Genomic DNA, 109,900 nt, shown 5'->3' on the forward strand with positions numbered 1-109,900 from the left:
GAGACAGCGATGCGCACTCGAATTGTTCCGGTGTTTGCGGCCGCGTTGGTATTGGCCGGGTGTAGCGGCTCTCCCACGGAGGAGGCCGAATCTCCCGAGTCGTCGGCGGCCGCGCAGTCGGCGGGGGAGAACGTCGACTCGAAGAACGGCCCGGCCCCCGAGGCCCCCGCGGACGGCGGGACCGGCGGGACGATGATCGTCATGTACGAGGACGCCGACACCCCGGAAGCGCTGAACGGGAAGAAGATTCAGCAGGACAATCAAATGCTCGAAGAGCTCGCCGCCGATGTGAACGAGTCGCTCAACCTGCCCCACGACGTCACTCTGCGCGGAGCGCAATGCGGTACTCCGAACGCCTATTGGAGTGAGGCCGACAACGCGATCACCATGTGCTACGAGGACACCGACTGGTCCCTTGCGGCGTTCACAAAGGCGGGTGACGCCGATCCCCTGGAGGCAGCGCTGGGTTCCGAGTACACGACCTTCTATCACGAGCTCGCTCATATGGCGGTCAGCGTTTACGACCTTCCAATCACCGGACGCGAGGAGGACGCCGCCGATCAGGCCGCCGCCTACCTACTTCTGACGCCAGGCGAGGACGGCCAGGACCCGCAGTCGGTTGACGCAGTGAAAGACTTTGCGCGCGCTTTCGCCGTACTCGCAGAAGTCCAGACTGAGTTCACCGCGGAAGACATGGCCGACGAACACTCATTGAACCTCCAGCGGGTCTACAACTTGGAATGCTGGATCTACGGATCCAATCCCGAAGCCAATGGTGACCTGGTCGCGAACGGTCAACTGCCCCAGGACCGTGCGGAGCGCTGCCCCGAGGAGTGGGAACAGCTCGAACAAGCGTGGTCGACACTGCTCGAACCCCACTGGAAGTAGCGGCGACACCATGGAGGCTGTGATCTTGATAACTGGCGGCCGTCGCGTGCAGGACATTATTGACACTGGCGTCGGCGGCGATTTCCAAAGACCCGCGTAATCGCCGATCAGCCGATACATTCCGTCCGTGGAACCCCAGAACCCGCAGGCGCCAGAGCGCCAAGGAACTACGCGCCACGGCGCCAAGCCACGCTCCGGCGGGCGGCGCATCGCAACGATTCTCATCGTCGTTGTGCTCTTCGTGTTGGCCTACGTTGTCACGCTGTTCGCGTATTGGGAGCTGTCCGGTTCTGCCACGGAGTTGGGCCCGGCCGACGAGGGCGACGGATCCGAGACAGTCGTCCTCGTGACGGTGAAGGCATTGCGCACTGTCGACTACCAGGCCGACGTCAAGGTGCTCGTCGTCCCACAGGATGACCTCGTCGACGAACGCCTCGAGGTCCTCAACACCGACATCTCGGTGCGGCTGTACCCGTGGAATACCCTGGGCGACTTGAACTTTCCCGCCGGTGAGTCCCCCGCCGAAAAGACCACCACCCTCGACCTCGATGGTGACGTGAACAATTGGCCGTTCGACCGGTACACAACCGCGCCGATCAGTGCGACGTTGCTCGTCGGATCTGGCGAGGACCGGCAGTACATGCCCGCCCGCGTCGAACTCGAAGGGGCGCTGCAGGGCTGGGACCTCTACGCCGACGAGGTAGCCCCGGGACCAAACGACTCCGGCAGCGAAACCGCAACCAAGCTGACACTGAAACGGTCCCTTGGCCCACTCGCATTCGATCTCGGCATCTGCCTCGTGTTGATCACCCTGCCGACGCTGGCGATCATCACAGCGGTGCAAGTGATCACGAGACGTAAGGCATTCCAGATGCCGTTCCTAACGTGGTACGCCGCAATGCTGTTCGCGGTCGTCCCGCTGCGGAACATCCTCCCGGGAGCGCCGCCGCCGGGGGCCTGGATCGACGTCGCCCTCGTGTTGTGGGTCCTCGTCGCGTTGGTCACCGCGATGGTGATGGCGGTCGTCTCCTGGCAAAGGCAGGTCGACTAGTTCTGGAGTCGGCTACAGCCAGAGGTTTCCGAGTTCCTCCGCAATGGCCTCCGGATCCTGATTCCCGGTGTTGCAACTGACGGCGATGGCCGTACGTCGGTCCGGGCTGACGTGGAACGCGGTGACCGAACCGGACCACTCACCATCGTGGTAGAGCTCCCCGTTGGGTAGGACGAATAGACCCGCGCCGTAGCGCTCGTCGCCGTCGGGATCGGTCTCCACCGCTCCCGCGGTTTGCGCCTCGAGCAGCTTCGGGCCGCCCACTTTGCCGGTGCGGTAGTTGTCCGCCCAACGGACCAGTTGGGACGGCGTGGTCTGGACCGCGCCGTCGCCAACCTGCTCCCAGGCGGTGACCGCCAGGGTGTATTCGCCGGTGCTGTCGTCATATTCGTAGGGCTGCGCACTGTCTGGCAGGACGCGGGGATCCATTGTCATCGCCAGGTCGAGTGGTTTGAAGACCCGCGCGTTCAAGAATGCCGGCAACGGTTGGCCGGAGACCTGCTGCACGATGTCGGCGAGCAGCAGGTAGTTGGAGTTCGAATAGTCGAACTGGGAGCCGGGTTCGAACTGCAGCTCAGGCACTTTCGCCAATACCTGCACCGCCTGCTCCTGCGTGGTGCGGTCGGTGTAGTCGTATCCGGCATCCTCGAGCAGCCCGATGTAGTCAGGGATGCCGCTCGTCTGGTGCATCAGCTGTTCGACGGTCACGGTTTCGGCCCATTCGGGTAATCCGGGTAAGTGACTCGCCAGCGAGTCATCGAGCGACAGTTTGCCGTCGTTCGCCAGTAGGAGGATTGCGGTTGCGGTGAATTGCTTTGACACCGAGGCGATGTCGAAGACACTGTGAGTGGTGAGTTGCGCGCCCGTTTCCAGGTCGGCGAGACCCCGGGCTCCTGACCAGACCACGTCGCCTTCGATCCCAACCGCCGCGGAGCATCCTGGCTCATCGGCCTTGACGGCGCCGTCCAACACGCTCTGACTGCTGGCCGCCAAGTCGGGATCAGCCGCACCCGTCACCGAAACGGTGGACGTCGTAGGCGCGCCTGCTTGCGTTGTCGGAGAGGGTTCTTCGGCGGCGTCGCTCTGGTCACCGCAGGCGGCGAGTAGTAGCACGACTGCAACGAGTCGAAGTGCCATTCCACGTTTGACGTCCATCATGGCTACCTCCTGGCGCCGAGGATATAGCGCTGACCCGTGAATCGACTGTCGTCTGAGCAGAAGCTGAGATTGCGCTGATTCAGCGGCAGCAGTTCGGATCGAGCACCGTGCAGAGTGCGGTCAAGGACTCACGCCGGGGCCAGTGGTACACGTTCATGCCGCGCCGCTCCGATTCGACCATGCCCGCACGACGTAATTGCGAAAGGTGATGGCTGACAGTGGATTCGCCCAGTCCCACCGCGGCAGCCAGATCCTTGCTGCACTCCTCACCCGCATCGCTGCTGAACAACAGCGACATCAGTTGCACCCGCACCGGGTCAGCCAGGGCCTTGAGACGAAGCGCGATCTCCAGTGCCTCGTCATCGCCGAGCGGCCCGGCCGCGACTGGTGAGCAACAGACGGGTGAGGACACGTCGACCATGGGCAGGGCCTTGGGCATGGCTGCATTCTGCCACAGGATATTGACATAAGTCGAAAAGGTGGCATCATCGGTGCCATCAAAAGTTCGACATAAGTCACATAGGTAGACGGAGGTCACCATGTCCCGTGTTCAACTCGCCCTCAACGTCGACGACCTCGGCGAGGCCGTGCAGTTCTACTCGAAGCTGTTCAACACCCAGCCAGCGAAACTCAAGGAGGGATACGCCAACTTCGTCGTCGCCGAGCCCGCCCTCAAGCTCGTGTTACTCGAGAACCCAGGAAAAGGCGGCACCCTCAACCACCTTGGGGTCGAGGTTGACTCCAGCGACACCGTCCATGAAGAGATCGGTCGCCTGGCCGCGCAGGGGATGTTCACCGAAGAAGAGATGGGCACGACGTGCTGCTTCGCCACCCAAGACAAGGCGTGGGTGACTGGGCCCGGCGGCGAGAGGTGGGAGATCTACACGGTCCTCGCCGACTCCGAGCATTTCGGCACCAGTCCCGCACTGCTGGGCGCCGACCCGTCGGGCGGATGCTCATGCGGTGCCTGCAACGACGGCGATGTGACGGACGGGCACCGCGCCGAAACGCCGACGGCCTGCTGCTGAGGTCGCGCCGTCGGCGGTGAGCGATGTTCGCCTCCGGCGTCCACAAAGCATCCACTCACCGTCAACACCGCCCGGATACGTTCTGTTTTCTGATTCAAATTTCGCGATTTTGGATACATCTTGATCAAAGAGTGATGTGATGGGGATCACTGCGAAGATGAATTCATTCGCCAGGCGATCCGCGGGAGGGGGGGAACGGTGGACCCGAAATTCAGCCCGGTGTTCATCGCGGTGTTGTTCGTGGCAGTCGCAGCAATGATGGCGGTCGCGATATTCGTGGAGCAGATGCGACGCCGCCGAGATCGGGTGGACGGTGTGTTGATGAGCTGGGACGATCTGCGCCTGACCGCCAGCCACCTCATCGTCGGGTCCGGCAGTGATGCCCTGCGGTTGCCGCTCGACGGACTCAAGGCCGAGGTCGTCGTCAGCACTCCCCCGCGCCAAGCCGAAAGCGATGGCGAAGTTCGGATGACCATCCACAACGCCGGCCACGAGATCCGCCGCCTGCAGCCCTACTCATACGGCTCCAGCGGAAGCGCGCAGGCGTTCGCCATCAAGTTCAACTCGCTCAGTGCTCAGCTGCGCGAGGCTTCGGAAGCCACGTCCGACGCCGCTCCTCGCCGCGCAGACCGTCACGCGGCCTGACCGCGGTTCTGGCTAAAGCTTCTTGAGCTCAGCCACCAGCGTGGCCAACTGCCCAATATTGGCGGTCACTTCGTCGACACCACCGACAGTCCCGGTCACATTCCCGAGGATGGCGTGCTCGAGTCCGTTGTCGGCGTAGCCGCTGATTCGCTCGGTGATTTCGGTGGCGTTGCCGATGAAGAAGAACTCCTCGACAAGCTCGAACGGGATCATGGGCGCAAGTGCCCGAAGTTGTTCCGGATCGAGTTCGTGTTGAATCACGTCGACCAGACCGCGGCAGTCATCGCCGGCCGGATGCTTCAGCCCATGTTTCGCCCAGATCTCTGCCGACACCATCAGCGCCACAAGTTTTCCTAGTGGGTCGCGCTCCATCAGATCTGCTGCATGCGAACGTGATTCGGCCAATAGTGTCGAGATATGCATCGCGCATTCAGGTGTCGGCCTGCCTGCCCTTTCCGCATGCCCGGCGAGGATACGGCGTTTCTCCCCGTAATCCGACGAGCTCATCGGCCAGGCCGGCACCCAGCCGTCACCGTAAGTGCCCGCCAGGCGCAGCATGCGCGGTTCTTGACCGCCCACCCACACTTCTGGGGGACCGACATCGTCGCGCTGCAACGGAAGTCCCATCCGGCCGGAGAGCCCCTCGGGCATGGTGCCGTGATCGAGGAGTGATCGCAGCGCGACCAGGAACTGTTCGAAACGTGTTACGGGGGTGGAAAAGTCGTAGCCGAACGGTACCAAGTTCTCCGCCTCCCCCGCCCCGACGCCGAGAACGAAGCCCCCACGGCACACTTGATGCAGTGTCAGCGCGGATCGCGCGACATCCGGCGCACGCCGGCGGATTCCATCGGTGACACAGATCCCGATGGGGAGGGTGGACTCACGCCCGATCAGCCCGACGCAAACAAACGGGTCGTACCACGCGTCGGCATCCGGCGACAGCGTTGACAACGCCATGTCAGGCCAGAGCGCCGGATGCGCGCAGCCCAAAATGTGGTCGGGAACCCACAGCGAGTCGACGTTGGATTCCTCTGCGGCGGCGACCATCATGCGGTACGACTCGAACGGGTGCATCGGTGACACGAGCATCCCGACCTTCACGATTCGCCCTTTCGCTGGCGCCATTCGGTGTCCTCTCACGAGGATTATTGCGGCTCACATCATTTGTCGTCGTCGGTGGGCCTTCAAAGACCTGGAACGTGCAGTAACCTCGGCGCCTGATGACCGGGAAGTTGATCGTCCTCAACGGCGGCTCCAGCGCGGGGAAAAGCTCAGTAGCCCTGGAGTTTCAGGAGCTGGCCTCCGAATGCTGGCTGCACCTTGGTATCGACGCGTTCTGGGGCGCGCTGCCACACAGCCAGCTCGACCTACAGCAGGTGCGTCCCGAGTACTACACGTGGGATCTCACCGTCGACGCCGACGGCCTCGAATGGTTGAGCGTCACTCCCGGGCCCCTTCTCGAAAAGGCGATGCACGCCCGCTATCTCGCCATCCGAGCCTTCCTCGACGAAGGGATCAACGTCATCTCCGATGACCTGATCTGGACTCGAGACTGGCTTATTGACTTGCTCTCAACCTTCGACGGTTACGACGTGTGGTTGGTGGGTCTGCACGTGTCCGATGAGGAAGGCGCCCGGCGGGAACGTGAGCGCGGCGGTCGCATCGCCGGCTCGAATCGCGGAAGTGCCGTCCTCGCCCACGCCGACATGGAGTACGACTTCGAGCTGGACACCACCGGCGTCGCTCCTCAGGTACTGGCGCAGGACATCTGCGAGAAGTACCAGGCCCTTCCACGCCCCACGGCATTCGATCGGCTGCGGCGACGCTTCATCTCTTGACTTCTCGGGCTTGGTCAAACATGACCGACCAGGCGATCCGCAGCGTAGATTCCTTTGGCTATGACGCTGAGACGAGTACTTTCGCGCGCCGCGATTGCCGGCATCCTGGTTGTGTTTACCCCCTTGATCGGGGCAGGGTCCGCCCATGCCAACGACCACATGATCACACTGACCTTTATCCGGAGCGCGGAGTCGCTGAGTAATGCGGCCAACCTCGTCGACACCTCCGTGCCGGGGCCCGCCCTCAGCCCTCTCGGCTTCGGGCATGCGGTAGCAGCCGCGAACGAGTTGCGCGCCAACGGGTATGACGGCGTTTACGCCTCCACAGCGCTGCGCGCGCAGCAGTCCGCAGAACCACTGGCGCAGGCGCTGGGCCTTCCGGTGACTGTGCTGCCCGGTCTTCGACAGATTGAGGCGGGCAAGTACGAAGGCCTACCGGTACCCGAGACACATGTGACCGAGACTGCCGCGTGGCTCGATGGCGATCTCAGCACCGGTATCCCGGGTTCCATCACGGGCGACGAATTCCTCGCGCGCTTCAACGAAGCGGTCCAAACCATCTACGACAGCGGCCAAAACAATCCCATCGCGTTCGGGCACTCGACCTCGACCATGCTCTGGGTCCTGATGAACGTCAGCAATCCGGACGACTCCCTACTGACGACACATCCGCTGCCGAACCTGGGGCGCATCGTCGTCACTGGGAGCCCCCAAGATGGCTGGCGGCTCACGTACTGGGACGGCGCGCCGATACCGGAGTAGTCAATCAAGGCTCAAGGGCGATTTCCCCTCCAACACCCTTGACCCGGCCGGCAACTAAGTGCGACACTCATGTCGCATTTAGTTGCCTCAACCCGGCGAGGAGTCCGAGTGTCAGCGCTACTGTCAGACACCAGTTCACGCACGGGGGCTCGTCGCGGCCTGACGTATTTCTGGCCCGTGCTCGGCGCGGCTTCGCTGCTTCTCGCGTGCTACTCGTTGGGGCGGTGGCTGGCCGGCGGGGTGTCGTCGGTGCCACCCGGCGACGACCCGATGCCCACTGCGCAGTTGGTGCTCATGCATGCGCTCGAGTGGATTCAATTCGCCGCCTTTCTGGCGATCGTCGGATGGGTTGTGGTCAGACCGCTGATCCAGCGACGCCCGCTCGGGTTCGACGGGCTGTTCGTGATCGCCGCGTTTCTGCTCAACTTCTGGGATGTGATGGACAACTACTGGTCCTTCTCATTTCAGTACAACGCGCATCACCTGAACGTCGGCTCATGGGGCGGGTACATCCCCGGATGGCAGAGCCCACAGCCTGAATTATGGTCTGTACCAATCGGCTTCGTATTTGGCGCGTACACGTGGGCGTTCTTCCTGGCTGTGCGCTCCGGATGCGCATTGTTGACCTACCTGCAGAACCGATATCCCACGTGGGGGCCGCTGCGCGCGTTCGGCGTGGTGTTCGTTTCGAACATGTTCATCGAGGCGATCTCGGAAAATGTCTACCTCCGTATTGGCGCCATCGCGAACATCAGACCTTATGAGGCACTGACACTTTGGGATGGCACCCAACACGCCTGGCCCGTCTACAACCCGATTCTGTTCTCTCTCGTGTGGACCGCGCTGACCGCATTCCGTTGGTACCGGGATAAGGACGGGCTGACGTTCGTGGAGAGAGGCCTGCCCGCGACGCGCGGCGGACAGCAACCATCAACGATCCTTCGATTCTTCGCGATATTCGCGTTCCTCGAAGTCACGTACCTCCTCCTCTATTTCCTCCCGTGGAATCTATTCGCCGCCATGCGCACAGCCCCACCGAACGTTTTTCCGTCGTACTTCCCGGTGCCGTAACCGGACGGCGATTGCGCTAGGTCGTCGGTGCTTCTGCCGCCTGCGGCAGTCGGTCGACTCGCACCGGTACCGAGTTCATTGCCGCGTTACCAGACAGAATGTCGTGTAGCTCTGGATCATTGATGTCGTTCGCGCTGGCACCGGCCTTCGATGCGGCAAGTCGCCATCCGACTCCAGGCCGGTCGTGGCCGAATCCGTGCGGAATGGAGACCACTCCGCGCCGGATCGCATCGGTGACCTGCAGAGGAACTTCTATTGACCCGATCACGGAGCTGACGCGTACCACTTCACCGTCGTTGAGCCCGCGCTGTGCTGCGTCGTCGGGGTGCAGCATCGCGGTACAGCGATCGCCGCCCTTCATCAGCCGCGGCGAATTGTGCATCCAGGAGTTGTTGCTCCGAAGTTGACGCCGACCGATCAACGTGAGGTCGTAGCCACCTTGACGGCTCGCGGCGTCCTCCTCGGCTCGCCTGGCCAGCTTGGCCGCCTCTTCGACGAGCCGCGGGGCGGCCAACTTGATGCGACGGTCCGGGGTGCCCAGATCATCTGGGAGGCAGGACTCCAGCGCGCCGAGGTCGATGCCGTGCGGCGCTTCTTTGATGCGGCGAAACGTCAACCCGCGTCGGGGCCCCGCACGCAAAACACCGCGAGGACTGGTGAGAATGGCCAAGTCGACCAGCCGCTTCGGCGACATGCGCCCCACCGTGTTGGCGATCAGCCGCCCGCGCAGCCCATGACTCACGCGCTGCGTCAGAGCGTTGAGTATTTCCCAGTCTTCAAGTCCATCTGGGTCTTTCGGAACTGCAGCCGGGCTGTAACGGACATGATTGCGTACCGACATCGCCGCAAAAACCAGGTCCAGGTCATCGCGCTGCAGCGCCGACACCGGCGGCAAGATCACATTCGCATGGCGCGATGTCTCATTGACGTACATGTCTACGGCAACAAAGAAGTCGAGCCGCTCCAACGCGGCATCGAGCCGCCGCCCGCCGGGCGCCGACAGCACGGGGTTACCCGCGTGGACAATCAGGGCCCGCACTCGTCCGGCGTTGATCTGATCGGGAAGCGTCGCAACCGGGAATTCACCGTTCACGACCGGCCGGCCCGTAACGCGGTCGCGCAGCATCGGATTGATGCCGATGACACCCTTACGCGTACCGAGACGTCCTGCCGCTACAAGATCTACGGGTGGTTTGGCGAACATCGACCCACCAGGAGAATCGAGTCGACCGGTGATGACGTTCAGCGCCAGGATGAGCCAGTGTGTGACACTGCCGGTGCGCGTCTGACACACCCCGACGCGGCCGTAGGCGACGGGCGCAGTGGCGGCGGCGAATTCGCGAGCGATCCGTTGAATGGTCGCAGCATCGACGCCGGCGTACTCACCGGCGCGTGCGGGCGGCCACTCGTCGGCAATTCGGCGTACCTCATCGCTGCCATCAGTGAAAGCCGCGAGGCGTCCAGGAGACGTCAGGCCTTCTTTGAACAACACATGGATGATCCCGAGCAGGAGGAACGGGTCTCCGCCCGGTCGCACAGCGATGTGCTCCGTTGCCAAATCGGCAGTTTCGGTTCGACGCGGGTCCACCACTACCACGCGCCCGCCCCGGTTCATCACGTCGCGCAGACGCCTGCGCACCCCGGGCGCGGTCATCGCTGAACCGTTGGACGCCGCCGGATTCGCGCCGAGCATCAGCATGTAGTCGATCCGATCGATATCGGGCACGGCGAAAACTGCGGCGTTGCCTAACACTTCGCCGTTGACAACCTGCTGCGGACTTTGGTCCAGCGATGAGGCAGAACAGTTGCTGCTGGTGCGCAGGGCCGTGCGCATCGCGAAGAACGCGTAGAAACCCCAATTGTGTGCGCCGGGATTGCCGAGATATGTTCCGACGGCGTCAGGTCCGTAGCGTCGCTGCACCGTGCGAATGCCAGACTCTACGAGCGCGAAGGCATCGCCCCAACTGATGCGTTCCCAACGGTCACCGACCCGGCGGACCGGGTGGCGCAGCCGGTCAGGATCTTCATAGAGATCGGCCAGCGCCGGCGCTTTCGGACACACATAGCCGCGAGAGAACTCGTCCTCCTTGTCACCGGCGATACGCAACACCGCGTCGCCCTCGACTTCAACCGTGATTCCGCAGTGCGCCTCGCACAGATTGCACGTGCGCAGGATCGTCAGCGACATAGCGATCACAATAGCAATTTGCTACGCAATTGAGTGGCAAAACTACAAACCCTTCGTAGTATGCGTACCGTATTTGCGCCGCGATGATGCGAAGTCGCGGTTCACGAGAATGTGAACTGTCCCGCTCATGAGGACGACGGTCATCTCTCGCGCCACTCTTCTGCCCTAATCTCGAAGGGTGCAAAGGGAAAAGGCCGAAGTTGCGCGTCGCGCAGACCACCGAGCGACACGAGCGCGCGTCGTCACGGCTGCCGCCCGCACCTTCAACCGTGACCGTGACGCTCCCATGGACCGCGTCGCCGAGGTCGCCGGAGTCCACCGCGCGACCTTGTACCGACACTTCCCGACACGACGCGAACTGCTCGAGGCAGTGCTCGACGACGCCCTGATCGAAGGGCGCCGGATCGTCGAGATGGCTGCCGCGCTAGCCCCGAACGAGGCTTCAGTTCATGAATTCGCCTCGCACGCAATAAAATTTGGGGACAAGTACGCGTTTCTGATCGACACCCCTACGCTGTCGGCAGCTGGGCCCGACCCGATCGGACTGTCGCGATTGATGGAGAGCTGGCAGCAGGCGGGATTGCTTCGTGACGATGTGAACCCAGTATGGCTGGCCCGCAATTTCATCGTGCTCACTCAAACGACGATCGCCGTTCGCGAAGTCACCGCCGGTGAACAGCGTGAGAGCCTGCTCACACGGTTCTTTCTTCATGGGGCGGCCCGCTGACGACCAGGGTGCGCTTCATAGGCGCACTGCCCCGGTTCAGCACCGCATCAGAGCGTCATCCGCGCGTCGCCGGGTACATGCCTCGAACATCACGCGGTCATCCATAACGCAGTCAGGCCCGCTGAAAGGCGGGCTTGACTGCGAACATGCTGGTGGCAGGTGCAGGATTCGAACCTGCGTAGGCGTTAGCCGACGGATTTACAGTCCGCTCCCATTGGCCGCTCGGGCAACCTGCCTGGGTGCTGCACCGGCCGGGTGGCCCGGTTTGGTGCGACTAGCAGGGTACAACGAGGATGGTGCTAAGACGAAAACGCACCTGACATATCGAGGAGGACAGAGTCCAATGGCGGATTCATCGTTCGACATCGTCAGCAAGGTCGACCGCCAGGAGGTCGACAACGCGCTGAACCAGGCGGCCAAGGAGCTGTCCACCCGCTACGACTTCCGCGGGACCGACACCTCAATCGCCTGGCAGGGCGAGGAGACCGTCGTCATCACGTCCTCGACCGAGGAGCGCGTCAAGGCCGCGATCGACGTCTTCAAGGAGAAGCTCGTCCGCCGGGACATCTCCATGAAGGCATTCGACGTCGGCGAGCCGCAGGCCTCGGGCAAGACCTACAAGGTCAGCGGCCAGATCAAGCAGGGCATCAGCACCGAGCACGCCAAGAAGATCACCAAGATCATCCGCGACGAGGGCCCCAAGGGCGTCAAGACCCAGATCCAGGGCGACGAGATCCGGGTCTCCTCGAAGAAACGTGACGATCTGCAGGCCGTCATCGCCCTGCTGAAGGGTTCCGACCTCGAGGTGGCTCTGCAGTTCGTCAACTACCGCTGACCGGGCGTAGTAAGCGGCGGCGTTCCCGAATCGGCCCTCGTTTCCAGCCTCCGGTCATACCCTGATCGGCATGGCACCTTCGCAACGCGAACCCAAAGTCGTCGTCCTCGGTGGAGGCTCCTGGGGCACCACCGTGGCGTCCATCTGCGCCCGGCGCGGCCCGACGCTGCAATGGGTGCGCTCCGAGGAGACCGCCAACGACATCAACGAGCGCCATCGCAACAGCAAGTACCTCGGCAACGACGTCGAGCTGGCACTGACGCTGCAGGCCACCACCGACTTCTCCGAGGCCGCCGAGTGCGCCGACGTCATCGTGATGGGTGTGCCGTCGCACGGCTTCCGGGCGGTGCTCACCGAGCTGGCCAAGGAACTACGGCCGTGGGTGCCGGTCGTCTCGCTGGTGAAGGGCCTCGAGCAGGGCACCAACTACCGGATGAGCCAAATCGTCAACGAGGTGCTGCCCGGCCACCCGGCGGGCATCCTGGCCGGACCGAACATCGCGCGCGAGGTGGCCGAGGGATACGCCGCCGCGGCGGTGCTCGCGATGCCCGACCAGAGTCTGGCGTCGAACCTCGGAAACCTGTTCCGCACCAGACGGTTTAGGACCTACACCACCGACGACGTGGTCGGGGTGGAGATGGCCGGCGCGCTCAAGAACGTGTACGCGATCGCGGTCGGCATGGGGTATTCCCTTGGCATCGGCGAGAACACGCGCGCTATGGTGATCGCCCGCGCCCTGCGGGAGATGTCGAAGCTCGGCGAGGCGATGGGTGGCCACCGCGATACATTCGCCGGTCTCGCCGGCATGGGCGACCTCATCGTCACGTGCACCAGCCAGCGCAGCCGCAACCGCCACGTCGGCGAACAGCTCGGCTCCGGTAAGACGATCGAGGAAATCATCTCGTCGATGAATCAGGTCGCCGAGGGCGTCAAGGCCGCGAGCGTCATCATGGAATTCGCTGACAAGTACGGCATCTCGATGCCGATCGCCAGAGAGGTCGATGGCGTCGTCAACCACGGTTCCACCGTCGAGCAGGCCTACCGCGGCCTCATGCGCGAGGAACCCGGGCACGAGGTGCACGGGGCAGGGTTCTGACCTCGAGGGGCTGGGCACCTACTTTTTGAGTGCTATGTCCGAGATTGAACACAGGGCTGTGCGAGGCCAACGACCGTCGGTTCAATCTCGGTCATAGGGCCGCCGACAACCATGACGCTCAGTTGAAGTACGGGTTGGTGCCCTCGGGTCGATCCAGGAGCGGGTTAACGCCGCCATTGATGATGTAGCTGCCCGCGGGGCTGAGGACGAACCCAGACTGGTTGCGGCTGTCCGCACACGTCGTCACCGATCCGTCGCTGCCGCAGCTCACCGTCTGAAAGCTGAGCCTTGAACCGGCTGGCAGCGGCGTGGCGTCGACCCCGGCGAACACATCTCCGGCCGAATTCGCGAACGATGGGACTCCGGGGCCGCCGCTGACGAGGTTGGCCCCCTGTGGCGCCGCGGGAATCGCCCCGCTGCAGCCGTAGCCGCCGTTGCGCTGCAGCACGCAGGTCAGCCCGTCGGGCGTCCTGAAGGCGTACCACTGGCCGTCCACCACCTGGTAATCCGACAGCTTCGCCGGAGCGTACGCATTCACGTTCGGAGGTGGCGGCGGGGGTGGCGGCGACGGCTGGGCCATCGCGATGCCCGGCAGGCCGATCAGGGCCGCGCCCGCGGCCCCCACGACGCCGATCAACCTTCTGTTCAGCACGGTCCACACCCTAAAGGGTGCAGTTGTGACTCGCAGCATGGCCTTTTCATCGGCCGCCGGCCTGCAGGCGTTACTCAGTAATAGCGGTCCGGGCCGCGGCCGGCCATCGCCTCCAGCCGTGCGATGCGCTCTTCCATCGGCGGATGCGTCGAGAAGAGCTTGCCGATCCGCTCCCCCGCCCGGAACGGGTTGGCGATCATCAGGTGCGCCTGGTCGGCCAGCTGCGGCTCTGGCGGCAGCGGTGCCTGCTGCACGCCCGCGCTGATCTTGCGCAGCGCGCTCGCCAACGCCAGTGGATCGCCCGTCAACTCCGCGCCCGACTGGTCGGCCTGGTACTCACGCGACCGGGAGACCGCCAGCTTGATCACCGTCGCGGCGATCGGCCCGAGAAGCGCAACCAGAAGCATCGCAAAGGGATTGGAGCCACCCTCGCGGCTGCCGCCGAACATCCCCGCGAACTGCGCGACCATCGCGAGCGCGGTCACGACCGACGCCATCGCCCCGGCCACACACGAGATGAGGATGTCGCGGTTGTACACGTGGCTCAGCTCGTGGCCGAGGACCGCCCGCAGCTCCCGTTCGTTGAGGATGCCCAGGATGCCCGTCGTACAGCACACCGCCGCGTTGCGCGGATTACGCCCCGTCGCGAATGCGTTGGGGGCCGCGGTGTCGCTGATGTAGAGCCGCGGCATCGGCTGGCGCGCGGTGGTCGCCAGCTCACGGACGATCTTGTACATCACCGGCGCCTGCATCTCGTTCACCGGCTGCGCGTGCATCGCCCGAAGCGCCAGCTTGTCGCTGTTGAAGTACACGTAGACGTTCATGCCGACGGCGAACAGCACGGCCAGATACATGATGTTCCGGCCGAACAGCGCCCCGATGAAGACGATCAGCGCCGAAAAGCCCGCAAGCAGCAAGAACGTCTTGGCGGTGTTGGCGTGCGGATGCCAGGTCATCGCGGCTGTCTCCTTCCGGGCCGAATACTCACACCGAGACGTATCACAGCAGAATTAACGCATAGACAGGCTCGACAAGTTCCGCAGCCTGTCAGCCGTGGCGGTTGGCGGTGTAGTCCGCCAGCGTCGCCAGCGCCTGCCGGCCGGGGCCCTCGGGCAGATTCGCCAGTTCCTCGCGCGCCCGCGCGGCGTACTCGGCGACCGTCTCCTTGGCCCGGACCATGCCCTGCGAGGCGCGCAGCAGCGCGAGAGCCTCCGCCAGGTCGTCGTCGTTCTCGATCGGGCCGGTGAGCAGCTCGCGAAGCCGGTCGGCGTCCGGGCCGGTATCCCGCAGCGCGTAGAGCACCGGCAGCGTGTGCACACCCTCGCGCAGATCGGTGCCGGGCAGCTTGCCGGATTCGTCTGGGTCGCTGTCGATGTCGATGATGTCGTCGGAGATCTGGAACGCCGTGCCGACGATGCCGCCGAGGCGGCTCAGCCGTTCGATCTGCTCTTCGTCGGCACCCGAGAACGTCGCCCCGAACCGGCCCGATGCCGCGATCAGGCAGGCGGTCTTCTCGTACACCACCTTGAGGTAGTGCTCGACGGAGTCGACGTGGTCGGCCGCCCCGCGGGTTTCGCGCATCTGGCCCGTGACCAGCTGGGCGAAGGTGTCGGCGATGACGCGCACTGCCTCCGGCCCCAGCCGCGAGACCAGCCGCGACGCCGTCGCGAAGAGGTAGTCACCGGCCAGGATCGCGATGTTGTTGCTCCAGCGCGCGTTCGCACTGGGCGCACCGCGACGCATCTGCGCCTCATCCATCACGTCGTCGTGGTACAGCGTCGCCAGGTGAACCAGCTCGATGACGGCGCCTGCCACGTCGACCTGCCACGCATCGGGTTCGGGGCCCAACCGGGCCGCCAACACCGTGAACAAGGGACGGAACCGCTTCCCGCCGGCCTGGAACAGGTGCTGGACCGCCTCGGACATCAGTTCGTCGGCTTTGCCCAGCTCAGTGGCCATGAGATCTTCGATGCGGGCGACGGCCTCGCGAACGTCCTGCGCAAACACGGGGTCCCCGAAGTCGACCCCTGCCACCACACTCGCGGGCGTTCTCACCCTGCCAACATACTGGGAACCATGGACTTACCGGCGGGCAGGAGCGGAGCGACCGGGGGATCGATGAAGGCCGACGTGGTCGTGGTGGGGGCTGGACCCGCCGGTTCGGCCGCCGCGGCGTGGGCCTGCCGCGCCGGGCGCGACGTGCTCGTGATCGACTCCGCGCAATTCCCCCGCGACAAGGCGTGCGGTGACGGGCTGACCCCGCGGGCGGTCCAGGAGATGGAGCGCCTCGGGCTCGGGGAGTGGCTGGACGGCCGCGTGCGGCACCGCGGGCTGCGGATGTCGGGGTTCGGCTCCGACGTGGAAATCGAGTGGCCGGGACCGTCGTTTCCGTCGACCTCCAGCGCGGTGCCACGCACCGAACTCGACGACCGCATCCGCATGGTCGCCGTCGACGAAGGCGCCAAGATGCTGCTCGGCGCCAAAGCCGTTGATGTACACCATGATTCGTCTGGACGCGTGTCGTCGGTGATCCTTGACTCGGGTGCGGAGATCGGATGCGGTGAGCTCATCGTCGCCGACGGCGCACGCTCGACGCTCGGCCGGGTGCTGGGCCGCGAGTGGCACAAGCAGACGGTGTACGGGGTGGCGATCCGCGGGTACATCGCCACGCCTCGGGCGAGCGAGCCGTGGATCACGTCGCACCTGGAGCTGCGCTCGCCGCAACGTGAGGTGCTGCCGGGCTACGGCTGGATCTTCCCGTTGGGCAACGGCGAGGTGAACATAGGCGTCGGGGCGCTGGCGACCTCGAAGCGTCCCGCTGACGCCGCGTTACGGCCGCTGATGTCGTATTACACCGACCTGCGCCGCGAGGAATGGGGCTTCGACGGTCAGCCACGCGCGGGTCTGTCGGCGCTGCTGCCGATGGGCGGCGCGGTTTCCGGGGTCTCCGGGCCGAACTGGATGCTGATCGGCGACGCCGCGGCCTGCGTCAACCCGCTGAACGGCGAGGGCATCGACTACGGGCTGGAGACCGGCAGGCTGGCGGCCGAGCTGCTGGGCACCGGCGATCTGACGGCGGCGTGGCCTGCGGTCCTGTCCGAGCATTACGCGCAGGGCTTCTCCGTGGCCCGCCGGCTGGGTCTGCTGCTGACGATTCCGCGGTTCCTGCCCGCGACGGGGCCGCTGGCGATGCGGTCGACCTTCTTGATGACGATCGCGGTCCGTGTGATGGGCAACTTCGTCACCGACGAGGACGCGGATTGGGTTGCGCGGGTGTGGCGCCGAGCGGGCGTGCTGTCGCGAAGGATCGACGAACGACCGCCGTTCCGCTAGTCGTCATCGCCGCGGAGCATCCGCTTCTGCAACGCCATCGCGATGCTCACGTCCGCGGGTGTCTTGTTTTCCGCGCTTGAAGCGGTGAGCCCCAACGCAATCAAGATGTCTGCCGCGGTGATGAACAGACCCCACCAGTACGCCCAGCGGATCGTGGGATCAGGTTGCGTCGCGAAGTAGATGATGAGGAAAAGCGGGCCGACGATGCCGAAGACGAACGTCATCGCCTGAAACATCAGATACCGCTTGAACGTAGCCATCTCGCGTGCAGAATAGCGCGGGTGGCCCAGCGGATGGTCGATGTGTACCGCGCTCCGATGCGGTCCCGCAGCGACGACTTCGACTTGCAACCGACCATCGATCGCGCGCTGGCGATGGGCCTCGTCGGCTTCGGCGACGCGGGGGCCGACGAACGGCTGGACCGTCGAGTCACCCGGTTCGGCGCCGTCGCCGACGGTTCGTTCGTATGGACGCGCGACGCCGATGGGCTGTACTGGCTCGGGCGCATCGAGGGTCCGCTTTTTCATGACGATGACGGCGCCGCGGTCGACCTCGTCCACGTTCGACCCTGTCGGTGGGTCACCGATCCGGTGCTCGAGCCTGACGTACCCGCCTCGGTGCTGGCGACCTTCGCGCGAGGCGGACGCAATTTCCAACAGACCCACGATCCGAATGTCGGCGAGCAAACAGAAGCGATTTGGCGTAAGCGTCACGGGATTTGAGCGCGAAACCGTCGTAAAACGCCGGCGAATTTGACAGCCAGACTAAATATAAGCCCTGCTAGAGGACCTATTGTCGACGGCTCAGCTGGATTATTCTTGAACACACGAGCGTTCCACTAGGCATCGGCGGAAGGAATGCACGATGCAAAGGCTGATAGTTCGATCGGCGTTCGCAGCAATAGCTATTGCTGCCGCTGCGTTGGGCTCCGTCACGGTTGCGAGCGCCGCCCCCAGTGGACCGTGTGAAGAAGTCACGTACGTCGGTGTGTGCGGGCCCGTCCGCGAGCAGCAGCAGAACCGCACCCCGTCGCAGCAGGGCATGGACGACGTGATTCTCCCCGGACTCGGGAGCGACCCGATCGCGTTCGGCTAACCGAACTGCGATAGCGCGCTTAGCGGGTTGATCACCTGCACCAGATGCGTGCGATCAACCCCTTAGTGCGCCCGCCGGCTAGCCGAGCGACTTCGCGAACCCGCTGACGTCGCGAATGCTGGCGTCGAAGACATCTGGCATCGCGTGCACCATGATGAGGTCGCCGCCGTGGCAGGTGCCGGGAATCAGGCGCCCCACCGTGGGTACGCCCGCCTGCACGAGGCGTCGGTAGTACTCCAGTCCTTCGTCGCGCAGCGGATCCAGTTCGTTGACCGAAATGACGTGCGGCGGCATGCCCGCGAGGTCTTCATCCGTGGCGAGCCCGGCCCAGCAGGTGACGTCGTCGGAGTGGCTGTTGGTCGGGTCGTAGAGCGAGCCGAGCAGCGCCAGTTGCTGGCATGAGATGAAGTAGTCGTCGTTCTCGGTGAGCGAGGGCAGATCCTCACACTCCTCGAGCCAGCGGTTCGAGATGTACGGGCACTGCGCGTAGAACCCGGCGATCTCGTGCAGCCACCCTTCCCGTTTCGCCTTGTGCGACACGGTGAGTGTGAGGTTCCCGCCGCCGGATTCGCCGTTCACGATCAGGTGCGTGATGCCGAGTTCGGCGCGATTGGCGGCGGTCCATCGGACACCGGCTGCGCAGTCGTTCAGACCTGCGGGGAACGGGTGCGGGCCGAGCTTGCCCGCCGAATTGCGGAACTCCACGCCGACGACGACAACTCCTGTCGCGGCGAGGGATTCGCGCAGTCTGATGTAGGCAGTGTCGGCGGCACTGCTGATCGCCATGCCGCCGCCGTGCAGATGCACCACCGCCGGCAGCGGTCCGGCCGCGGCGTCGGGCCGGCTGATGTACAGCGTGATCTCGTTGCCATCCACGCCGGTGATCGTGGTGGTCGTCGTGGTGACACCGGCGACCTCGGCAGCACGCGAGGCGAACAGGTCGAAGATCGCGCCCATGCCTTCCTCGCTCATTGCGGCGAAGGCCAGCCGCTCCTCGAGCGGCGCGTCGACTGAGAGCGGTATCGGCGGCTGTCTGCCGTCGAGCCCGAACTCGGCGAACGCCTTGACCATTCGCGGATCCGAGCGCGGGTCGGTGCCGAGTGTCATGTCCGGGTCGGCGTGACGTCCGTATGCCATGGCGCGACCGTACAACGGAGCCACGCCGCCCGACCCGGTTTCGGGTCTCCTCTAATCGATTGCCTCGAACGGCTCCCCGTCCAGTGCGACGGACGCCCTGCCGTCCGGTCCGACCGGCACGTCGCCGACAAGAGTCACCCGGTACAGCCGCCGATCGTGGTCAAGGGTCAGGTCCGACGGCGCGAGGTGCACGGTGGAGCGGTTGTCCCAGAACGCGACGCTGCCCGGCTCCCACTTGAAGCGCACCGTGTATTCGGTCCGGGCCAGCTCGTCGTAGAACAGGCCGAGCAGGCGGCGGCTCTCGTGCGGCGACACGTCGACGAGGTGGCTGGTGAATCCGGGGTTGACGTACAGCGCCTTCTCGCCGGTTTCCGGATGCACACGCACGACCGGATGTTCGGCGAGCAGTGGCCGATTCGTCACGCGGCGCTCGTAGTCGTCGGTGGCCGTGGCGCCGTCAGGCGGTGAGAAACGGTGCACCGCACGCAGCCCGTCGGCGAGCCGACGCAGCGGCTCCGAGAGTCCCTCGTAGGCGGCTACGGTGTTAGACCACTGCGTATCGCCACCGTAGGGCGGGATGACCTCGGCACGCAGAATCGAGGCGGCAGGCGGATTCACCGCCGCGGTCACGTCGGCATGCCAGTTCGGCTTGTCGAATCCCGAACCCTTGAAACGCGCCTTGAACCGGTCGCGGAAGATCGGGTAGATGGTCGGATAGTCCGGGTCCGGGATGGCGTCGAACAACGGGTGCGCCGGCGTCGGCGCGCCGAATGCCCGCGCGAATCGCAGGTGGTCGTCGTGCGAGATGAACTGGTCGCGGAAGAACACCACCTTCCACGTCAGCAGAGCCTGGCGGATCGCGGCGACCTGCTCGTCGTGTAGCGGCGCGGTGAGGTCGACGCCGTGGATCTCGGCTCCCGTCCAGCCCGATTGCGGGCGGATGTCCAGTGTCGGTGTTGCCAGTGTCATCGTCTTTTCCCTTTCTGGTGCAGCGGATTACGAGTTGATCGGTTTGGGTTGCACGTCGTCGAGTTCGTTCTGCGCCGTCACGATCGAGTTGTAGCGGCCGTCGACGTAGGGCTTGAGGTCCACGTGCGTCTTGGTGACGCCCGTTTCGAACAGGCCGTCGGCGACGTCCTGGAACAGCGCGGTGGACTCGGCGTCGATCGGGTAGTAGGAGGCGAGACCATCCTCCTCGTAGAGTTTCTTGCCCTGATCGAAGGTGATGCCCTGCTGATCGACGTAGTAGGCGTTGATCCATTCGTCGGGGTGGGTGTCCTTCCAGTTGTTGGCCGCGACGGCGCGGCCGACGTAATCGCCGATCGCCGCGGCCTTGACCGGGTCGTCGAGTATGTCGCGACGCACGATCAGCGTCTGGATGCCGGTGTTGATACCGGTGCCGTCGCCGAGGATCGGGGGTTCGCCCAGTTGGTAGTACTGGTTTCCGAGCACGATCGCCGCATCGACGGCGCCGGACGCGAACGTCGGAACCACCTCTGCCCCAGCGAGTTCCACCGGCTGCACGTCGGTGTGCAGGTCCAACCCGTGCTTCTTGAGCAACGCGGCCGTGATCATGTGCCGACCAGACCCCGGCGGGTACGCGACCTTCTTGCCGCGCAGCTGCTCGATGCTGGTGATCCCGCTGTTGGGCCGGCCGACGAGGTAGTAGCCGCCGCTGGAGCCCGGGTTGGCCTGCAAACCGATCGTGACCAGATCGGTGACACCGCTGTCGACGGCGATCGGCACCGGTGCCTCACCGATGGAGCCGACGTCGGCGGCGCCCGAACGCAGCGCTTCGATCACCGCGGCCCCGCCGCTGAAGTCGGCGAATTCCACGCCATACGGCGCATCCTTGCCGGCATTCGCGAGGTTCCACGGTAGCGATTGGGTGGAATTCTGCTCGGCGACCACGAGTTTGGTGCCCGGCGGTACCTCCACGGTGTTCGCGATGCGTACGGTGTCGATGGCGGCGTTCCCGCCATCGCCGTCAGAGAGACCGCATGCGGCCGCCAACAACGAAACCGCAAGCGCCATTGATAGTTTCCAGCGTGAAGGGAACACGTGTCGTCCTTTACTGTTTTGGCTTCAGATCTGTGGGCCGTCGGTGACGCCGAGTTCGGTAAGCAACCTGCGTCTCAGCGCGGCGAACTCCGCGGACTCCGCCCTTCGCGGCGCGGGCACCGTCACCTCGGCGTCGAGCGAGATGGCGCCGTCGGTCAGCACCACCACCCGGTCGGCGAGCAGGATGGCCTCGTCGACATCGTGCGTGACGAGCAGCACCGCGGGCGTGTGGCGGCGACACAGCGCCTGCAAGAGCCCGTGCATCTTGTTGCGGGTGAGCGCGTCAAGCGCACCGAAAGGCTCGTCCAGGAGCAGCAATTCGGGCTCACGGACCAGCGCGCGAGCCAGCGCCACCCGCTGGGCTTCGCCGCCGGACAACGTGCGGGGCCACGCCCTGGCCTTCGCCGCCAGGTTCACCTCCCCCAGCGCATCGATGGCCTGTCTGCGCACCGCGGCGGTGGCGGGCAACCCGACTGTGACGTTCGTGAGGACGCGCTGCCACGGCAGCAGCCGCGGATCCTGGAAGACGATGGCTCGGCGTTCGGGTACCCGGAGGTGGCCGTCGACGTCGCTGTCCAGTGCGCCGAGTGCGCGTAGAAAGGTGCTCTTGCCCGAGCCGCTTCGTCCCAGCAGCGCAACGAACTCGCCGCCGCGGATCTCCAGATCGAGCCCGTCAAGAATGACGTTGTCGCCGAACACCTTCCGCAGGTTGCGAACCAGGACGACGGTGTCTGTCGACGTGTCAGTCGCCGTCATAGGCTCGCCTCCACGTCAGCAGTCGGGCCTCGAGGAAGCGGACGATGAGGATCGACAGCAGACCCAGTGCGGCGTACACGGCGATCAGCACGAAGACCACGTCGACCTGGAAGACTCGCGCGCGTCGGTCATCATGCGCCCGAGGCCCTTCTTCGCGTTGATGGTTTCGGCGAAGATCAGCGCCAGCCAGGATGCGGTGAGCCCCAACCGCAACCCCACCAGAAACCCGGGTAGCGACCCGGCAGGATCACGCGGTAGATCATCTCGGCCCGCCCCGCGCCGAAGGATCGCGCGGCCTCCACAAGACCGGAGTCGACGCTGCGGATCGCGCTGAAGGTGTTGATGTAGATCGACACCGCGACCGCGATGGTGATCAGCAGGATCTTCGGTACCTCGCTGATGCCGAACCACACGATCAGAAGCGGCACCAGGGCGAAGTTCGGGATCGCGTTGAGCACTTCCATGTTCGCGTCCACAAAGTTCTCGCCCACCCGCGACAGGCCGGCGATCAAGGCCAGCCCCAGCCCCAGCGCGATGCCGAACGCCAACCCGTAACCGACCCGCAGCAGGCTGGTGGAGATGTGCTCCTGTAGCGATCCGTCGGCGATCAGCTGGTAGGCCGCACGCACGACGCGGCTCGGCGGCGGGACGGTGCGCTCGTTGAACGCACCGGTCATCGACAGGAGCTGCCACAGACCGATGAGCAGGATCGGTCCCAACATGCGCTGTGCCTGACGCGGAATACGTTGTCCGCGCTGGCTTCTCTTGACTACCGCTCTCGGGTCGACGAGGCCGGCAGCGGCCTCGGTAGGCGGACGCGAGATGACGGTGGCCATGTCACGCTGCCCCGAAGAACTCGCCTGAGAGGGATTCGGAAGCGACACCGTCGACGCCCACCGGTACGTCACCCACCAGCGTGATCCGATGCAGCACCCGATCGCCCGGTACGTGCTCGAAGTCGCGGGGCGCGAGATGCAGTGCGGCGCGGTTGTCCCAGAACGCGACGCTGCCCGGCTCCCATTTGAACCGAACGGCGTACTCGGGACGTGCGATCTCCTCGAACAGCAGGTCGAGCACATGCCTGCTCTCCCGCGGCGAGAGGTTGACGATCTCCCGCGTGAAGGACGGGTTGACGTAGACGACGCGCTCGTTGGTCTCGGGGTGCACCCGAACGACGGGATGAATGGACGCAAGCGGATTGGTGCGCACAAGGTCGCCGATCTTCTCGCTGCTGCGTTCGGCGTTTTCCGTCGACCCGAAGCGGTGCTCGGCCCGCAACCCCTCGATGAAGGCGCGCACCGCCGGCGCCAGGCCCTGGTAGACCGCCGCGACGTTGACGAACTGCGTGTCTCCGCCATATGGCGGAACCTGCTCGGCGCGCAGGATCGAGTGCGACGGCGGATTGATCAGTGGCGTGACGTCGGCGTGCCAGCCCGGGCCGTTCGGGCTTTGCCTCTTTCGGTATCGGGTGCCGTACCGGTGGTCATAGGCCGCCGGCGACACGGTGTGAATTTGCGGAAAACCCGCTGGCGCCGAATCACCTTCGTACGGATGGCCCGGCGTCACCTCACCGAACTGCGCGCCGAACGCGATCTGCGCCGCGTGGTCGAGTGTCTGGTCGCGGAAAAAGACGACCTTCCATTTCCACAGCGCACCACGGATTGCCGCGACCTCATCGGCGGACAACGGTGACGACAGATCGACTCCAGTGATCAGCGCTCCGGTCCAACCGGACAGCGGCGTCACCTCGAGACGCGTATCCGTTGCAGCAGTCATCACAAGCCCCCTCGAAAGCGATTGCAAATATCGACTTCTCGAACGTAACGAGATCGAGTGGCCTAGTAATCAGTTGAAATCGACGTGAAGGTATTCCACTTTCACCGCGGCCAGCGCGTGTCGAGGATGTCGAGAATGTGTGGCAGACGTGAGCGGTACCGCGCCTTGTCGAGCTGTTTGAACGGGATCCACCACGGCGCCTGGAACAACTCGACGATCTTGACCATGTCGCCGTTGTAGCCCGACGCCTGCAGCACACCGTTGGCGGCGTAGCGGCCACCTTCGTTGGCGCCCTCCATCGTCGTGACGTTCTGGTCTGTCTTGATCCATTCGCCCGCGAGAAACAGGTTGTCGATCCCGGTGACCGCCGACGGGCGACGATTCCACGACCCGGGATCCTGGATGAACAACGGCTCGTCGTTCCTCACATCGGGCGTGCCCGAGTCGATGATCGCCGGGTCGAGAAACCACGAGTGCAGCATGCTGTCGGTGACGACGGTGTCGGTGTCGTTGAGGTGGGCCTTGATCTGCCTCCACGCCTCGGCCGCGATCTCGTCGGGGGTGCAGTCCCTGGCGCTCTTGCGGTTGAAGTTCCCAGGAGTGGTCCAGTCGGAGATGATCGCCGACATGCAGTCCCTCACGGCGCCGTCGCCGAAGTTGGTCAAACTCTTCTTCCAGAACTGCTCTTCGCTGATCGACGTGATCGCCCACCCCGAGTCGACGTAGTTGACGTGACCCTTCGTCACGTCGACCCGCTTCTTGAGGTAGAACATCAGGCCGTTCATCCATTCGGTGCGCAGCAGGGCGATGTTCGCCAATTGCGGATCCGCCGCGATCAGATCGGGCGTCAGCACCGCTGCCATCTTCTCGCACGGAATCGCCGACACATACCAGTCGGCGGTGACCTGCTGCGGCACGCCACCGGGGCCGACGACGGTCGCGGACTTGATGTGCTTACCGTCCGGGTTGAGACGGGCCAACGCCTGGCCGACGTGGAATGTCACGCCCTGGTCGCGCAGGTGTTCCACCCACGGGTCGAGCCACTGCGAGCTCGTGGGCCCGTTCAGCACCCGGTCGAAACCCTTGAAGTCGATGTCGTTGCCGAACAGCAGGATCGACCAGACCGATGCCTCACCCACCAGTCCGATCGAATGTGCGCTGGCATCACGGGATTTCGATGCGGCGAGGTTGCGAATGATGCCGTCGGCCAGATAGCGGTTGTACTCGGGAGACAGCCGGTTCGCACCGATGTAGTCCTCCCACGTCATGTTCTCCCACTGGCCCAGCTTGCGTTCGTCGCAGCTGGTGACGTACACCGCGAGCTTCTGCGCCGCATAGGCGGCCTCCCACAGCGGCAACCGGAACAGAGTCCGAACACCGTCGTCACGGATTCAATGAATGCCTTCGGCGTGATCGGATTGGGGATCGTCGGCAGCGGAAACGGCAGTGGCACAGTGAGGTCCGAGCGTCCAAGTCCGGAATGCAGATACGACGTCGCCCGTGTCAGGTTCTCCCATGCACCGTTTCGGTTGCCGGGGAACGGAACTCGTCGCATCGTGTCGGTGACGTTGCGGTAGAAACCAGGGAAGAAGCGGAATCCGTGTTCGGCGGGCAGCGGTGTCGCACCGGAGTTCGGCACCGGGATCGAGCGGGCCTTGCCGCCGAGCGCTTTCCGTTCGTACACGGTGACGCTGTAGCCGCGGTCGACCAGTTCGTGGGCCGCCGTCAGCCCCGCGATGCCTGCGCCGAACACCGCCACCGACTTGCCGGGCGCCGCCCGAGCGGCCGGCGGCAAAGCCGTCAACGCCGCCGCGGTCGCCGTCCCCACCAAGAACGACCGCCGAGTCACCCGCGGCCGCGAGCCCCCACCCCGCATGGCCATAAGTTAATAGTGATTCTCATCACTACGGGTGCGACACGCCGTCGTGGCCTGCTGCAGAGTTTGCTCAGTGTGACGGCTTGATCGCGGCGTGCAGCGCCACGATCCCGCCCGTGAGGTTGCGCCAGCGGACCGCCGACCAGCCCGCGTCGGCGATGTCGCGCGCCAGGTCCGGCTGGTCGGGCCAGGCGCGGATGGACTCGGCGAGATAGACGTAGGCATCGGGGTTCGACGACACCGCGCGCGCCATCCGCGGCAGCGCCTGCATCAGGTACTCCTTGTAGAGCGTCGCGAACGCACGGTTCGTCGGCGTCGAGAACTCGCACACCACCAGCCGCCCGCCGGGCTTGGTCACGCGGGCCATCTCCCGCAGCGCCGCGGAGTGGTCGACGATGTTGCGCAACCCGAAACTAATGGTCACGCCGTCGAATACCCCGTCTGCGAACGGCAGTTTCGTGCCGTCCGCGGCGACCTTCGGCACGGTGCGCGAATGACCGGCGGCGAGCATGCCGACCGAGAAGTCCGCGGCCACACACCAGGCACCCGACGTCTGCAGCTCGACCGTCGACACCGCGGTACCCGCCGCGAGGTCGAGCACCGTGTCGCCGGGCCCGATGCGCAGCGCCGAACGCGTCGCCCGTCGCCAGAACCGGTCCTGACCGAGGGACAACACGGTGTTGGTGAGGTCGTAGCGGCGTGCCACCGCGTCGAACATCGACGCGACCTCGTGGGGGTCCTTGTCCAGCGTCGCTCGGCTCACAGCGCCGACGCTACCTGCCGACTTAGTGACAACGGGAATGCCCAGCGCCATTCCGGGCATTCTGTGCAATGTGACGGAAAAAGTTTGGTTCATCACCGGGACATCAAGGGGCTTCGGGCGCGAGTGGGCGATCGCTGCCCTGGAGCGCGGCGACAAGGTGGCGGGCACCGCCCGCAACACGTCGACCATGGACGATCTCGTCGAGAAGTACGGCGACGCGTTATTACCCCTTCAGCTGGACGTGACCGACCGCGAGGCGGACTTCGCCGCGGTGAAGCAGGCGCACGACCACTTCGGGCGGCTCGACATCGTCGTGAACAATGCCGGCTACGGCCACTTCGGCTTCATCGAGGAGGTGACCGAGCAGGAGGCGCGCGACCAGATCGAGACGAACGTCTTCGGCGCGCTGTGGGTCACCCAGGCGGCGCTGCCGTATCTGCGGGCGCAGCGCAGCGGGCACATCATCCAGGTGTCGTCGATTGGCGGGATCGTCGCGTTCCAGAACGTCGGCATCTATCACGCGTCGAAGTGGGCCTTGGAAGGGTTCTCGCAGGCGCTGGCGCAGGAGGTCGCGCCATTCGGGGTGCATGTCACGTTGATCGAGCCGGGCGGCTTCTCGACCGACTGGGCGGGCTCGTCGTCGCGCCGCTCGAAGCCGCTGCCCGACTACAAAGAGGTGCACGAGGAAGCCGACCGGATCCGCAGCCGGCGGGTGGCCGATCCGGGTGATCCGCAGGCGTCGGCGCGGGCGCTGCTCAAGGTCGTCGACGCCGAAAACCCGCCGCTGCGGGTCTTTTTCGGTGAGCTGCCGTTGCAGTTGGTCAAGGCCGACTACGAGAGCCGGTTGGCGACGTGGGAGGAATGGCAGCCGGTCGCCGTCCTGGCACAGGGGTAGCGCTCCGTTCGCGAGCAGACGCAAAAGTCCCCGACACGCCGGGGTTTTGGTGCTATTTGTGTCTGCTCGCCGAGAAGGGGTTAGGCGGCTTTGCGACGGCGCAGACCGATGACGTCGTCGTAGTGACCGAGTAACTCGTCGCAGATCGCAGGCCACGTTCGACTGAGCACGCTGCGACGGGCCGCGACCGAATAACGCTGCCGTTCGCCGATCAGGTGGTCGACGGCGTCGGGCAGCCTGGCTTCGAATTCGTCGACGGGCAGCAGCAGCCCGGTGCGGTACGGCGCGACGAGGTCACGCGGGCCACCGGCATCCGGGGCGATCACCGGCAGGCCCGACGCCATCGCTTCCTGGACCGCCTGGCAGAAGGTCTCGTGCTCGCCGGGGTGGACGAAGACGTCCATGCTGGCATAGGCGGCGGCCAGCTCTCGCCCATAGAGCGCTCCGGTGAAAACTGCTGAGGGTAGGCGACTTCCGAGCTTCCGGCGGTCCACACCGTCACCGACTACGACCACTTGCAGGCGCTCCGACAGCACCGCCAGCCGCTCGACGTGCTTCTCAGGGGCGAGGCGGCCGACAAAGCCGACAATCGGCTTGCCCTCCGGCGACCACATGCGGCGCAGCCCGTCGTCGCGCGCCGACGGCGCGAAACCGGTGATGTCGACGCCGCGTGCCCACTTGTAAACCCGCGGGATACGGTGGGTCATCAGGTTTTCCATCGCCGCGGTGGACGGGGCCAGCGTGCGGTCGGCCCGACTGTGTAGGTGCCTTGTCCACGCCCACGCGGCTCTGGCGGCGAAGCCCACACCGTAGCTTTCGGCGAAACCGGCGACGTCGGTTTGGAATACCGCGACCGTCGGCACGCCGAGGTAACGCGCGGCGTGCAACCCGCCGTACCCGAGCAGCGCCGGGGAGGCCAGATGCACGACGTCGGGCTCGAAGCCACGCAGCACGCCCACCATTCGCGGGCGAGGCACGCCGAGGGGCAGCGAGTTGATCTTCGGGAACATCCGCGACGGCACCCGATGGACGCGGACGCCGTCGTGGATCCGCTCCGCGGGCGGTGCGCCTCGCGGCGTGTCCGGCGCGATGACGAGGGCCTCGTGGCCGGTGCGGCGCAGATGCTCGATCACCCGGAGCACCGAGTTGGTGACGCCGTTGACATTCGGGAGGAACGACTCTGCGACGATGGCAACCCGCACGCCCCGAGAGTCGCATCGGCGCCTGTCGCCGAGGTTGCCTCCAGGGATATGTCGCGCGAACAGCTGGTGCCGGTGAACGTCCGCCTCTGCGATCCGATTTTCAAGTATCGTGCGCACAGAGAAAGGCGGTTGACATGCGGAGATCCCGGGCGGCATTGCTACTGGCCATCACCCTGGTGCTGGCCGTTGCGGGCTGCACCACGAAGGTGGCGGGCACGGCGACACGGGATCCCGCGCAGCCTCCGCTCAAAGTGAGCGAGGACGGCTACGGAATCGAGGCGGGCTTCGACGACGCGCCCACCCGCATCGAGATCTTCACCGAGCCGCAGTGTGGCCATTGCGCGGATCTGCAGACCGATTTCGGCGATCAGTTCGCCTACTACATCGGCGTCGGCGCCCTGAAGATCACCTACCGCCCGTTGACATTCCTCGACGACGCCCCGGGCGGGTATTCGGCGCATGTGAGTAACGCGCTGTTCCTCACCGCCGAGGGCGACGCGAACGGGGCCCAGTTCCAGCGGTTCGTCAAAGAGTTGTATGCCCACCAGCAACGGACCAAGGGCGGGTCGGGGCCCAGTGACGACGAGATGGCGGAGATGGCACAGACCGCGGGCATGCCGGGCACGGTTGTCGACCGGATCGCCGACGGCGGGTCCGCGGTCGATGTGGCGGATATGGACACGATGAACTTCGAGTATCTCTATACGATCGACAACCTAAGCACCGGTACGCCAACGGTTTACGACCCGGAGAACGACGAGAAGCTCGACATCTACGACAACGACTGGCTGACCAAGCTGATGCAGACCTGACGGTCTAGGTTCGGCCGCGTCGGCGTTCAATGAACGCGAGGCCTCCGAGCGCCGCCCCGGCGATCAGCCAACCGACGACGGCGATCGAGCCGGCCGGGATGATCGCCAGCGACGCGTTGCGGTCGCGAACCCGCACGAGATCCGGGTTGTTCGTGTCGTATTCGACGTAGATCCGCATGCCCGTCTCGAGTTCGGACGGGTAGAGCACACCGAGTTCGGGACGATAGGTCACGCGGTCCGGTGTGACGAACTCGATCGTCGAGCGGCGCGGTCCAGCGCTGAGTACCTCGGCAGCAGCGACGCCCATATGCCGCTCGATCTGCCGGTCGTTGCGCCACGCCCCCACCACCATCAGCACCGACTGCAGCGTCACCAGACACGCCGCGAGCACGATCCCGATGCGGATCCGCCGGAAGATGCGCTGCGACCGTGTCTCGCCCCTGCGCGGCGTCAACCGCGGAATCAGCTTGCGCCTGAGCGCGATAACGCTCACAGTGTGATCTCGTTCGCTCGGCTCACAGGGCAGCCTTGATCGACGCATGCAACGCCCGCAGCGACGATCGATCGGCCTTCACCTCCAGCACCCGCATCCCCTCGAACGGCTCGTTCAGCGCATCCACCAGAGCGTCTACCTCGATCTGCCGACTCTCGATGTGGTACGCGCGGCACAGCGCGCCGACATCCACGTCATGCGGTGTGCCGAAAATACGCGACGACACATCGGAGAACCGCGGATCGCCCTGCTCGAGCAGCTCGAAGATGCCGCCGCCGTTGTCGTTGGACACCACGATGGTGAGGTTGCGCGGTGTCGGCTCCGTCGGGCCGATCAACAACCCGGAACTGTCGTGGACGAACGTCAGGTCACCGATCAGCGCGATGGTGCGACGGGGGTCGCTCCCATCGCCGGTCCGATCGTGGGCCAGCGCCGCGCCGATCGCCGTCGACACCGTCCCGTCGATACCGGCGACGCCGCGGTTCGATCGCACCTTCACACCGTGCGTGTCCAGGCCGACGAGCGCGGCGTCCCGCACCGGGTTGGACGCGCCGAGCACCAGCTGATCGCCGGGTCGGACCGCATCGGCGACCGCGGCCGCGACGTGCAGCCCGGTCTTGAGCGGATGCGCCTCGAGCTGGGCCCGCACCGCCTCGACGGCATGCTTGTTGACCTCGGCGCAGCGCTTCAACCAGGCCGGATCGGGCTCGCCGGTGGTCACCGCGCGGGTGCCGGTGGCCGCCGAGTTCCCCGACACGTCGGGCCAGCGCGGCCCCGTGGTCAGCGCGTAGACCGGGACCGCCGGATCGGCCAGCAGCGCGGACACCGGGCGGTGCAGCGTCGGGCGGCCGAGCATGATCACCTGCTTCGGGTGGACCAGCCGCAGCGCGAACGGATGCAGCGGGTTCTCGGCGGGCGGGGCGGTCGGCTCGGCGACCGTCGGGAGCGCGGCCAGATTGGGGTGCACACCGGCACCGTGCCCGGCGATGACGACGGTGTCGGGCGTCAGATCGATGTCGAGGGGTTGATCGAAGGTGACCGGTGGGGTGTAGGTCCACGGCTTGCCGCCGGGACGCCCCTCCGGCGCGTAGACCGTTGCGGGTTCTTCGACACTAGGAACGAGCGGTTCGCGCAGCGGAATGTCGAACTGCACCGGACCCGCATTCGCCGACCGAGATCCCGTGGCGGCCACCAACACTCGGCATGTCGCCGAACGCCACTGCGCGTTCAACGCGTCGATCCGATCGGGGGCATCCTCGGCGAGTCCGAGGCTGATGTTGGCGCGCACCTGCGTGCCGAAGTAGCCCAGTTGCTCGAAGGTCTGATTGGCGCCGGTGCCGAGCAATTCGTAGGGCCGGTTGGCGCTCAGCACGATCAGCGGCACCCGCGCGTAGTTGGCCTCCACTACCGCGGGGCCGAGGTTGGCCACCGCGGTGCCCGACGTCATCGCCACACACACCGGCGCGCGTTCGGCGACCGCGAGGCCGATCGCCAGGAAGCCGGCGGTGCGCTCGTCGATGCGGACGTGCAGCCGCAGCCGGCCCGCGCGGTCGGCGTCCTGCAGCGCGAAAGCCAGCGGAGCATTGCGCGAACCCGGGCACAGCACGACGTCCCGCACACCGCCGCGGATCAGTTCGTCGACAACCACGCGGGCCTGCGCAGTCGAGGGGTTCACCACTACAGACTATCGGCGAAGAATTTCAGCACCTCGGAGTTGACCTCCTGGGGCTTCTCGATTAACCCGAGATGGCCGGTGTCGGCAATCTCCAGGTAGCGGCCGTTCGGCAGTGCATCGGCGACCTCACGGCCGAGGTGCGGCGGCAGGGCGACGTCGTCGCTGAACCCGATGACGAGCACCGGCGTCGTAATACTTCGGTAAGCGGGCAACCGGTTCGTGGTCGGCGCGACATCGAGCTGGGCCCGCATGCCGGGAGTCGACTTGTTGGGCCACATGGTGAACATGTCGATCCAGTCGCGCACGGCGTTGTCGTCGTTGAGGGTTTTCGGCGAGAAGCTCTCCAAGAGGCGGGTTTTCGCGTCGTAGGTGGCCGGCAGCTCGATGCCGGCGTCGGCGAGCTCGCGTTCGGCCGAACGGAAGAACTGGCGCGTGCGGTCCTCGCGGCCCCTAGTGGCCATCAACGCCGCCGATCGGACGAGTTCCGGGTGGGCCAGCATCAGCTCCTGCGCGATGAACGAGCCCAGCGACACCGACACGATGCGCACCGGCGCGGCGTCGAGCTTCTCGATCAGCGCCGCGGTGTCGGCCACCATCTGCTCGATGCCGAAGTCGCTCGCATTCTCGGTGGCTCCGACTCCGCGATTGTCGAAGGTGATGCAGCGGTAGCCGGCGCGCTGGAACTCGGGTACCTGATGCAGGTGCCAGGTGCGGCCCGCGCCGCCCCGACCTGCGATGAACAGCACCGGATCGCCTTTTCCACGGTCGTCGAACGCCAAATTCACGCCGACGACGCTACTGGAAGCGATTTGTGTGCGTTCAGGAGCGCTGGCCGCTCTCGAACGCACACAAGTCGCTAGGAAACTTCGGTGAAGGCCACCACCGGGATCTGACGGCCTTGCGTCGTCTTCTGGTATCCGGCGTAGTTGGGCATGTATTGGGTGGCCAGCGCGAACAACCGGTCACGTTCTTCGCCGACCATCTCCTCGGCGATGTAGGTGCCGCTGTGGCCGCGCGACGAGAGCGTGACGCGGGGATTGGCCTTGACGTTGTGATACCAGGCGGGATGACGAACGTCGCCGTAGTTCGACGCGATGACGATGACGCGGCCGCCGTCGGTGAAGTACGTCAGCGGCGTGCTGCGCTGCTTCCCCGACTTCGCGCCGGTGTGGGTCAGCAGAACCTCCGGCAGGACCATCGACAGCGACACGTGGCCGTTGGACAGCTTGATCATCGCGCGGTCCAGACGCCAGCCGACTCGGCGTAGAAATGTCTTGGCGGGACCGGTCGCCATGAAGCGTGCACCCGCCTGGACGAATCGTGACGGCGGATTGGGCGGATTCTCGGGGATTCCCACGGTTACGACGGTACTGGAGCGGGTTTTCGGCGGTTTCGGCGTGTTCAGTCTCGCTGAGCGATACCCAGCACGCCCAAATCGCAAGTTTCCAATCTGCATATTGTGCGGTTCGCACGAACTGCGTAGCGTGGAAACCAAGGCACAACCACGTCACGAATGACAAGTGGAGGGAGCCTCATGTGAAAGTCGCAATCAGCGGCGCCGGCGTTGCCGGGCCTGCCTTCGCCCATTGGATGTTGCGCGGCGGACACGACGTGACGTTGATCGAGACGGCGCCGCGTTTTCGCACCGGCGGTTACGTCATCGATTTCTGGGGACTCGGTTATCGCATCGCCCAGAAAATGGGCATCGAGAAGGAGGTTCGCGAAGCGGGCTACCAGGTGCAGAAACTCCGCTCGGTGGATGGGAAGGGCCGCGCCGCAGCGAGCCTCACTGTCGAGCCCATTCGAGAGGTGACAGGCGGTCTCTACACCAGCGTCGCCCGCGGCGATCTGGCGGCGGCCATCTATCGGACCGTCGAGAACGACATTGAAACGATCTACTCGGACAGCATCACCGCGATAGAAGACAAAACCGACTGCCTGGCAGTGACATTCGAGAATTCCGCACCGCGCGAGTTCGATATGGTGGTCGGCGCGGACGGCCTGCATTCCAACGTCAGAAACCTTGTCTTCGGGCCAGAGTCGAGTTTCGAACACTATCTCGGCTGCCAGGTCGCCGCGTGCGTTCTCGACGGCTATCGACCGCGTGACGAGCTCACCTATGTGACCCACAACCTGCCGGGCCGGCAGATCGGCAGGTTCGCCCTCGACGGCGACCGGACGCTGGTGCTGTTCATCTTCCGCTCCCCGACGCCCGAGATTCCCGACACCCCGGAGTTGTATAAGAAGCTGCTGCGGGACCAATTCGGCAACGGCGACTGGGAGTGCGCGCAGATCCTCGATGCGCTCGACGACGTCGACGATTTGTACTTCGACGTCGTCAGCCAGATTCGACTCGAACGGTGGACGTCTGGACGCGTCGCACTCATCGGCGACGCCGCCGCGTGCGTGTCCCTGTTGGCCGGCGAGGGCACTGGCCTGGCGATGGTCGAGGCGTATGTGCTCGCAGGTGAGCTCGCACGCGCGAACGGAAATATCAGCGAAGCGTGCGTGGCTTACGACAGCCTGCTCCATGAGTTTCTCGAGGAGAAGCAGAGGGGCGCAACGCGATTCATTTCGTTCTTCGCCGCCAGGACCAACCTGGGCATCTGGCTACGCAACCAAGCGATGCGTGCATTCAATATCGGGCCGGTCGGACGTTGGGTGCTCACACGAACACTGCGCGACGACATCGAGCTGCCCGAGTACGACCTGTGAGCGGCAAGGAGCCTGGATGACATCGACAAGTCCGAGTGCTTCCAAAGAGCTGCCCTCCGACCTCCTGCTTCAGCTCGAGCAGGCGACCCGAGGACTGCTCGCGCTCAACGTGTCAGTTCTGGAGCAGATGGAGAAGCAGATCGGCCTCGCACCGCTGCGCGCACTGCAGGCGCTTGACCGACTCGGACCGAGTCTGGTCACTGAGCTGGGGGCCGATCTGGATCTGCTGCCGTCCACCGCCAGCAGACTCAGCGACCGGTTGGCCGACGCCGGCTACATCACCCGCCGCGTCTCGCCGAGCAACCGTCGCGCAACTCTGCTCGAGCTGACCTATGCTGGGCGGGCGATCCTCGACGAGTTGATTGCGCTGCGCGTCAACGCTTTCGGCGAAGTCGTCCGTCACATGAGCGAAGCGGACCGCACCGCGCTCATAAGAGGTACGCGCGCCTTCACCGAGGCATACCGCAACCACGTCTCCGAGTGATTTCGGCGTGCTCAGTCTCGCTGAGCGTGACCAATCACGCCGAAATCGCCTCCCGATCGCGCTTCCTGCGATCCTTGCGCCCGCTGCGCACCCGCCGGATGGCGGCGTCCCACATCAGCTGCACCGTCGGCACCAACTGCCCCTCCTTGATGGTGTCGAGGGTGAGCAGCGCCGAGGCGCTCGCCTTGGTGGCGGCCGACGCCTTCGACATGTGGCCGGAGTCGTACGGCGGCTGCGGGTCGTATTCGATCACCAGCTGCACAGCCTTGGCCTTCGCGTCGCCACAGATCTGACCCATCAGCCAAATCCCGAGGTCGATGCCCGCGGACACTCCCGCCGCGGTAACGATCTTGCCTTCGTGCACGATCCGCTCGTCGCCGACGGCCTCCACACCGAACGGCTTCAGCATCGGCAGGCACATCCAGTGCGACGTGGCTCGGCGCCCCTCCAGCACGCCGGCGGCGGCGAGGATCATCGAGCCCGAGCACACCGACGTCGTCCACGCCGACGTCTCATGCGCCCTACGCACCCAGTCGAGCACCTTCTCGTCGCGCGCATGCTCGAACGTCCCCGCGCCGCCAGGCACCAGAATGATGTCGGGCGACGGCGTTTCGTCAAAGGAGTGCGTCGCGCCGATCAACAGCACACCCGAGTCGGCGGTGATCGGGCCCGGCTCGTGCCAGACGAACCGCACCTCGGCATCGGGCAGATTCCGCAGCACCTCATACGGGCCGATGAAGTCCAGGGCGGTGAACCCGGGATACACCATGATCGCGATCTGCATTACCATCTCCTTTGGTTAGGCGAACGTCTTACGGTATTGATCGGGCGAGATGCCCAGTCTCCGAACGAAATTGCGGCGCAACGTCTCGGCGCTCCCGAAGCCGCACCGCGCCGCGATCACCGTCACGGTGTCGTCGGTCTCCTCGAGCTGACGACGGGCGGCCTCGGTGCGGATCCGCTCGACGTAGGCTCCCGGCGCCTCGCCCACCTCCTCGGTGAACACCCGCGTGAAGTGCCGCGGACTCATCGAGGCGCGGCGGGCGAGTTCGGGAATGCTGTGCGCGCCACCGGGTTCGGACTCGATGGCGTCCTGCACCTCACGTATCGGCGCCCGCTTGGCACGCGGCATCCACACCGGAGCGGCGAACTGCGTCTGGCCGCCCGGCCGCCGTAGATACATCACCATCCAGCGGGCCACCGTCTGCGCGACTTCGGTGCCGTAGTCGTCCTCGACGAGCGACAGCGCCAGGTCGATGCCTGCGGTGACGCCCGCCGCCGTCCAGACCTGCGCGGAACTGCGGACGAAAATGGGCTCGGGGTCGACGGTGACCGACGGGAATTCGCAAGCCATCCGGTCCGCGAAGGCCCAGTGGGTGGTCGCGACGCAGCCGTCGATCAGCCCCGTCTGTGCGACGAGGAAGGCACCGGTGCACACGCTGACGACGCGACGTGTCTGCTCGGCGACGATCTTCACCCAGCCGAGCGTGTCCGGATCCCGCCGCGCATCGTCGACACCGGCGCCGCCGGGCAGCACCAGGGTGTCGATGGGCTCCCGCGGGTCGGGCAGCGGGTCGGCGACCAAAGCGAGGCCCGTCAGCGTCGTCGCCGGTTCGCCGCCACGGGAAACCACGCGAACGGAGTAGCCCTCATCGGAGCGACCCTGACCGGCGAGGCAGAGGGTGGCGCCGGTGAACACCTCGAACGGACCGACCAGGTCGAGAGCCTGGACACCCGGAAATCCGAGGATGAGCACCGATCGCACGTATTCAGTGTTGGGGACCGCTGTCGTGGCGTCTAGGCCATGGTCCCCACAAATTAGGACATCAGCGGGTGGCAGGCCCTTATCCGGTCGATCCACCACCGGCGACGCTCCGGCGAGGCAGCCAGCGCGGCCAGCCGCGCCCGGTCCGGCGTCACCGTCGTGACGGGCAGATTGCCGTCGACGGGCACCGCCAGTTCGGCGACGTCGTCGACGAAGAGTCCGCCCGTGCCCAGGCCGCAGGCATACGGCAGGTGGGGCAACGCGGCGGCGGCGAGCAGTCCGCGGCCGATGCCCACCGCCGAGTCGAGCGCGCTGGACACCACGATCGGGATGTCGATCTGGTCGGCGATCTCCAGCATCCGGGTAACGCCACCCAAAGGTGCAACCTTGAGGACGGCGACGTCGGCAGCGCCCTCACGCACGACGCGCAGCGGGTCGTCGGCCTTGCGGATGCTCTCGTCGGCGGCGATCAGCACGTCGACGCGGCGCCGCACCGCAGCCAGCTCGGGCACCGTCGCGCACGGCTGCTCGACGTACTCGAGCGCGCCGTCGGCGGTCAATGCGGCGACGGCCGCGACCGCATCGTCGACCGTCCACCCGCCGTTGGCGTCGACCCGCACAGAAGGCACAAACGCGCGAACGGCGTTGACGCGGGCCACGTCGTCGGCCAGGGTCTGCCCAGGCTCGGCCACCTTGACCTTGGCGGTGCGTGCACCGGGAAATCGGTTGAGCACCTCGGGCACCTGGTCGGCGGCGACGGCGGGCACGGTCGCGTTGATGGGGATGCGGTCACGGTGGACGACCGGCGCGGGCTGGTAGGCCGCCTCGACGGCCGATGCCAGCCAGAAAGCGGCCTCGGGCGGCTCGTATTCGACGAATGCGCCGAACTCCCCCCAGCCCACCGGCCCCTCGACGAGTGCAACCTCGCGAACGGTGATGCCGCGGAACCGAACTCGCATCGGCAGCGCGACGACGTGCAGCCGATCCAGCAGGTCGTCGAGCGGCGGCGTCACGGTGCTCATAGTGCCAGGTTTGACCCCTCGTCGAGCTGGGTAATGGTTCAGTTACTTAACTATCGCAGGAGGACCCCATGCAATTGCGCACGCTCGCCCCGACCGCCCTCGCCGTGGCAACCACGGGATTTCTCGGTGGGCTGGCGAGCCGGCCGGCGCAGTCGGCGTGGTTCGCGAAGCTGAAGAAGCCGCCCTATCAACCGCCGCGACTGGCCTTTCCGATCGTATGGAACGTGCTGTATGCGAACATCGCCGCCACCTCGGCCGCCACACTGGATCAGCTCGAAGAGCGTGGCCAGGATCGCGAGCGACGCGCCTACATCGCCGCACTGGCGTCGAACCTGGTCCTCAACGGCAGCTGGTCGTGGCTGTTCTTCACACAGCGGCGGCTGGGCACCGCGGCGATCGCGGCCGGAGTGCTGGCAGTCAGCAGTGCAGACCTGACCAGGCGCTCGGTCGCCGTCCAAGGCGCCAAGGCCGCCCCGTTGGCCGCCTATCCCGCGTGGTGCGCGTTCGCCACCGTCCTGTCCACCCACATCTGGGCCCTGAACCGTCGCTGAGGAACCATGCAAATCATCAAGATCCCCGGTCAGATCGTCGAAGGGATGCTGTCCATCGTCGGCATCCGGATCGGCACCGAAGAACCGCACCACCTGCGTGAACCGCTGACCGGCAACATCGAAATCCGACGGTACGGCCCGCGCATCGCCGCCGAGACCACCGTCGACGGCGACGAGGACCGCGCCCGCAACATCGGCTTCCGCCGGCTGGCGAACTACATCTTCGGGGGCAACCATCACGACGAGACGATCTCGATGACGGCGCCCGTCGGCCAGCAGTCCGCCTCCGATGAGATCGCGATGACCGCACCCGTCGCGCAATCGCGGACCGACAACGACCAGTGGGTGATCCGGTTCTTCATGCCGTCGAAGTGGACGATGGACACTCTCCCCGATCCCGACGACGACAAGGTCCGACTCGTCTCGGTGCCCGGCGAGACCTTCGCGGTGCTACGCTTCAGCGGCGACCGCAGCCCCAAAGCCGTCGCCGACCGCACGGACGAGCTACGAAAGACCCTGCACGACAAAGGCATCGAACCAGTCGGCGATGCGGTCGCGTGGTTCTACGATCCGCCGTGGACGTTGCCGTTCCTGCGGCGCAACGAGGTTGCGATCCCGGTGTCCCGTTAGACCGTCGCGCGGTCGCGTCCCTCCCAGTACTGCTTGCGCAGATCCTTCTTGAGGATCTTTCCGGTCGGGTTGCGCGGCAACTCGTCGCGAACGTCGACCGACTTCGGGCACTTGTAGGCGGCCAACCGTTCCCGGGCGAACGCGATGAGCTCCTCCTCGGTGGCCTCACCCTCAAGCTGCACAACGGCTTTGACGACCTCGCCCCACTTCTCGTCGGGTATACCGATGATCGCGACGTCGACGACCGCCGGATGCTCGGCCAGCACTCGCTCCACTTCGATCGAGTAGATGTTCTCGCCGCCGGAGATGATCATGTCCTTGAGCCGGTCCTCGACGAAGATGAAGCCCTCCTCGTCGATACGGCCGATGTCGCCGGTGCGGAACCAGCCGTCCTCGGTGATCGCCTCCGCCGTCGCCTCCGGCTTGTTGTGGTAGCCCGTCATCAACTGCGGTGTGCGGAACCACAATTCGCCCTGCTCGCCCTGTGGTACATCCTCCAGCGTGTCGGGATCGACCGCCCGTACCTCGGCATTGGGAACCAGCGTGCCCGCACTGGTGAGCCGCTCCTCCTTGCCGGGATCGCGGTGCACCTCGGGAAGCAGATGACTGATGACGCCGCACACTTCGGTCAATCCGTACACCTGCATGAATTCCGTGTCCGGCCATGCCTCCAGCGCCCGGCGCAGCAACGGAAGCGGCATCGGCGACGCGCCGTACGCGAACGTCTTCAGCGCGCCGAACAGCTTGACGGCGTCCTCGCCGGAGTCGAGCACCTTGGCCAGCACCGCGGGAACCAGGAAGGTCCTGTTGGCGCCCTTGAGGATTGCGCCGGCCAGCGACATCCCGTCGACCTCGCGCGTCATGACGCTGGGGACTCCGTCGTGAATTCCGAACTGCACGTAGGACGACCCGCCGACATGGAACAGTGGCATCGCCACCATGCTCTTGTCGCCGGGGTCGAAGTTGAAGCCCTCGTGCGCGTTGATCGTGTGGGCGACGATGTTGGCCTGCGTCAGCTCCACACCCTTGGGACGGCCGGTGGTGCCCGACGAGTACATGATGATCGCGACGTCGCCAGGGTCAACGTCGTCGCCGCGATTCACAGGTGTGGCGGCGGCCAACAGGGCCTCGTACTCATCGCCGTCCTCGCCCTCCGGCGTGACCTCGATGACGTGCTCGATGTTCGTCAGCTTGTCGCGGATCCTGTCGACGTTGCCCCGCAGTTCCTTGCCGACGATCAGCAGCTTGGCGTCGGAGTCGTTGAGCACGTAGTCGAGTTCGTCGGCGGCCAGCCGGAAGTTGATGATCGCATTGGCCGCGCCCAGCGATGCAGCGGCGAGGGTGAGCTCCACACAGGCGGGGTGGTTCTTGTCGAGGAACGCCACCACGTCGCCGCGCTTGATACCGCGGTCCTTCAGGGCTCCTGCGAGTCGGCGGACACGGTCGTTCCACTCCGTCCATGTCCAGGTTCGTTCGAGGTATGTCAACGCCTCGCCGTCGGGCGTGGTCTGGGCCCAGTGGGCGATTCGTTCGTCGAGAAAGCGGGGATCAGCCAGGTCAGACATGCCAGAAGCGTGCCACGTCCGCCTGTGCGTCAGTTGAGTTTCGGATAAACCTGCCGACCGGCCAGGTACGTGGCGCGGACCTCCAGGTCGGCGATCGTCTCGGTCGGCACCGAGCGGGGGTCGGCGGACAACACCACCATGTCGGCGTACTTGCCCACCTCGAGCGAACCGATCACATCGTCGGAGTGCAGCTGCCAGGCCGCATCGATGGTCTGGGCGCGAATGGCCTGGTCCACCGTGATCCGCTGCTCCGGCCCGATCACCCGGCCGCTCGGCGCGGTGCGGGTGGCGGCGACGCTGATGTTGCGCAGCGGCTCCTCGGGCGTGACCGGAGGGTCGTTGTGCAGCGAGATCCGCATCCCGGTAGCCACCGCCGAACCGCATGGCATCCAGCGGTTTCCGCGTTCGGGCCCGAACAGGTCGTCGACGACGACGTCGCCCCAGTAGTGGATCTGATCGACGAAGATGCTGCAGGTGACGCCTAGATCGTGGGCCCGTTGCAGCTGGTCGTCGCGGATGGCGCCGACGTGTTCGAGCCGCAGCCGGTGGTCGTCGCGGGGCCAGCGCCGCAGGGCGTCCTCGTAGACATCGAGGATCGTGTCGGCGCCCGCGTCGCCCTGGACGTGGCACGCCATCTGCCACCCATTCGGGAAGTAGGCGCCGACGATCTCGGTCAGCTGTTCGCGGGTGTAGTTCGCGCAGCCGCACGAGCCTTTCGGAATGCCGACGGAGCGGGTCGCCTCGGTATCCAGATACGGGAACGACAGGTCGATGTTGCCGATCCACGGCGAGCCGTCGACCCAGATCTTGATGCCGGCCTGGCGGACCATGTCGTCGCCGTTGTCGGGCACCGCCTCGGTGGTCATCGCGGCGGTGGACATCTCGTAGACGCGTAGCCGCACCGTGAGGTCGTTGCGCATCTGGTCGATGACCGGGCGGAACACCGGGTCGAAAGCCATCTCCGAGCACGTCGTCAACCCGGCGCGGTTCAGCCGGCCGAGTTCGGCGTGCAGCATCGCGGGATAGTCGCTGGGCTGGATCGCGCCTTGCAGCAACGGGAACACCGCCTGGATCTCCTGGGCGATGCCGTCGAGGTCGCCGTTCGCATCGCGTCCGTAGCTGGCGCCCTTCGGGTCCGGGGTGTCGCGCGTGAGCCCGACGCGGGCCGCCGCCGCTGTGTTGAAGTAGGCCTTGTGCCCGGAGTTGTGCACGATCACCAGCGGATGGTCCGGTGCGATGCCGTCGAGCCACGCGAGCGTCGGGTTGGGTAACCCGTTCTGCAACAACGCGTCCCACCCGTTGAGGTAGGCGCCGTCGGCCCCGCGCTTGGCGACCTCCGCCTCGACTGCGGCGACGACGTCGGCAGCGTTCGGCAGCGTGACCGGACGGATGTCGACCATCCGGTCCGACAGCACGATCGCCTCCATCAGCGGATGGCCGTGCGCCTCGACCATGCCGGGCATGACACATCCGTCGCCGAGGTCCACTGTCTCCGTCTCGGGCCCGATCCAGGTCTGGATGTCCGACCGGTCGCCGACCGCGACGATGCGGCCATCGGCCACGGCGATCGCTTCCGCGGTGGGTTGGTGTTCGTTGACGGTGAGGACGGTTCCCTGAATGACCAGGTCAGCGACGGGCATGCGGACAATAGTCTCAGTCGTGGGCGAGATGCTCGAGAAGATGCGATGAAAAACCTTCGGCGGACGTGTCGATTTCTGTGGGTTGCCATTCGACGTAGAGACGAGGGGCACCTAGAACAGAATGAGCGAGCCCTTCCCGACTAGAAGGAGACACCAATGTCGCGCTACATGATGATCATGCGAGTGACCCCCGAGGGGGAGGCGGCCTTCGCCGAGGCCGATATCGACTTCAACGAGGTCATCGAGTCGATGGGCCGCTACAACGAGGAGCTCATCAAGGCCGGCGTTTTGCTCGACGGCGAGGGCCTCACCGGTCCCGAGGAGGGCTTCGTCGTCGACTTCGACAACGACCCGCCGGTGGTCACCGACGGGCCGTACACCGAGGCCAAGGAGCTGTTCAACGGCTTCTGGATCATCGACGTGTCGTCGAAGGAAGAGGCCAAGCAGTGGGCGCAGAAGTGCCCGCTGGGGCCGGGCGTCCGGCTCGAGGTGCGCCGGGTGTCGGATACCGACGAGTTCCCCGCCGACAATCCGTGGGTCCAGAAGGAGATCCAGTGGAAGGCCGAGCTGGCGGAGAAGATCGCGGCCCAGGCCCGGGCGGACGTCGACAAGTTCGCCCGCCGCTAGTCACCGCTACTTGGCGCGGATCCGTACGGGTCCGCGCCAAGTGGCGTCCGGGTCGAGAATCTCGCCCTTCTGAGTGATCTCGACTTCGCCTTCGCGGGCCAGGTCGCGCGCCGTCTCGCGGGCGTCGTCCATCAGGTCACGCCAGTCGTCACCGCCGACCGCACGGGCGGCGTCGGACGGACAGATCGTCTTGTCCGGGCCGCGTTCGCGCGCCAGCACGAGGATCGTCTGGCGCAGGCGCCGCTCGACGTCCTTCACCCCACCGAGTGAAGCCGAATCCGACGACCCGTGCCACCAAATTTGGAACACGTTCTAGTCTGGTCGTCATGACGGACGACCTGTTGCGCCATCCCCTGCATTCCGGCCACCTCACGGTGGGCGCGCTGAAGCGGAACAAGGACAAGCCGGTCCTGTTCCTCGGCGACACCACCCTGACCGGCGGCCAGCTCGCCGAGCGCATCAGCCAGTACATTCAGGCCTTCGAGGCGCTGGGCGCCGGGTCGGGTGTCGCGACCGGTCTGCTGTCGCTCAACCGTCCCGAGGTGCTGATGATCCTCGGCGCGGGCCAGACGCAGGGCTACCGCCGCACGGCACTACACCCTCTCGGTTCGTTGGACGACCACGCCTACGTCCTCAACGACGCGGGTGTCACGTCGCTGATCATCGACCCGAACCCGATGTTCGTGGAGCGGGCGAAGGGTCTGTTGGAGAAGGTGCCCGGGCTCAAGCAGGTGCTGACAATCGGACCGGTGCCCGAGGAGCTCGCGGACGTCGCCGTCGACCTCACCGCCGAGGCCGCGAAGTACACGCCCAAGCCTCTGGTGGCCGCTGATCTGCCGCCCGACCACATCGGCGGCATGGCCTACACCGGCGGGACGACCGGCAAGCCCAAGGGCGTGATCGGCACCGTGCAGTCGATCACCTCGATGACGACGATTCAGCTCGCAGAGTGGGAATGGCCGGAGAACCCCAAGTTCCTGATGTGTACCCCGCTGTCGCATGCGGGGGCGGCGTTCTTCGTGCCGACGATCATCAAGGGCGGGCAGCTGTTCGTGCTGACGAAGTTCGATCCGGCCGAGGTGCTGAAAACCATTGAGGAGCAGAAGATCACGGCAACCATGCTGGTGCCGTCGATGATCTATGCACTGATGGACCATCCGGACTCGCACACGCGCGACCTGTCGTCGCTCGAGACGGTGTACTACGGCGCCTCGGCGATGAACCCGGTGCGGTTGCGCGAGGCGATCGATCGGTTCGGCCCGATCTTCGCCCAGTACTACGGCCAGTCCGAGGCGCCGATGGTGATCACCTACCTGGCCAAGAACGACCACGACGAGAAGAGGCTGACGTCGTGCGGGCGCCCGACCGTGTTCGCCCGGGTGGCGTTGCTCGACGCCGACGGAAACCAGGTGCCGCAGGGCGAGGTCGGCGAGATCTGCGTGTCCGGCCCGCTGGTGTCCGGCGGCTACTGGAACAAGCCGGAGGCGACGGCGGAGACGTTCCGCGACGGCTGGATGCACACCGGCGACCTGGCCCGCGAGGACGAGGACGGCTTCTACTACATCGTCGACCGCACCAAGGACATGATCGTCACCGGCGGGTTCAATGTGTTCCCGCGTGAGGTGGAAGACGTTGTCGCAGAGCATCCTTCGGTCGCCCAGGTGTGCGTGATCGGCACGCCCGACGAGAAGTGGGGCGAGGCGGTGACGGCGGTGGTCGTGCTGCGGCCCGACGCCGACAGCTCCGAGGAGGCCGTCGCCCGCATGACCGCCGAGATCCAGGCCGCGGTCAAGGAGCGCAAGGGATCGGTGCAGTCGCCGAAGCAGGTGATCGTCGTCGACTCGGTGCCCGTGACCGCGCTGGGTAAGCCCGACAAGAAGGCGGTGCGTGCGCAGTTCTGGGAGGGCGCGGACCGCGCCATCGGCTGATTTCCCTGCGCGAGCAGACACATAGTGTCCACACGGGTCGGCGTGTCGGGTGCATTTGCGTCTGCTCGCGATAGAAAGTCTCGATGAACAGCTGGGTGCGGGGTGACTATTTCGGCCTCGACATGCCCGCCCATGCCGACGCGCTGCGCAGCGGCGGCCCGCGCTTTCTCACCGAGGCGTTCCGCGCCAGCGGCGCGTTGGGGCCCGACGACAGCGTCACCGCTATCACCGAGCTGACGGAGTTCCGCGGCGGCAGCACCGGCCGCAAGGCGCTGCTGTCGGTCGCCTACGACCGCGTCGACCAACCGACCGAGCTCTTCGCGAAGTTCTCCCGCGATTTCGACGACCCCGCCCGCGACAACGGGCGTACCCAGATGGAATTCGAAGTCCGGTTCGCGTTGCTGTCCCGCACGCCGGAATTTCCGATCGCCGTCCCGACGTGTCTGTTCGCCGACTACCACGCGTCGTCGGGCACCGGACTGCTGATCACCGAGCGTATTCCCTATGGAGACAACGGTATCGAGCCGCAGTATCACAAGTGCATGGACTATGCGATGCCCGATCCCGTCGGTCACTACGACGCCCTGCTCGGAGCGCTCGGCCGTCTCGCGGGCACGCACAAATCGGGTCGGCTGCCCACCGAACTGGTCGAGCACTTCCCCGTCGACATGAAGCAGCTGTCGGTCGGTGAACGCGTCCCCTACACGGCGGAACAACTCCAGCGGCGGGTAGACCGCCTCGCCGAGTTCGCATCCGCCCAGCCCGGACTGCTGCCCGCGAGCCTCCGCTCCCCCGCGTTCCTGTCCCGGCTGCGGGACGAGGTGGTGCGGTTCCCCGCGAAGGAAGACGCGATCTGGGACCGGCTTGCAGCAGACGCCGACTACGTGGCGCTGTGTCACTGGAATGCCAACGTGGACAACGCATGGTTCTGGCGTCGCGACGGGAACCTCGAATGCGGCCTGATGGACTGGGGCTGCGCCGGACAGATGAACGTGGCCATGGCGATCTGGGGTGCGATGTGCAGCGCGGAGACCGAGCTGTGGGACAGGCACCTCGACGACCTGCTCGACGTGTTCCGCAAGGAGTTCAGCGCCGCGGGTGGGCCCGCACTCGCGTCGGACGTGATGAAGCAGCACCTGATGCTGTACGTCGCGATCATGGGGCTGGCCTGGCTGCTCGACGTACCGTCCTACCTTTTGCGGCTACTGCCGGAGCGGGTCAACGATCGCTTCGACCCGCGGATCGCTGACAACGAGCAGGCCCGCAGCCGGCTGCTGATGATGACGAACTTTCTGAACCTCTGGGAGACAAACGATTTCGTCGGTGCGCTAGACGACTAGGTCGGCCTTGTGCCGGACGCGCTCGATCCGCTCGGCGTTCGGCTCGTCGACGTCGCGCACCCAGGCCTCCGCCTGCTCGGGTGACTTGCCGAACTCGACATGGCGAGCGACGAGCCGGCGCCGACGTTCGTCCGAAGCACAGTCGATGAACCACACTTCGTCCAGCGCACTCCGCACCTGCGGCCACGGTTCGTCGTCGTCGAGCAGATAGTTGCCTTCGGTGACGACCAACCGCGCGTCGGGCCCGATCGGGATGCTGCCCGCGACGGGCTGTTCGATATCGCGGTCGAACGCCGGTGCGTAGACGACCTCGGTGTGCCGACTCCTAACCCGTTGCAGCAGCGCGAGATACCCGTAACCGTCGAACGTGTCGATGGCCCCCTTGCGGCCGAGCCGCCCCAGCCGTCGCAGTTCCACGTCGGCGAGGTGAAAGCCGTCCATGGGAACGTGAACTGCACCGTCGACCGTCGACGCGATCTGCGCAGCCATGGCCGTCTTCCCTGCACCGGGCGGCCCGGTGACGCCGAGGATGACGCGGGGCTGCCGGGTGAGCAGAGCCTCCAGTCGGCTAGTCCAGGAGTTCATCGATCTCGGCGGCGAGCCGAGCGATGCGCTCTTCTTCGCTGGGGATCACGTGGCTGTTGTCGGCGGCGCGCTGCCATCCGAGCCGCCACATCCGCGCCACGGTGCGATCGCCGATGCCTGCGTACGGGTTCGCGATCGTCTTGGGGTAGGCCTTGTGGCCTTCCCAGTACGCCGTCACGAACCGGTGCGTCATCACCCTCAACTCTCTGCGCGAACAGTCGCAAAGTGCGCCATTTCCGCGGCGTGTCGGGGACTTTTGCGTCTGCTCGGCAGAATGGAGGCGTGCCGGGCAGCGAGATCCAGCAGACCGTCGATGCGGTGTGGCGGATGGAGGCTGCGAAGATCGTCGCGACGTTGACGCGGGCGGTCGGCGATGTCGGTTTCGCCGAGGATCTGGCACAGGAAGCGCTCGTCGACGCGCTCACCCAGTGGCCCAAAAGCGGGGTGCCGCGAAACGCCGGCGCGTGGTTGACCACCGTCGCCAAGCGCAAGGCGATCGACCAGTGGCGCCGCCAGGAAAACCTCGACAGCAAGTACGCCGTGCTGGCCCACGAACTCGAGACGCAGGTCGACGCACCATGGGACCCCGACCGCATCGACGACGACGTGCTGCGGCTGATCTTCATCTCCGCGCATCCGGTGTTGTCACGGGAGGGGCAGATCGCGCTGACGCTGCGCGTGGTCGGCGGCCTCACGACCGAGGAGATCGCGCGCGCCTTCCTGACGTCCAAGGCGACGATCGCCGCACGCATCACCCGCGCGAAGAAGACGCTGTCCGACGCCGACGTGCCGTTCGAGGTACCGGACCGCTCCGAGTACCCGCAGCGGTTGTCGGCCGTCCTCTCCGTGATCTACCTCGTCTACAACGAGGGATACTCGGCGTCGTTCGGCCAGCGCTGGATCCGTGACGAACTCTGCAGCGAGGCACTGCGATTGGGCCGAATACTCGCGGCGCTCGTGCCCGACGAACCGGAAGTGCACGGCCTCGTCTCGCTGATGGAGTTCCAGTCGTCGCGTTTCGCCGCCCGCACCGACAGCGAGGGCAACCCGATCCTGCTGGAGGACCAGAACCGCGCCAAGTGGGACCGGGCGCAGATTCAGCGTGGGGTGGCCGCGCTGGAGCGGTCCGCGGAAGCATTGCAGCGCAAGGGTGTTGGCTGGGGGCCGTACGCGCTGCAGGCGGCGATCGCCGAATGTCACGCCACAGCACCAACCGCCGCCGACACCGACTGGAAGCGCATCGTGATGCTGTACGACGGGCTGACACAGATCACGCCGTCGCCTGTCGTGCAGCTCAACCGCGCGGTGGCGGTCGCGATGGCCGACGGGCCGGCGGCCGCCCTGGACATCGTCGACGGCCTGACGGGTCTCGACGACTCCTACCTGCTCCCGAGCGTGCGCGGCGAGCTGCTGGCCCGGCCGGGCCGTCAGGCCGAGGCCGCCGACGAGTTCGACCGCGCCGCGGCACTGACCGATAACGAGCGCGAGCGGGACGTGTTGGCGGGCAAGGCGGCCCGGTCGCGGAGCTGAGGCACCGTTTCCGCCGGGTGAGCGTCCTGGCAGCATGGGGTGGATGAGCGTCGAAGCCGTCCTGTTCGACTTCTCCGGCACACTGTTCCGCCTGGAGGAGGACGACAGTTGGTTCGACGGCATCGAGGTCGACGAACAGCAGATCGACGGCCACGTGCAGGCCGAGCTGATGCGCAGGATGACGGCGCCGACCGGTCGGCACGTCGAGATGACCGACCAGGCACTGCACGCCTGGGAGAACCGTGACCTCGAACCACACCTGCACCGCGAGGCCTACCTGCACGTCCTTCGCGAATCCGGGGTGGCCGATCACCATGCCGAGTCGCTGTACCGCCTGCTGACGGACCCCTTGAACTGGACGCCGTACCCCGACACCGCCGACGTCTTGGCGGGCCTGCACCGGAAGGGCATCAAGACTGCGGTGGTCTCGAACATCGCGTTCGACGTGCGGCCGGCGTTCGAATCGCTCGGAGCGGCCGAGTTCGTCGACGAGTTCGTGCTATCGTTCGAGGTCGGCGCCATCAAGCCCGACCCGGCGATCTTCCAGACCGCGCTGAGTCGGCTCGGGGTGGAGCCCGCTCACGCGGTGATGGTCGGCGACAGCGACGAGGCCGACGGCGGCGCGCGCGCCATCGGCTGCGGTTTCGTGCTGGTGGATCCGCTACCGACGGCCCAGCGTCGCGACGGGCTGCGCAGCGGGCTGACCGAGTTTGGTCTGGCGCTGTGAGCGGGCTCGAGCCGATCCGTCCGCCGCGGTGGCTCAAGTACGCGAACAAGGTTTTCGCGGTGTTGCTGCGACTCGGGGTGCCGGTCTCGCGGCACGAGAAGCCCGTCGTGCTGACGGCTCCGGGCCGCAAGACGGGCAAGCCGCGCTCGACGCCCGTCACTCCGATGCACCTGGACGGCAAACGCTATGTGGTCAACGGATTTCCCGGCGCGGAGTGGGTCCGCAACGTACGCGCCGCCGACCAGGTGACGATCACCGAGGGCAAGCGCAGCGAGACGGTACGGATGGTCGAACTGAGCGCCGAGGACGCCCGCCCCGTCCTGCGTCAGTTCCCGGTGCTGGTGTAGGCGGGTGTCGACATCATGAAACGCGCAGGCGTCCTGACGACGGGCACGCCCGAGGAGTTGGAGGGGTTGGCCGGACGACTGCCCGTGTTTCGGATCGACCCCGTCGCGTAGCGTTTCAGGCATGTCCGACAGCGCGCGCATTCGGCCGCCCTGGTGGCTGAAATACGTCAATAAAGTCATGATCGGGATGCAGAAACTCGGCGTTCGCATGGGCGACAACGGGCCGGTGGTGCTCACGGTCGTCGGCCGCAAGACGGGCAAACCGCGCTCGACACCCGTCACGCCGATGACCGTCGACGGCAAGCGCTACATCGTGGCCGGCCTTCCGGGCGCCGACTGGTCCGCGAACGCCCGCGCCGCCGGTGAGGCGACGCTGCATCAAGGCCGCCGCGCGCAGAAAGTCCGCATGGTGGAGATGTCAGTCGAAGAGGCGCGGCCGTTGCTGAGAGCGTTCCCCATCGAGGTGCCGACCGGCGTCGGCTTCATGAAAAGCGCCGGACTGGTCACCGGACCCAACCCCGACGAGTTCGAGACCCTCGCCGGCCGCTGTCCCGTTTTCCGATTGGATCCCGTAAGCGCATGAGCGACAACCCTTTTGACCCGTCACTGTGGCAACCGGTCGACGGTTTCGACCTGACCGACATCACCTACCACCGGCACGTCGTCGACGGGAAACCGCAACCCACGGTGCGGGTGGCGTTCGACCGCCCCGACGTACGCAACGCGTTCCGCCCGCACACCGTCGACGAGCTCTACCGGGTGCTCGACCACGCCCGCATGTGGCCCGAGGTCGGCGTCATTCTGCTCACCGGCAACGGGCCCAGCCCGAAGGACGGCGGCTGGGCGTTCTGCTCGGGCGGCGACCAGCGCATCCGTGGCCGCAGCGGTTACCAGTACGCGGCGGGTGAGACGGCCGAGACGGTAGACCCCGCGCGTGCCGGCCGGTTGCACATCCTCGAGGTGCAGCGGCTGATCCGCTTCATGCCGAAGGTCGTCATCTGTCTGGTCAACGGCTGGGCTGCGGGCGGCGGGCACAGCCTGCACGTCACCTGCGACCTGACGCTGGCCAGCCGCGAGCACGCCCGCTTCAAGCAGACCGACGCCGACGTGGGCAGCTTCGACGGTGGCTACGGCAGCGCCTACCTGGCCAAGCAGGTCGGCCAGAAGTTCGCCCGGGAGATCTTCTTCCTCGGCAGGCCGTACACCGCGGAGCAGATGCACGCGATGGGTGCGGTCAACGAAGTGGTGGACCACGCGTCGCTGGAGACCGTCGGGCTGGAATGGGCGGCGGCCATCAACGGCAAGTCGCCGCAGGCTATCCGGATGCTCAAGTACGCCTTCAACCTGACCGACGACGGGCTTGTCGGACAGCAGCTGTTCGCAGGTGAGGCGACGCGGTTGGCGTACATGACCGACGAGGCCGTCGAGGGCCGTGACGCGTTCCTGGAGAAGCGCGACCCCGACTGGAGCCAGTTCCCGCGCTACTTCTAGCGGTTTCGGCGTGGCTGGTCACGCTGAGCGTGACTCAGCACGCCGAAATCGCCCGAATAGACTCGCCGACTGTGAGTAAGAACCCGCTGCGCTGGCTCTCCGACCAGGTGATGCTGGCAGGCATGCGACCGCCGCTGGCCCCGCAACTACTGCCGCGCCCCGACCGCGACCTCGTCGACCTCAGGGGCAAGCGGATCCTGCTGACCGGAGCGTCCTCGGGCATCGGCGAGGCGGCCGCGGCGAAGTTCGCCCGCCGAGGCGCGGTCGTGGCGGTCGCCGCCCGCCGCCAGGAACTCCTCGATGAGTTGGTCGACCGGATCAGCGCCGACGGCGGGATCGCGCAGGCCCACGCCTGCGACCTGTCCGATCTGGATGCCGTCGACGAGCTGGTCGCCACGCTCGAGCGAGACCTCGGGGGCATCGACATCCTGATCAACAACGCCGGCCGCTCGATCCGCAGGCCGCTGGCCGAGTCGCTCGACCGCTGGCACGATGTCGAGCGGACGATGGCGCTGAACTACTACTCGCCGCTGCGGCTCATCCGCGGGTTGGCGCCGGGAATGCGGAAGCGCGGTGACGGCCACATCATCAACGTGTCGACGTGGGGTGTGCTCAACGAGTCGTCGCCGCTGTTCTCGGTGTACAACGCGTCGAAAGCCGCGCTCACGTCGGTCAGCCGGATCATCGAGACCGAATGGGGCGAGGAGGGGGTGCACTCGACGACGCTCTTCTATCCGCTCGTGCTCACGCCGATGATCGCACCGACCCGCGCGTACGACGGCCTGCCGGGGCTGAGCGCCGACGAGGCAGCCGACTGGATGATCACCGCCGCGCGTGAGCGCCCCGTGCGCATCGCCCCGCGGATGGCCGTCACCGCCCAGGCGATCAACACCCTCGCGCCGAGTGCGGTCAACGCCGTGATGAAACGTCAACGCATACAACCCAGCAGCTGATCCATGGCCGACATCACGACGATTGCCGACATCGTCCGCGTCCACGCGCGGAATCGGCCTGACGCCACGGCGCTGATCGTCGGCGACAGGACCATCAGCTTCGCCGAGCTCGACGCGCGGTCCAGCCAAGCCGCCCAGGCGTTCCGCGCGGCGGGCATCGGTTTCGGCGATCGTGTCGCCTTCATCGAGAAGAACGGCGCGGAGTTCTTCGAAGTCGCCTTCGGCCTGTTCAAGCTGGGCGCCGTTGGCATGCCGGTGAATTGGCGCCTCGCTCCCCCGGAGATGCTGCACATCCTCGAGGATTCGGGCGCGACGGTCGTCGTCGTCGGATCCGAGTTCTTCGACCATCTCGAGGCGGTCGAAGGTCAGCTGACGACGGTACGCACCATCGTCGCCGTCGGAGCGCACGGCCGCTGGCCCGATTTCGACGACTGGATCGCCGAATATCCCTACGAAGATCCCGGTGTCACAACGGAATCCGACGATATCGCCTTCCTGATGTACACGTCGGGCACGACCGGACTGCCCAAGGGCGTCATGCTCTCCAGCGGCAACTATCTCTGCAAGGCCACCGGGATCGCCAAGGAGTGGCGGTTCAGCGCCGACAGCGTCAGCCTGGCAGTGATGCCGATGTTCCACATGGCAGGCTCGGGATGGGTGCTGGTCGGGCTCTACGAGGGCGCGACGACCGTGGTGCTGCGCGATGTCGATCCGGTCGCGATTCTGGATTCCATTGTCCGGCACCGGATCACGAATCTGCTGCTGGTGCCCGCGGTGATCCAGATGATGCTGGCCGCGCCGGGTGTCGAGGATGCCGATTTCTCCAGTGTCCGAGCGATCGTCTACGGCGCCTCGCCGATCACCGACGACGTGCTCGTCAGAGGTCTCGAACGCTTCAAGTGCGAGCTCCTCCAGGTATACGGCATGACCGAAACCACCGGCTCCGTAACGCAACTCGACGAGCACGACCCGATAGGACGGCCGCACCTGCTGCGCTCGTGCGGTAAGCCTTTCCCGTGGGTCGAGGTGCGCATCGTCGACGACCAAGGCCGCGACGTACCCGTCGGCACCATCGGCGAGGTGTGGACACGCTCGGCGCAGAACATGCTCGGCTACTGGAACAACCCGGCGGCCACGGCTGCGACGATCACCGACGACGGCTGGCTCAAGACCGGCGACGCCGGCTACGTCGACCGCGACGGCTTCATCTATCTGCACGACCGGAAGAAAGACATGATCGTCTCCGGCGGCGAGAACGTGTACCCCATCGAGGTCGAGAACGCCCTGATGACGCACCCCGGCGTCGATGACGTCGCCGTCGTCGGCGTGCCCGACGACAAGTGGGGTGAGGCGGTGAAGGCCATCGTCGTAGCTGCCGCCGGCAATGCACCCACGGAAGCGGAACTCATCGCCTACGCACGCGAGCGCCTGGCGGGGTTCAAGCTGCCCAAGTCGGTCGATTTCGTCGAGGTGTTGCCCCGCAACCCCAGCGGCAAGCTGCTGAAACGAGAGCTGCGCGAGCCGTACTGGGCGGGCGTCGATCGGCGTATCGGCTGAGCAGCCGTGATAGACACGTTCGTATGGAGATCCTGGCCAGCCGCATGCTCATCCGGCCGGCGGACTATCAACGCTCGCTGACGTTCTACCGCGACGAGATCGGGTTGGCGATCGCCCGTGACTACGGTGCGGGGACGGTGTTCTACGCCGGTCAGTCGCTGATCGAACTCGCCGGCCATGGCACGCCGAGCGCGGGCGGCACGATGTGGCTACAGGTCCGCGATGTGTACGCCACCGAGGAGGAACTGAAAAGCCGCGGCGTGCCGATCACCCGTGAGGCCCGTCAGGAGCCGTGGGGGCTGCACGAGCTGCACGTCACCGATCCCGACGGCGTACTGCTGATCTTCGTGCAGGTCCCCGAGAACCATCCGCTGCGGCGCGACAACCGCCAGTAGCTCAGCGGGCAATGGCCAGCGGCCAGCCGACGGAGGCCAGCCGCGCGGCCACCTGGTGGATTTCCTCGGGATTCGGTTCCTGGTCGGTGACCGTATGGATCGCGGCCCGGATCTCCTGCTCGCTGACCGTGTCCGACGAGGCGCCCTTGAGCACGGCCTGCGCGGCCTTGACGACCTCTTCCTCGGTGAGCGATCGCTTCAGCAGCGCGAGCAGCGCGAAGTAGTCCTTCGGCGGCACACCCTCCGGATAGCCCCGGTGCAGCCACCCGAGCACGGTGTCCAGAACGCCCTGATTCGCAGTCATGTTGTGCCAGCTCACTTCTTGGGCAGGAAGGGGAACAGGTCGATACCGGTGTGATGGATGATCGTCGCCCGCGTGATCCAGAGGACCGCGGTGAGAATCACCCAGCCGACGAACACGAACAGCGCGATCCCCGCGAACCTCTTCACCGGATTGGGTGCGACCGTCGTGCCGTCGGCGTCGTGGCCGCCGGCGCCGCTGGAGAACGCCACCAGTCCAGCGGCGAACACCGCGGGCAGCCCTGCGCCGAGGAGCAGTCCCACCGCGAGCACCTTGAGGATGCTCTCGAAATGCGTCATCGATGTTCCTTAGACCGTGACCGGTGCCTTGAGTTGCTTGGCCTCACGGACTTCCGCAGGCACCACGGAGTTCGTGGCGCTGTCCCATTCCGCGTTGACGTTGGTGCTGTCGACCTTCTGCTGCTGGGCGCGCCACCACATGTAGAAGGACAAGCCGACCAGGACACCGAAGATCAGGCCGTCGCCGGCCAACGCCGAGCCGGTCAGTGTCTTGACGGCGTCGGACAGCCAGTACGACAGCGCGCCGACGAGTCCTGCGGCGGGCAGCGTGATGAGCCATGCGACGGCCATCCGGCCCGCCACCGCCCAGCGCACCGCGGCACCGGGCTTGCCGACGCCGCTGCCCAGGATCGATCCCGTGGCGACGTGGGTGGTGGACAGTGCCATGCCCGCGGCGCTGGAGCTCAAGATGATTGCGGCCGAGGATGCTTCGGCGGCGAAGCCCTGCGGCGAGTCGATCTCGACGAGGCCCTTGCCCAGCGTGCGGATGACGCGCCAGCCGCCGAGGTAGGTGCCGAGGCCGATGGCCACCGCGCAGCTGAAGATGATCCAGAACGGCAGACCCTGTTCCTTCACATCGCCCGACAGATGACCGGTGGTGATGAGCGCGAGCGCGATGACGCCCATGGTCTTCTGCGCATCGTTGGTGCCGTGGGACAGCGCCACCAGGGACGCGGTCGCGATCTGGCCCCAGCGGAAGCCTTCTCGGCGCCGACTCTCGGCGATCCTGCGGGTGAGCCGGTACACCAGCCAGGTGCCGCATCCGGCGACCAGGCACGCGATGATGGGCGCGGCGACGGCGGGGATCAGCACCTTGCCGGTGACGCCGGACCAGTTGACGCCTGCCATGCCGAGTGCGGCGAGGCCCGCGCCGATGAGACCGCCGAAGAGGGCGTGCGATGAGCTGGACGGGATGCCGAAAAGCCAGGTGAGCAGGTTCCAGAGGATGCCGCCGATGAGGCCGGCGAAGATGATCGTCAGACCGGCGGACGCATCGATGTTCGGGATGAGCGCGCCGGTCTTGCCGTCCTGGACCTTCAGGACCGAGGTGGTGACGGTTACCGCGACTTCGACCGAGAGGAAGGCGCCGACGAGGTTGAGGATGCCTGCCAGCAGCACTGCCGTCCTCGGCTTCAACGCTCCGGTGGCGATCGACGTGGCCATCGCGTTACCGGTGTCGTGGAATCCGTTGGTGAAGTCGAATGCCAGGGCGGTAGCGATCAGCAGCACGAGGATGATCAGCTCTGCGCTCACGGCCATATTCTGCGGCCTGGCGAGGCGATTTGCCTAACTCATGACCACCTATGAAGGGTGTGTCGAACAGGCAGTTCATCTGACCAGGGCATGTGTTCACCCATTGTTCAACTTGTGGGCAGGAAGTGTTCGCCTATTGCGACGCCGACCCGTCGTCTGGAGCCGCATTAGCATCGGTCTTTGATGGCGCGCGCGACGATTCGGAGGGAGGGGAAGGCAACAGTGACCTTTCTGGCCAAAATCGTCGCGTGGATCACATCCGGCTATCCGGAGGGGGTGCCGGGCCCCGACCGGGTGCCGCTGTTCGCCCTTCTCAAGCGCCGCCTGTCCGACGATGAGGTGAAGGCCGTCGCGCGGGAGCTGAAGGATCTCGGGGACTTCGACAGCGCCGACATCGGGGTGCTGATCACCCAGATCACCGATGAGCTCCCGACGCCCGACGACATCGAACGGGTGCGGCAGCGGTTGGCCGCCAAGGGCTGGCCGCTCGACGACCCGCGCGATCCGGAGGAGGACGCATAGCCGTCCTACGCCCCGTCGCCGTGCCGTCCGGAGCTTCGGCGTTGTCGGTGTTGCCGGTTGTCGAGGACGTGCTGGGCGGGCGCGCGACGGTATTGCCGGTGCCGGCTGGCGATGATCGCGAAACCTCTTTGCTCACAACGTCATTGCGGGCAGGTTCGGAGATCGATGACGATGTGGCTGTTGTCATATCGACCTCCGGCACGACGGGTACGCCGAAGGGCGCCTTGCTGACCGCCTCGGCATTGATGGCAAGTGCGACGGCGACACACGATCGGCTTGGCGGTGCCGGGCAGTGGTTGCTGGCGTTGCCCGCGCATCACATCGCCGGGTTTCAAGTGTTGGTACGCAGCGTGGTCGCGGGCGTTGCGCCGGTGGCGATCTCGGCAGGCTTCTCGGCGGAGGAACTGGTGTCGGCGGTGGCCTCGCTTGGCTCGGGGCGACGTTACGTGTCATTGGTCGCGGCACAGCTGGACAAGTCTCTGGGCGATCCCGGGGCCTCCGAGGCGTTGGCGTCGATGGATGCGGTGCTGATCGGCGGGGGACCGATGCCCGCGGGTGTCGCCGAGAGAGCGGCGGCCGCGGGAATTCGCGTGGTGCGGACATACGGCATGAGCGAGACCGCGGGCGGCTGCGTGTACGACGGGGTGCCGCTCGAGGCTGTGCGGATGCGGATCGACGATGGCCGGGTGGTGCTGGGCGGTGCGACGCTCGCGAAGCGGTACCGCAATCCTGTCGATCCGGATCCGTTCGTCGAGCCCGGTTGGTTCCGCACGGATGATGTTGGCGCCGTTGATGACTCAGGTGTGTTGACGGTTCTCGGTCGAGTGGACGATGCGATCAGCACCGGCGGGTTGACCGTGTTGCCGCAATTGGTGGAGGCAGCGGTGGCGACGCATGCCGGGGTGGCCGAATGTGTGGTGTTCGGCGTCGACGATGAACGGCTCGGACAGCGCGTCGTCGCGGCGATCGTGGTGTCTCCGGGCAGCACCACACCTACTCTTGCTGCGATACGAGCCCACGTCGCAACGACTTTGGACATCACGGCTGCACCACGGGAGATCCACGTCGTCGACGAGATCCCACGCCGCGGTATCGGCAAGGTGGACCGTCGGGCGTTGGCGAGCCGCTTCGGCTCGTAACTCTTTTCGCCGCAGGCTCTTACGGTCCGCGTTCGGGGTTTTCGTCGCCGTTCTCTGGTGGGCGCAGGAGTAGTTCGGGGCGGTGGTAGTAGTTGATGCGGGTTTGGCCGGTGTCGAGGTCGGGTGGGGGGATCCATTCGACGTCGCCGTGGTCGTTGATGGTGGTGGTCCAGCCGCCGTGTTTGTCGACGAGGCGGTTGTCGGGTCCGCACGCCAGGGCCAGGTCGTTGACGTTGGTGTTGCCGCCGTCGGCCCAGTCTTGGCGGGCGTGGTGGACCTGGGTGCCGTAGGCCGGGATGGGGCAGGAGGGTTTGGTGCAGCCGCCGTCGCGGCCGATGAGCATGATCCGTTGCGCGGCGGTAGCGCTGCGTTTGGCGCGGAACAGGTCGAGGGCTTGGCCGGTGGCGCCATCGAAGACGGCCAGCCACTGGTGGGACCGCCCGGCCAGGCGGATGACGTCGGTGATGGGCAGGGTGGTGCCGCCGCCGGTGGTGCCCACTCCGGCGCGGGATTCGAGGTCTTGCAGGGTGGTGCGGATGATGATCGAAGTCGGTAGCCCGTTGTGTTGACCCAGATCCCCGGAGGACAGGACGTGGCGGCCGAGGGCGAGCAGGGCGTCGTGGCGGCGTTGGGCCAGGGTGCGCTGATCGCGCTCGATCTGGTCTTGGGTGGGGGTGGCGGTCAGGCAGGGTTGGTCGTCGTCGGGGTTGCACATCCCGGGGGCCGACCATTTGGCCAGGATGGGTTCATAGATCGCCCAGCCTTCGGGGGTGAAGGTGCCTTGGAAGGAGACGGTGCCGTCGCGGTGTTGGGGGCCGATCTGCAAGCCGCGTTTGCGGGCGCGTTCTTTGTCGTCGGGTTCGGGGCCGTCCTGGTCGAGCAGGAACAGCAGTTTGTCGGCGACCTTTTTCAGTTCGGTGGGTCCGACGCCGGTGGCGGTGGCCACCAGGTGGGCTTCGATCTGTTCGCGGGTGAGGGTGTCGACGAAGGTGGGCAGGTGGCCCATGGCGTCGCGGATCTTGTCGACGTGTTCGGTGTTGATGCGGCCGGCGGCTTGGGCGGCGGCGGTGGCGGGCAGCACCGGGGCCAGGGGTTGGCCGGTCAGGGCTTGTCGGGGTCCGAGTTCGGCGGCGGCGCTCAGGCGGCGGCCGGCGTCGCTGGTGGTGATGCGCCAGCGGATGGCCAGCACTTCTTTCCACGATTTGGCGCCCAGTTCTTTGGGGGTGGTTTCGGTCTGCAGCCGCGCCAGGGCGCGATGCCATTGGGTGGGCAGTTGGCAGGTCAGGGTTTCCAGCTCGTCGAGCACACCCAGTAGTTCGCGGTGGGTCAGGGAGTCGAGGTCGCAGCCGGCCAGGGTGTCGTGGGCGTCGCGCAGCGCGGTCAGGGCTACCTGCACCGGCGTCGCCAACATGATTCGAACGTACATTCGACCACCGACAAGCCCACCGCGAATGTGACAGCTGAAACCAAAGTGACACAACGGATTTACGGCGAGCGACATTGTCGCTACGAGGCTGGCACATCGATATATCGCTTACAGGGTTATGTCCCGTCACATATGTGTAAGCGATGTCCCGAGACATGGCCCTGTTGGCACTCCCGGTGCCGATCCCCGAAGGATCAGCTGCTCGCGAGCGCCCGCCTGGCGTAGGCACGCACATCCGCGTCCCCGTCATCGAGTGCGCCGGCCAACGCTTCTCGTGCGGCATCCTCCGACGCTGCCCATCGCGTGAGGCTCAGCACCGCGGCCTTTCGCACATCGAGATGCGGGTCGGACAGCGCCCGCGACAACGGCGGCACGGCGGCGAGCGGCGACGGCGCCCCGGCCAGCGCACGGGCGGCGCCCTGCCGAATCTGCCATGCGGACGCGGCGAGTGCGCCCTCGACGGTCGTCACGTCGACGTCGTCCCAGCCGATGGATCCCATCGCGGCAAGCGCGGCGGCCCGCACCAGCGGATCGGGATCCTCGATCAGTTCGCGGATCGTGTCGGCGCCAGTGCCCAGCGTGCCGAGGCCGTTCGCGACGCTGATCCGCACTTCCCGGTTCGCATCGCTGTACGCGGCGGCCACACCCTCGGCGTCGTCCACCGACACCAGCGCGCGGACAGCCTCGATCCGCACCCGGTGATCCTCGTCGGCAAGCGCATGCCGGAACTGCGAGGCGTTCCCGGCCCGTCGCGAACTCAGCACATAGACAGCAGCACCCCGAACAACAGGGTCCGCTGACGTCAGGAGGGTTCGCACGGCACCAGGGTCCGGCAGAACTTCGACGAGTTCGCGGATGCCATCCGCCGCGACGCGCCGCACCGAAGCATTGCCGTCATTCAGCGCCGCGAGCAGAGCCGGTGCGTAGCCGTCCGGCAGGTGTTCGGTGAGCACATCGACGGCCGTACGACGGACTCCCGCATCGCCATCGGCCAGGAACGGCGCAAGCTGTTCCATCGTCGGCTCGTCGAGCGCCAGCACAGCGGCGATGCGCGGCGATGGCGGGGGTGCACCCGCACCGTCGCGCACCCGGGACACCTCCGACGCGGGGGCCTGTCCACCGACCAGATCGGGCTGCCGCACGGCGATGGGTTCCGTTTCGCCGCTGGGCAATTCGTCGAGCCCCGGCACAGGGACGAAGTACGGTGCGACGGGTCGCTTGAGGAACTCGATGTCACCGTCGACCGTCTTGCGAAGGTTGAGGTGGTAGCGCCACTCGACGTCGTCGCGATCGGGAGTGTCGCTGCGGTCGTGGTAAAGCCCCCAGCGCGACTCCGTGCGGGTGAGCGACGAGCGCGCAGCCATTTCGGCGCAATCGCGGATGAACGACACCTCAACCGCGCGCATCAGTTCGTGCGGTGTCCTCGCGCCGATGCCCGCAACCTCGTCGCGCATCCGGTCGAAGGTCTGCACGGCGATCGACAGTTTGGCGGCCGTCTTGGGCGGAGCGACATAGTCGTTGACGAAACGGCGCAACTTGTACTCCACCTGCGGTTGCGGCGGACCGTCGGGATTGCGCAGCGGCCGGTAGATCAGTTCGTGTGCCTCGGCGATCTGATCATCGGGAAGCTGTTGTGGCGCTGTGACGTCAGCCAGGGTGGACGCTGCGTGGCTGCCTGCCAGATCTCCGTAGACGAACGCACCGATCATGTAATTGTGTGGCACGCAGGCAAGGTCGCCTGCCGCGTAAAGACCAGGAACCGTGGTGCGGGCATTCTCGTCGACCCACACACCCGAAGCGGAATGACCGCTGCACAGACCGATTTCGGAGATGTGCATCTCGATGTCGTGGGTGCGGTAGTCGTGGCCGCGATTGGCGTGGAACGTGCCGCGGGTCGGCCGCTCGGTGGTGTGCAGAATCCCCTCGAGCGTGCTCAGCGTCTCATCGGGCAGGTGGCTGACCTTGAGATAGATCGGTCCGCGCGCCGACTCGATCTCGTTCTTGACCTCCGACATCATCTGTCCCGACCAGTAGTCGGAGTCGACGAACCGCTCCCCCTTGGCGTTGACCTGATAACCGCCGAACGGATTGGCGACGTACGCGCAGGCCGGCCCGTTGTAATCCTTGATCAACGGATTGATCTGGAAGCACTCGATTCCCGAGAGTTCGGCGCCCGCGTGGAACGCCATCGAGTAGCCATCGCCCGCGTTGGTCGGATTCTCGTATGTGCCATACAGATAACCCGACGCGGGCAGTCCCAGCCGTCCGCACGGGCCAGTCGCGAGAATGACAGCCTTGGCGCCCACGATGACGAACTCGCCGGTCCGGCTGTTCAATGCCGCGGCACCGACTGCCCGCCCACCGGAGGTCAGCACGCGGACAGGAACGAAGCGGTTCTCGATTCGGATCTTCTCGCGCATCGAACGTTGCCGGAGCACGCGGTACAGCGCCTTCTTGACGTCCTTGCCCTCGGGCATCGGTAACACGTACGAGCCGGACCGATGGACGCGCCGCACGGCGTACTCGCCGTGCTCGTCCTTCTCGAACTTGACGCCGTAGCGTTCCAGCCGCTGGACCATGGTGAATCCGCGGGTGGCAGTCTGATAAATGGTGCGCTGGTTGACGATTCCGTCGTTGGCGCGGGTGATCTCGGCGACGTAGTCCTCGGGTGTGGCCTTGCCGGGGATGACCGCGTTGTTGACGCCGTCCATACCCATGGCCAGCGCGCCGGAATGACGTACGTGCGCCTTCTCCAGCAACAGAACCTGCGCGCCGTTCTCCGCGGCGGTCAGCGCGGCCATTGTTCCGGCCGTGCCACCACCGATGACAAGAACGTCGCAGTCGAGGCGGATGGCGTCGTCGAGTGCGGGTACTTCCACTAGCTGACCAACTCCGAATGATCGAGGGCGGCAATCACTTCAGCCCGCAATGCGGTGCGGGCGACGGTGGTGTCGCGGGGTGAGGGAACGTCGAGCAGGGCACGCAGCGGTTGGCCCGCCCGGCCGAGCACGGCGATGCGATCGCCGATGAGCAGCGCCTCGTCCACGTCGTGGGTGACGAAGACGACGGTCGTCGGGTGCGCACGCCAGGTGTCGATGAGCAGACGCTGCATGGTGGCGCGCGTCTGGGTATCGAGGGCACCGAACGGCTCGTCCATCATGACCGCGCGAGGCGCACCGGCCAGGCCGCGGGCGAGTTGCACCCGCTGGCGCATCCCGCCGGACAAGCTCTTGGGCAGGTACCTCTCGAAGCCGGTCAGCCCGACGTCGGCGATCCAGCGCAACGCCTCCTCGCGACGGCCTTGCCGCGGCCGGCCCGCCAGCTTGAGCGCAAGCTCCACGTTGGATTGCACTGTGCGCCAAGGCAACAGCGCGTTGTCCTGGAACACCATCGCGCGGTCGCGCGACGTGGTGGCGACCCGGACCCCATCGCCGAGCACCTCACCCCTGTCGGGAGACAGCAGACCGGCGAGCGCGCGCAACACGGTTGACTTGCCGCAGCCCGACGGCCCGGTCAGCACCAGGATCTCGCCCGGTGCGACGTCGAGGTCCAGTCCGTCGACGACGGGTGCGCCGCCGTAGCTGAGCACGATGTCGCGCAGCGTCAACGACATTCCGGTCATCGCGCGTTCTCCTCACCGCGGGGCAGCCAGCGCGTCACGCGGCGGCCGATCAGTTCGACGGCGGCCGACGTCGCGAAACCCAGCACGCCGATCGTGATGATGCCGACGAACACGTCGGGGTAGGCCAGCACCGTGTACGCCTGCCAGGTGCGGTAGCCCACGCCCAGGCGACCGGAGATCATCTCGGCGGAGATCACGCAGATCCATGCGACGCCGATGCCGACCGACAGTCCGCCGAAGACGCCGGGAAGGATGCCGGGCAACACAACTCGCGTAATCACGTCCCAGCGACTGCCGCCGAGTGTGCGCACCGAGTCCTCCCACAGCGTGGGCAGCGCCCGCACCGCGTGGCGGGTGCTCACCATGATCGGGAAGTAGGCGGCGAGGAACGTGATGAAGACGATTCCGGCCTCGTCGGTGGGGAACAGCAGGATCGCGACGGGCACGATCGCGATCGCGGGGATGGGCCTGGCCAGTTCGGTGAGCGGACCGAACACGTTCGCGAACCTCGGAGACCGACCGAGCAGGATGCCCGTGACGACTCCGGCAACCGCGGCGAGCGCGAAGCCGGTGAGGATACGAACCAGCGACTGGCCGAGGTCGAGCCAGTAGTTCTGCGTGCCGATGCGGGCGCCGAATGCCGAGACGATCTCGGTAACGGTCGGCAGCGTATCGAAGCGCAGCCACAGCCGAACATCGTTGGCCGTCAACACCTGCCACAACAGGATCGCCACCGCCACCGAGGCAATGCGCACCGGCCACGCCGTCCAGCTTCTCCGCCTCGGCGCACTGGCAGCGGATGTGCTCGGAACGCCGACGGCGGGCTCGTCGGCCGTCAGTACCGCGGGCGGAGCGGTCATACCGCACCCACCAGTGCCGCTTGGTAGTCGACGACCGTCGCGCCGGGATGGCCGCCGATGTAGCGCTGCGCACCCGCCGGTGTGCCGAAGGGCAGGTAGTTCGGACCGTCCTTCACCCAGACGGACTTGTCGGCGAACCAGCGGGTGCCGAACTCGGTGTCGGGGACATAGGCGGCACGGATCTGCTCACCGCGTCCGTTGGCCTCGCGGATGGCCCGCAACAGGCAACCGGGGTTGGCGGCGGGTTGGGTGGTGTCAGCGCCGTCGATCCAGAGTTCGCCTGCCAGTTTGGGAACGGTGACCGCGATGTTGCAGACAGGGTCCTGACCGCTGAGTTCTGACGGGTTCTTGGCCGAGTTCAGCGCGGCGTCGTAGTCCTGGCCACGCTCGGCGAACGCCTTGCGGATCGCGGTGTCGTCGACGAACTCGTCGATGTTCAGGTCGGCGAAGTCGCCGATCGACTTGAGGTAGGGCACGTCACCCTTGAATGCCTCGATCAGTGACGGCTTCAGCGTGGTGTCGAAGCTGGTGCCGCCGGGACCGTTGTAGAGGTAGACGACCTCCTGGGGCAGGCCACTGCCCTCGGCGACGAGCCTGGCCGATTCCAGCGGATGCTGGTTGAGGAAGTCGGTGGCGTCGAGCTGAGCCTGCAGGAACGCGTCGAGCACCTCGGGGTGCTGGCCGGCGTAGTCACGGCGGACGACGACGCCGTGGAAGGTCGGGTAGTCACCCTCCGCGCCGTCGTACAACAGCTGCGCCTTGTCCTGGAAGACGAGCAGACCGGGCCAGGCGACGAACTGCGAAAGCGCCTCCACCTGACCTGATTCCAGTGCCGACGCCCCGACCTGCGGCTGCTGGTTGAGCACCTCGACACCGGACTTCGGGTCGATGCCCGCGTTGTCGAGTGCGCGGACCAACGTGCCATGCCCCGCGGAGCCCACGCTTGCCGAGACCTTCTTACCCGCGAGGTCGGAGACCGAGCGGGCGGACGAGTTCGGCGGAACAACAATCATATTGAGAGAACCGGTGGGGCTGTATCCGGTGACCGAGACGAACTCCGTGCGGGCGCGTTCGTTGGCCTGGGTCTTGGAACCGTTGATCAGCAGGGGGTAGTCGCCCATGGAGCCGATGTCGATCTTCTCGGCCACCATCTGTGCGGTGATGGGAGCGCCCGTGTCGTAGTCCTGCCACTGCACGTTGTACTTCTTGCCGGAGGTGGTGGAGGCGTCATTGAGGCGTTGCTCGAGAAAGCCCTTGGCCCTCAACAGGGTTCCAGCGGTGACGGTGTTGATGGTCTTCGACTGATATCCGACGACGACGTTGACGGTGTCGTCGGACTGGGTCTGCGAGTCCAGTGAGCAACCGGCGAGAGCGGTGGCGCTGACGGCGGTGAGCAGTGCGGCGAGTGTGCGTTTCATGGTGTGTCCTGGGGTGTTATCGGATGAGGTAGGGCATGTTGACGGTGACGGCGCCGGTGGGACAGCGCGCAGCACATGGGCCGCAGTACCAACACTCGTCGACGTGCATGAACGCCTTGCCGTTCTCGGGGTTGATGGCCAACGAGTCGAGCGGACAGATCTCGACGCACAACGTGCAGCCCTCGATACAGAGCGATTCGTCGATGGTCACCGGCACGTCGACGCGCTGATTGACCTGGGCCATCAAACTCCCCTAACCAGATTGCTGCGCAGGGTGATTCGATCCCCGCGCATTCGGATGTACTCGAGGTCGACGGGTCGGCCGTCGTCCAGATGGGTGAGGCGCTCCAACAACAGGACGGGAGCGCCGTCGGGTACCTGCAGAATCGCCGCCGAATGCGGATCGGCGGCGACGGATTCGACTGCCAGGGACGCGCCGCCGAGGCGCTGACCCGTGACCTTTTCGATGAGTGCGAAGACGTCGTTGCCCTCGAGCGAATGCTCGATGACCTCGCGACCGATGTCAGGGGCGAGGTAGGTCATGTCCAGCGAGAGTGGCAGATCGCCGAGGTAGCGCAGTCGCTCGATGAATACGACCGGTTCGGAAGATTCGAGTTGCAACCGGTGAGCGACCGCCGGCGGCGCGGCGAGGTTCATGGTCGCGCGCACCTCGTTGCGAATCTCGCCGTAGCCCTTGAACGTCTCCTTCAACCCGACGAGCGCGTCCAGACCATGGTCGTACTTGCGGATGGCGACGTGGGTGCCGGTACGGGGTCCGCGGTCGATGAGCCCTTCGTCCTTGAGCGCCGCGAGCGCCTCGCGAACGGTGTTTCGGGAGACGAAGAACTCGCTGGCGAGGTCCTGCTCCCCCGGTAGTCCATCCGAGTAGCCGCCCGCGTGGATTTGATGCCTGAGCACATCGGCGACAAGGCGTGCCTGGTCGGCGCGCGGACGCCGGAGCGGCGTCGGCTCCACATGCTGCTCATAGGCTTCTTGGCCGGCCATGGTCACCTCCCCCGGGGCTGATCGACGTGTGACGGACCTGGTCAGTGACGCTATCGGCGGATCCTCCCCTCGCCGAACAACCGCGGTTCGAGGCATGCAGGCGTGACGTCAATGCGCCGGTTCGTCGGGGAGCCGACCTGCTGTTAGGCGCCATTCGGCCACCATTGCGCCAGTTATGTACGGCCGAGCGATGTTCAAATCGCGGTGAGCAGAACACCCAGTCGTGGTTCCTCGGTGGATTCACGAGCGAGCATGATGTAGCCATGCGCCACGAAGTCACCACCGTCGATGAGCTGCGCGCGCTCGTCGGTGAGCCGCAGCAGGCCGTCGCCAACAAGGTGAAGGATCGGCTGTCCCCGGTTCAGCGCGACTGGCTGGCCCACTCGCCGCTCGGCTTCGTCGCGACAACTGATGCACACGGCCGCGTCGATGTGTCTCCCAAAGGCGATCCGCCCGGCTTCGTCCACGTCATCGACGACACCACGATCGCCATCCCGGAACGGCCTGGCAACAAGCGCGTCGACGGCTACCGCAACGTCCTGCAGCGCCCCCAGGTCGGTACGGTGTTCCTCATCCCCGGCCGCGGCGACACGCTACGGATCAACGGGCGCGCCCGAATCCTTTCCGACGCGGACTATTTCGACGCGATGGTGGTGCAGGGCAAGCGCCCCATCCTCGCGCTGGAGATCGACATCGAAGAGGTGTTCTTCCACTGCGCGAAGGCCTTCATGCGATCGGACACCTGGGATCCGTCGACGTGGAATCCGACGGCTGTTCCCAGCGCCGCGCAGCTGGCCAAGGCCATCCGCACGGATTGGACGCAGGCGCAGCTCGACGAGTACTACAGCGAGGACAATTACCGCAAGATGCTCTACTGAGCGCGAAACTAGGCCCCCGCCAAGGGAACCCAGTTTCGGCGACTTCTTAGAACTGGTTGATGCCTCCGTCGACGGGGATGTCGGCGCCCGTCGTGAAGCTGCTGAGGTCCGACGCCAGGAACAGCACCGCGTTCGCAACTTCCTCAACGGTGCCGTAGCGGCCCATCGGCACGCCGGCGATCTGGTACTCCTCGAACCTCGCCGCGGATCCCGGTCCAGGGAACAACACTTCAGCGAGCCCGTCCATACCGGGTGTCGCGGTCGCGCCGGGGCTGACAACATTGACGCGAATCTTTCGATCGCGCAACTCACTTGCCCACGTGCGTGCGAGCGAGCGGATCGCTGCCTTGATCGCCGCATAAATGCCGATGCCGTCCGACGCCTTCGCGTTGGTGTTCGACGAGTTGAGGATGATCGATCCACCGTCGTTCAGCAGCGGCAGCGCCTTCTGGACGGTGAACACCACACCCTTGAAGTCGACGTCCAGTTGGCGGTCGAGATGCTCCTCGGTGATGTCGCCGATCCGCGCCACGTCGATGATGGCGGCGTTGGCGAACAGCACGTCGATACGCCGTCCACTCTCGGCCACCACGTCGTACAGCCGGTCGAGATCCTCGGACTTGCTGACATCACCTTGTACGCCGGTGGCGTTATCGCCGAGTTCCTTGACCGCCGCGTCGAGCTCGGCCTGCCTGCGGCCGGTGATGAAGACGTAGGCGCCCTCGTCGACGAATCGCTTCGCCGTCGCGAACCCGATGCCGACCGAGCCGCCGGTGATTACCGCTGTCTTGCCGTCGAGCAATGTCATTTATCACGCCTCTCGCTAGTTATGTACCGTTCGGTCAATAACTACGACGCCACAGGAAGCCGAGATATTCCGAGATATTTGGTGCCGGCTCAGCCGGCCGGAATCAGGGCGATCATCGCCTCGGCCGCGCTCTCCAGCTCGGCCGGTTCTGTACCGCCCACGTGCAGCGCTTCGACGCCGCGCATGAACGACAGCAGGGTGCCTGCCAGCGCCTGGGGGTCGACCTTCTTGTCGATGTCGCCGTCGCGCTGCGCCTCGGCGATGGTTCCGGCGAGCTCGTCGCGCCATACCGCGTACACCCGTGCGATCTTGTCCTCGACCGCGTCGTCGGAGGATCCGAGTTCTGCGGCCGTCCTGGCCACCATGCAGCCGCGCCTGGCCTTGTCGGCGGCGACGGAACTCGCCTGCCAGCGGATGTGGCGGGTGAGCCGCTCGTAGGCCCTGTACTCGGGATCGGTCAATTGCGCGCGGACGGTGCCGAGCGTGGTGTCGATGTAGTCATCGAGCGCACGGAGGAACAGGCCGTGCTTGTCGCCGAACGCACCGTAGAGGCTGCCCTTGCCGAGGCCGGTCGCGGCCGTGAGGTCGTCGACCGAGGTCGCGCCGTAGCCTCGCGTCCAGAACTCCTCACGCGCGGCCGCGACGACGTCGGATTCGTCGAACTTGCGGGGGCGGGCCATGTCTCCATCGTACGCCCGTTATGGACCGAACAGTCCGTAACGCCCGTTTGGGTATGGTCGACGGCGTGACGGCGACGGCTATGAGGGTGAACTAGTCTTCGTGCGGAGTGCGCTGAAGGAGACGACGGCGGTGGCCGTCGGGGTGATCCTCGTCGTCGCAGCGTTCGTCGTCCCGCATCTCGATCTGGGAATCGTCACACCGTTGATCAACGCGACGCCCGCTCGCATCGCGTCCTTCGCCGAGACCGCACCGATCTTCGGCTGGTGGAATGCCCATGTCGGATGGGGCACCATCCCCGCGATCGCCATCGGCGCCGCGGCGGTGCTGTGGGGACAATCCGTGGCGCAACGCCTGCCGTGGCGGTGGATGCCGTGGACCGTCTGGGCGACGGCGTGCGCGTGGGCGTTCTCGCTGGCGATGATCGACGGTTGGCAACGCGGCTTCGCAGGCAGACTGACCGCCCGCCACGAGTATCTGCGGCAGGTCCCGAGCATCACCGACATCCCCGAGATGCTCAGCACGTTCTCCCGCAGAATCCTGGATTACCAACCGGATTCGTGGATCACGCACGTCTCGGGTCATCCGCCTGGTGCGCTGCTGTCGTTCGTCTGGCTCGATCGCATCGGGCTGGGTGGCGGCGCGTGGGCGGGGCTGCTCTGTCTGCTCGTCGGCTCCAGCGCGGCGGCCGCGATCGTGGTGACCGTCCGCACCCTGGCCGATGAGAACACCGCACGGATGGCGGCCCCCTTCGTCGCGTTGGCACCGACGGCGATCTGGATCGCGGTGTCCGCCGACGGCTACTTCGCCGGTGTCGCCGCCTGGGGTATCGCCCTGCTGGCGTTGGCCGTTCGGGGTGCGACGCGCTGGCCGCTGCTGACGGCGTCGGCCTCGGGACTGGTGCTGGGGTGGGGCATCTTCCTGAACTACGGGCTCGCGCTGATGGCGCTTCCCGCCCTGGCCGTATTGCTCGCCGCGGTGGATTGGCGCGCGGCGATGCGGGCGTTCATCCCAGCGGTGTTGGCGGCGCTGGTGGTGGTTGGGGTGTTCGCCGCCGCGGGCTTCTGGTGGTTCGACGGTTACACCCTTGTGCAGGAACGCTATTGGCAGGGCATCGCGAACGACCGTCCGTTCCAGTACTGGGTGTGGGCCAATCTGGCATCGGTGGTGTGTGCGATCGGTCTCGGCAGCGTGGCGGGAATCGGACGCGTCTTCGACCGCGCTGCGATCAGGCTCCGGCCAGGCCTGCACCTGGTGGTGCTGGGAGCGCTTATCGCGATCGTCTTCGCGGACCTGTCCATGCTCAGTAAGGCCGAGACCGAGCGCATCTGGCTGCCGTTCACGGTCTGGCTGCCTGCCGCCGCGGCACTGCTCCCACCACGCTCGCAACGGTGGTGGCTGGCGGTCAACGTCGCCGGCGCGCTGCTGCTGAACCACCTGATCCTGACGAATTGGTAACGGAAGGTCCCCAACCGCACACCATATGGTCATGAGACGTGACTCTGGAGTCATGGCCGACGGTGTTCGACCCGATACGCCGCCGAGACCCGCACCGCGTTGGCGCAGCCCGCTGCGAGGTCTATGGCTGACGTCTGTCCTCGGTTCGGTGCTGCTGGTCACGCTCCCGATCGTGACGATCACCGGGCTGCTGTCGTACATCGCGTACGGACCGCAGTTCGGCCAGGCGATCCCCGGCGACGTCGGCTGGCTCAAGCTGCCGACGTTCGACTGGCCGACCGACCCGTCGTGGCTGTACCGGCTCAATCAAGGTGTGCATGTCGGACTGGGGCTCATCCTGATCCCCATCGTGTTGGCCAAACTCTGGTCGGTGATCCCGCGGCTGTTCGCGTGGCCGCCTGCACGGTCGCCGGCACAGCTGCTGGAACGCGTCTCGCTGGTGATGCTCGTCGGCGGCATCCTGTTCGAGATCATCACCGGCGTCCTGAACATCCAGTACGACTACATCTTCGGCTTCAGCTTCTACACCGCCCACTACTTCGGCGCGTGGGTCTTCATCGCGGGCTTCGTGATCCACCTCGCGATCAAACTCCCTCGGATGTGGACGGGCCTTCGGTCGATGTCGATGCGAGACGTGTTGCGCACCAACAGGAAGGACACCCGACCCGAGCCGTACGAGTCCGAGGGGCTGGTCGCTGCCAATCCGGATCCCGCGACGATCAGCCGTCGTGGTGCGCTCGCTCTGGTCGGCGGCGGCGCGCTGTTCGTCGCCGTGATCACCGCGGGCCAGACCATCGGAGGTATCACCCGGCAGGCGGCGCTCCTGCTGCCCCGTGGGCTGAGCCGCGGCACGGGACCCAACGACTTCGCCGTCAACCGAACGGCGGCCGCAGCCCGGATCACCCCCGAACTCACCGGCGAAAAGTGGCGACTCACGCTGACCGGCGGACCGAAACCCGTTGTGCTCGACCGTGCCATGCTGACCGACATGACGCAGCACACCGCGCGTCTGCCGATCGCCTGCGTCGAGGGTTGGTCCACCACCGAGACGTGGACCGGGGTACCGCTGCGGGAGCTGGCCCGACTTGCGGGCGTGCCCGAGCCGAAATCCGCGTTCGTGCGGTCGGTGGAACCGCGCGGCGCGTTCAACCGCGCCACTCTGCAGGCCAACCAGGTGATGCACCCGGATTCGCTTCTCGCGCTGCGGGTCAACGACGCCGCCCTCTCGCCGGATCACGGCTTCCCTGCGCGGATCATCGTCCCGGCGTTGCCCGGTGTCCACAACACCAAATGGGTCGGCTCGATCGACTTCCGGAGCCGGTGACATGCTGGCCCGATTCCGCGCGGCGTACGGATCGCATCCGCTGCATCTGCTGTCCCTGATCGCCGGCTTTGCGCTGTTCGGCTATGTGGTGGTCACGATCACGCCGGCCGCGCTGTGGAACCACCGCACGTGGTGGCAGTCGATCCTGGTGTGGTTCGCCGTCGCGATCATCGCGCACGATCTGGTGCTGTTTCCGCTCTACGCGCTCGCCGATCGGATCCTGCTCGCCAGCAACAGGTTCCGGCTGCGGGTTCCGGTGGTGAACTACATCCGTATCCCCGCACTGGGCTCCGGGTTGACACTTCTGATATTCCTGCCCGGCATCATCAAGCAGGGCGCGCCGACTTTCCACGCTGCCACCGGCCTGACACAGGACGTGTTCCTGGGCCGTTGGCTGCTGCTCACCGCGGTCATTTTCGGCGTGAGTGCCGTCGTCTACGCCGTCCGGTCGGTGATGCGCGGGTAAGCGCGCAACGTCACGGGTAGCGCCTGCAGGCCCCGCATCAACGTGCTCGGACGGTACGTCAGTGGTGCGTCGGCAGCCAGGCGAATGTCGCCGAATCGGGTGAGAAGACGATCGAGTGCCACCTCGCCCTCCACCCGGGCCAGTGGAGCGCCGACGCAGAAGTGGATACCGTGGCCGAAGGCGATGTGCCGGTTGTTCTTTCGAAAGATGTCGAAGCGGTCGGCGTTGACGAACCTCCGCTCGTCGCGATTGGCCGCTTGCAGCGCGATCAACACGAGTTGTCCGGCGGGGATGACGACATCACCCACGTCGACGGGCTCTGCGGTGAACCGGACCGTCGCTGTGTTCAAAGGGCTCTCGAAGCGCAGGATCTCCTCGACCGCGGCCGGCAGCAGCGTTCGGTCCGCGCGCACGGCGTCCAATTGGTCCGGGTGTTGCAGCAGCGCCAGCACCCCGTTGCCGATGAGATTCACCGTGGTTTCGTATCCGGCGACGATGAGCAGGAACGCCGTGCCGAGCAGCTCCTCCTCGGATAGCTGGTCCCCTTCGTCGCGAAGATGCACCAGACGGCTGAATATGTCGTCGCCCGGCTGAGACCGTTTGGCCGCGATGATCGAACGCAGCAGATCGGTCAATTCGATTTGTGCAGCGCGTAATTCCCGCGGATCGGTACTCGTGAAGATCGGGATCACGAGAGACATGAAAGTGTGCTGTTTGGCGGCATGGACCCCGAGCAGTTCGCCGATTACGCGTACAGGCAGTGGCTGGGCCAACGCCTGCATCAGATCCACCGTCCCGTGCGCGCGGGCGACCGCGTCGAGCAGCTCTTCGGTTGTCCTTTCGATCGTCGGGCGCAACCGCTTTACCGCGTGGGCGGTGAACGCTGCGGTGACGAAGCGGCGCAACCTCGTATGGTCCGGCGGATCCTTGAAGAGCATGTTGTCGCCGAGCACCCCACCGATCGAGCCGTCGGTTCCGAGCGGATAGAGAGTGCTCGCCGTCGGACCGTCCTTGCTGACCCTCGGGTCGGTGAGCAGCGCTCGCGCCTCGTCGTATCGCGTGATCAACCAGACACGCACACCGCCCCACATCGTCACAGGGTGGGCCGGTCCTTCCCGCCGCAGCTGCTCGTACAGCGAGTGCGGATTCTGGATGAACGAATTGCCGAGACGCAGCATGATTTTGGACCTACTTCAGTGATTGGGATTGATGTGTGGCGCGACCGCGGTGCGCCAACCCCATCGTGAGTTGATCGCCCCATCACAACCAGGCAGAGCTGTTCCTAGCACTGGCTCTCCCAGTCTCAGATGCGTCAGGACTTTTCGGCCAACCGGCGCAGCGCGTCGTCCGACGGGGAGCCGGGCGTGGCCCAGTAGATCACCAGAATGTTCTCGCTACCCCGCAGGGACAGGTGTTGAAAGTGCAGGTCGAGGGGGCCGACGAGCGGATGGTTCAGGAGCAGCAGACCACTGGCATGGCCCTTGACGTCATATGACGCCCACAGCGTGCGAAACCGGGCGCTCTCGGTGTTCAACTCCTCGACCAATGCGTGCAGTCCGGGATCGGGATGATCGCCGACGAAGGAACGCAACCACCGAACCGCCCATGCGGTCAGGCCGTCCCAGTTGCGGTACAGCTCGTGGCTGGCCGGGTCGAGGAACAGACTGCGCAATGGGTTGCCGCCCCGGGCGAATGTCGGAGAGAGCGCCCCGGCCAGGTCGTTGGCCAGAATGACGGTAGCCGTGACGTCGTGGATGTGAGCGGGGGACAGCGGCCAGCTGTCGAGAAGATCCTGCAGGGCCGGATGCAGCGGTCGATTGGGCCTGGGCAACCGCTCGCGGGCGCTGTTGCCGGACGCCAGATTGCGCATGTAGGACGCGGCGTCTGGACTGAGCCGCAACGCGCGGGCCAGGGCAGCGAGCACCTGATCCGACGGCCGTTCCCGGCCCTGTTCTATCCGGTGGTAGTAATCGGTGCTGATCCCGGCCAGCATCGCCACCTCTTCGCGGCGGAGCCCGGTCACGCGACGGCGACTTCCTCGCGGCAACCCGACGTCGTCGGGCTGAACCTTGCTGCGGGACGTGCGAAGGAACTCCGCGAGCGGATCGTTCCCCTTCGCCACGTCCGCAGTGTATTCAGGAATCGCAAACTTGGTCTGCCGGTTGGGTCGATGCGTCGTGGGGTTCATTCTCAAGGTGGCCCAATCACTCCTATGAAAGCTGCTGCCTTCCGATCTCGACGTGCGGTGCGTTGACTGTGGTGAGCCCGAACGAAAGCCAGTCCGTCCAGAGGAGATTCACGTGTCGAGTCGGCGCGCCGTCGTCCCAATACCGCTCGATGTCCCCGACCTCAGCCGCGGGGCCTCATTGCGCATCCGCCTCACGGCGTTCGTCTTCGGCGCACGCCTGGACCACCTGCTTGCGGTCGGTGGCGTTGCGGCCGAGGGAACTGCCCTCGGTGTCCGTGCCGCGCGTCTGACGTCCGAACGTGAACGGCACAGCGTCGCGAGGACATTGCGGCGTGCGCTTCACGAGGCCCGCCTCGGCCACTCGTCCGGTGTGGCGAGGGTAGCCGTGCACCGCGCCAAGGTCGTTGCCGTTGCGGACGTGATCGACACGATCACGCTGCGTCTACACTCGCCGCGTCCGGTCCGCGCGATGGGCATGGCCCGGTTGCGCCGACTGATCTCCGACGGTGCCGGACCGATGTATGCCCGCAGGAAAGGCGATCTCGACGGTCGGCTGCGGGCGGCGCTGGCCGCGCTCTGAACGCTAGGCCTTCAGCGTCGCGACGACGCGACTGCCGATCGGGTGGATCCGCGTCAGCGCCAGCCCGGCCTCACGCGCGATTTCGGCCGCAGAGTCGATACCCACCGACGCCCACGGAAACCAGGGGCCGACCGTGCGCGACGACTCCAGCCGTACCCAGCCGGTGTACACACCCGTTGCCGCCGCCTCGAATTCGGCGATGCACCGGCCGCCACGGTTCAACAGCTCCGCCGATCGACGCAGCACCCGCAACGGGTCACCGCCCAACCCGATGTTGCCGTCGGCCAGTAACACCGTGTGCCATCGACCGGTGGCGGGCAGCGCGTCGAACATGTTGCGCCGCAGGACCGGTGCGCCGCGTCGCCGCGCCAACCCGACAGCCTTGGCGGACTGGTCGACACCGAGGGCGGGCACACCGCGGCGCATGAGCTCGGTCACCAACCGGCCTGGGCCGCAACCCAGGTCGATGGTCGGCCCGCTGCACAGCCCCACCACGGCACGGTCGAAGTGGTCGTCGGCGTCGCGTCCACCGAGCCACCGTCGCACCGGCAGATGACTGACCTCGCCGTCATCCCGTCTGATCCAACACTGTTCGCCGTCCAGCGCGCGGTCATACAGATGTCCCTGCATGTCAGCACCGCACCGCGCGAGCGAAACGACTGTCCGGCGCGCACATCCGTCGCACCGGCTCGATGTCGTCCACTAGGTCGACGTCCGCCAGTTCGGCCATCAGCTCCACGCGAAACCCCTTGCTGTACAGCGCTGCCAGCGTCAGCGCTCCGGTATCGGACCGCGACATCGGCACCTCCCTGAGACAGTCGGCCATCGACGCATCGGACACTCCCAACACCCACCAGCCGCCGTCGGCGGCCAGCCCGAGCACCGCATCGGTACGGGACAGTTGTTGTGCGCATTCGACGAGCATCTCGGCCGACACCTGCGGGGTGTCCATGCCGATCTGAACCACCGGGCGAGCACCCGCCGCCGCTGCCGCGTCGAGATGCGCATTGGCAAGTCGCTCAGCGAAACCGTCGCCGCGCTGCGGCACGACCGTGAATGCGTCGAGGCGGCTGCGGATCTCCGCTGACGCGCTTGCGGCGTCGAGATCCCCCGTCATCGCGACCACGCGCGCCGCAACGGGTGCGGCCGCAACCGCGTCGAGCGTGTCCAATAGCGCCGCCGCGGCGATGTCGGCGGCCGCCCGGTCCCCGATCGCGGCGGCCAAGCGCGTCTTGGCCTGCCCCGGCACCGGCGCCTTGGCGACGACGAGCGCGACCACCGGCTCCGTCACGAGATCACCCGCCAGAAGTCGACGGCCGCGATCACACTTCCGCGCAGTGAACCGCTGACCTTCGAGCGTCCACCCGTGCGCGGGCCGTAATCCACGTCGCGTTCGACGACGCGCCAACCGGCCGCGGCCGCGCGCACCAGGAGTTCGAGCGGATACCCCGACCTTCGGTCCTGCACGCCGAGATCGAGCAGGGCATCGCGACGTGCGACCCGCATCGGCGCGATGTCGTGCACCGGCAGGCCGTGCTTGCGACGCAGCCGCCAGCACACGGCCGCCGTCCCGAGCCGGGCATGCCACGGCCAGCGCAGTCCCTTGACCGGCCGACGGCGTCCGGTCGCCATATCCGCGCCGCGCTCGAGTTCGTCGACCAGTTCCGGCAGGTCGCCGGGGTCCAGGGAGCCGTCGGCGTCGATGACCGCCACGATCGGCGTCGTCGCCGCGACCACGCCGGCGTGCACCGCCGAACCGTAGCCGGGCCGGGACTCGGTGACCACGTCCGCGCCGTGGCGACGCGCCACCTCGGCGGTGTCGTCGCTGCTGTTGTTGTCGACCACCAGGGGTCGGTAACCCGCAGGGATCGCCGCCAGTACCCCCGGGAGTGAGGCGGCCTCGTTGAGGCAGGGCAGCACCACCGTGACGGGAGAGCCGGGCATGACCTGAGGCTAACCAGTTCAGCGGGCACCCAACAGGACGATTCGTGACGAATCTCTGACATCCGCGCAGGTAGTAGCGATGCGCGACTAGCCTCGGGGTGTGACGCGGGTGCTGATCGCCGACGACGACACCGTCGTGCGCGATGTCGTGCGTCGATATCTGGAGCGCGATGGCCTCGAGGTGTCGATCGCGCACGACGGCAAAGAGGCGTTGCGGCTGCTCGGTTCGCAGCGCATCGACGTCGCGGTGCTCGACGTGATGATGCCCGGCCAGGACGGCCTGACGCTGTGCCGCACCCTGCGGCAACGCGGCGACTACTCGATTCCGGTGATCCTGCTGACCGCGCTCGGCGAGGAGGACGACCGGATCGCGGGTTTGGAGGCCGGCGCCGACGACTACCTGACGAAACCATTCAGTCCCCGCGAGTTGGCGCTGCGGGTGCGGTCGGTGCTGCGTCGCGCACCCACACCGACTGGCCCGATGGCTCTGGACATCACGGTTGGCGACCTGACCGTGTCAACGGCCGCGCGATCGGTGACCATTGCCGGAACACCGGTTTCGCTGACCAACCGTGAATTCGACCTGTTGCTGTTCTTTCTGACCCACACCGACACGGTGTTCTCCCGTGAGGAACTGCTCAAGCAGGTGTGGCGCTGGGACTTCGGTGATCTGTCGACGGTCACGGTCCATGTGAAGCGGTTGCGCTCCAAGCTCGGTGCCGACCATCGACTGCAGACGGTGTGGGGGCGCGGCTACCTGTGGAGCAGTAGTGCCCACTGATCTGTGGGAGATCGCCTGGTGGGCCTTGGCCTGTTCGGTGCCGGTGGTGCTCGCCGGGGCGCTCATCATCCGGCTGGCCAGGTCCTGGTCGCTGGCGGTCAGCATGGTGGCGCTGGTGTTGATCCCCGTGTTGGCGACGTTCACTGGTGTCCTCGGGGCCAGCGGGTTCATGATCACCGAGACGTTCGAGCGGACCGCTGTCGTGCTGGTCATCGTTTCGGTGGTGACGATTCCCGCGGCGGTGATGCTGGCGCGGTATCAGGCCCGTCGCACCGTGTGGGAACAGGAGATTCGCGAGGCCGAACGGGCCGCCGAACAGTCGCGGCGACGCCTGGTCGCGTTCGTGAGCCACGACCTGCGTACGCCGCTGGCCGGCATCCGTGCGGTGTCCGAGGCGATCGCCGACGGAGTGGTGCCCGAGTCCGAGGTGCAGGTACACGCCAAAACGATTGAGCAGGAATCGATTCGGCTCGCCGAGATGGTCGACGATCTGTTCGAGATGTCGAAAATCAACGCAGGGGCCGTGCAACCGGCGTTCGACAGGGTGGCTCTCGACGAGGTCGTCGACGATGTGCTGGCCGCACACCGGATCGCGGCCGAACGCGCGGGGGTGCACCTGGTGGCCGAGTTGCCATCGAGGCCGGTGCGGGTGGTCGGCAGCGACCGGGCACTGGTGCGGGTGCTGTCGAATTTGGTGGCCAACGCGATCGCGCACACGCCGGAGGGCGGTCAGGTCTCGTTGGCGGTCGGTGCAGACGAGAACGGCGCGTGGGCACGGGTGGACGACACCGGAGTCGGGATCTCGGAGGCGGATCTACCGCGGGTCTTCGACGTCGCGTATCGCGGGTCCAAAGACCGTGTACCGCGAGCGGATTCGTCGCTCCCGAGCGGGTCGGGCCTGGGGCTGGCCATCGCGGCGGGCTTGGTGCAGGCTCACCGTGGCACGCTGACGGCGCACAACCTCGACACCGGCGCACGGTTCGAGGTGCGATTGCCGTTGGCGCCAGGCGACTAGCTCGCCGAAATAGCATTCCAGGCTGCGAATGCCGCAGATGGACGACCCGGAATGCTATTTCGCGGCAACTGGTGGGGGTAGCCCTACCTTCGATCGGGCGGCGTACTGGATGGGTGCAGAGCCGACCCTTGCCTAGGGTGAGACTCATGACGTCCGGAGCAACGCAGCCCGAGCGCCATCGGCTACTTCGACAACTCGCCGTCGACACCGGCTACCTCCTGGCCGGATTCCCTCTCGCCACCGCAGGCTTCGTCGTCATCGTGACGGGTCTGTCCACCGGCATCGGGCTCTTGCTCGTAGTCGTCGGTTTGCCCGTCCTCACCGGTACCGTGCTGGCCGCCCGCCTCTTCGCCGACATCGAGAGACTTCGGATTCTTGCGGTGTTGCACCGGCCGCGCATCCGGCCTGCGTACCCGACAGCGCAAGCGGGCGAAGGTGTTTGGAAGCGGATGATGTCGCCGCTGGTGCAGACTCAGGGCTGGCTCGATGTCGCGCACGCGCTGCTGTGTTTTCCGATCGCAGTGATCACCTTCAGCGTCGTCGTCACGTGGTGGACGGCCGCGGTCGGGGGCACGCTGACGGTCCTGTGGGACTGGAGCATTCCGCGCGGGCCGGACAACGTGTCGCTGGCTGAGCTGGTCGGACTCGGCGACAGCACGTTCGCCAGGATCACCTTCCAAACCGTGCTCGGCCTGCTCTTCTTGGTCACGCTGCCGTGGATGGTGCGCATCTGCGCGGTGTCCCAGGCCGGTTTCGGTCGCATGCTGCTCACCGGCGTCGCCGAGATGCGCGAGACGATCACCGTGTTGACCGACCAAAAGGCCGCGGCGGTGTCCGCGGAGGCGATCGCGCTGCGAAAGCTGGAGCGGGACCTGCACGACGGCCCTCAACAGCGACTCGTCCGCCTGGCGATCGATCTCAGCCGGGCCCAACAGCAGATCGACGGCGACCCTGACGCGCTGCGGGCCACGCTGGTCGAGGCGGTCGCACAAACCCGGGAGACGCTGGACGAGCTGCGCGCACTGTCCCGTGGCATCGCACCGCCCGTGCTCGCCGACCGCGGCCTGCCCAGCGCGCTGGCCGCGCTTGCCGGACGGTGCACGGTGCCCGTCGAGTTGGTGGTCGACGCCGACCTCGGCCTGCCACAGGGCCGACTCGACCCGGCTGTCGAGAACACCGCGTACTTCACCGTTTCGGAAGCCCTGACGAATGTCGCCAAACACAGCAGCGCATCGACCTGCTGGGTCACCGTCGCCAACGGGCCCGGCCGGTTGTCGGTGCAGATCGTCGACGACGGGACCGGCGGGGCGCACGTCGCCAAGGGACACGGTTTGAGCGGGTTGGCCGACCGAGTGCATTCCACCGGGGGTGCGTTCACCGTCACCAGCCCCGCGGGCGGCCCGACCGAGATCAAGGTGGAGTTGCCGTGTTGAGGGTCGTGGTGGCGGACGACTCAGTTCTGTTGCGGGAAGGTCTTGTTCGCCTCCTGACAGATAATGGCCACGACGTCGTGGCCGCGGTCGGTGACGGCCCGTCGTTGGTGGACGCGATCGAGCGCCACAGTCCCGACGTCTCGGTGGTGGACGTCCGGATGCCGCCGTCACACACCGACGAGGGCCTACGGGCCGCCGTCGAAGCCCGACGCCGCGTTCCCGGCTCCCCGGTACTGGTGTTGTCCCAGTACGTCGAACTGTCGTATGCCGACGACCTGCTGGCCGACCGCGTCGGTGGGGTCGGCTACCTCCTCAAGGATCGGGTCGCGGCAGTCGCGGAATTTCTCGACGCGCTGGACCGAGTGGCGTCCGGCGGGATGGTGCTCGACCCCGAGGTGGTCTCCCAGTTGCTGGTGCGACGACGCAGCGACCCGTTGAAGGAGCTGACACCGCGCGAGCGGGAGGTGCTCGGACTGATGGCCGAGGGTCGTTCCAACGTGAACATCGCCCGGACTCTGGCGCTCGCCGACGGTTCGGTCGAGAAGCACGTACGCAACATCTTCGCCAAGTTGATGCTGCCGCCCGACCTGGAACAGAACCGCCGGGTGCTCGCCGTGCTGACCTATCTCAGCGGGTCCTGACCTGCGTGTTCGCCGACCGCCCTAGTATTTGAGTGATTGTTCTACTATCGTCGCTAACCAGACGACGAAGGGAGGGCGACGATGCCCACGAAAAGTGCCGACAAAGCGCGGCGGAAGTTCAAGTTCGAGCGAAGCGTGGGGCGCATCGTGATGAACCCGGTGGTGGCCGCGCTCGACCGGCTCGGGATCCGGTCGTCGCTGGTGGTCGAGGTCGAGACCATCGGCCGCAAGTCGAACGAACCGCGCCGGGTGCCGCTGGTCGGCCGTATCGACGGCAACGACCTGTGGGTCATCTCCCAGCACGGCCGCCGCGCAGGCTGGGCATACAACATCGCTGCCAACCCGAACGTGCGCGTGCGGGTGAACAACGAGTGGCGCACCGGCACAGCCACTTTCGAACCTGATGACGATGTGCGCGCCCGCGCCCGAAGCTTCGGCGGACACGGCAGGTTCAGCCAGTCGGCGACGGCGCTGACCATGCGCGCGATGGAGAGCGACCCGATCTCGGTGCGCATCGCCTTGAATTAACCAACTTGGACTAACCAGCCTGTCCCCCGATCGGTGGAATGCGCATTCCTACCGCCACCGGGTGATCAGCGGACAGACGCGGGACCGGTAAAACGGGATCGTTATCCCATGACGATGTCGATCGAGCGACCGCAAGAGGTCGCCGCCCGGATCGTCGGGGACCGGCGCCTCCTGATCCTGTTGCTGCTGGTGATCCCGCTCAGCCAGATCGGCCTCGACGTCTACGCGCCGGCACTGCCCCAGATGGCGGCGGATTTCGGTGCATCCGATGCGATGGTGCAGAACACCGTGACCGCATACACGCTCGGGATGAGCGTGGCGTTCATTCCAGTGGGATTGCTCGCCGACGCACTGGGCCGCAGGTGGGTGCTTCTCACCGGTACCGCACTCGTCGCCCTGACGAGCATCGGTTGCGCGCTCGCCGGAAGCCTGCCCTTCCTGCTTGGCATGCGGTTCATCCAGGGCGTCGCCGCAGGCACCTGCCTGTTGATGGCCGCGGTCATCGCCGCCGACTGCTTCCGCGGCGCCAAGCTGGTTTCGGTGCTCGGTGTGCTGGGCGCGGCATGGGGAACCGCGCCCGTCGTGGCGCCGGCCATCGGCGGATTCGTCGTCCAGCACGGATCCTGGCGTCTGGTGTTCGCGCTCTTCGCTTTCGCCGTCGTGGTGGTCACCGCGCTTGTCGCCAAGGGGATGCCCGAGACACTGGATAAGGAAAAACGCTCACCAGTGAATCTTCGGGCCGCGATGCGGGTGCTGGGTGAGGCGTTGCGGCACAAGGTCTTCATCGGATTCGTCTTGATGTTCGGCTTGATCGGCGCGGCACAGATGGTGTTCGGCGTCGCCGGGCCATTCCTCTTCGAAGAGGCACTCGGGTTCTCGCCTGCGGCCTACGGTCTGATCGCGCTGGTGATCGGGGCGGCGAATCTGGTCGGCGAACTGGCGTGTGGTGGCCTGGCGCAACGTATTACGACCCGCAAGCTTGCGCTCAGCGCCTGGACTGTGATGATTCTGGGCGCACTGACGCTGGTCGTCTCGGCCAGGACCATCGGCGTGAACGGCTGGATCATCACGCTCGGTGCGGCGCTGGTGCTTGGCGGAGTCGGCGTGCTGGATCCGCAGAGCAAGGGTCTGGCGATGGGCGTGTTCAGCAAGAACATCGGACTGATCGGCGGGCTGCTCAACACCTGCTGCTACCTGATCGTGAGCCTTGCGATGGCGTTGATCGCGCACCTGCCGGAGACCACTCACGAGCCCCTTGGCTGGTTCTACGTCTCCGCAGGGATGGCTTTTGTCACCATCCTGCTACTCACCCTGCGCTCGCAGGCTAATCGGGCAGCGAGTTGCTGAGCCGTTCCGTCGCAACCAGATAGTCCTCGATGAACTCGCGGACGACCTCTTTGGCGGGCTTGACCTTGTTCATCAAACCGACCCCCTGCCCCACGAAATAGGTCGCCAGCGCCTGCGCACCCGGATGGCCTTGCGCTGCAAGCACATCGACGCGGCGGACCACCGGCTCGGCCAGCATCGACTGCAGCGGAAGCGGCAACGTCTGGTGGCCATCCGCGTTCGGCTGCCACGCGTCGGTCCAGTCGGACTTCAGCTGTCGGGCCGGCTTGCCCGTGCGGCCGGTGGAGCGGATGGTGTCGCGCGACGTCGCCGCCAGGAACTTCTGCACGGTGTGCGGTGCGGTCTCGGCCTCCTCGGTCGTCAACCACACCGACCCGGTCCAGGCGCCGGCAGCGCCCATCGCCACCGCGGCCGCCATCTGCCGTCCCGTGACGATGCCACCGGCGGCCAGCACCGGGACCGCATCCTCGATCGCCTCGATCACTTCGGGGATCAGCACCATCGTCGTGACCTCGCCGCAGTGACCGCCCGCCTCGGTGCCCTGCGCGACGATCAGGTCCACCCCCGCCGCGACCTGCTTGACGGCATGCTCCTTGGCGCCGACGAGGGCCGCCACGGGAACACCGTGCTCCTTACCCGCTGTGATCATGTAGTCCGGTGGCACGCCCAATGCGTTGGCGATCAGCTTGATCGGATGGCTCATCGCCACGTCGAGCAGCTCCTTGCCGGTGTTGCCCGACAGCGACGCCCCGCCGGTGAACGGCTTGGCGTCGTCCTCGATGTCATGCGCGGCGAGAAGTTCGGACACGAACCTCCGATACTCGTCCGGAATGCGAGCGGCCAGGTCGGCCGAGGTCAGCTTCTCGCCCTTGCCCTCGTACGTGGCGGGCACGATCAGGTCGACGCCGTACGACTTGCCGCCGACGTTGTCGTCGATCCACTTCAGTTCCTGGTCCAGCTGTTCCGGGGTGTAAGCCGTCCCGCCGAGAACACCGAACCCTCCCGCGTTGGTGACTGCGGCGACGACGTCGCGGCAGTGGCTGAATGCGAAAAGGGGGAAATCGATACCGAACTGCTCACAGATGGCGGGCTTCACGCCACCAGTATTACTAGGTCACACCTGTCGACGACAGGAACCCCTGAATATCGCCGATCATCTGCCTGCCGTCCAACAGCTGTCGGTCGTTGTGGCCTGCACCCGGAACCAAGACGAACTTTTTCGGGTCGTTGGCCGCTTCGTACAGCCGCCTGCTCATGCTCGCGGGCACGGTGCTGTCCTGGTCGCCGGCGATCACGATGATCGGCACATGAATGGAGCCGATCCGGTCGATGGACGGATAGCTCTCGATCAGCAGCCGACGCGGCAGCCACGGGTAGAGGAACCCCGCCACGTCGGCGAGCGAGGTGAACGGAGAACGCAGGATCAGCGCCGCGGGCGGACGCTCGACCGCCAGGCCGACGGCGACTGCGGCGCCGAGGGATTCGCCGAAGTACACCATCTTGTCGACGCCGGGTTGGGCGGCCAGCCACGCCTGAGCGGCGCGCGCGTCGGCCGCCAGGCCGTCCTCCGTGGGGCGGCCCGGGTTGCCGCCGAACCCGCGGTAGTCGAACAGCAGCACCGAAAGGCCGATCCTGTTCAGGGCGGCGGCCAGCTCGACGCGATCTGTCCGGTCGCCGGCGTTGCCATGGCACATCAGCACCGCGACCCCGCTGGCGGCAATCGGAAAATACGAAGCACCCAAACGGATTCCATCGTCGGTTTCGAAGGTGACATCGCGACCGTTGGATAGCAGCTCGGCAGCGGGAGGCACCGGTCCCGGCGACGGGAAGTACAGCAGCCGTCGCTGCTGCGACCACGCCAACGCCAGCAGACCCGATGCCACGAACGTGACGATAGCGACCAGCACCGCCGCGCGGCGCATCATGCCCGCAACGGGGCGAACGCGAACTCGCGCAACCCGTCGCGCGGGTCGACCGCGGCGCGGAAGCCCAGCACCTCGGCGGCGCGGGCGGCGTCGGCGACGATGTGGCGGACGTCGCCGCTGCGGTACTGGCCGGTGACGACGGGCGCCTCGGCACCGCGGGCGTCGCACAGCTCAGTCGCCACTTCCATGATGGAGATCGGTCGGCCGGAGCAGACGTTGAAGGCGTCGAATCCCTCGAGCGTGGATTCGACGGCGGCGACGTTGGCCGCTGCGACATCGTCGACGTGGACGAAGTCGCGCATCTGGCCGCCGTCTTCGAAAACCCTTGGCACGTCGCCGGATTCCAGCTCGGAGCGGAAAATCGCCGCAACCCCGGAATACGGGGTGTCGCGCGGCATGTGCGGACCGTACACATTGTGATAGCGCAGTGCGACGACGGCGCCTCCGACGGCGTCACTCCATGCCGATGCGTAGTGCTCCTGCGCGGTCTTGCTCGCCGCGTAGAGGCTGCGCGGCCGCAACGGCGTGTCCTCCCCCACCAGCTGCCAGGAGACCGGCGCTCCGCAGACGGGACAGCGGTGCTCGAAGACACCGGCGTCGAGGTCGGCCCGCGAGCGCGGCAACGGATCGATCGGGCCGTGCTCGGCGCAGTCGTACCGGCCCTGTCCGTAGACCACCATCGACGACGCCAGCACCAGCCGCCTGCAGTCGGCGGTGAACATCTCGGCGAGCAGGACCGCGGTGCCGTAATCGTTGTGGCTGCCATAGGACGGCGCATCGGCGGCGTTCACTCCGGCACCGACCACCGCGGCCTGGTGGCACACCACATCGACGTCCTTGAGCAGCGGCGCCAGCGCGGAACCATCGCGAACATCGAGCACCTGACAGTCCGGCGGCGGCTGAGCCCCGGGCCCGTGCGCGGCGGGCAGCATCAGGTCGACGGCGACGACGTCGTGTCCCGCGTCGCGCAGAGCGGCGCCGATCCGGGCTCCGATGAAGCCGGCCGCACCCGTCAGCAGGACTCTCACGGCAGGTCGAAGGGAAGCTCGACGCCCTCGTGCGGCAGGCAATGGGTACAGGTCCGCTCCGGGGCGGCGCTGGCCACGTTTTCTATGGCCTCATGCACGAGTTTCTTGAACGGCACCAGGTTGCGTTGGAACTCGGCGAAGACGTCGACAGCACGCACAGCGCTTCCGCTGTCCACGCCGGCATCCACGTCGGTCACCAAAGCGATGGCCGCATAACACATTTCGAGTTCACGGGCCAGGACCGCCTCGGGATACCCGGTCATGTTGACCAGGGTGAACCCCTGGCGCGCGAACCATTGACTCTCTGCGCGGGTGGAGAACCGCGGCCCCTGGATCACCACCATGGTGCCGCCGTCGATGACGCCGGGCAGGCCTGCGGCCGCGGCGCGAAGCACCGGACAGTACGGGTCGGCGAACCCGACATGGATACCGCCCGATGCGAAGTAGGTGTCCTCGCGGCCGCTGGTGCGGTCGACCAGCTGATCGGGCACCACCATCGCACCGGGACCGAGTTCGGGGGTGAGGCTGCCGACCGCGCACGGGCCGAAGACCCGCCGGACCCCGAGGGCACGCAGCGCCCACATGTTCGCGCGGTAGGGCACGGTGTGCGGGGAGAATTCGTGTGCGACACCGTGACGCGGAAGAAACGCCACCTCGTGACCGCCGACGGTGCCGATGGTGATCTGGGCGCTGGGCGCGCCGTACGGGGTGTCCAGGCTGATGCTGCGGGCGTCGGAACCGAAGAAGGTGTAGAACCCGCTGCCGCCGATGACTCCGAGCAAGGGGCTGCTACTCGTCCGGCGTTTTGTCCTCGATCGACTGCGACGCGCGCCGAACCCCATCGCGGATCTCGAACACGTCGGTCGCGAAGCCGCCGATGGCGTTGGCGACGTCCTTGACGGCGGTGGTGATGATCGAAGCCACCTCGCCGACGGTCGACGCGCCGGACTCGACGATCTCCTGTACGGCGTCCTTGCGGATCTCCGTCTTGCTGAGTCGGTCCTCCATGCGCTCAGTCTGCCACGGGTGGCGGTGGCGGACGTGGGGAGGAAATCAACCACCGTGTAAGACTTGCGCTCGTGGCCAGTTTCGCGCAGTGGGTGGAGGGCGCTCGGCCCAGGACGTTGCCCAATGCGATCGCGCCGGTCATCGCGGGCACCGGTGCGGCGGGTTGGCTGCACGGGGCGTGCTGGTGGCGGGCTCTGCTGGCTCTTGTGGTGGCCATCGGCTTGATCATTGGGGTGAACTACGCCAACGACTACTCCGACGGCATTCGCGGCACCGACGATGTGCGGGCGGGACCGCTGAGGCTGGTGGGATCGAAGGTGGCGTCGCCGCGTTCGGTGCTGACCGCCGCGATCATCAGCCTGGGCATCGCGGGCGTGGCCGGCCTGGTGCTGGCGTGGTTCAGTGCGCCGTGGCTGATCCTTGTCGGCGCGTTGTGTATCGCGGGGGCGTGGCTGTACACGGGCGGTTCGAAGCCGTACGGGTATCTGGGGCTGGGCGAGGTCGCGGTGTTCGTGTTCTTCGGCCTCGTCGCGGTGCTCGGCACGCAGTACACGCAGGCGCTGCGGATCGACTGGGTGGGCGCCGCGATGGCCGTCGCCATGGGCGCCATGTCGTCGGCGGTGCTGGTGGCCAACAATCTGCGAGACATCCCGACCGACAAGGAGTCCGGGAAGATCACGCTGGCCGTGCGACTCGGCGACCCGCGCACACGGCTGTTGTATCAGGGGCTGCTGGCGGTGGCGTTCGTGCTGACGGTGGTGCTGATGCTCGCGACGCCGTGGGCTGCGGTCGGGCTGGTGGCGTTACCGCTTGCGGTGCGCGCCGCGGGGCCGGTGCGAAAAGGGCTCGGCGGCAAAGAATTGATCCCCGTGCTGCGCGACACGGGGCTGACGATGCTGGTCTGGTCGATAGCTGTTGCCTCAGCGCTGCTTTTCGGGTGATTTCGGCGTGCTAAGTCACGCTGAGCGTGACTACGCACGCCGAAATCGCTAAAGAGCGGCGACCTTCACCAGCGATACCTCGGGGCGGGCCGGAACCTCGTCGGCCAAGAACCACCGGAATGCGAGATTGCCGCGTGGATAGTCCAGCGTGGTAACCGAATTCGGATGCTCGGTCATACCGCGCGAGATGACGATGGTGACCGAGCCGTCCGCGTTGGGCACCGCCGAGTGGCCGTTGATCGAGCTGCGCGCATCGGCGACACCGGGAGTCGCCATGAACTGGTTCCACACCACGAGGTTCCAGAATCGGCACGCCGGCGGTCGGTGGGTGACGACAAGCGCCTCGTCCTCCTCCAGCACGAAGCTGCCGTAGGCATAGCAGGCGTCGCGTGCCGACCAGCCGAAATTGGCGTCGGGCACCTGATAGGGATCGGCGAATTCGTTTGCGACCGAGGATACTTCGTGTCCGAGCGTGTGTGCTTCCTCGCTACGAACGCCCACGGCGAGCGGCAGGATCGCGAACATGGTGCGTAACCACGCGGCACTGGAGCGCAGCGCGGCTGCGGTTTCGGCGTCGCCGTGGCGGAACGGATCGGGTTCGTCGAGCGCCTCGATGTGCCACTTCACCGGGCGACCGGTCTGCGGATCGCCCTGATAGTCGCGCGTCATCAGCACGGCGGCGTCCGGGGTGGGCCCGAAGTCGAAGCTGAAGTTGCCGTCGGCATCGATGTCGAGATCGTCGTCGCGCACGAGCGCCACGATCCGGTCGGACCACGCACCCGGCGAGGGTTCGTTGTAGGCGGTCACCGAGAAGTAGACGCTGTCGCCCTTGTTGCCGCTGATCCGGTAGCGCCGGTTCGGGTCGACCGGGCACATGAAGTAATAGGCGTCGGTGTTGTCGCCGCCCCATCGGCGGTCGGGTCGGACCGGCGAGTTGACCTCGATCCACAGCGGCCGGCTGGGATCGGAGAACAGGTAGGTGTCGAACGCGACGCCGAGGGTGGTGGCGAGCATGCGGTAGCCGTCGGCGATGTGCCGGTCGTCGGTCACCGCGCGGTCGCCCTCCAGGAAGGTGCGGTCCAGACTGCCCAACGTGTCGAGCAGTTCGCGCCAGGCTGCGGTGGATTCGTGCTCTGTCACGCGCTGATACCTCTCGTGATGAACTCCGCGGTCCGCTCCACCCACTTCTCGTCCAACGTCTCCGGATGGGTGATGAGCGCCAGGAAGGTGATGCCCGCGAGGGCGTCGACGATGTCCGCAGAGGTGACCTCGGGACGCACGTCGCCACGCCTGCGGGCCACGTCGAGCCACTCCTCCAGACCGTCGGAGAGGATGTGGACGAAGCGCTCGAGGAGCGCGGCGTGCAGCGTGGGGTCCGCGGCCAACTCCCCGACCAGGCCCGGCAGCGCGGCCAGCGCGGCGGGGGTCGTCAAAATGCCGACGCTTCGGCGCATCATTTCGCTGACATCGCCGAGCAGTTCGCCGGTTTCGGGCAGCGAGGTGTATTCGGTTATCGGGAACACGGCCTCGTGCACCAGGTGCGCCTTGCTGGGCCAGCGCCGATAGATCGCGGGCTTGCTGGTGCCTGCACGCCGCGCGATGGCATCCACCGACAGCGACGCGTAGTCCGTCTCGGCGAGGAGCTCCACGGTGGCATCGAGAACTGCCGCGTCGATGCGAGGATCGCGTGGTCGCCCGATTTCAACCATCATTATGAAACTGACAGTAACATAAGTCGGCGTGACCGACCCCGCATCTGAGCCAAATCGCACCGTCTACCTCGACGATCTCGCAGAGCCACGCTTCTCCCCCGAAGCTGAACCACTGCGCGAGATGATGGGTTCGATGGTGGGCGATTGCCCGCTCGATGCCGACGCGATGCATGCCAAAGCGATCGCCGAGACCGGTCTGGACGACTTCGGCGCTGACGACTACCGCGAACGACTCGACGTGTATCTTGCTGCATTGCAAGGGATTCCGGGGATGCACGATGCCGGCATCGTCAATTTCCACACGCAGATCGTCCAGTGGCTCAAGAACCGGCTGTTGCTCACCGACCTGCTGGCCCGCCACCCTGAGATCAACGACATCGAGCTCGTGCCACCCGTGGTGATCGCGGGGCTGCCCCGCACCGGCACGACACACCTGCACAATCTGCTGGCTGCCGGGTCAACGTTCCGCACCATTCCGTACTGGGAGAGTAACGAGCCGTTCCCGTTGCCGGCAGAGCAAGGTGTCGAGCCGGACCCGCGCCGGGCGCGGATGGACGTCGCGGTGCAGGTGATGAACCTTGTGATGCCCTATTTCCCACTGATGCACGAGATGACGACCGATCACGTGCACGAGGAGATTCAGCTACTGGCCAACGACTTCTCGACGATGCTTTTCGAGACTCTCGGCCACGTGCCGCGATGGCGCGACTACTACCTGTCCCACGACCAGACCCCGCATTACGAGCACCTGGCCACCCAGTTGAAGGCGCTGCAGTTCCTGCGCGGCGGACGGCGCTGGCTGCTCAAGTCGCCCCAGCACCTCGAGCAGCTGCCCGTGCTGAACGCGGTATTTCCCGGCGTGGTCGTCGTTTTCACGCACCGCGACCCGGTGCCGGTGGCGCTCTCGATGCTCGCGATGATCACGTACAGCGCGCGTATGCATCGCTATCCGGTTCCGGTGCAGGAGATCGCGGCGACTTGGATCGACCGCCTCGAACTGATGCTCAACGGATTGGTTCGCGATCGCGACGTCCTGCCGCCGGAGCGCTCGATCGACATCCGGTTCGACGACTTCATGGCCGACGAAATAGGCGTCGCCGCAATGATTTACGAGCTCGCCGGGGAGACGCTGACGGGCGAGGCGAAGTCAGCGATCGCCGACTACCTGGCCGGGCACCAACGTGGCCGGCTCGGCCGCGTCGCCACGTCGGCAGAGATGTTCGGCCTCGACGAGGACGACGTGCGGGCCCGGTTCGAGCCGTACACCCGACGTTTCCTGGCCTGACGGGTTGACCGTCAGCCCTCGGCGGTTCCCGTCCAGTACTCGACGAATCGACCGTTCTCGATTCGGAAGATGTCGTTTCCGGTGTATCGCTTAGGGCCGTCGGGCATCGCGCCCGTTCCAATCCAGCGCGCCGCCAGCATGTCGCCCTCCACCAACGGCTTGATGTCGACGACCATCTTCAGGTCGGCAAGGATCGACCGGGTCTTGTCGACGATCGCGTGCAATTCCTCCGGCCCGTGTACCTCAAAATTCGGCCAGTGCCCCACGAAATCGTCGGACACCAGCTCGTTTGCTATCTGCTGCCCGGACCATAGCTCGTCTATCCACCGACGGTAGAGATCTTTGGCCGCGGTAGCACTGTCAATTGCGGACATGGCGATCGGAATACCCCCTGTACTTCCACCCTAAGCAAATGTTGCTACGCCGGTTTCGGGACGTCACCCTTCGTAATGCCCCCACCACCCGAACGTCAGGAAGACAATACCGACAAAAATCCGACCACAATCTGACGCGCGACGTATAAGCCCAGTCCCGGCCGCCAGATCCTGCAGCCATCGGGGAAACCCCACCCATCAATGCCTGCTAGCTGCATTGTCGGCGTACCAGCCGACGAGGTGTGCTGGTTGGTGTCGGTACAGGAAGCCCGGGCGGCCGGGGCACGGGTGATCATCGCCGATGACGACGTGCTGTTGCGCGAAGGTCTGGCCAGCTTGCTGGATCGGTCGGGCTTTCACGTCGTCGGACGGGCGGGGGACAGCGCCGAGTTGCTCGCCCTGGTCGCACAGGAACGGCCAGACCTCGTGATCGTCGACATCCGCATGCCGCCGACGCACAGCAACGAGGGGCTGGACGCGGCCCGCGCGATCCGCGCCGAGTCACCGGAGACCGGCATTCTGGTGCTCTCCGCGCACGTCGAGGTCGAACACGCGATGGAGCTGCTGAGTGGCGACCGCGCGATCGGTTATCTGCTCAAGAGCCGCGTCACCGATGTCGGCGACTTCCTGGACACGCTGTGGCGCATCGCCAAGGGCGCGTCCGTGATCGACCCGGCAGTGGTTTCCGAACTGCTGTCGACTCGAAAAGTGAATGACTCACTGGCCGTGCTGAGTTCGCGTGAATTGGAGGTGCTGGCGCTGATGGCGGAGGGCCGATCCAACGCGGGTATCGCACGACGTCTCTGGGTCACCGAGGGAACGGTGGAGAAGCATGTCCGCAGCATCCTCGCCAAACTCGACCTGCCCGAGACAGGCGACGATCACCGCCGGGTGCGCGCCGTCATCACCTTCCTGGAGGCTCGCTGACCGAACGGTCCTGATTCACATGATTATTGACATTGTTGACCAATTCCACGATCCCGCTGGGCGACAGCCCGATCTTCGACAGGAATCCCGCAGCGGGGCTGTCGGCGAGCAGCTCTGCCAGGTCCTGTTCAGCGTGGGCGGAGATCAGGATGACCGGCGACGGCTGCGGCACACCGCTGTTGTAGAGCTGCTCGACGAGATCGAACCCGCTCTCGTCGCCGAGATCGACGTCGACGAGCGTGACATCCGGTCGCAGGTCCAAGTAGTACCTCAGCCCGTCGGCACTGTTCGACGCGACACCCACCACGGCGATGCCCGCGCGTTCGAGCATGCTGTGGGCCGCACAGCGGAAGCTGTGATTGTCGTCGACGATCAGGCAGCGCATAGCCAATCCCTCAGCAGCATTCCTTCAGCCTGCCCAATGACTGATGGTTTGCACATTGCGGTTAGCAGGAAACTCTGCCCATCGATGGCGCGCGAAACATGAAGCGCGACGCCGCGTCCCGACCCTCGCCGCTCGGTGGAGTCCTGGCGACTGTGGTTCGGCCGACCACCCCGCCACTGAGCCTCGGGATCGTCGTGGCGGCGTTGTTCATCCTCGCCGAGACGCTGATGGTCTACCGCCTCAAGCAGCTCGGCCCGGAAGCCTACGGGGCGATCTTCCTGCTGGGTGTCCTCGTGATCTCGGCGGGCTGGGGGTTCGGCCTCGCCGTCGCGACCTCGCTCGCCAGCGCCGTCGTCTACTACTACTTCCACATCGTGGACTCCCCGACGCTCATCCCTGACGAGCCAGCGGATTTCGTGTCACTGCTGGTGTTTCTGCCCGTCGCACTGTCGGCGAACATTCTCGGCAGGCAGGCCAGACTCCGAGCCGTGGAATCCGAGCAGCGGCGCCGGGAAGCCGAGTCCGCCGCGTCGCTGGCGAGCGCGTTGGCCGAACAGCAGGCCGCGTTGCGCCGCGTCGCGACCATGGTCGCGCAGGGCGTGCCGCCCGCAGAGATCTACCCGGCCGCGGTGACGGAACTGTCCCGAGGTCTTGGCGTCCAGAACGTCACCCTGCTGCGCTACGAGGCCCCTGCGGGGGCGTACGTCGTCGTGGGTGCGACCGATGAGAACGGCGAACCGATTCTGCCCAACGGGCAATACCTTTCGCTGGAGGGCGACAACGTCGCAGCACTGATCCACCGCGAGGTTGCTCCGGCGCGGATGGACACCTACGACGGAGCGGAAGGCCCGACGGCGGAGCGCATCCGCGCACTCGGCCTGAAGGCTGCGGCCGGCGCGCCGATCGTCGTCGACGGTCGCCTGTGGGGTGCATTGATCGTCGGCTCGGCACAACCCGACCGACTGACTGCGGGCACCGAGGAGCGCATCGGCGACTTCGCCTATCTGATTGCCACCGCGATCGCCAACGCCGAAACCCGCGCCGAGCTCACCGCCTCGCGCGCACGCATCGTCGCCGCAGCCGACCAGGCCCGTCGACGCTTCGAGCGGGATCTGCACGACGGCGCGCAGCAGCGCATCGTGTCGCTGGGTCTCGAGCTTCGCGGCGTCGAGGCGGCCGTCCCGCTCGACCAGCCGGCGTTACGCAAGCAGATTGCCCAGGTCAACGAGGGGCTGACGGAGATCGCCGCCGATCTGCGGGAGATCTCGCGCGGAATTCATCCCGCGATCCTGTCCAGGGGCGGCCTCGGCCCGGGGATCAAGGCCCTCGCCCGTAGGTCGACGGTGCCCGTCGCGCTCGATGTCGAAATCGACTGCAGGTTGCCCGAACAGATCGAAGTGGCGGCGTATTACGTTGTGGCCGAGGCGTTGACGAACACGGCCAAACATGGGCAGGCATCGGAGGTCAGGGTGCGCGCGACCGCCGACGCCGATGAGCTCCACCTGGAGATCTCCGACGACGGCGTCGGGGGCGCCGTCGTCGGGGCCGGATCCGGGCTCATCGGGCTCAAGGACCGTGTCGCCGCGCTCGAGGGCCGGCTCGAGATCGTCGCCCCTCCCGAGGGCGGAACGACATTGATCGCCACGATCCCGCTGCCGAACTAGTCCCGCAGAGCGTCGAGCAATCGATCGAGGTCGTTCTCGTTGTTGTACAGGTGAAAACCCACCCGGATCGCACCCGCCCGGACGGAGGCGCGGATACCCGCCCGCTGAAGTCGTTCTGGCCCACCCGCGTTGGACAGCGAGACGATCGCCGAATCCTGCGGTGGTAGATCGAGTTCGGCCCGCAACCTGTTGGCGAGACCCAGGCAGTGCGCCTGCACCGCATCGCCGTCGAGCGTCGCCAGCCACGGCAGCGCGAGCCCGGCGCCGAGTGCGCTGAACCAGCTGGGCGACAGGTCGAAGCGCCGCGCGGTGTCCGTCAGCCGGAGCGGCAGCCCGTAAATCGTCTGCCATGGCTCTTCACCCGCATACCAGTTGGCGGCATGGGGCGTCATGATGCGACTGATTCTGTCGCTCAACGACATCCACGCCGTACCGCGCGGCGACAACAGCCACTTATAGACGGCCGCCACCGTGACGTCGACCCAGTCCAGCTCGACGCGCTTCCATCCGAGCGCCTGGGTGATGTCGACCACCGTCAACGTCTCGGTGCCCGCCACGCGGGCGCGCAGGGCATCCATGTCGAGTATCGACCCGTCGGCCGACTGTACGAGGCTCACCACGACGGCGTCGAAATCGGCTGCAGCGTCGATCAGTTCGTCGGCAGGCAGCTCGGTGACCGTGACCCCGCGACCCGCCTGGGCGGCGAACGGGAATGTGGTGCTGGTGAACTCGCCCGGAAGGGTGAGCACCCGGGCACCATCGGGGATCGCGGCGGCCACCAGCCCCAGCGCCGACGAGACGGTGGCAGCCATCGCCACCGAGTCGACGGGCACACCGGCCAGCGCCGCATAGCCGGCACGTCCGGCGGCCACATGTTCGTCGAAGGATGGGACGTCCATGGTGCCGTTCTGCCAGGTGCCGATGCAGTCCAGCAGGGCGTCGACGAGGAACTGGGGCGGCAGGCCGTAGGTGGGCGAATTGAGAAATCCGTCGGCCCCGAGGAATTCGGCGCCGAAAGCCTCCCTCGTCATGGGGTCGGCGGCTCTTCCCCACGGAGCCTGGCCTGCAGCTGTTCGCGGTCCTTGCGACGCCGCTCGTCGAGGACGGCGATGCTGGCCGTCGCGCGACGCCGCAGCGGGGCGAACATCCAGATGCCGAGCGGCAAGGCGATGATGATCGCGAAGAGGAGCGCCACCACGAGCGGAAAGTCCCGCAGCCCGAGCAGGTGGCCTGTGCCGAAGATCACGGCGGTCAAGGCGACGACGAGCAGCAGGCGGGCCAGGACGTAGATCACCAGGTCCGCTACGAGCCGGGATCCAGGCCGACGGTCAGACACGAAACCGAGCCTACCGACGGCGCGTATATTCGGGATAAGGAGGTTTGAGGTGGCGTACCTATTCGCGATGCTCGTTTTGGGCGGGTTGGTCTACGTGGGCCTGCGGCTGATGCGCGCGAATGCAACCCGTCCGCGGACTCGCGTGATCGGCCCGGATGACGACCCGGATTTCCTGCGCCGGATCGGTCCGGAGAACAAGCCGCGGTAGTCGAAATTCTCAGACCGGGTCGCGTCGCGTACCCGGGAAACCCGCTGCGACCACGGCTGCCAGCTCCAGCAGCGCCTCCCGGGTCGGTGGCCTCAACCGTTCCAAGTCGATCTCGGCGCCCTCTTCGAGGTGCGGATCGAACGGCAGCTGCCTCACTGCTCGGCACCGCCGATTGAAGTGGTCAATCACCTTGGTCATGTCGACCTTGCCGGAACGCGGCCGCACGGCGTTGATGACCGCGACCGAGTTGCGCACCAGCTCCTGGTGCCCGTGCGCATCCAGCCAGTCCAGCGTGGCCGACGCGCTACGGGCGCCGTCCACCGAGCCTGAGCTGACCACGATCAGCGCGTCCGCCTTGGCCAGCACCGCCGACATCGCCGAGTGCATCAGACCGGTGCCACAGTCGGTGAGCACCAGGCTGTAGAACCGCTCGAGCACGTCAAGGGTGCGCGTGTAGTCGTCGCCGCTGAACGCCTCGGACACCGCGGGGTCGGTCTCCGACGCCAGGACCTCCAGCCGGCCGGCCCCCTGCGAGGTGTACGCGCGGACGTCGCTGTATGCCTCGATACCCTCGACGTCGCGCAGCAGGTGTCGTACCGTCGCGGGCGTCTCGAGCGGAATCTTCTCGCTCAGGGTGCCGCGGTCGGGGTTGGCGTCGACGGCGATGACGCGGTCACCCCGCAGCGACGCCAGCGTCGCGCCGAGCGTCGCGGTGACCGTCGTCTTCCCCACTCCGCCCTTCAGCGACAACACGGCGATGCGGTGACAGCCGCGCAGCGGCTGCTGGACCTGAGCGATCAACGCGTCGCGGTGTAGGACCTTCGGGCTCTCGCCGGCGTTGATGAGTTTGAACGAGGCCAGATACAGCCATTTGCGCCACCCCGTCGAGGGGGCCCGCTTGGGTTGGCCGAGCAGCGCCACCGTGGTCAGGTCGAGATACGGCGGCGGGTCGTCGCCCACTGGCGTGGGCTCCGGGGGCTCGGGGGGTGTGGTCTCCGGCAGCACGGGCAGCCCGGTAGGGGGCGTCGGTGCGGTCCAGTCCTGCGGGACATCCACCGCAGGGTCTTTGAACCGATTCTGGTCGCGGAATCCGGTTGGGCCAGAAGAGACGTCCCTGTCCACGCCTACGAGCCCACCCCCGCGTACGAATGCAGTCCGACGGTGACCAGGTTGATGAAGAACAGGTTGAACACCATCGCGATGAAGCCGGCGACGTTGATCCAGGCGGCCTTGCGGTCGCGCCACCCCGCTGTCGACCGGGCGTGCAGGTAGGCGGCGTAGATCACCCAGGCGATGAACGACACCGTCTCCTTCGGGTCCCAGCCCCAGTACCGGCCCCAGGCCTCCTCGGCCCAGATCGCGCCGAAGATGACGCCGAAGCCGAACACCGGGAACGCGAAGATCGTGGTGCGGTATGCGATGCGGTCCAGGGTCTGCGCCTCGGGCAGGCGCTGGACGACGCGGGCGACGACGCCGTCGCGGCCCGGCTCCCCCAGCGGCGACATCTTCAGCAGGAACAGGATGCTGGCGACGCCTGCGACGAGGAAGACTCCCGAGCCGAGGCTGACCACCGACACGTGGATCGGCAGCCAGTAGGACTGCAGCGCGGGCATGACCGGTGCGGCATGGGTGTACAGCCACTTGCCGGACACCGTCAGCAGGACCAGCACCGGCGCGAGCACGAACACCCACAGCGCACGCAGATGGGGGCGGCGGAGTACGACGGCGGCGGCCACCAGGCCCGAGAAGCACGTCAGGTTGATGAACTCGTACATGTTGCCCCACGGCACCCGCGAGGTGGCCAGACCGCGCAGCACGATGCAGACCAGCAGCAGTCCGATCCCGAGATACGTCAGCGCGAGCCCGGCGCCGCCGATCCGCTCGTCGACACTGCGCCGCGGGGCCTCGGCGACGATGCCCGGGCCGGCGCCCGGGCGCACACCCGCGCCAACCACTTCACGTTCGATGACCTTGCGGCTTCGGCTGTACGCCAGTTCGACCGCGAGCAGCAGCAGGGCGCCGACGAGTACCACGACCGATGAGGTGAAGGCCCAGTCCGAGTACCGGGCCAGCCCGATGTCGATGTTGTCGTTCATGAGCTGCTCGCTTGGTGGTTCATGTCAGGTTCCTCTCGCTGCGCATCGCCGGTCCCTGCCAAGAGGCGCTCGGTCAACCGCTCGAACTCGTCGCCCCAGCCGGAGTTGTCCGTACGGGCCAGCCCGCCCAGCTCGACGCTCACGGTACCTGGGCCGGCGGGCGTGATCCGAATCCAGATCCGGCGCCTGCGCACCACGAGGGACACCAGCAACCCGGCCATCATCGTCATCGCGAACACCAGCACCCAGATCTGGGCGGGGTCGTGCGACACCTGCACGTTGATGAACGGCACCGCGCCGTCGAATCGCACGATGGTGCCGTCGTCGAGACGGGTGGACTCGCCGGCGCCGAGGTTGACCCGGGCCCTCTTCGTCAGCCGGCCCTGCTCGATGAGTCGCGGGTCGAGGTTGAACAGCGACTGCGGCCTTCCGGAGTCCAGACCGCTGTCGCCCTTGTAGATGTCGATGGCGACGGCCGGGTCGTTCAGTGCCGGGAAGCTGGACGACAGCAGTGCGCCGTGGAGCAGTTCGGTAGGCGCGAACAGACCCTGGATGGCGATCTGGTTCTCGCGGCGCTCGTCGGCATCGGGATAGGTGCCCGCGGGCGGATCGAAGCGCATCGCACCCGAGGACAGCATGGTGATCTGGTCGTCGGGCCGCCACTGCAGCGTCTGAGTGCGGGTCTGCCCGTCGGGGAAGGTGACGGTGAAGGTCGGGGCGTAGCCGTGGCCCTGGAGGTAGATGCGGTCGCCGCCGATCCGCAGCGGGTGGTTCACCTCCAGCCGGTAGGGCTGCCATGTGCCTGAGGTCAGGTCCGCCCCCGCCTGGTACTCGATGTCCGCGGCGAATGAGGTGGCCTGTCCGGTCGGCAGGTAGTCGGCCTGGAAGTCGTTGACCCGCAGGCAGATCGGATGCAGCGACGTGCCGTCGACCGTGTTGCCCGCCCGGAACGAGTCGAACGCCGCCGGCGACGCCGAGCAGAAGCCCGGACCCCCGTCGGCGACGACGATGACGTTGCCCTCGTAGCCGAACATCTTGCCGGCGGCGACCGCGACGAGCAGGCCGAGCAGCGAGAAGTGGAAGACGATGTTGCCGAACTCGCGCAGATAGCCCTTCTCGGCGGAGATTTCGGTCGCCTCGTCCTGTTGGCGAGTCACGGTCCGCCAGCCCCGCAGTCGATCGGTCACCGTGGCGGCGAATGTCTGCGGCTCGCCGGCCACGTCGGCGGTGTGGTGCTTGGGCAGCCGGGCGAAGTTGCGCGGTGCGGGCACGGGCACCGCGCGCATGCTGCGGACGTGGTCGATCATCCGCGGGGTCAGGCAGCCCACGAGCGAGATGAACAGCAGCACATAGATTGCGGTGAACCAGAAGCTGGAGAACACGTCGAACGCCTGCAGTCGATCCAGCCACGGGCCGATCGTCGGATGCTCGGCGATGTACTGCGCGACCTTCGCCTCGTTGAGGCTTCGTTGCGGGAGTAGCGCGCCGGGCACGGCGCCGAGGGCGAGCAGGAACAGCAGGACCAGTGCGGTGCCCATCGACGTCAGCGTGCGCCACGTGTTACGTACCAGCGCGAGCAGACGTGAAAGCCCCCTAAACGCCCCCTTTTTAGGGGTTTTCACGTCTGCTCGCGATTGGATGGTGCTCATATCGGCAACGTCACATCACTGACGAAGGCGTCGCGCACCCAGGACACGAAGTCGTTCCACACCCCGGTGACGAGTGCAGTGCCGACGAGGATAAGCAGGATGCCGCCGAAGATCTGGATGCCGCGGGCGTGGGCGCGCAGCCAGGCCAGCCCTTGCACGGCCCGCGCCGAGCCGAATGCCAGCAGCACGAACGGAATTCCCAATCCGAGGCAGTACGCGATCACCAGCGCCACCCCGCGCAGCACGTTGGCGCCGTCGGTTGCCGAGGCCACGGCGATCACACCGGTCAGCGTCGGGCCCAGGCACGGGGTCCAGCCGAGCGCGAACACCGCACCGAGCAGCGGGGCGCCTGCGAGCGTCGACAGCTGGCGCGGCGCGAATCGGGCGTCGCGTTGCAGCACGGGGATGAACCCGACGAACACCAGGCCCATCACGATGGTGAGCACGCCGCCAATACGTTGCAGCAGAAGCTGATTGGTGATCAGCGTCGTCGTCATACCCAGCACGGCGACGGTGCCGAGCACGAACACCGCGGTGAACCCGGCGACGAACAGGGACGCCGCTCCCGCCACCCGCAGTCGCGCGGATTTCGTCGACACCGACGCCGCTGCGGTGTCTGCGCCCGGCCGTACGGGTGCGTCTTCGACACCGACGACGGCGGCGAGGTACGACAGGTAGCCCGGCACCAGCGGCACCACGCAGGGCGAGGCGAACGAGACGAGCCCGGCGAGGACGCTGACCAGGAACGCCAGTACGACGGGGCCGCCGGCCACCAGCTCGTCGATCTGGTCGAGGGTCACGTGCCGCCCTTGTTCGGTTCAGGCTCGGCGGCCAGGCGCTCCACCACGGGCTGCAGATCCTCGGCGAGCAGTTCCCGCAGGAACACCGCGGCGACGCGGTGCTCACGGTCGAGCACCACGGTGGAAGGGATTACGGTCGTGGGATACCGGCCGCCGAAGGCGATCATGGTGCGCATCGGCGGGTCGTAGATCGACGGGAAGGTGATCTTGCGGTCGATGATGAAATCGGTCGCGGCCTCGCGGTTGTTGTCGCGAACGTCGATACCGAGGAACGCGACGCCCTTGTCGCGTGTCGCGTCGTAAACCTTCTGCAGCTGGGTGATTTCGGTGCGGCAGGGCCCGCACCACTGACCCCAGACGTTGATGACGACGACCTTGCCCGCGAAGTCGTCGAGCGAGATCGTCTTCGTGGGATCCCTCAGGTCAGGCCCGGACAGCGGGCCTGGGCGTCCGCGGCTTTGCGGCGGGTCGTAGAAGATGTCGGTCTTGCCGCCGGGGGCGACGAACTCGAAGGTGCCGCCCTGAGCGACGGCGTCGGTTCCGGTGGAGCATCCGGCGAGCGCGACGCATGCCGCACTCGCCAGGATGGCCACCAACAGCTTCACTGCCCGGCCAGCTCCGAGTATCCCCAGCCGACGAAACGATCGTCGTGGAAATAGAAGGACGTCACGGAGGCCAGGTTGCACAGCCGCCGGGTCGGGAAGTGATGCAGGTTCTGCTTTGTCATGGCGCGGCGCAGGGTTTCGACCGGCAGTTGGTGGCTGACGCACACGGCCTCATGTCCGGCCGCCTTGACCCGCGCGCGGTCCAGCGCCGCCATCATCCGCGCGGCGATCTCCTTGTACGGCTCCCCCCATGACGGCTGCCGCGGGTTCCTCAAGTGCCACCAGTTGCGTGGATCTCGCAGTGCTCCGTCACCCGGTGACACCCGTTGGCCCTGAAAGATATTCGTCGACTCGATCAGGTCGTCGTCGGTGTCGATGGGAAGGTCGCGCAGCGCAGCGATCGGCGCCGCGGTCTCCTGCGCGCGCTCCAGCGGGGACGCGACGACGTAGGTGATATCGCGTTCGGCCAACCAGTGGGCGACCGACTGCGCCTGGGCTATGCCGCGCTCCGACAGGTGGTAGTCGGGCAGGCGCCCGTACAGGATCTTCTCGGGGTTGTACACCTCACCGTGACGCAGCACGTGCACGATCGTCTTCTCGGTCATGCCTGCGGCGTCGCTTCCGCGGCGGCACGCGCGGCGCCCGGCAAGGCGTCGGCGATGCGGTCGAAGGCGTCATCATCCAGAACCGACGAGACGAACCACGCTTCGAAAGCGCTCGGCGGCGGGTAGATTCCCGCATCCAGCAGCGCGTGGAAGAACGCCGGGAAGCGCCACGTCTCGGAGGCCCGCGCCGACGCGAAGTCGGTGACCGGCTCGTCGGTGAAGAACACGCTGAGCATGTTGCCGGCCCGCTGAACCCGATGTGCCACACCTGCTTCCGTCAACGCTGCGGTGATCAGCGCGTCGAGGCGGTCGGCGTTGTCGTCCAGTGCGGCATACACGCTGTCGTCGGCCGCACGCAGAGTCGCCAGTCCCGCGGCCATCGCCACGGGGTTGCCGGACAGTGTGCCCGCCTGATAGACGGGGCCCAGTGGGGCCAGTCGCTCCATCACCTCGACCCTGCCGCCGAACGCAGCAGCCGGCAGCCCACCGCTCATCACCTTGCCGAAGGTGAACAGGTCGGCGTCGACGGGATCGATTCCGTACCAACCAGATCGGCTCACCCGGAACCCCGTCATCACCTCGTCGGAGATGAGCAACGCACCGCGCTCTTGCGTGATGCGGCGAAGGGCGGCATTGAAACCGGGCAGCGGCGGAACGCAGCCCATGTTGCCGGGGCTGGCCTCGGTGATGACGCAGGCGATCTCGTCGCCGAACCGGGCGAAGACCTCTTCGACCGCCGCGATGTTGTTGTAGGGCAGGACGATCGTGTCGGCCGCGGCGGCTCCGGTGACACCGGGCGACGACGGCAGGCCGAGCGTCGCGACGCCGGAGCCCGCGTCGGCCAGCAGGGCATCGCTGTGCCCGTGGTAGCAGCCGGAGAACTTGATGATCTTGGCGCGACCGGTATAGCCGCGGGCCAGCCTGATCGCGCTCATGGTGGCCTCGGTGCCGGAGTTCACCATGCGGATCCGGTCGACGGGAGCGACCCGGCCGATGATCTCTTTGGCGAGCTCGGTCTCGGACGGGGTGGGGGCGCCGAACGACAGGCCGTCGGTCGCGATCCGCCGGACGGCGTCGACGACGGCGGGGTGAGCGTGCCCGAGGATCATCGGCCCCCACGAACACACCAGGTCGACGTAGCTGTTGCCGTCGACGTCGGTGAGCCGGTAGCCGCTGGCGGACGTGATGAAGCGCGGGGTGCCGCCGACGGAGTTGAAGGCCCGGACCGGCGAGTTCACCCCGCCGGGGATGACGGAGCACGCGTCGGCGAACAGCGCGCCAGACGCCGTGGTCGTCGAGGAGGTGCTACGCATGGCCACCAGTGTCCCAGCCGGGTCCGATGCGTCAACTACAGGGTGTAGGAGCCGTCATTCCCTGCGGGTCAGAATTCCCACTTGAACCGCCAGAAAAGGACGGCCAGGACCGAGCTGATGCCGCTGATCAGCAAGCCGATGGGGATCCAGTAAACGATCGAGGGCACGCCGACCAGGATTGCGACCATCACGAACGTTCGCCAGGTCGTAGTGCGGGAGTCTCCCTCGCCGAAGAAACGGGACACGTGTTCGCCGATGTTCTGCGCCACTTCTTCGTCTGCCAACTCCGAGGCCAGCCCGAATCTCTCCACAAGCGTGAGCCAGTCCTCCTCGAAGAGGAGAAAGCGGGGCTTCTTCGACTTGGGCCTTGCGCGCCAGACGCCCGGTGACGGGTGCGGTGTGATGGCCATGCTGTCCAGACCCGGACCGTCCACCACCAACACCGGGAGCCCCCCGTAGTGCGCTCGGGTGGCGGTCAGCTCGCCGAACGACGCCGAACCGATGAGCTCATTGGTCTTGAGGTCGATCACCCGGATCGCATCCCCGCTCACGTCGATCGCACGGCGGGGCGTCTGTTGGTCCCAGGTGCCATACGGATAGAGCAGGTAGCGGACCGGTGCCTGAAGGTTCTCGCTCTTTAAACGGCGGGCCAGTTCGAGTTTCACCCGGTCCAGATACAGGTCGACGTCGCCTTCGCGGTAACCGAAGCTGCCGACCGGCGGCTTGGAGAATGTCACGTTGTCGATATCGGCTCGGGTGAGAGCGCCTGGCGCCGCCGGATCGCGCAACGTCACCTCGACCCGTCGGAGAAACGCGTCGACCTCCTCTCGGTGGTAGGCGCCCTGGCTGCGGGAGGCCTCAGGAAACGCGGCGTTGGTCGGTTCGGGCACCGCGACGGGTTTCCGCTCGGCCAATTGGCGTTCCAGCTCCGCGATGCGGCGTTCAGGATCGTTTTCGTTCATCACAACCTCGCTAATGTCGCCATTAAAGGCACCACGGATAGCACCGGTCGCTCGGCGGTGGATTGGGGCCGTCCCAGACATTCGATTCAGGGGGCGGAGGTAGCTTGCTGGCGACGTTGCCCTTGCCGTAGTCGACGTAGTACCAGGTGTGGCAGATGTTCATGTCCCACATCCCGTCGTAGACACGACCCGGTCCGGTCACGCCCGTCTGCGGTGAGAACACCATGTCCTGGCCCGGGCACCATTGATATGGGCCCTGGTTGTCCGCGTGCGCCGTTCCAGCTGCCAGTCCGAATCCACTGAAAATGGTTACAGCCGTTGCCAATCCGGTGAGGAGAGTTCGCCTCATGACGGTTCCTTCCGTCGGTCGCCCGCAGGCGCGGTTGAGTCCAATTGTGGAGGTCATCACGGCCGTTTACAGCGCTATCACCGAGACAGTGCCTTCCAAGTAATTGACGACGTAGAGGTGGTCGCCGTCGGGCACCATCGCCATCTGCCATGCACCGTCACCGACGGTGACGGTGGCGACGATGGTGTTGGTCGACGTGTTGATCACCGACACCTCATTGGTCCCGGCGCCGAAACCAGAGACGTAGAGGTAGGTCCCGTCGGCAGAGAAGGCCAGGCCCATCGGATTCCACGCGTCGTCGATGACGGCGATGACGGCGTTGGTCGCGGTATCGATAACGGAAATCGTGTCGCTGGGGCCGTCGTCGGTTACGTACAGCCGGGTGCCATCGGGACTGAGCGCCAATGAGATCGGAACATCGCCCACATCGATCACGTCGATGGTGGCGCCTGTGGCGGTGTCGAAAACGGACACGCTGGCCGCGAAATTATTGGCGACATAGAGGGTGGAGCCGTCGGCGCTGAGGGCGAGGCCCCCCGGATTGTCACCGGTGATGTAAGTAGCCACCACGGTGTTGGTCGCGGCGTCGATCACAGTGACCGAATCCTCTAACGCGTTAGCCACATACACGCGGCTGCCATCGGCGCTGACCACCATCGTGTACGCGGTGACACCGAGGTTGACGGTGGCGGTGACGGTGTTGGAGGCGCTGTCAATCACCGATACGGTGCCGCCGGTCGCGTTCGCAACGTAGACCGTGGACCCGTCGGGGCTGACCGCTATGCCCGCAGGCTGGTCGCCTACCGCGATCGTGGCAATGATGGTGTTGGTGGCCGCGTCGATCACCGAGACGGTGTCGTCCTCTGTGTTGGTCACGTACACGGTGTTGCTGTCGGGGCTGACCGCCACCCCGAACGGCGTGTCGCCGACGTCGATGGTGTCGACGACGTGGGGCGTCACTTTGACTTCTGGGCTGGGGTCGATATCGTCGCCGACGGTCACCGGGTCAAACAGCTGCGGCGGTTTGTTCAGCGTGATCGTGACAGACACCGCGGGACCCTGCCCCCGCTTGGCGAGGCCGTCGCTGATGTCGATGGTGAAGGTGTCGACCTCAGGGCGGGCGGATTCGGCGTCGGCATCCGGGGTGTAGGTGAAAGTGCCGTCACGGTGAACCACGACGGTGCCGTGTTCGGGCTGTTGGGTGACGGTGAATGTCAACGGATCACCGTTGGGATCGACCGCGCGCAGATCACCGAAGATCGTCCCGTCGGCCAGTTCGACAGTCTCCTTCGGGTCGTAGGCGATCGTCGGAGCCCTGTTCGAGAGCGTCTGCTGCTCCTGGCGCCGCGCGAACTCCAGCAGCCCCCACAACGCCGGGGCCTCCACCGGAGGCAACGCGGGCGCATCCGCCGACACCGGACCCAACCCGACCCACGCCAACACTCCCGCCATCAGGTCGGGCACCTCGTCGACGGGAGCCGCGGCCACCTCCACAGGCTCGGTGACACTCACCGGCGCTGTGTCGGGCACAGTGCTGATCGCCGTCACCGGCACCGTCACAGCCGATTCGATTTCGCGCAGCGCGGGCTCTTCAGGGACGTCGACATCAGGTTCGTCGAGTTTGGTCTCGGGTGCGGGCTCGTTCTGCACCGGCGACTCGTACGTCGGCTGCGCTGCGGGACGGCTGTCGTTGTCCGCCACCTCAGCGCCGGGGCGTTCGGTCGAGTTTGGTCTCGGGTGCGGGCTCGTTCTGCACCGGCGACTCGTACGTCGGCTGCGCTGCGGGACGGCTGTCGTTGTCCGCCACCTCAGCGCCGGGGCGTTCGATGACCGTGGTGTCGGGAGTGTGATCCGACCCGGACGGCTCCGGCTCGGCTGGGATCTCGGGGATTTCGACGTCATCGACGACGTCCTGGCTCACGGCAAAATCCTCGTAGGCGGGATCCTCGGTCGCCGGCGCCTCGTCAGCGGGCTCCTCGCTGGTGGGGCCGGCCGCGTCGGAGGACGCAGCGGAGTCGTCCGTCTGCTCGTCGCTGCTTTCGGACTTCTTGTCGGAGTCCTCGGATTTCGTGTCCGAGTTCGTCTCCTGCTCAGCGTCTTTGGTCGAACCGACTCTCGTGTTGGCGCCACCAGAGGCACTCACCGACGTCGCGGGTTTCTTGTCGTTCGTCGATGCCGACCCTGCAGCGGAGGAGTCGTTCGACGACGACTCCTTCGACGACGCGTCCGATGTGGCGGATGTGGCGGCTGACTCCGACGTGGACGACGCACCGGGCGAGCTCGACGATCCCGACGCGTCCGATCCTGAATTGGACGACGATGAATCGGACGATGAATCGGACGATGACGAGTCCGACGAAGGATCAGCGACCGCGACCCAGGGCAACGCGACGACCGCGGTACCGATACCCAGCGCCACCGCGAGCGCCCCGACTCTGCCGATGTATTTCGCGTTCTCCATTTCAGTCTCCGTGAATGCTGTAGTCCTGCGCCGCCGGATGGCGCCGTAGACCAATTGGACAAAGCCGGGACCGCTACCGATCACAAATAACGCCCCGGTCGATAAGGACGTCCCGACCGTTTGAGTGACGAGATGCAACTGCGCAATAGCTGGCGCGGTTCATCGGTGCGTCACTAACCAAATCCAGGCTGTTCTCAACCGACCTCTGTCAGAGTCGAATCCGTAGCCGCACCACGGCTTCGCACGACCAACGGGTCGGCGACTGCACCCACGGCGTCGTCTAAAGCGCTGACAAATCGATCACCGACACGGTGCCGTCGCCGTTGTTCGCGACGTATAGCGTGTCGCCGTCCGGGCTTACAACCACCCCGAACGGAGAGTCGCCCACGGCGATAGTGCCGATGACCACGTTGGTGGCGGTATTGATAACCGACACGGTGCCACCGCCGGCGTTGACGACGAAGGCGTAGGCGCCATCGGCGCTGACCGTGACTTCCACCGGAAAGTCGCCGACGGCGATGGTGGTGACCGAGTTCGTGGCCGTATTGATCACCGACACGGTGTCGTCGTTGGCGTTGACGACGTAGACGCGGGCGCCGTCCGGCCTGACCGCTATGCCGAGCGGGTCGTCGCCGACGGCGATGGTGGTGACCGAGTTCGTGGCCGTATTGATCACCGACACGGTGTCGTCGTTGGTGTTCGTGACGTAGAGAGTGCCACCGTCGGGGCTGACTGCAAGGTTATGTGAGTTGTCACCCACTGCAATGGTCGTGAGGTGGTGGGTGGCGGTGTCGATGACCGAAACGGTCCCGTCATTTTGGGTGACATAGACAGTGCCACCGTCGGGGCTGACCGCAATCCCGTCGGGAACGACGCCCACCGAAATTGTGGCCGTGACCGTGTTCGTCGTGGTGTCGATGACCGAAACCGTGCCGCCCAAGTTGGCGACGTAAGCAGTCGCGCCATCTGGGCTTACCGCCACCTCGCGCGGTTCGTCACCGACGGTGATGATGGCGACAACACTGTTGGTCTCGGTGTCGATCACTGTCACGGTGTTGCCGGTGAAGAAGCCGTTGTTGGTCACGTATAGACGCGTGCCGTCAGGACTGATGGCCATCTCGTTCGGGTTACTTACTTCGATGGTGTCGACGACCTGAGGAAACACCTTTATGTCTGGGCTGGGGTCGATATCGTCGGCGCCGGCCGACGGGTCGAACACCGACGGCGGGCGGTGCAGCGAGATCTTGACCGACAAGGCGGGGCCCACCTTCTTCGCAACGCCGTCGCTGATGTCGATGGTGAACGTGTCGAGTTCAGGGCGAGCGGATTCGGCATCGGCGTCGGGGGTGTAGGTGAAGGTGCCGTCACGGTGGATCACGACGGTGCCATGGTCGGGTTGTTGGGTGACGGTGTACGTCAACGCATCGCCGTCGGGATCGATCGCACGCAAATCGCCGACGATCGTCCCGTCGGCCAGCTCGACATTCTCTTTCGGGTCGTAAGCGACGGCCGGCGCCCTGTTGGACAGGCTCTGCTGCTCCTGGCGGCGCGCGAACTCCAGCAGCCCCCACAACGCAGGGGCCTCCACCGGAGGCAACGCCGGCGCATCCGCCGACACCGGACCCAACCCCACCCACGCCAACACTCCCGCCATCAGGTCGGGCACCTCGTCGACGGCAGCGGGCACAGCCACCTCCACAGGCTCGACAACGCTCACCAGCGTCGGGACAGGCTCTGTGCTGATCGCCGTCACCGGTACCGTCGCGGCCGATTCGATTTCGGGCACCGCGAGCTCTTCAAGGACGTCGACATCAGGTTCGTCGAGTTTGGTCTCGGGTGCGGGCTCGTTCTGCACCGGCGACTCGTACGTCGGCTGCGCTGCGGGACGGCTGTCGTTGTCCGCCACCTCAGCGCCGGGGCGTTCGGTCGAGTTTGGTCTCGGGTGCGGGCTCGTTCTGCACCGGCGACTCGTACGTCGGCTGCGCTGCGGGACGGCTGTCGTTGTCCGCCACCTCAGCGCCGGGGCGTTCGATGACCGTGGTGTCGGGAATGTGATCCGACCCGGACGGCTCCGGCTCGGCTGGGATCTCGGGGATTTCGACGTCATCGACGACGTCCTGGCTTGCGGCGGGATCCTCGTAGGTGGGCTCCTCGCTGACGGGACTCGCCGACTCAGAGGCCGCAGCCGACTCTTCCGACTTCTTGTCGGAATCGTCCGACTTCTCGTCGGAATCGTCCGACTTCTCGTCGGAATCCTTGTCCTGCTCAGCGTCTTTGGACGAATTGACCCTGGTGTTGGCGCCACCTGAAGCGCTCACCGACGTCGTAGGGTTCTTGTCGTTCGTCGGTGTGGACCCTGCGTTCGAAGAGTCCTTCGAGGACGGCTCCTTCGACGACGGTGCCGACGACGACTCCGATGTGGACGACGCACCGGGCGTGCTCGACGACCCCGACGCGTCCGACCCCGAATCCGACGATGAGGACGAATCGGATGATGACGACGAGTCCGACGAAGGGTCAGCGACCGCGACCCAGGGCAACGCGACGACCGCGGTCCCGATACCCAGCGCCACCGCGAGCGCCCCGACTCTGCCGATGTATTTCGCGTTACCCATCTCGGTCCCCGTGAATGCCGTAGTCCTGCGCCGCCTGGCGGCGTACGGCAATTGGACGAAGCGGGACTTGCTACCGATCCCAATAAGTCCCTGGCCGATGAAGCACTCGACTGCTTGACTGAGAGGATGCAACTGCCGCAATGGCTGGCGCGGTTCAATCGGTACGTCACCAACCCGATCCAGCGGCTATGGGCCGGTTGGGCGCCGACGATGGGCATCCTCGAACACACCGGCCGGAAATCGGGCAAGTCGTACCGGACCCCGTTGACGGTTTTTCCGACCGACGAAGGCGTGGCGATCCTGCTGACCTACGGTCCGAATCGCGACTGGCTGAAGAACATCACGGCGGCCGGAGGCGGTCGGATGAAGCGATACGGCCGGACGTTCGAGCTGCGCGACCCGGTCGTGATGGCGAAGCCGCAGGCGGCGCAGTACGTGGTCAGCCGGTGGCAGACGATCTTCGCGCTACTTCCGTTCGGGCAGGCGGTGCTGCTCACCCGGGTTTGAGTGCGCTCAGCGCCGCACCTCGATGCGCGCGTGGATGGGCCCCTTCGCCACCGTGGTGAAGGGCACCTCGGTGAAGAAGTCACGGTCCACCGAGCGGACTCTCAGGGCCCGGACGATGGTGGCCAGCGCCAGCGTCGTCTCCAACCGTGCGAAGTGTTCGCCGATGCACGGCCGTCCGCCGCCGAGGAACGGGAGGAACTGCCAGCGGTCCCGCGCGCTGACGTTTTCCGGGCTGAACCGATCGGGATCGAACTCCATGGGATTGGGCCACAGTGTCGGATCATGGTGCAGCGCATAGATTCCCACGGCCACCAGCGTGCCCGCTTCCACGCGGTACCCGGCAACCGCGATGTCGCGCGTCACCAACCGCCCCACCCCCGCCGCGGGCGGGCACAGGCGCAACGCCTCATGTAGTACCTGCACGGTGTATCCGAGCCTGGGCACGTCGTCGGGCGTCAGCTCTCGATCACCGATCGCGGCCGCCTCGGCGGCTACGCGATCCTGGACGTCGGGGTGGTGTCCCAGAACCCAGAGCGAGTAGGTGAGCGCCGTCGCGGTGGTGTCGTGCCCGGCGAGCATGAAGATCAGTAGATCGTTGGAGATGTCTTCATCGGAGATCGGCAGCCCGGTCTCCGGGTCTCTGGCCGCGAGCAGGGCCTGCACCAGCGGTGCATCCCGCGTCGGGTCCGCTCTGCTGGCACGCACCATCTCGTCGGTGATCTTGCGCATTCCAGCGACCGCCGCACGGGCGCGCCGACGCGCGGGCGTCGGCATCCATCGCGGCGCGCGCACCGGTCGCAGCGCACGGTCGGCGGTGTACGAGGACGCGACGTGCATGCAGGATGCGATCGTGTCGGCACGCTCGTTGAGATCGATGCCCAGCACAGAACGGCCGAGCGACTGCATGGCGACGCGGCGGCATTCGACGTCGAGGTCCACGTCCCCGCCATCCGGCCAGCTGTCGACGAATTGCTTTGCCGCCCTGGACATGTGGCCGCCGAAGTTCTTGACGGTTTGCTTGGTGAACACCGGTTGCAACGCCCTCCTGCGGGGGCGCCACTGCTCGTTGGGCAGGACGAACAAGCTGTCGCCAGCCATGTTCCGCACCTCGTCGTGGACAACGCACCGGTCAGAAGACGCGTCGCCGCGTCCCAACACGTCACGCATCGCCTCCGGGCAGAACACGGCCACGATCGGCGGCATCAGTTTCTTGGGGCCGAGTTGAATCCGCGTGACCGGGCCGCCGACGTCGCGGATGACTTCCTGGCCGGTATCGAGTCGACGTACCAGCTTCACCAACTCCCTGATCGGGAGTGGGTTCTTCGGCACCAACGGCAGGGCGCTGACGTCGAGGTCGGTCGTCATGTATCGATCATCACCCCGAGCCTGCGGACCAAGTCAGGGGCGCACCTTCACCTTTCATCATGACCGTCCCGGCCATCACCCGCAGCCGATACGGGGCAAGCCGCAGCACGGCGAAATCGCCGGAGGTCGGTCCGTCGGCCCACTGCGGAATGATTCGCGGGTCGTAGCCGACCGGCGCAGGGGCGTTGGCGAATTTGTCC

At 66.3% G+C, this 109,900-nt stretch carries 123 protein-coding genes, 1 tRNA gene and 1 pseudogene (1 of these 125 only partly in view); 51 read left to right on the top strand and 74 right to left on the bottom strand.

Annotation, left to right across the window (positions count from 1 at the left end; all coding sequences use genetic code 11):
* Positions 1 to 9 precede the first annotated feature (9 nt).
* Positions 10 to 888 (top strand): DUF4344 domain-containing metallopeptidase, encoded by an 879-nt coding sequence (locus H7J93_RS01580; protein ID WP_267304533.1) that lies wholly within the window; start codon positions 10 to 12, stop codon positions 886 to 888.
* Positions 889 to 1,015: 127 nt separating this feature from the next.
* The gene (locus tag H7J93_RS01585) at positions 1,016 to 1,939 is read left to right on the top strand and encodes a DUF4436 domain-containing protein (RefSeq protein WP_267304534.1); all 924 of its coding nucleotides are present in this window, start codon (positions 1,016 to 1,018) and stop codon (positions 1,937 to 1,939) included.
* Between the two features lie 12 nt (positions 1,940 to 1,951).
* On the opposite strand, the gene H7J93_RS01590 is transcribed toward H7J93_RS01585, so the two are convergent.
* The gene (locus H7J93_RS01590; RefSeq protein WP_267304535.1) at positions 1,952 to 3,097 is read right to left on the bottom strand and encodes a serine hydrolase domain-containing protein; all 1,146 of its coding nucleotides are present in this window, start codon (positions 3,095 to 3,097) and stop codon (positions 1,952 to 1,954) included.
* Between the two features lie 79 nt (positions 3,098 to 3,176).
* On the bottom strand, positions 3,177 to 3,536 hold the full coding sequence (locus tag H7J93_RS01595; protein ID WP_267304536.1) for an Rv2640c family ArsR-like transcriptional regulator: 360 nt from the start codon (positions 3,534 to 3,536) through the stop codon (positions 3,177 to 3,179).
* Positions 3,537 to 3,636: 100 nt separating this feature from the next.
* Here H7J93_RS01595 and H7J93_RS01600 point away from each other — a divergent pair, with 100 nt between their 5' ends.
* Both H7J93_RS01600 and H7J93_RS01605 read left to right on the top strand, forming a co-directional pair.
* Entirely contained in the window at positions 3,637 to 4,125 is a 489-nt protein-coding gene (locus tag H7J93_RS01600) for an ArsI/CadI family heavy metal resistance metalloenzyme (RefSeq protein ID WP_267304537.1), read from the top strand.
* 198 nt (positions 4,126 to 4,323) lie between these two features.
* Complete coding sequence (locus H7J93_RS01605; RefSeq protein WP_267304538.1) at positions 4,324 to 4,770, top strand: hypothetical protein; 447 nt, start codon at positions 4,324 to 4,326, stop codon at positions 4,768 to 4,770.
* Positions 4,771 to 4,782: 12 nt separating this feature from the next.
* On the opposite strand, the gene H7J93_RS01610 is transcribed toward H7J93_RS01605, so the two are convergent.
* A complete protein-coding gene (locus H7J93_RS01610; protein ID WP_267304539.1) occupies positions 4,783 to 5,895 on the bottom strand; it encodes an LLM class flavin-dependent oxidoreductase in 1,113 nt (370 codons plus the stop codon).
* A 95-nt stretch (positions 5,896 to 5,990) separates the two neighbouring features.
* Here H7J93_RS01610 and H7J93_RS01615 point away from each other — a divergent pair, with 95 nt between their 5' ends.
* From H7J93_RS01615 to H7J93_RS01625, 3 genes are all read left to right on the top strand, one after another.
* Positions 5,991 to 6,608: a phosphotransferase-like protein gene (locus H7J93_RS01615; protein ID WP_267304540.1), complete on the top strand. Its 618-nt coding sequence runs from the start codon at positions 5,991 to 5,993 to the stop codon at positions 6,606 to 6,608.
* A 60-nt stretch (positions 6,609 to 6,668) separates the two neighbouring features.
* A complete protein-coding gene (locus H7J93_RS01620; protein WP_267304684.1) occupies positions 6,669 to 7,370 on the top strand; it encodes a histidine phosphatase family protein in 702 nt (233 codons plus the stop codon).
* Between the two features lie 108 nt (positions 7,371 to 7,478).
* Entirely contained in the window at positions 7,479 to 8,441 is a 963-nt protein-coding gene (locus H7J93_RS01625; RefSeq protein WP_267304541.1) for a spirocyclase AveC family protein, read from the top strand.
* A 16-nt stretch (positions 8,442 to 8,457) separates the two neighbouring features.
* On the opposite strand, the gene H7J93_RS01630 is transcribed toward H7J93_RS01625, so the two are convergent.
* Positions 8,458 to 10,629, bottom strand: coding sequence for a molybdopterin-dependent oxidoreductase (locus tag H7J93_RS01630; protein WP_267304542.1), 2,172 nt, complete (start codon positions 10,627 to 10,629; stop codon positions 8,458 to 8,460).
* 178 nt (positions 10,630 to 10,807) lie between these two features.
* Between H7J93_RS01630 and H7J93_RS01635 the strand changes: the two genes are divergently transcribed.
* Complete coding sequence (locus tag H7J93_RS01635) at positions 10,808 to 11,356, top strand: TetR/AcrR family transcriptional regulator (RefSeq protein WP_267304543.1); 549 nt, start codon at positions 10,808 to 10,810, stop codon at positions 11,354 to 11,356.
* Between the two features lie 150 nt (positions 11,357 to 11,506).
* Here the strand turns inward: H7J93_RS01635 and H7J93_RS01640 are convergent.
* Positions 11,507 to 11,592: transfer RNA gene (locus H7J93_RS01640), tRNA-Tyr, on the bottom strand.
* 107 nt (positions 11,593 to 11,699) lie between these two features.
* Between H7J93_RS01640 and H7J93_RS01645 the strand changes: the two genes are divergently transcribed.
* Both H7J93_RS01645 and H7J93_RS01650 read left to right on the top strand, forming a co-directional pair.
* Positions 11,700 to 12,191, top strand: coding sequence for a YajQ family cyclic di-GMP-binding protein (locus H7J93_RS01645; protein ID WP_267304544.1), 492 nt, complete (start codon positions 11,700 to 11,702; stop codon positions 12,189 to 12,191).
* 70 nt (positions 12,192 to 12,261) lie between these two features.
* Positions 12,262 to 13,287: an NAD(P)H-dependent glycerol-3-phosphate dehydrogenase gene (locus tag H7J93_RS01650; protein ID WP_267304545.1), complete on the top strand. Its 1,026-nt coding sequence runs from the start codon at positions 12,262 to 12,264 to the stop codon at positions 13,285 to 13,287.
* 118 nt (positions 13,288 to 13,405) lie between these two features.
* Here the strand turns inward: H7J93_RS01650 and H7J93_RS01655 are convergent, their stop codons facing one another.
* The 3 genes from H7J93_RS01655 to grcC1 all read right to left on the bottom strand — a co-directional run bounded on the left by H7J93_RS01655 (position 13,406) and on the right by grcC1 (position 15,994).
* The gene (locus H7J93_RS01655; protein ID WP_267304546.1) at positions 13,406 to 13,978 is read right to left on the bottom strand and encodes a hypothetical protein; all 573 of its coding nucleotides are present in this window, start codon (positions 13,976 to 13,978) and stop codon (positions 13,406 to 13,408) included.
* 35 nt (positions 13,979 to 14,013) lie between these two features.
* A complete protein-coding gene (htpX, locus tag H7J93_RS01660) occupies positions 14,014 to 14,895 on the bottom strand; it encodes a zinc metalloprotease HtpX (RefSeq protein ID WP_267304547.1) in 882 nt (293 codons plus the stop codon).
* A gap of 91 nt (positions 14,896 to 14,986) precedes the next feature.
* Entirely contained in the window at positions 14,987 to 15,994 is a 1,008-nt protein-coding gene (gene grcC1, locus H7J93_RS01665; RefSeq protein WP_267304548.1) for a nonaprenyl/(2E,6E)-farnesyl/geranylgeranyl diphosphat synthase, read from the bottom strand.
* 63 nt (positions 15,995 to 16,057) lie between these two features.
* On the opposite strand from grcC1, the gene menJ reads away from it, so the two are divergent.
* Positions 16,058 to 17,272 (top strand): menaquinone reductase MenJ, encoded by a 1,215-nt coding sequence (gene menJ / locus H7J93_RS01670; RefSeq protein WP_267304685.1) that lies wholly within the window; start codon positions 16,058 to 16,060, stop codon positions 17,270 to 17,272.
* Here menJ and H7J93_RS01675 read toward each other — a convergent pair.
* Positions 17,269 to 17,532 (bottom strand): hypothetical protein, encoded by a 264-nt coding sequence (locus tag H7J93_RS01675; protein ID WP_267304549.1) that lies wholly within the window; start codon positions 17,530 to 17,532, stop codon positions 17,269 to 17,271. The genes menJ and H7J93_RS01675 overlap by 4 nt on opposite strands.
* 33 nt (positions 17,533 to 17,565) lie before the next feature.
* Here H7J93_RS01675 and H7J93_RS01680 point away from each other — a divergent pair, with 33 nt between their 5' ends.
* Positions 17,566 to 17,994, top strand: a complete 429-nt coding sequence (locus H7J93_RS01680) for a GAF domain-containing protein (protein ID WP_267304686.1) — start codon at positions 17,566 to 17,568, stop codon at positions 17,992 to 17,994.
* 142 nt (positions 17,995 to 18,136) lie between these two features.
* Positions 18,137 to 18,367: a hypothetical protein gene (locus H7J93_RS01685; protein WP_267304550.1), complete on the top strand. Its 231-nt coding sequence runs from the start codon at positions 18,137 to 18,139 to the stop codon at positions 18,365 to 18,367.
* A gap of 78 nt (positions 18,368 to 18,445) precedes the next feature.
* Here H7J93_RS01685 and H7J93_RS01690 read toward each other — a convergent pair whose 3' ends face one another.
* From H7J93_RS01690 to H7J93_RS01730, 9 genes are all read right to left on the bottom strand, one after another.
* Entirely contained in the window at positions 18,446 to 19,504 is a 1,059-nt protein-coding gene (locus tag H7J93_RS01690) for an alpha/beta hydrolase (protein ID WP_267304551.1), read from the bottom strand.
* A gap of 51 nt (positions 19,505 to 19,555) precedes the next feature.
* A complete protein-coding gene (locus H7J93_RS01695; RefSeq protein WP_267304552.1) occupies positions 19,556 to 20,473 on the bottom strand; it encodes a TauD/TfdA dioxygenase family protein in 918 nt (305 codons plus the stop codon).
* Between the two features lie 27 nt (positions 20,474 to 20,500).
* Positions 20,501 to 21,538, bottom strand: coding sequence for a PhnD/SsuA/transferrin family substrate-binding protein (locus tag H7J93_RS01700; RefSeq protein ID WP_267304553.1), 1,038 nt, complete (start codon positions 21,536 to 21,538; stop codon positions 20,501 to 20,503).
* 51 nt (positions 21,539 to 21,589) lie between these two features.
* Positions 21,590 to 22,321 carry an ABC transporter ATP-binding protein gene (locus H7J93_RS01705; RefSeq protein ID WP_267304554.1) on the bottom strand — a complete coding sequence of 244 codons (732 nt, stop codon included), beginning with the start codon at positions 22,319 to 22,321 and terminating at the stop codon, positions 21,590 to 21,592.
* A 176-nt stretch (positions 22,322 to 22,497) separates the two neighbouring features.
* Positions 22,498 to 23,157, bottom strand: coding sequence for an ABC transporter permease (locus tag H7J93_RS01710; protein ID WP_267304555.1), 660 nt, complete (start codon positions 23,155 to 23,157; stop codon positions 22,498 to 22,500).
* A 1-nt stretch (position 23,158) separates the two neighbouring features.
* Positions 23,159 to 24,097: a TauD/TfdA dioxygenase family protein gene (locus H7J93_RS01715; protein ID WP_267304556.1), complete on the bottom strand. Its 939-nt coding sequence runs from the start codon at positions 24,095 to 24,097 to the stop codon at positions 23,159 to 23,161.
* 101 nt (positions 24,098 to 24,198) lie between these two features.
* Positions 24,199 to 25,455 carry an FAD-dependent oxidoreductase gene (locus tag H7J93_RS01720; protein ID WP_267304557.1) on the bottom strand — a complete coding sequence of 419 codons (1,257 nt, stop codon included), beginning with the start codon at positions 25,453 to 25,455 and terminating at the stop codon, positions 24,199 to 24,201.
* Complete coding sequence (locus H7J93_RS01725; RefSeq protein WP_267304558.1) at positions 25,362 to 25,973, bottom strand: FAD-dependent oxidoreductase; 612 nt, start codon at positions 25,971 to 25,973, stop codon at positions 25,362 to 25,364. Before H7J93_RS01725 ends, H7J93_RS01720 begins: the two co-directional genes overlap by 94 nt.
* 70 nt (positions 25,974 to 26,043) lie before the next feature.
* Positions 26,044 to 26,736 (bottom strand): demethylmenaquinone methyltransferase, encoded by a 693-nt coding sequence (locus H7J93_RS01730; protein WP_267304559.1) that lies wholly within the window; start codon positions 26,734 to 26,736, stop codon positions 26,044 to 26,046.
* 70 nt (positions 26,737 to 26,806) lie between these two features.
* Between H7J93_RS01730 and H7J93_RS01735 the strand changes: the two genes are divergently transcribed.
* Positions 26,807 to 27,631 (top strand): SDR family oxidoreductase, encoded by an 825-nt coding sequence (locus tag H7J93_RS01735; protein ID WP_267304560.1) that lies wholly within the window; start codon positions 26,807 to 26,809, stop codon positions 27,629 to 27,631.
* Between the two features lie 80 nt (positions 27,632 to 27,711).
* On the opposite strand, the gene H7J93_RS01740 is transcribed toward H7J93_RS01735, so the two are convergent.
* Positions 27,712 to 28,833, bottom strand: a complete 1,122-nt coding sequence (locus H7J93_RS01740; RefSeq protein WP_267304561.1) for a glycosyltransferase family 4 protein — start codon at positions 28,831 to 28,833, stop codon at positions 27,712 to 27,714.
* A gap of 134 nt (positions 28,834 to 28,967) precedes the next feature.
* Here H7J93_RS01740 and H7J93_RS01745 point away from each other — a divergent pair, with 134 nt between their 5' ends.
* Positions 28,968 to 29,645 carry a DsbA family protein gene (locus tag H7J93_RS01745; RefSeq protein WP_267304562.1) on the top strand — a complete coding sequence of 226 codons (678 nt, stop codon included), beginning with the start codon at positions 28,968 to 28,970 and terminating at the stop codon, positions 29,643 to 29,645.
* 4 nt (positions 29,646 to 29,649) lie between these two features.
* On the opposite strand, the gene H7J93_RS01750 is transcribed toward H7J93_RS01745, so the two are convergent.
* From H7J93_RS01750 to H7J93_RS01765, 4 genes are all read right to left on the bottom strand, one after another.
* Positions 29,650 to 30,186 carry a DUF3592 domain-containing protein gene (locus H7J93_RS01750; protein ID WP_372507756.1) on the bottom strand — a complete coding sequence of 179 codons (537 nt, stop codon included), beginning with the start codon at positions 30,184 to 30,186 and terminating at the stop codon, positions 29,650 to 29,652.
* Positions 30,161 to 31,813, bottom strand: coding sequence for a 2-succinyl-5-enolpyruvyl-6-hydroxy-3-cyclohexene-1-carboxylic-acid synthase (gene menD, locus H7J93_RS01755; protein ID WP_267304564.1), 1,653 nt, complete (start codon positions 31,811 to 31,813; stop codon positions 30,161 to 30,163). The genes H7J93_RS01750 and menD overlap by 26 nt, the downstream gene beginning before the upstream one ends.
* A 2-nt stretch (positions 31,814 to 31,815) precedes the next feature.
* Entirely contained in the window at positions 31,816 to 32,598 is a 783-nt protein-coding gene (locus tag H7J93_RS01760; protein ID WP_267304565.1) for an alpha/beta fold hydrolase, read from the bottom strand.
* A gap of 71 nt (positions 32,599 to 32,669) precedes the next feature.
* Positions 32,670 to 33,170, bottom strand: a complete 501-nt coding sequence (locus H7J93_RS01765) for a nitroreductase family deazaflavin-dependent oxidoreductase (protein WP_267304566.1) — start codon at positions 33,168 to 33,170, stop codon at positions 32,670 to 32,672.
* Between the two features lie 179 nt (positions 33,171 to 33,349).
* Here H7J93_RS01765 and H7J93_RS01770 point away from each other — a divergent pair, with 179 nt between their 5' ends.
* Entirely contained in the window at positions 33,350 to 34,528 is a 1,179-nt protein-coding gene (locus tag H7J93_RS01770; protein ID WP_267304567.1) for an FAD-binding domain, read from the top strand.
* Between the two features lie 16 nt (positions 34,529 to 34,544).
* The gene (locus H7J93_RS01775) at positions 34,545 to 35,012 is read left to right on the top strand and encodes a MarR family winged helix-turn-helix transcriptional regulator (protein WP_267304568.1); all 468 of its coding nucleotides are present in this window, start codon (positions 34,545 to 34,547) and stop codon (positions 35,010 to 35,012) included.
* A gap of 34 nt (positions 35,013 to 35,046) precedes the next feature.
* Here H7J93_RS01775 and H7J93_RS01780 read toward each other — a convergent pair whose 3' ends face one another.
* The 3 genes from H7J93_RS01780 to H7J93_RS01790 all read right to left on the bottom strand — a co-directional run bounded on the left by H7J93_RS01780 (position 35,047) and on the right by H7J93_RS01790 (position 37,799).
* Complete coding sequence (locus tag H7J93_RS01780) at positions 35,047 to 35,796, bottom strand: DJ-1/PfpI family protein (RefSeq protein ID WP_267304569.1); 750 nt, start codon at positions 35,794 to 35,796, stop codon at positions 35,047 to 35,049.
* Positions 35,797 to 35,811: 15 nt separating this feature from the next.
* The gene (locus tag H7J93_RS01785; RefSeq protein ID WP_267304687.1) at positions 35,812 to 36,768 is read right to left on the bottom strand and encodes a GlxA family transcriptional regulator; all 957 of its coding nucleotides are present in this window, start codon (positions 36,766 to 36,768) and stop codon (positions 35,812 to 35,814) included.
* Between the two features lie 62 nt (positions 36,769 to 36,830).
* Entirely contained in the window at positions 36,831 to 37,799 is a 969-nt protein-coding gene (locus tag H7J93_RS01790; RefSeq protein WP_267304570.1) for an o-succinylbenzoate synthase, read from the bottom strand.
* A 68-nt stretch (positions 37,800 to 37,867) separates the two neighbouring features.
* On the opposite strand from H7J93_RS01790, the gene H7J93_RS01795 reads away from it, so the two are divergent.
* Positions 37,868 to 38,350 carry a TspO/MBR family protein gene (locus H7J93_RS01795; protein WP_267304571.1) on the top strand — a complete coding sequence of 161 codons (483 nt, stop codon included), beginning with the start codon at positions 37,868 to 37,870 and terminating at the stop codon, positions 38,348 to 38,350.
* A gap of 6 nt (positions 38,351 to 38,356) precedes the next feature.
* Complete coding sequence (locus H7J93_RS01800) at positions 38,357 to 38,980, top strand: SOUL family heme-binding protein (RefSeq protein ID WP_267304572.1); 624 nt, start codon at positions 38,357 to 38,359, stop codon at positions 38,978 to 38,980.
* On the opposite strand, the gene H7J93_RS01805 is transcribed toward H7J93_RS01800, so the two are convergent.
* Both H7J93_RS01805 and H7J93_RS01810 read right to left on the bottom strand, forming a co-directional pair.
* Positions 38,977 to 40,545 (bottom strand): long-chain-fatty-acid--CoA ligase, encoded by a 1,569-nt coding sequence (locus H7J93_RS01805; RefSeq protein WP_267304573.1) that lies wholly within the window; start codon positions 40,543 to 40,545, stop codon positions 38,977 to 38,979. The genes H7J93_RS01800 and H7J93_RS01805 overlap by 4 nt on opposite strands.
* 29 nt (positions 40,546 to 40,574) lie before the next feature.
* Positions 40,575 to 42,185 (bottom strand): amidohydrolase, encoded by a 1,611-nt coding sequence (locus H7J93_RS01810; protein WP_267304574.1) that lies wholly within the window; start codon positions 42,183 to 42,185, stop codon positions 40,575 to 40,577.
* Positions 42,186 to 42,341: 156 nt separating this feature from the next.
* Between H7J93_RS01810 and H7J93_RS01815 the strand changes: the two genes are divergently transcribed.
* Positions 42,342 to 42,812 (top strand): YciI family protein, encoded by a 471-nt coding sequence (locus H7J93_RS01815; RefSeq protein WP_267304575.1) that lies wholly within the window; start codon positions 42,342 to 42,344, stop codon positions 42,810 to 42,812.
* A 6-nt stretch (positions 42,813 to 42,818) separates the two neighbouring features.
* On the opposite strand, the gene H7J93_RS01820 is transcribed toward H7J93_RS01815, so the two are convergent.
* Entirely contained in the window at positions 42,819 to 43,070 is a 252-nt protein-coding gene (locus H7J93_RS01820; protein WP_267304576.1) for a DUF3253 domain-containing protein, read from the bottom strand.
* Positions 43,071 to 43,138: 68 nt separating this feature from the next.
* Here H7J93_RS01820 and fadD8 point away from each other — a divergent pair, with 68 nt between their 5' ends.
* Together fadD8 and H7J93_RS01830 are read left to right on the top strand one after the other, a co-directional pair.
* Positions 43,139 to 44,740 carry a fatty-acid--CoA ligase FadD8 gene (gene fadD8 / locus H7J93_RS01825; RefSeq protein WP_267304577.1) on the top strand — a complete coding sequence of 534 codons (1,602 nt, stop codon included), beginning with the start codon at positions 43,139 to 43,141 and terminating at the stop codon, positions 44,738 to 44,740.
* Positions 44,741 to 44,823: 83 nt separating this feature from the next.
* On the top strand, positions 44,824 to 46,080 hold the full coding sequence (locus H7J93_RS01830) for a hypothetical protein (RefSeq protein WP_267304578.1): 1,257 nt from the start codon (positions 44,824 to 44,826) through the stop codon (positions 46,078 to 46,080).
* Here the strand turns inward: H7J93_RS01830 and H7J93_RS01835 are convergent.
* Both H7J93_RS01835 and H7J93_RS01840 read right to left on the bottom strand, forming a co-directional pair.
* Complete coding sequence (locus H7J93_RS01835) at positions 46,069 to 46,665, bottom strand: nucleoside/nucleotide kinase family protein (RefSeq protein WP_267304579.1); 597 nt, start codon at positions 46,663 to 46,665, stop codon at positions 46,069 to 46,071. The two genes, H7J93_RS01830 and H7J93_RS01835, sit on opposite strands and share 12 nt — an antisense overlap.
* The gene (locus H7J93_RS01840) at positions 46,649 to 46,858 is read right to left on the bottom strand and encodes a hypothetical protein (protein ID WP_267304580.1); all 210 of its coding nucleotides are present in this window, start codon (positions 46,856 to 46,858) and stop codon (positions 46,649 to 46,651) included. The genes H7J93_RS01835 and H7J93_RS01840 overlap by 17 nt, the downstream gene beginning before the upstream one ends.
* A gap of 134 nt (positions 46,859 to 46,992) precedes the next feature.
* Here H7J93_RS01840 and H7J93_RS01845 point away from each other — a divergent pair, with 134 nt between their 5' ends.
* The 8 genes and pseudogenes from H7J93_RS01845 (at position 46,993) to H7J93_RS01880 (ending at position 53,665) form a co-directional block, all read left to right on the top strand.
* Complete coding sequence (locus H7J93_RS01845) at positions 46,993 to 48,195, top strand: RNA polymerase sigma factor (protein ID WP_267304688.1); 1,203 nt, start codon at positions 46,993 to 46,995, stop codon at positions 48,193 to 48,195.
* A gap of 34 nt (positions 48,196 to 48,229) precedes the next feature.
* Positions 48,230 to 48,922: an HAD family hydrolase gene (locus H7J93_RS01850; RefSeq protein WP_267304581.1), complete on the top strand. Its 693-nt coding sequence runs from the start codon at positions 48,230 to 48,232 to the stop codon at positions 48,920 to 48,922.
* Positions 48,919 to 49,380 (top strand): annotated as a pseudogene (locus tag H7J93_RS01855) (nitroreductase family deazaflavin-dependent oxidoreductase). Before H7J93_RS01850 ends, H7J93_RS01855 begins: the two are co-directional and overlap by 4 nt.
* 10 nt (positions 49,381 to 49,390) lie before the next feature.
* Positions 49,391 to 49,852, top strand: a complete 462-nt coding sequence (locus H7J93_RS01860) for a nitroreductase family deazaflavin-dependent oxidoreductase (RefSeq protein ID WP_267304582.1) — start codon at positions 49,391 to 49,393, stop codon at positions 49,850 to 49,852.
* Positions 49,849 to 50,760, top strand: a complete 912-nt coding sequence (locus H7J93_RS01865) for a 1,4-dihydroxy-2-naphthoyl-CoA synthase (RefSeq protein ID WP_267304583.1) — start codon at positions 49,849 to 49,851, stop codon at positions 50,758 to 50,760. The genes H7J93_RS01860 and H7J93_RS01865 overlap by 4 nt, the downstream gene beginning before the upstream one ends.
* Positions 50,761 to 50,831: 71 nt before the next feature.
* Positions 50,832 to 51,713, top strand: a complete 882-nt coding sequence (locus tag H7J93_RS01870; protein ID WP_267304584.1) for an SDR family oxidoreductase — start codon at positions 50,832 to 50,834, stop codon at positions 51,711 to 51,713.
* Positions 51,714 to 51,716: 3 nt separating this feature from the next.
* Complete coding sequence (locus tag H7J93_RS01875) at positions 51,717 to 53,270, top strand: long-chain-fatty-acid--CoA ligase (RefSeq protein WP_267304585.1); 1,554 nt, start codon at positions 51,717 to 51,719, stop codon at positions 53,268 to 53,270.
* A 23-nt stretch (positions 53,271 to 53,293) separates the two neighbouring features.
* Entirely contained in the window at positions 53,294 to 53,665 is a 372-nt protein-coding gene (locus H7J93_RS01880) for a VOC family protein (protein WP_267304586.1), read from the top strand.
* 1 nt (position 53,666) lies between these two features.
* Here H7J93_RS01880 and H7J93_RS01885 read toward each other — a convergent pair whose 3' ends face one another.
* Genes H7J93_RS01885 through H7J93_RS01895 form a run of 3 tightly spaced genes read right to left on the bottom strand, consistent with a single transcriptional unit; the run spans position 53,667 to position 55,519 of the window.
* Complete coding sequence (locus H7J93_RS01885) at positions 53,667 to 53,969, bottom strand: DUF3349 domain-containing protein (RefSeq protein WP_267304587.1); 303 nt, start codon at positions 53,967 to 53,969, stop codon at positions 53,667 to 53,669.
* An 11-nt stretch (positions 53,970 to 53,980) separates the two neighbouring features.
* Positions 53,981 to 54,265: a hypothetical protein gene (locus H7J93_RS01890; RefSeq protein ID WP_267304588.1), complete on the bottom strand. Its 285-nt coding sequence runs from the start codon at positions 54,263 to 54,265 to the stop codon at positions 53,981 to 53,983.
* A 9-nt stretch (positions 54,266 to 54,274) separates the two neighbouring features.
* Positions 54,275 to 55,519, bottom strand: a complete 1,245-nt coding sequence (locus tag H7J93_RS01895) for an inorganic phosphate transporter (protein ID WP_267304589.1) — start codon at positions 55,517 to 55,519, stop codon at positions 54,275 to 54,277.
* A gap of 183 nt (positions 55,520 to 55,702) precedes the next feature.
* Between H7J93_RS01895 and H7J93_RS01900 the strand changes: the two genes are divergently transcribed.
* Together H7J93_RS01900 and menE are read left to right on the top strand one after the other, a co-directional pair.
* Positions 55,703 to 56,041 (top strand): DUF3349 domain-containing protein, encoded by a 339-nt coding sequence (locus H7J93_RS01900; protein ID WP_267304590.1) that lies wholly within the window; start codon positions 55,703 to 55,705, stop codon positions 56,039 to 56,041.
* A gap of 47 nt (positions 56,042 to 56,088) precedes the next feature.
* Positions 56,089 to 57,180 (top strand): o-succinylbenzoate--CoA ligase, encoded by a 1,092-nt coding sequence (gene menE, locus H7J93_RS01905; RefSeq protein WP_267304689.1) that lies wholly within the window; start codon positions 56,089 to 56,091, stop codon positions 57,178 to 57,180.
* A gap of 19 nt (positions 57,181 to 57,199) precedes the next feature.
* Here menE and H7J93_RS01910 read toward each other — a convergent pair whose 3' ends face one another.
* From H7J93_RS01910 to H7J93_RS01940, 7 genes are all read right to left on the bottom strand, one after another.
* Positions 57,200 to 58,606 (bottom strand): HNH endonuclease signature motif containing protein, encoded by a 1,407-nt coding sequence (locus tag H7J93_RS01910; RefSeq protein ID WP_267304591.1) that lies wholly within the window; start codon positions 58,604 to 58,606, stop codon positions 57,200 to 57,202.
* A gap of 194 nt (positions 58,607 to 58,800) precedes the next feature.
* Complete coding sequence (locus tag H7J93_RS01915; RefSeq protein ID WP_267304592.1) at positions 58,801 to 61,485, bottom strand: fumarate reductase/succinate dehydrogenase flavoprotein subunit; 2,685 nt, start codon at positions 61,483 to 61,485, stop codon at positions 58,801 to 58,803.
* Complete coding sequence (locus H7J93_RS01920) at positions 61,485 to 62,228, bottom strand: ABC transporter ATP-binding protein (protein WP_267304593.1); 744 nt, start codon at positions 62,226 to 62,228, stop codon at positions 61,485 to 61,487. The genes H7J93_RS01915 and H7J93_RS01920 overlap by 1 nt, the downstream gene beginning before the upstream one ends.
* Positions 62,225 to 63,088, bottom strand: coding sequence for an ABC transporter permease (locus H7J93_RS01925; RefSeq protein ID WP_267304594.1), 864 nt, complete (start codon positions 63,086 to 63,088; stop codon positions 62,225 to 62,227). Before H7J93_RS01925 ends, H7J93_RS01920 begins: the two co-directional genes overlap by 4 nt.
* Complete coding sequence (locus H7J93_RS01930; RefSeq protein WP_267304595.1) at positions 63,085 to 64,506, bottom strand: ABC transporter substrate-binding protein; 1,422 nt, start codon at positions 64,504 to 64,506, stop codon at positions 63,085 to 63,087. The genes H7J93_RS01925 and H7J93_RS01930 overlap by 4 nt, the downstream gene beginning before the upstream one ends.
* A gap of 16 nt (positions 64,507 to 64,522) precedes the next feature.
* The gene (locus H7J93_RS01935) at positions 64,523 to 64,750 is read right to left on the bottom strand and encodes a 4Fe-4S dicluster domain-containing protein (protein ID WP_003928504.1); all 228 of its coding nucleotides are present in this window, start codon (positions 64,748 to 64,750) and stop codon (positions 64,523 to 64,525) included.
* Positions 64,750 to 65,511: a GntR family transcriptional regulator gene (locus H7J93_RS01940; RefSeq protein ID WP_267304596.1), complete on the bottom strand. Its 762-nt coding sequence runs from the start codon at positions 65,509 to 65,511 to the stop codon at positions 64,750 to 64,752. The genes H7J93_RS01935 and H7J93_RS01940 overlap by 1 nt, the downstream gene beginning before the upstream one ends.
* 263 nt (positions 65,512 to 65,774) lie before the next feature.
* Here H7J93_RS01940 and H7J93_RS01945 point away from each other — a divergent pair, with 263 nt between their 5' ends.
* Entirely contained in the window at positions 65,775 to 66,389 is a 615-nt protein-coding gene (locus H7J93_RS01945) for a pyridoxamine 5'-phosphate oxidase family protein (protein ID WP_267304597.1), read from the top strand.
* A gap of 46 nt (positions 66,390 to 66,435) precedes the next feature.
* Here H7J93_RS01945 and H7J93_RS01950 read toward each other — a convergent pair whose 3' ends face one another.
* Together H7J93_RS01950 and H7J93_RS01955 are read right to left on the bottom strand one after the other, a co-directional pair.
* Positions 66,436 to 67,197 (bottom strand): SDR family NAD(P)-dependent oxidoreductase, encoded by a 762-nt coding sequence (locus H7J93_RS01950; RefSeq protein ID WP_267304598.1) that lies wholly within the window; start codon positions 67,195 to 67,197, stop codon positions 66,436 to 66,438.
* Between the two features lie 89 nt (positions 67,198 to 67,286).
* Positions 67,287 to 67,877, bottom strand: coding sequence for a TetR/AcrR family transcriptional regulator (locus H7J93_RS01955; RefSeq protein ID WP_267304599.1), 591 nt, complete (start codon positions 67,875 to 67,877; stop codon positions 67,287 to 67,289).
* Between the two features lie 100 nt (positions 67,878 to 67,977).
* Here H7J93_RS01955 and H7J93_RS01960 point away from each other — a divergent pair, with 100 nt between their 5' ends.
* The 3 genes from H7J93_RS01960 to H7J93_RS01970 are packed head-to-tail and all read left to right on the top strand — an operon-like array spanning position 67,978 to position 71,123.
* The gene (locus H7J93_RS01960; protein WP_267304600.1) at positions 67,978 to 69,333 is read left to right on the top strand and encodes a hypothetical protein; all 1,356 of its coding nucleotides are present in this window, start codon (positions 67,978 to 67,980) and stop codon (positions 69,331 to 69,333) included.
* 52 nt (positions 69,334 to 69,385) lie between these two features.
* Entirely contained in the window at positions 69,386 to 70,657 is a 1,272-nt protein-coding gene (locus tag H7J93_RS01965; protein ID WP_267304690.1) for a molybdopterin-dependent oxidoreductase, read from the top strand.
* A gap of 1 nt (position 70,658) precedes the next feature.
* Complete coding sequence (locus H7J93_RS01970) at positions 70,659 to 71,123, top strand: hypothetical protein (protein ID WP_267304601.1); 465 nt, start codon at positions 70,659 to 70,661, stop codon at positions 71,121 to 71,123.
* Here H7J93_RS01970 and H7J93_RS01975 read toward each other — a convergent pair.
* Together H7J93_RS01975 and H7J93_RS01980 are read right to left on the bottom strand one after the other, a co-directional pair.
* Positions 71,093 to 72,301, bottom strand: coding sequence for a cytochrome P450 family protein (locus H7J93_RS01975; protein WP_267304602.1), 1,209 nt, complete (start codon positions 72,299 to 72,301; stop codon positions 71,093 to 71,095). The genes H7J93_RS01970 and H7J93_RS01975 overlap by 31 nt on opposite strands.
* Positions 72,302 to 72,435: 134 nt before the next feature.
* Entirely contained in the window at positions 72,436 to 73,245 is an 810-nt protein-coding gene (locus H7J93_RS01980) for a helix-turn-helix domain-containing protein (RefSeq protein ID WP_267304603.1), read from the bottom strand.
* A 178-nt stretch (positions 73,246 to 73,423) separates the two neighbouring features.
* Between H7J93_RS01980 and H7J93_RS01985 the strand changes: the two genes are divergently transcribed.
* Positions 73,424 to 73,891, top strand: a complete 468-nt coding sequence (locus tag H7J93_RS01985) for a hypothetical protein (protein WP_267304604.1) — start codon at positions 73,424 to 73,426, stop codon at positions 73,889 to 73,891.
* Positions 73,892 to 73,894: 3 nt separating this feature from the next.
* Here the strand turns inward: H7J93_RS01985 and H7J93_RS01990 are convergent, their stop codons facing one another.
* Genes H7J93_RS01990 through H7J93_RS02000 form a run of 3 tightly spaced genes read right to left on the bottom strand, consistent with a single transcriptional unit; the run spans position 73,895 to position 75,835 of the window.
* Positions 73,895 to 74,521 (bottom strand): methyltransferase domain-containing protein, encoded by a 627-nt coding sequence (locus H7J93_RS01990; protein ID WP_267304605.1) that lies wholly within the window; start codon positions 74,519 to 74,521, stop codon positions 73,895 to 73,897.
* Position 74,522: 1 nt separating this feature from the next.
* Complete coding sequence (locus H7J93_RS01995) at positions 74,523 to 75,182, bottom strand: TIGR04282 family arsenosugar biosynthesis glycosyltransferase (protein ID WP_267304606.1); 660 nt, start codon at positions 75,180 to 75,182, stop codon at positions 74,523 to 74,525.
* Positions 75,179 to 75,835 (bottom strand): glycosyltransferase family 2 protein, encoded by a 657-nt coding sequence (locus H7J93_RS02000; RefSeq protein WP_267304607.1) that lies wholly within the window; start codon positions 75,833 to 75,835, stop codon positions 75,179 to 75,181. Before H7J93_RS02000 ends, H7J93_RS01995 begins: the two co-directional genes overlap by 4 nt.
* 100 nt (positions 75,836 to 75,935) lie before the next feature.
* On the opposite strand from H7J93_RS02000, the gene H7J93_RS02005 reads away from it, so the two are divergent.
* The 6 genes from H7J93_RS02005 to H7J93_RS02030 all read left to right on the top strand — a co-directional run bounded on the left by H7J93_RS02005 (position 75,936) and on the right by H7J93_RS02030 (position 81,580).
* Positions 75,936 to 76,616 carry a response regulator transcription factor gene (locus H7J93_RS02005; protein WP_267304608.1) on the top strand — a complete coding sequence of 227 codons (681 nt, stop codon included), beginning with the start codon at positions 75,936 to 75,938 and terminating at the stop codon, positions 76,614 to 76,616.
* Complete coding sequence (locus H7J93_RS02010) at positions 76,606 to 77,631, top strand: sensor histidine kinase (protein WP_267304609.1); 1,026 nt, start codon at positions 76,606 to 76,608, stop codon at positions 77,629 to 77,631. Before H7J93_RS02005 ends, H7J93_RS02010 begins: the two co-directional genes overlap by 11 nt.
* A 146-nt stretch (positions 77,632 to 77,777) precedes the next feature.
* On the top strand, positions 77,778 to 79,064 hold the full coding sequence (locus H7J93_RS02015; protein WP_267304610.1) for a sensor histidine kinase: 1,287 nt from the start codon (positions 77,778 to 77,780) through the stop codon (positions 79,062 to 79,064).
* Entirely contained in the window at positions 79,061 to 79,705 is a 645-nt protein-coding gene (locus H7J93_RS02020; protein WP_267304691.1) for a response regulator transcription factor, read from the top strand. The genes H7J93_RS02015 and H7J93_RS02020 overlap by 4 nt, the downstream gene beginning before the upstream one ends.
* Before the next feature lie 81 nt (positions 79,706 to 79,786).
* Entirely contained in the window at positions 79,787 to 80,233 is a 447-nt protein-coding gene (locus H7J93_RS02025) for a nitroreductase/quinone reductase family protein (protein ID WP_267304611.1), read from the top strand.
* 108 nt (positions 80,234 to 80,341) lie between these two features.
* Positions 80,342 to 81,580 (top strand): multidrug effflux MFS transporter, encoded by a 1,239-nt coding sequence (locus tag H7J93_RS02030; protein ID WP_267304612.1) that lies wholly within the window; start codon positions 80,342 to 80,344, stop codon positions 81,578 to 81,580.
* On the opposite strand, the gene H7J93_RS02035 is transcribed toward H7J93_RS02030, so the two are convergent.
* From H7J93_RS02035 to H7J93_RS02055, 5 genes are read right to left on the bottom strand one after another with little or no spacing between them, the layout of a single operon-like run.
* Positions 81,558 to 82,676 carry an NAD(P)H-dependent flavin oxidoreductase gene (locus H7J93_RS02035; RefSeq protein WP_267304613.1) on the bottom strand — a complete coding sequence of 373 codons (1,119 nt, stop codon included), beginning with the start codon at positions 82,674 to 82,676 and terminating at the stop codon, positions 81,558 to 81,560. The two genes, H7J93_RS02030 and H7J93_RS02035, sit on opposite strands and share 23 nt — an antisense overlap.
* Positions 82,677 to 82,689: 13 nt before the next feature.
* Positions 82,690 to 83,502 (bottom strand): alpha/beta hydrolase, encoded by an 813-nt coding sequence (locus H7J93_RS02040; RefSeq protein WP_267304692.1) that lies wholly within the window; start codon positions 83,500 to 83,502, stop codon positions 82,690 to 82,692.
* A complete protein-coding gene (locus tag H7J93_RS02045; RefSeq protein WP_267304614.1) occupies positions 83,502 to 84,533 on the bottom strand; it encodes an NAD-dependent epimerase/dehydratase family protein in 1,032 nt (343 codons plus the stop codon). Before H7J93_RS02045 ends, H7J93_RS02040 begins: the two co-directional genes overlap by 1 nt.
* On the bottom strand, positions 84,530 to 85,315 hold the full coding sequence (locus tag H7J93_RS02050; RefSeq protein WP_267304615.1) for an S-methyl-5'-thioadenosine phosphorylase: 786 nt from the start codon (positions 85,313 to 85,315) through the stop codon (positions 84,530 to 84,532). Before H7J93_RS02050 ends, H7J93_RS02045 begins: the two co-directional genes overlap by 4 nt.
* A gap of 7 nt (positions 85,316 to 85,322) precedes the next feature.
* Positions 85,323 to 85,541, bottom strand: a complete 219-nt coding sequence (locus H7J93_RS02055; protein WP_267304616.1) for a hypothetical protein — start codon at positions 85,539 to 85,541, stop codon at positions 85,323 to 85,325.
* 71 nt (positions 85,542 to 85,612) lie between these two features.
* Between H7J93_RS02055 and H7J93_RS02060 the strand changes: the two genes are divergently transcribed.
* Positions 85,613 to 86,482, top strand: a complete 870-nt coding sequence (locus tag H7J93_RS02060; protein ID WP_267304617.1) for a 1,4-dihydroxy-2-naphthoate polyprenyltransferase — start codon at positions 85,613 to 85,615, stop codon at positions 86,480 to 86,482.
* A 48-nt stretch (positions 86,483 to 86,530) separates the two neighbouring features.
* On the opposite strand, the gene H7J93_RS02065 is transcribed toward H7J93_RS02060, so the two are convergent.
* Positions 86,531 to 87,622 (bottom strand): DUF1214 domain-containing protein, encoded by a 1,092-nt coding sequence (locus tag H7J93_RS02065; protein ID WP_267304618.1) that lies wholly within the window; start codon positions 87,620 to 87,622, stop codon positions 86,531 to 86,533.
* Complete coding sequence (locus H7J93_RS02070; protein WP_267304619.1) at positions 87,619 to 88,194, bottom strand: TetR/AcrR family transcriptional regulator; 576 nt, start codon at positions 88,192 to 88,194, stop codon at positions 87,619 to 87,621. Before H7J93_RS02070 ends, H7J93_RS02065 begins: the two co-directional genes overlap by 4 nt.
* A gap of 121 nt (positions 88,195 to 88,315) precedes the next feature.
* On the opposite strand from H7J93_RS02070, the gene H7J93_RS02075 reads away from it, so the two are divergent.
* Positions 88,316 to 89,479, top strand: coding sequence for a sulfotransferase family protein (locus H7J93_RS02075; protein WP_276021211.1), 1,164 nt, complete (start codon positions 88,316 to 88,318; stop codon positions 89,477 to 89,479).
* An 11-nt stretch (positions 89,480 to 89,490) separates the two neighbouring features.
* On the opposite strand, the gene H7J93_RS02080 is transcribed toward H7J93_RS02075, so the two are convergent.
* Positions 89,491 to 89,853 (bottom strand): ester cyclase, encoded by a 363-nt coding sequence (locus tag H7J93_RS02080; protein ID WP_267304621.1) that lies wholly within the window; start codon positions 89,851 to 89,853, stop codon positions 89,491 to 89,493.
* Positions 89,854 to 90,102: 249 nt separating this feature from the next.
* On the opposite strand from H7J93_RS02080, the gene H7J93_RS02085 reads away from it, so the two are divergent.
* Complete coding sequence (locus H7J93_RS02085) at positions 90,103 to 90,780, top strand: response regulator transcription factor (RefSeq protein WP_267304622.1); 678 nt, start codon at positions 90,103 to 90,105, stop codon at positions 90,778 to 90,780.
* Here the strand turns inward: H7J93_RS02085 and H7J93_RS02090 are convergent.
* On the bottom strand, positions 90,758 to 91,165 hold the full coding sequence (locus tag H7J93_RS02090; protein ID WP_267304623.1) for a response regulator: 408 nt from the start codon (positions 91,163 to 91,165) through the stop codon (positions 90,758 to 90,760). The genes H7J93_RS02085 and H7J93_RS02090 overlap by 23 nt on opposite strands.
* Positions 91,166 to 91,263: 98 nt before the next feature.
* On the opposite strand from H7J93_RS02090, the gene H7J93_RS02095 reads away from it, so the two are divergent.
* Positions 91,264 to 92,829 (top strand): sensor histidine kinase, encoded by a 1,566-nt coding sequence (locus H7J93_RS02095; RefSeq protein ID WP_267304624.1) that lies wholly within the window; start codon positions 91,264 to 91,266, stop codon positions 92,827 to 92,829.
* Here the strand turns inward: H7J93_RS02095 and H7J93_RS02100 are convergent.
* Both H7J93_RS02100 and H7J93_RS02105 read right to left on the bottom strand, forming a co-directional pair.
* Positions 92,826 to 93,860 carry an aminotransferase class V-fold PLP-dependent enzyme gene (locus H7J93_RS02100; protein ID WP_267304625.1) on the bottom strand — a complete coding sequence of 345 codons (1,035 nt, stop codon included), beginning with the start codon at positions 93,858 to 93,860 and terminating at the stop codon, positions 92,826 to 92,828. The two genes, H7J93_RS02095 and H7J93_RS02100, sit on opposite strands and share 4 nt — an antisense overlap.
* On the bottom strand, positions 93,857 to 94,165 hold the full coding sequence (locus H7J93_RS02105; protein WP_267304626.1) for a DUF4229 domain-containing protein: 309 nt from the start codon (positions 94,163 to 94,165) through the stop codon (positions 93,857 to 93,859). Before H7J93_RS02105 ends, H7J93_RS02100 begins: the two co-directional genes overlap by 4 nt.
* 49 nt (positions 94,166 to 94,214) lie before the next feature.
* Between H7J93_RS02105 and H7J93_RS02110 the strand changes: the two genes are divergently transcribed.
* Positions 94,215 to 94,373: a hypothetical protein gene (locus tag H7J93_RS02110; RefSeq protein WP_165761860.1), complete on the top strand. Its 159-nt coding sequence runs from the start codon at positions 94,215 to 94,217 to the stop codon at positions 94,371 to 94,373.
* Between the two features lie 9 nt (positions 94,374 to 94,382).
* Here H7J93_RS02110 and H7J93_RS02115 read toward each other — a convergent pair whose 3' ends face one another.
* From H7J93_RS02115 to H7J93_RS02165, 11 genes are all read right to left on the bottom strand, one after another.
* Complete coding sequence (locus H7J93_RS02115) at positions 94,383 to 95,495, bottom strand: MinD/ParA family ATP-binding protein (RefSeq protein WP_267304627.1); 1,113 nt, start codon at positions 95,493 to 95,495, stop codon at positions 94,383 to 94,385.
* Between the two features lie 2 nt (positions 95,496 to 95,497).
* Positions 95,498 to 96,469, bottom strand: a complete 972-nt coding sequence (gene ccsB, locus H7J93_RS02120) for a c-type cytochrome biogenesis protein CcsB (RefSeq protein ID WP_267304628.1) — start codon at positions 96,467 to 96,469, stop codon at positions 95,498 to 95,500.
* Entirely contained in the window at positions 96,466 to 98,007 is a 1,542-nt protein-coding gene (gene resB, locus H7J93_RS02125) for a cytochrome c biogenesis protein ResB (RefSeq protein ID WP_267304629.1), read from the bottom strand. The genes ccsB and resB overlap by 4 nt, the downstream gene beginning before the upstream one ends.
* Positions 98,008 to 98,114: 107 nt before the next feature.
* Entirely contained in the window at positions 98,115 to 98,903 is a 789-nt protein-coding gene (locus H7J93_RS02130; RefSeq protein ID WP_267304693.1) for a cytochrome c biogenesis CcdA family protein, read from the bottom strand.
* Between the two features lie 11 nt (positions 98,904 to 98,914).
* Positions 98,915 to 99,523 (bottom strand): TlpA family protein disulfide reductase, encoded by a 609-nt coding sequence (locus H7J93_RS02135; RefSeq protein ID WP_267304630.1) that lies wholly within the window; start codon positions 99,521 to 99,523, stop codon positions 98,915 to 98,917.
* Positions 99,520 to 100,128, bottom strand: coding sequence for a histidine phosphatase family protein (locus H7J93_RS02140; RefSeq protein ID WP_267304631.1), 609 nt, complete (start codon positions 100,126 to 100,128; stop codon positions 99,520 to 99,522). The genes H7J93_RS02135 and H7J93_RS02140 overlap by 4 nt, the downstream gene beginning before the upstream one ends.
* Entirely contained in the window at positions 100,125 to 101,441 is a 1,317-nt protein-coding gene (hemL, locus tag H7J93_RS02145) for a glutamate-1-semialdehyde 2,1-aminomutase (protein ID WP_267304632.1), read from the bottom strand. The genes H7J93_RS02140 and hemL overlap by 4 nt, the downstream gene beginning before the upstream one ends.
* Positions 101,442 to 101,509: 68 nt before the next feature.
* Positions 101,510 to 102,403 carry a DivIVA domain-containing protein gene (locus H7J93_RS02150; RefSeq protein ID WP_267304633.1) on the bottom strand — a complete coding sequence of 298 codons (894 nt, stop codon included), beginning with the start codon at positions 102,401 to 102,403 and terminating at the stop codon, positions 101,510 to 101,512.
* Between the two features lie 22 nt (positions 102,404 to 102,425).
* On the bottom strand, positions 102,426 to 102,752 hold the full coding sequence (locus H7J93_RS02155; protein ID WP_267304634.1) for a hypothetical protein: 327 nt from the start codon (positions 102,750 to 102,752) through the stop codon (positions 102,426 to 102,428).
* A 66-nt stretch (positions 102,753 to 102,818) separates the two neighbouring features.
* Positions 102,819 to 104,453 carry a YVTN family beta-propeller repeat protein gene (locus H7J93_RS02160; RefSeq protein WP_267304635.1) on the bottom strand — a complete coding sequence of 545 codons (1,635 nt, stop codon included), beginning with the start codon at positions 104,451 to 104,453 and terminating at the stop codon, positions 102,819 to 102,821.
* 1 nt (position 104,454) lies between these two features.
* A complete protein-coding gene (locus tag H7J93_RS02165; protein WP_267304636.1) occupies positions 104,455 to 104,895 on the bottom strand; it encodes a hypothetical protein in 441 nt (146 codons plus the stop codon).
* On the opposite strand from H7J93_RS02165, the gene H7J93_RS02170 reads away from it, so the two are divergent.
* Positions 104,873 to 105,262 (top strand): hypothetical protein, encoded by a 390-nt coding sequence (locus H7J93_RS02170; RefSeq protein ID WP_267304637.1) that lies wholly within the window; start codon positions 104,873 to 104,875, stop codon positions 105,260 to 105,262. The genes H7J93_RS02165 and H7J93_RS02170 overlap by 23 nt on opposite strands.
* Positions 105,263 to 105,493: 231 nt before the next feature.
* Here the strand turns inward: H7J93_RS02170 and H7J93_RS02175 are convergent, their stop codons facing one another.
* Positions 105,494 to 107,119, bottom strand: coding sequence for a beta-propeller fold lactonase family protein (locus H7J93_RS02175; RefSeq protein WP_267304638.1), 1,626 nt, complete (start codon positions 107,117 to 107,119; stop codon positions 105,494 to 105,496).
* Between the two features lies 1 nt (position 107,120).
* Complete coding sequence (locus tag H7J93_RS02180) at positions 107,121 to 107,531, bottom strand: hypothetical protein (protein WP_267304639.1); 411 nt, start codon at positions 107,529 to 107,531, stop codon at positions 107,121 to 107,123.
* Between H7J93_RS02180 and H7J93_RS02185 the strand changes: the two genes are divergently transcribed.
* Together H7J93_RS02185 and H7J93_RS02190 are read left to right on the top strand one after the other, a co-directional pair.
* Positions 107,506 to 107,946: a hypothetical protein gene (locus H7J93_RS02185; protein ID WP_267304640.1), complete on the top strand. Its 441-nt coding sequence runs from the start codon at positions 107,506 to 107,508 to the stop codon at positions 107,944 to 107,946. The genes H7J93_RS02180 and H7J93_RS02185 overlap by 26 nt on opposite strands.
* Positions 107,947 to 107,954: 8 nt before the next feature.
* Positions 107,955 to 108,335: a nitroreductase family deazaflavin-dependent oxidoreductase gene (locus tag H7J93_RS02190; protein WP_267304641.1), complete on the top strand. Its 381-nt coding sequence runs from the start codon at positions 107,955 to 107,957 to the stop codon at positions 108,333 to 108,335.
* 6 nt (positions 108,336 to 108,341) lie between these two features.
* Here the strand turns inward: H7J93_RS02190 and H7J93_RS02195 are convergent, their stop codons facing one another.
* Together H7J93_RS02195 and H7J93_RS02200 are read right to left on the bottom strand one after the other, a co-directional pair.
* Positions 108,342 to 109,700 carry a cytochrome P450 gene (locus H7J93_RS02195; RefSeq protein ID WP_267304642.1) on the bottom strand — a complete coding sequence of 453 codons (1,359 nt, stop codon included), beginning with the start codon at positions 109,698 to 109,700 and terminating at the stop codon, positions 108,342 to 108,344.
* A 10-nt stretch (positions 109,701 to 109,710) separates the two neighbouring features.
* On the bottom strand, positions 109,711 to 109,900 hold the 3' portion of the coding sequence (locus tag H7J93_RS02200) for a pyridoxamine 5'-phosphate oxidase family protein (protein WP_267304643.1). It continues 302 nt past the right edge of the window; the window shows 190 of its 492 coding nt (coding positions 303-492); its start codon lies beyond the right edge, outside the window — the gene reads right to left on this strand; its stop codon occupies positions 109,711 to 109,713.

Source organism: Mycobacterium barrassiae (assembly GCF_025822765.1).
Classification (GTDB): domain Bacteria; phylum Actinomycetota; class Actinomycetes; order Mycobacteriales; family Mycobacteriaceae; genus Mycobacterium; species Mycobacterium barrassiae.

What these genes read in the sequence shown, in the direction of transcription:
- H7J93_RS01580 (WP_267304533.1), top strand. Translation starts at nt 10, where the DNA reads ATGCGCACTCGAATTGTTCCGGTGTTTGCGGCCGCGTTGGTATTGGCC.
- H7J93_RS01590 (WP_267304535.1), bottom strand. Translation starts at nt 3,097, where the DNA reads ATGATGGACGTCAAACGTGGAATGGCACTTCGACTCGTTGCAGTCGTG.
- H7J93_RS01595 (WP_267304536.1), bottom strand. Translation starts at nt 3,536, where the DNA reads ATGCCCAAGGCCCTGCCCATGGTCGACGTGTCCTCACCCGTCTGTTGC.
- H7J93_RS01600 (WP_267304537.1), top strand. Translation starts at nt 3,637, where the DNA reads ATGTCCCGTGTTCAACTCGCCCTCAACGTCGACGACCTCGGCGAGGCC.
- H7J93_RS01610 (WP_267304539.1), bottom strand. Translation starts at nt 5,895, where the DNA reads ATGGCGCCAGCGAAAGGGCGAATCGTGAAGGTCGGGATGCTCGTGTCA.
- H7J93_RS01615 (WP_267304540.1), top strand. Translation starts at nt 5,991, where the DNA reads ATGACCGGGAAGTTGATCGTCCTCAACGGCGGCTCCAGCGCGGGGAAA.
- H7J93_RS01620 (WP_267304684.1), top strand. Translation starts at nt 6,669, where the DNA reads ATGACGCTGAGACGAGTACTTTCGCGCGCCGCGATTGCCGGCATCCTG.
- H7J93_RS01630 (WP_267304542.1), bottom strand. Translation starts at nt 10,629, where the DNA reads ATGTCGCTGACGATCCTGCGCACGTGCAATCTGTGCGAGGCGCACTGC.
- H7J93_RS01645 (WP_267304544.1), top strand. Translation starts at nt 11,700, where the DNA reads ATGGCGGATTCATCGTTCGACATCGTCAGCAAGGTCGACCGCCAGGAG.
- H7J93_RS01650 (WP_267304545.1), top strand. Translation starts at nt 12,262, where the DNA reads ATGGCACCTTCGCAACGCGAACCCAAAGTCGTCGTCCTCGGTGGAGGC.
- H7J93_RS01655 (WP_267304546.1), bottom strand. Translation starts at nt 13,978, where the DNA reads ATGCTGCGAGTCACAACTGCACCCTTTAGGGTGTGGACCGTGCTGAAC.
- htpX (WP_267304547.1), bottom strand. Translation starts at nt 14,895, where the DNA reads ATGACCTGGCATCCGCACGCCAACACCGCCAAGACGTTCTTGCTGCTT.
- menJ (WP_267304685.1), top strand. Translation starts at nt 16,058, where the DNA reads ATGAAGGCCGACGTGGTCGTGGTGGGGGCTGGACCCGCCGGTTCGGCC.
- H7J93_RS01675 (WP_267304549.1), bottom strand. Translation starts at nt 17,532, where the DNA reads ATGGCTACGTTCAAGCGGTATCTGATGTTTCAGGCGATGACGTTCGTC.
- H7J93_RS01680 (WP_267304686.1), top strand. Translation starts at nt 17,566, where the DNA reads ATGGTCGATGTGTACCGCGCTCCGATGCGGTCCCGCAGCGACGACTTC.
- H7J93_RS01685 (WP_267304550.1), top strand. Translation starts at nt 18,137, where the DNA reads ATGCAAAGGCTGATAGTTCGATCGGCGTTCGCAGCAATAGCTATTGCT.
- H7J93_RS01690 (WP_267304551.1), bottom strand. Translation starts at nt 19,504, where the DNA reads ATGGCATACGGACGTCACGCCGACCCGGACATGACACTCGGCACCGAC.
- H7J93_RS01695 (WP_267304552.1), bottom strand. Translation starts at nt 20,473, where the DNA reads ATGACACTGGCAACACCGACACTGGACATCCGCCCGCAATCGGGCTGG.
- H7J93_RS01700 (WP_267304553.1), bottom strand. Translation starts at nt 21,538, where the DNA reads ATGGCGCTTGCGGTTTCGTTGTTGGCGGCCGCATGCGGTCTCTCTGAC.
- H7J93_RS01705 (WP_267304554.1), bottom strand. Translation starts at nt 22,321, where the DNA reads ATGACGGCGACTGACACGTCGACAGACACCGTCGTCCTGGTTCGCAAC.
- H7J93_RS01710 (WP_267304555.1), bottom strand. Translation starts at nt 23,157, where the DNA reads ATGGCCACCGTCATCTCGCGTCCGCCTACCGAGGCCGCTGCCGGCCTC.
- H7J93_RS01715 (WP_267304556.1), bottom strand. Translation starts at nt 24,097, where the DNA reads ATGACTGCTGCAACGGATACGCGTCTCGAGGTGACGCCGCTGTCCGGT.
- H7J93_RS01725 (WP_267304558.1), bottom strand. Translation starts at nt 25,973, where the DNA reads ATGCGGGGTGGGGGCTCGCGGCCGCGGGTGACTCGGCGGTCGTTCTTG.
- H7J93_RS01745 (WP_267304562.1), top strand. Translation starts at nt 28,968, where the DNA reads ATGCGGAGATCCCGGGCGGCATTGCTACTGGCCATCACCCTGGTGCTG.
- H7J93_RS01750 (WP_372507756.1), bottom strand. Translation starts at nt 30,186, where the DNA reads ATGCGTCGATCAAGGCTGCCCTGTGAGCCGAGCGAACGAGATCACACT.
- H7J93_RS01775 (WP_267304568.1), top strand. Translation starts at nt 34,545, where the DNA reads ATGACATCGACAAGTCCGAGTGCTTCCAAAGAGCTGCCCTCCGACCTC.
- H7J93_RS01780 (WP_267304569.1), bottom strand. Translation starts at nt 35,796, where the DNA reads ATGCAGATCGCGATCATGGTGTATCCCGGGTTCACCGCCCTGGACTTC.
- H7J93_RS01790 (WP_267304570.1), bottom strand. Translation starts at nt 37,799, where the DNA reads ATGAGCACCGTGACGCCGCCGCTCGACGACCTGCTGGATCGGCTGCAC.
- H7J93_RS01795 (WP_267304571.1), top strand. Translation starts at nt 37,868, where the DNA reads ATGCAATTGCGCACGCTCGCCCCGACCGCCCTCGCCGTGGCAACCACG.
- H7J93_RS01800 (WP_267304572.1), top strand. Translation starts at nt 38,357, where the DNA reads ATGCAAATCATCAAGATCCCCGGTCAGATCGTCGAAGGGATGCTGTCC.
- H7J93_RS01805 (WP_267304573.1), bottom strand. Translation starts at nt 40,545, where the DNA reads ATGTCTGACCTGGCTGATCCCCGCTTTCTCGACGAACGAATCGCCCAC.
- H7J93_RS01810 (WP_267304574.1), bottom strand. Translation starts at nt 42,185, where the DNA reads ATGCCCGTCGCTGACCTGGTCATTCAGGGAACCGTCCTCACCGTCAAC.
- H7J93_RS01815 (WP_267304575.1), top strand. Translation starts at nt 42,342, where the DNA reads ATGTCGCGCTACATGATGATCATGCGAGTGACCCCCGAGGGGGAGGCG.
- fadD8 (WP_267304577.1), top strand. Translation starts at nt 43,139, where the DNA reads ATGACGGACGACCTGTTGCGCCATCCCCTGCATTCCGGCCACCTCACG.
- H7J93_RS01830 (WP_267304578.1), top strand. Translation starts at nt 44,824, where the DNA reads ATGAACAGCTGGGTGCGGGGTGACTATTTCGGCCTCGACATGCCCGCC.
- H7J93_RS01835 (WP_267304579.1), bottom strand. Translation starts at nt 46,665, where the DNA reads ATGAACTCCTGGACTAGCCGACTGGAGGCTCTGCTCACCCGGCAGCCC.
- H7J93_RS01840 (WP_267304580.1), bottom strand. Translation starts at nt 46,858, where the DNA reads ATGACGCACCGGTTCGTGACGGCGTACTGGGAAGGCCACAAGGCCTAC.
- H7J93_RS01845 (WP_267304688.1), top strand. Translation starts at nt 46,993, where the DNA reads ATGGAGGCTGCGAAGATCGTCGCGACGTTGACGCGGGCGGTCGGCGAT.
- H7J93_RS01850 (WP_267304581.1), top strand. Translation starts at nt 48,230, where the DNA reads ATGGGGTGGATGAGCGTCGAAGCCGTCCTGTTCGACTTCTCCGGCACA.
- H7J93_RS01860 (WP_267304582.1), top strand. Translation starts at nt 49,391, where the DNA reads ATGTCCGACAGCGCGCGCATTCGGCCGCCCTGGTGGCTGAAATACGTC.
- H7J93_RS01865 (WP_267304583.1), top strand. Translation starts at nt 49,849, where the DNA reads ATGAGCGACAACCCTTTTGACCCGTCACTGTGGCAACCGGTCGACGGT.
- H7J93_RS01875 (WP_267304585.1), top strand. Translation starts at nt 51,717, where the DNA reads ATGGCCGACATCACGACGATTGCCGACATCGTCCGCGTCCACGCGCGG.
- H7J93_RS01880 (WP_267304586.1), top strand. Translation starts at nt 53,294, where the DNA reads ATGGAGATCCTGGCCAGCCGCATGCTCATCCGGCCGGCGGACTATCAA.
- H7J93_RS01885 (WP_267304587.1), bottom strand. Translation starts at nt 53,969, where the DNA reads ATGACTGCGAATCAGGGCGTTCTGGACACCGTGCTCGGGTGGCTGCAC.
- H7J93_RS01890 (WP_267304588.1), bottom strand. Translation starts at nt 54,265, where the DNA reads ATGACGCATTTCGAGAGCATCCTCAAGGTGCTCGCGGTGGGACTGCTC.
- H7J93_RS01900 (WP_267304590.1), top strand. Translation starts at nt 55,703, where the DNA reads ATGGCGCGCGCGACGATTCGGAGGGAGGGGAAGGCAACAGTGACCTTT.
- H7J93_RS01910 (WP_267304591.1), bottom strand. Translation starts at nt 58,606, where the DNA reads ATGTACGTTCGAATCATGTTGGCGACGCCGGTGCAGGTAGCCCTGACC.
- H7J93_RS01920 (WP_267304593.1), bottom strand. Translation starts at nt 62,228, where the DNA reads ATGACCGGAATGTCGTTGACGCTGCGCGACATCGTGCTCAGCTACGGC.
- H7J93_RS01925 (WP_267304594.1), bottom strand. Translation starts at nt 63,088, where the DNA reads ATGACCGCTCCGCCCGCGGTACTGACGGCCGACGAGCCCGCCGTCGGC.
- H7J93_RS01930 (WP_267304595.1), bottom strand. Translation starts at nt 64,506, where the DNA reads ATGAAACGCACACTCGCCGCACTGCTCACCGCCGTCAGCGCCACCGCT.
- H7J93_RS01935 (WP_003928504.1), bottom strand. Translation starts at nt 64,750, where the DNA reads ATGGCCCAGGTCAATCAGCGCGTCGACGTGCCGGTGACCATCGACGAA.
- H7J93_RS01940 (WP_267304596.1), bottom strand. Translation starts at nt 65,511, where the DNA reads ATGGCCGGCCAAGAAGCCTATGAGCAGCATGTGGAGCCGACGCCGCTC.
- H7J93_RS01945 (WP_267304597.1), top strand. Translation starts at nt 65,775, where the DNA reads ATGCGCCACGAAGTCACCACCGTCGATGAGCTGCGCGCGCTCGTCGGT.
- H7J93_RS01950 (WP_267304598.1), bottom strand. Translation starts at nt 67,197, where the DNA reads ATGACATTGCTCGACGGCAAGACAGCGGTAATCACCGGCGGCTCGGTC.
- H7J93_RS01955 (WP_267304599.1), bottom strand. Translation starts at nt 67,877, where the DNA reads ATGGCCCGCCCCCGCAAGTTCGACGAATCCGACGTCGTCGCGGCCGCG.
- H7J93_RS01965 (WP_267304690.1), top strand. Translation starts at nt 69,386, where the DNA reads ATGGCCGACGGTGTTCGACCCGATACGCCGCCGAGACCCGCACCGCGT.
- H7J93_RS01970 (WP_267304601.1), top strand. Translation starts at nt 70,659, where the DNA reads ATGCTGGCCCGATTCCGCGCGGCGTACGGATCGCATCCGCTGCATCTG.
- H7J93_RS01975 (WP_267304602.1), bottom strand. Translation starts at nt 72,301, where the DNA reads ATGCTGCGTCTCGGCAATTCGTTCATCCAGAATCCGCACTCGCTGTAC.
- H7J93_RS01990 (WP_267304605.1), bottom strand. Translation starts at nt 74,521, where the DNA reads ATGCAGGGACATCTGTATGACCGCGCGCTGGACGGCGAACAGTGTTGG.
- H7J93_RS02000 (WP_267304607.1), bottom strand. Translation starts at nt 75,835, where the DNA reads ATGCCCGGCTCTCCCGTCACGGTGGTGCTGCCCTGCCTCAACGAGGCC.
- H7J93_RS02015 (WP_267304610.1), top strand. Translation starts at nt 77,778, where the DNA reads ATGACGTCCGGAGCAACGCAGCCCGAGCGCCATCGGCTACTTCGACAA.
- H7J93_RS02025 (WP_267304611.1), top strand. Translation starts at nt 79,787, where the DNA reads ATGCCCACGAAAAGTGCCGACAAAGCGCGGCGGAAGTTCAAGTTCGAG.
- H7J93_RS02030 (WP_267304612.1), top strand. Translation starts at nt 80,342, where the DNA reads ATGACGATGTCGATCGAGCGACCGCAAGAGGTCGCCGCCCGGATCGTC.
- H7J93_RS02040 (WP_267304692.1), bottom strand. Translation starts at nt 83,502, where the DNA reads ATGCGCCGCGCGGCGGTGCTGGTCGCTATCGTCACGTTCGTGGCATCG.
- H7J93_RS02055 (WP_267304616.1), bottom strand. Translation starts at nt 85,541, where the DNA reads ATGGAGGACCGACTCAGCAAGACGGAGATCCGCAAGGACGCCGTACAG.
- H7J93_RS02070 (WP_267304619.1), bottom strand. Translation starts at nt 88,194, where the DNA reads ATGATGGTTGAAATCGGGCGACCACGCGATCCTCGCATCGACGCGGCA.
- H7J93_RS02075 (WP_276021211.1), top strand. Translation starts at nt 88,316, where the DNA reads ATGATGGGTTCGATGGTGGGCGATTGCCCGCTCGATGCCGACGCGATG.
- H7J93_RS02080 (WP_267304621.1), bottom strand. Translation starts at nt 89,853, where the DNA reads ATGTCCGCAATTGACAGTGCTACCGCGGCCAAAGATCTCTACCGTCGG.
- H7J93_RS02090 (WP_267304623.1), bottom strand. Translation starts at nt 91,165, where the DNA reads ATGCGCTGCCTGATCGTCGACGACAATCACAGCTTCCGCTGTGCGGCC.
- H7J93_RS02095 (WP_267304624.1), top strand. Translation starts at nt 91,264, where the DNA reads ATGAAGCGCGACGCCGCGTCCCGACCCTCGCCGCTCGGTGGAGTCCTG.
- H7J93_RS02100 (WP_267304625.1), bottom strand. Translation starts at nt 93,860, where the DNA reads ATGACGAGGGAGGCTTTCGGCGCCGAATTCCTCGGGGCCGACGGATTT.
- ccsB (WP_267304628.1), bottom strand. Translation starts at nt 96,469, where the DNA reads ATGAACGACAACATCGACATCGGGCTGGCCCGGTACTCGGACTGGGCC.
- resB (WP_267304629.1), bottom strand. Translation starts at nt 98,007, where the DNA reads ATGGGCACCGCACTGGTCCTGCTGTTCCTGCTCGCCCTCGGCGCCGTG.
- H7J93_RS02140 (WP_267304631.1), bottom strand. Translation starts at nt 100,128, where the DNA reads ATGACCGAGAAGACGATCGTGCACGTGCTGCGTCACGGTGAGGTGTAC.
- hemL (WP_267304632.1), bottom strand. Translation starts at nt 101,441, where the DNA reads ATGCGTAGCACCTCCTCGACGACCACGGCGTCTGGCGCGCTGTTCGCC.
- H7J93_RS02150 (WP_267304633.1), bottom strand. Translation starts at nt 102,403, where the DNA reads ATGAACGAAAACGATCCTGAACGCCGCATCGCGGAGCTGGAACGCCAA.
- H7J93_RS02155 (WP_267304634.1), bottom strand. Translation starts at nt 102,752, where the DNA reads ATGAGGCGAACTCTCCTCACCGGATTGGCAACGGCTGTAACCATTTTC.
- H7J93_RS02190 (WP_267304641.1), top strand. Translation starts at nt 107,955, where the DNA reads ATGCAACTGCCGCAATGGCTGGCGCGGTTCAATCGGTACGTCACCAAC.
- H7J93_RS02195 (WP_267304642.1), bottom strand. Translation starts at nt 109,700, where the DNA reads ATGACGACCGACCTCGACGTCAGCGCCCTGCCGTTGGTGCCGAAGAAC.